The organism is Sulfurimonas crateris (genome assembly GCF_005217605.1).
GTDB lineage: Bacteria > Campylobacterota > Campylobacteria > Campylobacterales > Sulfurimonadaceae > Sulfurimonas > Sulfurimonas crateris.
Genome location: NZ_SZPX01000003.1, coordinates 1 through 115,343 on the forward strand (window position 1 = coordinate 1; position 115,343 = coordinate 115,343).

Annotated in this window: 118 protein-coding genes, 2 tRNA genes, 1 other RNA gene and 1 pseudogene (1 of these 122 running past the window's edge); 49 read left to right on the forward strand and 73 right to left on the reverse strand. The window is 38.0% G+C overall.

Going from position 1 to position 115,343, the window contains the following annotated elements; all coding sequences use genetic code 11:
• Positions 1–253 (forward strand): hypothetical protein (locus FCU45_RS11640; protein WP_223175806.1); only part of this gene is annotated, 253 nt, incomplete at its 5' end.
• 140 nt (positions 254–393) lie between these two features.
• Here the strand turns inward: FCU45_RS11640 and FCU45_RS04040 are convergent.
• Both FCU45_RS04040 and FCU45_RS04045 read right to left on the reverse strand, forming a co-directional pair.
• Positions 394–765 (reverse strand): HVO_A0114 family putative DNA-binding protein, encoded by a 372-nt coding sequence (locus FCU45_RS04040; protein ID WP_137012553.1) that lies wholly within the window; start codon positions 763–765, stop codon positions 394–396.
• Positions 766–776: 11 nt separating this feature from the next.
• Positions 777–1,112: a toxin-antitoxin system TumE family protein gene (locus FCU45_RS04045; protein WP_137012555.1), complete on the reverse strand. Its 336-nt coding sequence runs from the start codon at positions 1,110–1,112 to the stop codon at positions 777–779.
• A gap of 245 nt (positions 1,113–1,357) precedes the next feature.
• Between FCU45_RS04045 and FCU45_RS04050 the strand changes: the two genes are divergently transcribed.
• Positions 1,358–1,525 (forward strand): transposase, encoded by a 168-nt coding sequence (locus FCU45_RS04050; RefSeq protein WP_137012557.1) that lies wholly within the window; start codon positions 1,358–1,360, stop codon positions 1,523–1,525.
• 507 nt (positions 1,526–2,032) lie between these two features.
• On the opposite strand, the gene FCU45_RS04055 is transcribed toward FCU45_RS04050, so the two are convergent.
• The 14 genes from FCU45_RS04055 to lepB (FCU45_RS04120) form a co-directional block, all read right to left on the reverse strand.
• Complete coding sequence (locus FCU45_RS04055; protein WP_137012559.1) at positions 2,033–3,973, reverse strand: type I restriction enzyme HsdR N-terminal domain-containing protein; 1,941 nt, start codon at positions 3,971–3,973, stop codon at positions 2,033–2,035.
• An 80-nt stretch (positions 3,974–4,053) separates the two neighbouring features.
• The gene (locus FCU45_RS04060) at positions 4,054–4,542 is read right to left on the reverse strand and encodes a ribonuclease HI (protein ID WP_137012561.1); all 489 of its coding nucleotides are present in this window, start codon (positions 4,540–4,542) and stop codon (positions 4,054–4,056) included.
• A 24-nt stretch (positions 4,543–4,566) separates the two neighbouring features.
• Positions 4,567–5,412 (reverse strand): zinc transporter ZupT, encoded by an 846-nt coding sequence (gene zupT, locus FCU45_RS04065; protein ID WP_137012563.1) that lies wholly within the window; start codon positions 5,410–5,412, stop codon positions 4,567–4,569.
• A 41-nt stretch (positions 5,413–5,453) separates the two neighbouring features.
• Positions 5,454–7,397 (reverse strand): bifunctional diguanylate cyclase/phosphodiesterase, encoded by a 1,944-nt coding sequence (locus FCU45_RS04070; protein ID WP_137012565.1) that lies wholly within the window; start codon positions 7,395–7,397, stop codon positions 5,454–5,456.
• A 72-nt stretch (positions 7,398–7,469) separates the two neighbouring features.
• Complete coding sequence (locus FCU45_RS04075; RefSeq protein WP_137012567.1) at positions 7,470–8,015, reverse strand: hypothetical protein; 546 nt, start codon at positions 8,013–8,015, stop codon at positions 7,470–7,472.
• Positions 8,016–10,124 carry a TonB-dependent receptor plug domain-containing protein gene (locus FCU45_RS04080; protein ID WP_137012569.1) on the reverse strand — a complete coding sequence of 703 codons (2,109 nt, stop codon included), beginning with the start codon at positions 10,122–10,124 and terminating at the stop codon, positions 8,016–8,018.
• A gap of 10 nt (positions 10,125–10,134) precedes the next feature.
• The gene (locus FCU45_RS04085; protein WP_137012571.1) at positions 10,135–10,713 is read right to left on the reverse strand and encodes a GNAT family N-acyltransferase; all 579 of its coding nucleotides are present in this window, start codon (positions 10,711–10,713) and stop codon (positions 10,135–10,137) included.
• Positions 10,714–10,881: 168 nt separating this feature from the next.
• Positions 10,882–12,294, reverse strand: coding sequence for a leucyl aminopeptidase (locus FCU45_RS04090; protein WP_137012573.1), 1,413 nt, complete (start codon positions 12,292–12,294; stop codon positions 10,882–10,884).
• Positions 12,295–12,311: 17 nt separating this feature from the next.
• Positions 12,312–13,535, reverse strand: a complete 1,224-nt coding sequence (trpB, locus tag FCU45_RS04095) for a tryptophan synthase subunit beta (RefSeq protein WP_137012575.1) — start codon at positions 13,533–13,535, stop codon at positions 12,312–12,314.
• Positions 13,535–14,083 carry an adenine phosphoribosyltransferase gene (locus tag FCU45_RS04100; protein WP_137012577.1) on the reverse strand — a complete coding sequence of 183 codons (549 nt, stop codon included), beginning with the start codon at positions 14,081–14,083 and terminating at the stop codon, positions 13,535–13,537. Before FCU45_RS04100 ends, trpB begins: the two co-directional genes overlap by 1 nt.
• 13 nt (positions 14,084–14,096) lie before the next feature.
• Positions 14,097–14,429, reverse strand: coding sequence for a hypothetical protein (locus FCU45_RS04105; RefSeq protein WP_137012579.1), 333 nt, complete (start codon positions 14,427–14,429; stop codon positions 14,097–14,099).
• Positions 14,430–14,472: 43 nt separating this feature from the next.
• Complete coding sequence (gene rpiB, locus FCU45_RS04110) at positions 14,473–14,907, reverse strand: ribose 5-phosphate isomerase B (RefSeq protein WP_137012581.1); 435 nt, start codon at positions 14,905–14,907, stop codon at positions 14,473–14,475.
• 16 nt (positions 14,908–14,923) lie between these two features.
• Positions 14,924–15,601 (reverse strand): site-2 protease family protein, encoded by a 678-nt coding sequence (locus tag FCU45_RS04115; RefSeq protein ID WP_137012583.1) that lies wholly within the window; start codon positions 15,599–15,601, stop codon positions 14,924–14,926.
• Complete coding sequence (lepB, locus tag FCU45_RS04120; RefSeq protein ID WP_342776135.1) at positions 15,588–16,568, reverse strand: signal peptidase I; 981 nt, start codon at positions 16,566–16,568, stop codon at positions 15,588–15,590. Before lepB (FCU45_RS04120) ends, FCU45_RS04115 begins: the two co-directional genes overlap by 14 nt.
• A gap of 410 nt (positions 16,569–16,978) precedes the next feature.
• Between lepB (FCU45_RS04120) and FCU45_RS04125 the strand changes: the two genes are divergently transcribed.
• Positions 16,979–17,302 carry a hypothetical protein gene (locus FCU45_RS04125; RefSeq protein ID WP_137012587.1) on the forward strand — a complete coding sequence of 108 codons (324 nt, stop codon included), beginning with the start codon at positions 16,979–16,981 and terminating at the stop codon, positions 17,300–17,302.
• Positions 17,302–18,846, forward strand: a complete 1,545-nt coding sequence (locus FCU45_RS04130; protein WP_137012589.1) for a hypothetical protein — start codon at positions 17,302–17,304, stop codon at positions 18,844–18,846. The genes FCU45_RS04125 and FCU45_RS04130 overlap by 1 nt, the downstream gene beginning before the upstream one ends.
• 159 nt (positions 18,847–19,005) lie before the next feature.
• On the opposite strand, the gene FCU45_RS04135 is transcribed toward FCU45_RS04130, so the two are convergent.
• The 3 genes from FCU45_RS04135 to folD form a co-directional block, all read right to left on the reverse strand.
• Positions 19,006–19,461, reverse strand: a complete 456-nt coding sequence (locus tag FCU45_RS04135; RefSeq protein ID WP_137012591.1) for a YccF domain-containing protein — start codon at positions 19,459–19,461, stop codon at positions 19,006–19,008.
• Positions 19,462–19,761: 300 nt separating this feature from the next.
• Positions 19,762–20,646 carry a signal peptidase I gene (gene lepB, locus FCU45_RS04140; RefSeq protein WP_137012593.1) on the reverse strand — a complete coding sequence of 295 codons (885 nt, stop codon included), beginning with the start codon at positions 20,644–20,646 and terminating at the stop codon, positions 19,762–19,764.
• Complete coding sequence (gene folD / locus FCU45_RS04145) at positions 20,647–21,504, reverse strand: bifunctional methylenetetrahydrofolate dehydrogenase/methenyltetrahydrofolate cyclohydrolase FolD (protein ID WP_137012595.1); 858 nt, start codon at positions 21,502–21,504, stop codon at positions 20,647–20,649.
• 71 nt (positions 21,505–21,575) lie between these two features.
• Here folD and FCU45_RS04150 point away from each other — a divergent pair, with 71 nt between their 5' ends.
• Positions 21,576–21,914, forward strand: a complete 339-nt coding sequence (locus tag FCU45_RS04150) for a c-type cytochrome (RefSeq protein WP_342776136.1) — start codon at positions 21,576–21,578, stop codon at positions 21,912–21,914.
• The gene (locus FCU45_RS04155; protein WP_137012599.1) at positions 21,904–22,836 is read left to right on the forward strand and encodes an HpcH/HpaI aldolase/citrate lyase family protein; all 933 of its coding nucleotides are present in this window, start codon (positions 21,904–21,906) and stop codon (positions 22,834–22,836) included. Before FCU45_RS04150 ends, FCU45_RS04155 begins: the two co-directional genes overlap by 11 nt.
• A 1-nt stretch (position 22,837) precedes the next feature.
• On the opposite strand, the gene FCU45_RS04160 is transcribed toward FCU45_RS04155, so the two are convergent.
• Positions 22,838–23,719: an energy transducer TonB family protein gene (locus FCU45_RS04160; RefSeq protein WP_246032238.1), complete on the reverse strand. Its 882-nt coding sequence runs from the start codon at positions 23,717–23,719 to the stop codon at positions 22,838–22,840.
• 94 nt (positions 23,720–23,813) lie between these two features.
• Here FCU45_RS04160 and hemL point away from each other — a divergent pair, with 94 nt between their 5' ends.
• From hemL to FCU45_RS04175, 3 genes are read left to right on the forward strand one after another with little or no spacing between them, the layout of a single operon-like run.
• Positions 23,814–25,112 (forward strand): glutamate-1-semialdehyde 2,1-aminomutase, encoded by a 1,299-nt coding sequence (gene hemL, locus FCU45_RS04165; RefSeq protein ID WP_137012601.1) that lies wholly within the window; start codon positions 23,814–23,816, stop codon positions 25,110–25,112.
• Positions 25,102–25,428, forward strand: coding sequence for an AtpZ/AtpI family protein (locus tag FCU45_RS04170; protein WP_137012603.1), 327 nt, complete (start codon positions 25,102–25,104; stop codon positions 25,426–25,428). The genes hemL and FCU45_RS04170 overlap by 11 nt, the downstream gene beginning before the upstream one ends.
• Positions 25,412–25,912, forward strand: coding sequence for a hypothetical protein (locus FCU45_RS04175; RefSeq protein WP_246032239.1), 501 nt, complete (start codon positions 25,412–25,414; stop codon positions 25,910–25,912). Before FCU45_RS04170 ends, FCU45_RS04175 begins: the two co-directional genes overlap by 17 nt.
• Here FCU45_RS04175 and FCU45_RS04180 read toward each other — a convergent pair.
• Entirely contained in the window at positions 25,907–26,590 is a 684-nt protein-coding gene (locus FCU45_RS04180) for a hypothetical protein (protein WP_137012605.1), read from the reverse strand. The genes FCU45_RS04175 and FCU45_RS04180 overlap by 6 nt on opposite strands.
• Before the next feature lie 6 nt (positions 26,591–26,596).
• The gene (gene rpoD / locus FCU45_RS04185; protein WP_137012608.1) at positions 26,597–28,468 is read right to left on the reverse strand and encodes an RNA polymerase sigma factor RpoD; all 1,872 of its coding nucleotides are present in this window, start codon (positions 28,466–28,468) and stop codon (positions 26,597–26,599) included.
• A gap of 130 nt (positions 28,469–28,598) precedes the next feature.
• Here rpoD and FCU45_RS04190 point away from each other — a divergent pair, with 130 nt between their 5' ends.
• The 13 genes from FCU45_RS04190 (at position 28,599) to FCU45_RS04245 (ending at position 38,381) form a co-directional block, all read left to right on the forward strand.
• The gene (locus FCU45_RS04190; RefSeq protein ID WP_137012610.1) at positions 28,599–29,420 is read left to right on the forward strand and encodes a flagellar hook-basal body protein; all 822 of its coding nucleotides are present in this window, start codon (positions 28,599–28,601) and stop codon (positions 29,418–29,420) included.
• 12 nt (positions 29,421–29,432) lie between these two features.
• Positions 29,433–30,221 carry a flagellar basal-body rod protein FlgG gene (gene flgG, locus FCU45_RS04195; protein WP_137012612.1) on the forward strand — a complete coding sequence of 263 codons (789 nt, stop codon included), beginning with the start codon at positions 29,433–29,435 and terminating at the stop codon, positions 30,219–30,221.
• 66 nt (positions 30,222–30,287) lie between these two features.
• A complete protein-coding gene (locus FCU45_RS04200; RefSeq protein ID WP_137012614.1) occupies positions 30,288–31,454 on the forward strand; it encodes a hypothetical protein in 1,167 nt (388 codons plus the stop codon).
• A complete protein-coding gene (locus tag FCU45_RS04205; protein ID WP_137012616.1) occupies positions 31,444–32,343 on the forward strand; it encodes a hypothetical protein in 900 nt (299 codons plus the stop codon). The genes FCU45_RS04200 and FCU45_RS04205 overlap by 11 nt, the downstream gene beginning before the upstream one ends.
• Before the next feature lie 112 nt (positions 32,344–32,455).
• Positions 32,456–32,959, forward strand: a complete 504-nt coding sequence (locus tag FCU45_RS04210; RefSeq protein ID WP_137012618.1) for a 3-isopropylmalate dehydratase small subunit — start codon at positions 32,456–32,458, stop codon at positions 32,957–32,959.
• Complete coding sequence (gene leuB, locus FCU45_RS04215; RefSeq protein ID WP_137012620.1) at positions 32,959–34,026, forward strand: 3-isopropylmalate dehydrogenase; 1,068 nt, start codon at positions 32,959–32,961, stop codon at positions 34,024–34,026. Before FCU45_RS04210 ends, leuB begins: the two co-directional genes overlap by 1 nt.
• Positions 34,023–34,271, forward strand: coding sequence for a tetratricopeptide repeat protein (locus tag FCU45_RS04220; protein ID WP_137012622.1), 249 nt, complete (start codon positions 34,023–34,025; stop codon positions 34,269–34,271). The genes leuB and FCU45_RS04220 overlap by 4 nt, the downstream gene beginning before the upstream one ends.
• Positions 34,262–34,633, forward strand: coding sequence for a CiaD-like domain-containing protein (locus tag FCU45_RS04225; RefSeq protein ID WP_137012624.1), 372 nt, complete (start codon positions 34,262–34,264; stop codon positions 34,631–34,633). The genes FCU45_RS04220 and FCU45_RS04225 overlap by 10 nt, the downstream gene beginning before the upstream one ends.
• Positions 34,630–35,472 (forward strand): formyltetrahydrofolate deformylase, encoded by an 843-nt coding sequence (gene purU / locus FCU45_RS04230; protein ID WP_137012626.1) that lies wholly within the window; start codon positions 34,630–34,632, stop codon positions 35,470–35,472. Before FCU45_RS04225 ends, purU begins: the two co-directional genes overlap by 4 nt.
• 3 nt (positions 35,473–35,475) lie before the next feature.
• Entirely contained in the window at positions 35,476–35,946 is a 471-nt protein-coding gene (locus tag FCU45_RS04235) for a tRNA (cytidine(34)-2'-O)-methyltransferase (RefSeq protein WP_137012628.1), read from the forward strand.
• A complete protein-coding gene (locus FCU45_RS11580) occupies positions 35,943–36,083 on the forward strand; it encodes a hypothetical protein (RefSeq protein ID WP_170175826.1) in 141 nt (46 codons plus the stop codon). The genes FCU45_RS04235 and FCU45_RS11580 overlap by 4 nt, the downstream gene beginning before the upstream one ends.
• 219 nt (positions 36,084–36,302) lie before the next feature.
• Complete coding sequence (locus FCU45_RS04240) at positions 36,303–36,962, forward strand: LexA family transcriptional regulator (protein WP_137012630.1); 660 nt, start codon at positions 36,303–36,305, stop codon at positions 36,960–36,962.
• A gap of 12 nt (positions 36,963–36,974) precedes the next feature.
• Positions 36,975–38,381, forward strand: coding sequence for an SH3 domain-containing protein (locus FCU45_RS04245; protein ID WP_137012632.1), 1,407 nt, complete (start codon positions 36,975–36,977; stop codon positions 38,379–38,381).
• A gap of 15 nt (positions 38,382–38,396) precedes the next feature.
• Here FCU45_RS04245 and FCU45_RS11630 read toward each other — a convergent pair whose 3' ends face one another.
• On the reverse strand, positions 38,397–38,702 hold the full coding sequence (locus tag FCU45_RS11630; RefSeq protein WP_188109191.1) for a hypothetical protein: 306 nt from the start codon (positions 38,700–38,702) through the stop codon (positions 38,397–38,399).
• Positions 38,703–38,774: 72 nt separating this feature from the next.
• Positions 38,775–39,971, reverse strand: a complete 1,197-nt coding sequence (locus tag FCU45_RS04255) for a tetrahydrodipicolinate N-succinyltransferase N-terminal domain-containing protein (protein ID WP_137012634.1) — start codon at positions 39,969–39,971, stop codon at positions 38,775–38,777.
• Positions 39,972–40,047: 76 nt separating this feature from the next.
• On the opposite strand from FCU45_RS04255, the gene FCU45_RS04260 reads away from it, so the two are divergent.
• On the forward strand, positions 40,048–40,551 hold the full coding sequence (locus FCU45_RS04260) for an ankyrin repeat domain-containing protein (protein WP_137012636.1): 504 nt from the start codon (positions 40,048–40,050) through the stop codon (positions 40,549–40,551).
• Between the two features lie 15 nt (positions 40,552–40,566).
• On the opposite strand, the gene FCU45_RS04265 is transcribed toward FCU45_RS04260, so the two are convergent.
• Both FCU45_RS04265 and FCU45_RS04270 read right to left on the reverse strand, forming a co-directional pair.
• Complete coding sequence (locus FCU45_RS04265) at positions 40,567–41,202, reverse strand: DUF6166 domain-containing protein (protein WP_137012638.1); 636 nt, start codon at positions 41,200–41,202, stop codon at positions 40,567–40,569.
• Between the two features lie 191 nt (positions 41,203–41,393).
• Positions 41,394–42,125 (reverse strand): competence/damage-inducible protein A, encoded by a 732-nt coding sequence (locus tag FCU45_RS04270; protein ID WP_137012640.1) that lies wholly within the window; start codon positions 42,123–42,125, stop codon positions 41,394–41,396.
• Positions 42,126–42,183: 58 nt separating this feature from the next.
• On the opposite strand from FCU45_RS04270, the gene FCU45_RS04275 reads away from it, so the two are divergent.
• Both FCU45_RS04275 and FCU45_RS04280 read left to right on the forward strand, forming a co-directional pair.
• The gene (locus tag FCU45_RS04275; RefSeq protein ID WP_137012642.1) at positions 42,184–42,471 is read left to right on the forward strand and encodes a hypothetical protein; all 288 of its coding nucleotides are present in this window, start codon (positions 42,184–42,186) and stop codon (positions 42,469–42,471) included.
• 380 nt (positions 42,472–42,851) lie between these two features.
• Positions 42,852–44,117 (forward strand): malic enzyme-like NAD(P)-binding protein, encoded by a 1,266-nt coding sequence (locus FCU45_RS04280; RefSeq protein ID WP_137012644.1) that lies wholly within the window; start codon positions 42,852–42,854, stop codon positions 44,115–44,117.
• Positions 44,118–44,227: 110 nt separating this feature from the next.
• Here the strand turns inward: FCU45_RS04280 and FCU45_RS11885 are convergent.
• Both FCU45_RS11885 and FCU45_RS04290 read right to left on the reverse strand, forming a co-directional pair.
• A pseudogene (locus FCU45_RS11885) lies at positions 44,228–44,476 on the reverse strand (transposase); the annotation flags it as partial.
• Between the two features lie 10 nt (positions 44,477–44,486).
• Positions 44,487–45,713 carry a DEAD/DEAH box helicase gene (locus FCU45_RS04290; RefSeq protein WP_137012646.1) on the reverse strand — a complete coding sequence of 409 codons (1,227 nt, stop codon included), beginning with the start codon at positions 45,711–45,713 and terminating at the stop codon, positions 44,487–44,489.
• Positions 45,714–45,833: 120 nt separating this feature from the next.
• Here FCU45_RS04290 and adk point away from each other — a divergent pair, with 120 nt between their 5' ends.
• The gene (gene adk / locus FCU45_RS04295; RefSeq protein ID WP_137012648.1) at positions 45,834–46,481 is read left to right on the forward strand and encodes an adenylate kinase; all 648 of its coding nucleotides are present in this window, start codon (positions 45,834–45,836) and stop codon (positions 46,479–46,481) included.
• Positions 46,482–46,503: 22 nt separating this feature from the next.
• Here the strand turns inward: adk and FCU45_RS04300 are convergent, their stop codons facing one another.
• Together FCU45_RS04300 and aspS are read right to left on the reverse strand one after the other, a co-directional pair.
• Entirely contained in the window at positions 46,504–47,073 is a 570-nt protein-coding gene (locus FCU45_RS04300; RefSeq protein ID WP_137012650.1) for an adenylate kinase, read from the reverse strand.
• The gene (gene aspS / locus FCU45_RS04305) at positions 47,073–48,830 is read right to left on the reverse strand and encodes an aspartate--tRNA ligase (RefSeq protein WP_137012652.1); all 1,758 of its coding nucleotides are present in this window, start codon (positions 48,828–48,830) and stop codon (positions 47,073–47,075) included. Before aspS ends, FCU45_RS04300 begins: the two co-directional genes overlap by 1 nt.
• Positions 48,831–48,951: 121 nt before the next feature.
• On the opposite strand from aspS, the gene FCU45_RS04310 reads away from it, so the two are divergent.
• From FCU45_RS04310 to mrdA, 14 genes are all read left to right on the forward strand, one after another.
• Positions 48,952–49,806 carry an NAD(+)/NADH kinase gene (locus FCU45_RS04310; RefSeq protein ID WP_137012654.1) on the forward strand — a complete coding sequence of 285 codons (855 nt, stop codon included), beginning with the start codon at positions 48,952–48,954 and terminating at the stop codon, positions 49,804–49,806.
• Positions 49,807–49,821: 15 nt separating this feature from the next.
• Positions 49,822–50,364, forward strand: coding sequence for a DUF4136 domain-containing protein (locus FCU45_RS04315; protein WP_137012656.1), 543 nt, complete (start codon positions 49,822–49,824; stop codon positions 50,362–50,364).
• Positions 50,361–51,896: an AAA family ATPase gene (locus tag FCU45_RS04320; protein ID WP_137012658.1), complete on the forward strand. Its 1,536-nt coding sequence runs from the start codon at positions 50,361–50,363 to the stop codon at positions 51,894–51,896. The genes FCU45_RS04315 and FCU45_RS04320 overlap by 4 nt, the downstream gene beginning before the upstream one ends.
• A 12-nt stretch (positions 51,897–51,908) precedes the next feature.
• Complete coding sequence (locus tag FCU45_RS04325; RefSeq protein WP_137012660.1) at positions 51,909–52,685, forward strand: TatD family hydrolase; 777 nt, start codon at positions 51,909–51,911, stop codon at positions 52,683–52,685.
• A gap of 78 nt (positions 52,686–52,763) precedes the next feature.
• Entirely contained in the window at positions 52,764–53,990 is a 1,227-nt protein-coding gene (locus FCU45_RS04330) for a lytic transglycosylase domain-containing protein (RefSeq protein WP_246032240.1), read from the forward strand.
• Positions 53,983–54,798 carry a septal ring lytic transglycosylase RlpA family protein gene (locus FCU45_RS04335; RefSeq protein ID WP_188109193.1) on the forward strand — a complete coding sequence of 272 codons (816 nt, stop codon included), beginning with the start codon at positions 53,983–53,985 and terminating at the stop codon, positions 54,796–54,798. Before FCU45_RS04330 ends, FCU45_RS04335 begins: the two co-directional genes overlap by 8 nt.
• A 4-nt stretch (positions 54,799–54,802) precedes the next feature.
• Positions 54,803–55,375, forward strand: coding sequence for an imidazoleglycerol-phosphate dehydratase HisB (gene hisB / locus FCU45_RS04340; protein ID WP_137012662.1), 573 nt, complete (start codon positions 54,803–54,805; stop codon positions 55,373–55,375).
• Complete coding sequence (locus FCU45_RS04345; RefSeq protein WP_137012664.1) at positions 55,372–55,866, forward strand: KdsC family phosphatase; 495 nt, start codon at positions 55,372–55,374, stop codon at positions 55,864–55,866. The genes hisB and FCU45_RS04345 overlap by 4 nt, the downstream gene beginning before the upstream one ends.
• A 3-nt stretch (positions 55,867–55,869) precedes the next feature.
• Positions 55,870–56,391 (forward strand): LPS export ABC transporter periplasmic protein LptC, encoded by a 522-nt coding sequence (gene lptC, locus FCU45_RS04350; RefSeq protein WP_137012666.1) that lies wholly within the window; start codon positions 55,870–55,872, stop codon positions 56,389–56,391.
• On the forward strand, positions 56,388–56,870 hold the full coding sequence (lptA, locus tag FCU45_RS04355; protein ID WP_137012668.1) for a lipopolysaccharide transport periplasmic protein LptA: 483 nt from the start codon (positions 56,388–56,390) through the stop codon (positions 56,868–56,870). The genes lptC and lptA overlap by 4 nt, the downstream gene beginning before the upstream one ends.
• Positions 56,863–57,477 carry a ribosome biogenesis GTP-binding protein YihA/YsxC gene (gene yihA / locus FCU45_RS04360; protein ID WP_137012670.1) on the forward strand — a complete coding sequence of 205 codons (615 nt, stop codon included), beginning with the start codon at positions 56,863–56,865 and terminating at the stop codon, positions 57,475–57,477. The genes lptA and yihA overlap by 8 nt, the downstream gene beginning before the upstream one ends.
• Positions 57,470–57,934: an N-acetyltransferase gene (locus FCU45_RS04365; RefSeq protein ID WP_137012672.1), complete on the forward strand. Its 465-nt coding sequence runs from the start codon at positions 57,470–57,472 to the stop codon at positions 57,932–57,934. Before yihA ends, FCU45_RS04365 begins: the two co-directional genes overlap by 8 nt.
• Entirely contained in the window at positions 57,901–58,353 is a 453-nt protein-coding gene (locus FCU45_RS04370) for a hypothetical protein (RefSeq protein ID WP_246032242.1), read from the forward strand. Before FCU45_RS04365 ends, FCU45_RS04370 begins: the two co-directional genes overlap by 34 nt.
• The gene (gene mrdA, locus FCU45_RS04375) at positions 58,350–60,137 is read left to right on the forward strand and encodes a penicillin-binding protein 2 (RefSeq protein WP_137012674.1); all 1,788 of its coding nucleotides are present in this window, start codon (positions 58,350–58,352) and stop codon (positions 60,135–60,137) included. The genes FCU45_RS04370 and mrdA overlap by 4 nt, the downstream gene beginning before the upstream one ends.
• 94 nt (positions 60,138–60,231) lie before the next feature.
• Here mrdA and FCU45_RS04380 read toward each other — a convergent pair whose 3' ends face one another.
• From FCU45_RS04380 to FCU45_RS04390, 3 genes are all read right to left on the reverse strand, one after another.
• Complete coding sequence (locus tag FCU45_RS04380) at positions 60,232–61,158, reverse strand: calcium/sodium antiporter (RefSeq protein ID WP_137012676.1); 927 nt, start codon at positions 61,156–61,158, stop codon at positions 60,232–60,234.
• Between the two features lie 5 nt (positions 61,159–61,163).
• Positions 61,164–61,583, reverse strand: coding sequence for an rRNA maturation RNase YbeY (ybeY, locus tag FCU45_RS04385; RefSeq protein ID WP_137012678.1), 420 nt, complete (start codon positions 61,581–61,583; stop codon positions 61,164–61,166).
• 78 nt (positions 61,584–61,661) lie between these two features.
• Positions 61,662–61,841 carry a putative motility protein gene (locus tag FCU45_RS04390; protein ID WP_137012680.1) on the reverse strand — a complete coding sequence of 60 codons (180 nt, stop codon included), beginning with the start codon at positions 61,839–61,841 and terminating at the stop codon, positions 61,662–61,664.
• A gap of 86 nt (positions 61,842–61,927) precedes the next feature.
• Here FCU45_RS04390 and queC point away from each other — a divergent pair, with 86 nt between their 5' ends.
• A complete protein-coding gene (gene queC, locus FCU45_RS04395) occupies positions 61,928–62,602 on the forward strand; it encodes a 7-cyano-7-deazaguanine synthase QueC (RefSeq protein ID WP_137012682.1) in 675 nt (224 codons plus the stop codon).
• Positions 62,589–63,254: a M48 family metallopeptidase gene (locus tag FCU45_RS04400; protein ID WP_246032243.1), complete on the forward strand. Its 666-nt coding sequence runs from the start codon at positions 62,589–62,591 to the stop codon at positions 63,252–63,254. The genes queC and FCU45_RS04400 overlap by 14 nt, the downstream gene beginning before the upstream one ends.
• Here FCU45_RS04400 and FCU45_RS04405 read toward each other — a convergent pair.
• On the reverse strand, positions 63,187–64,491 hold the full coding sequence (locus FCU45_RS04405) for a putative glycoside hydrolase (protein WP_137012684.1): 1,305 nt from the start codon (positions 64,489–64,491) through the stop codon (positions 63,187–63,189). The genes FCU45_RS04400 and FCU45_RS04405 overlap by 68 nt on opposite strands.
• Positions 64,481–65,614: a TRAP transporter substrate-binding protein gene (locus tag FCU45_RS04410; RefSeq protein ID WP_137012686.1), complete on the reverse strand. Its 1,134-nt coding sequence runs from the start codon at positions 65,612–65,614 to the stop codon at positions 64,481–64,483. The genes FCU45_RS04405 and FCU45_RS04410 overlap by 11 nt, the downstream gene beginning before the upstream one ends.
• A 151-nt stretch (positions 65,615–65,765) precedes the next feature.
• On the opposite strand from FCU45_RS04410, the gene FCU45_RS04415 reads away from it, so the two are divergent.
• Complete coding sequence (locus tag FCU45_RS04415) at positions 65,766–66,434, forward strand: hypothetical protein (protein ID WP_137012688.1); 669 nt, start codon at positions 65,766–65,768, stop codon at positions 66,432–66,434.
• Positions 66,435–66,444: 10 nt separating this feature from the next.
• Here the strand turns inward: FCU45_RS04415 and FCU45_RS04420 are convergent, their stop codons facing one another.
• The 5 genes from FCU45_RS04420 to mobB are packed head-to-tail and all read right to left on the reverse strand — an operon-like array spanning position 66,445 to position 70,923.
• Positions 66,445–67,440, reverse strand: coding sequence for a hypothetical protein (locus tag FCU45_RS04420; protein ID WP_137012690.1), 996 nt, complete (start codon positions 67,438–67,440; stop codon positions 66,445–66,447).
• A complete protein-coding gene (metG, locus tag FCU45_RS04425) occupies positions 67,437–69,371 on the reverse strand; it encodes a methionine--tRNA ligase (protein ID WP_137012692.1) in 1,935 nt (644 codons plus the stop codon). Before metG ends, FCU45_RS04420 begins: the two co-directional genes overlap by 4 nt.
• A gap of 10 nt (positions 69,372–69,381) precedes the next feature.
• The gene (locus FCU45_RS04430; RefSeq protein WP_137012694.1) at positions 69,382–69,588 is read right to left on the reverse strand and encodes a hypothetical protein; all 207 of its coding nucleotides are present in this window, start codon (positions 69,586–69,588) and stop codon (positions 69,382–69,384) included.
• Positions 69,575–70,414, reverse strand: coding sequence for a class 1 fructose-bisphosphatase (locus FCU45_RS04435; protein WP_137012696.1), 840 nt, complete (start codon positions 70,412–70,414; stop codon positions 69,575–69,577). Before FCU45_RS04435 ends, FCU45_RS04430 begins: the two co-directional genes overlap by 14 nt.
• A gap of 5 nt (positions 70,415–70,419) precedes the next feature.
• Positions 70,420–70,923, reverse strand: a complete 504-nt coding sequence (gene mobB, locus FCU45_RS04440) for a molybdopterin-guanine dinucleotide biosynthesis protein B (protein WP_137012698.1) — start codon at positions 70,921–70,923, stop codon at positions 70,420–70,422.
• 96 nt (positions 70,924–71,019) lie between these two features.
• Here mobB and FCU45_RS04445 point away from each other — a divergent pair, with 96 nt between their 5' ends.
• Positions 71,020–71,514 (forward strand): hypothetical protein, encoded by a 495-nt coding sequence (locus FCU45_RS04445; protein ID WP_137012700.1) that lies wholly within the window; start codon positions 71,020–71,022, stop codon positions 71,512–71,514.
• Between the two features lie 15 nt (positions 71,515–71,529).
• Here FCU45_RS04445 and FCU45_RS04450 read toward each other — a convergent pair whose 3' ends face one another.
• Positions 71,530–71,814, reverse strand: a complete 285-nt coding sequence (locus tag FCU45_RS04450) for a YggT family protein (protein WP_137012702.1) — start codon at positions 71,812–71,814, stop codon at positions 71,530–71,532.
• Positions 71,811–73,085, reverse strand: coding sequence for a glutamate--tRNA ligase (gene gltX, locus FCU45_RS04455; protein ID WP_137012704.1), 1,275 nt, complete (start codon positions 73,083–73,085; stop codon positions 71,811–71,813). Before gltX ends, FCU45_RS04450 begins: the two co-directional genes overlap by 4 nt.
• A 108-nt stretch (positions 73,086–73,193) precedes the next feature.
• Here gltX and FCU45_RS04460 point away from each other — a divergent pair, with 108 nt between their 5' ends.
• Positions 73,194–75,443, forward strand: a complete 2,250-nt coding sequence (locus FCU45_RS04460) for a glutamine--tRNA ligase/YqeY domain fusion protein (protein ID WP_137012706.1) — start codon at positions 73,194–73,196, stop codon at positions 75,441–75,443.
• Positions 75,444–75,466: 23 nt separating this feature from the next.
• On the opposite strand, the gene FCU45_RS04465 is transcribed toward FCU45_RS04460, so the two are convergent.
• The 4 genes from FCU45_RS04465 to rnpB form a co-directional block, all read right to left on the reverse strand.
• Positions 75,467–75,541: transfer RNA gene (locus tag FCU45_RS04465), tRNA-Glu, on the reverse strand.
• A gap of 90 nt (positions 75,542–75,631) precedes the next feature.
• Complete coding sequence (locus FCU45_RS04470; protein WP_137012708.1) at positions 75,632–76,177, reverse strand: response regulator; 546 nt, start codon at positions 76,175–76,177, stop codon at positions 75,632–75,634.
• A gap of 114 nt (positions 76,178–76,291) precedes the next feature.
• A complete protein-coding gene (locus FCU45_RS04475) occupies positions 76,292–76,498 on the reverse strand; it encodes a hypothetical protein (protein ID WP_137012710.1) in 207 nt (68 codons plus the stop codon).
• 176 nt (positions 76,499–76,674) lie between these two features.
• Positions 76,675–77,026: RNase P RNA component class A (gene rnpB / locus FCU45_RS04480), an RNA gene on the reverse strand.
• 177 nt (positions 77,027–77,203) lie between these two features.
• Here rnpB and FCU45_RS04485 point away from each other — a divergent pair.
• Positions 77,204–77,821 carry a TetR/AcrR family transcriptional regulator gene (locus FCU45_RS04485; protein ID WP_137012712.1) on the forward strand — a complete coding sequence of 206 codons (618 nt, stop codon included), beginning with the start codon at positions 77,204–77,206 and terminating at the stop codon, positions 77,819–77,821.
• Positions 77,822–77,929: 108 nt separating this feature from the next.
• Here FCU45_RS04485 and FCU45_RS04490 read toward each other — a convergent pair whose 3' ends face one another.
• The 10 genes from FCU45_RS04490 to mltG form a co-directional block, all read right to left on the reverse strand.
• Positions 77,930–78,487 carry a 2-oxoglutarate:acceptor oxidoreductase subunit OorC gene (locus FCU45_RS04490; protein ID WP_137012714.1) on the reverse strand — a complete coding sequence of 186 codons (558 nt, stop codon included), beginning with the start codon at positions 78,485–78,487 and terminating at the stop codon, positions 77,930–77,932.
• Between the two features lie 10 nt (positions 78,488–78,497).
• The gene (locus tag FCU45_RS04495; protein ID WP_137012716.1) at positions 78,498–79,355 is read right to left on the reverse strand and encodes a 2-oxoglutarate ferredoxin oxidoreductase subunit beta; all 858 of its coding nucleotides are present in this window, start codon (positions 79,353–79,355) and stop codon (positions 78,498–78,500) included.
• Position 79,356: 1 nt separating this feature from the next.
• Positions 79,357–80,490: a 2-oxoglutarate synthase subunit alpha gene (locus tag FCU45_RS04500; RefSeq protein WP_137012717.1), complete on the reverse strand. Its 1,134-nt coding sequence runs from the start codon at positions 80,488–80,490 to the stop codon at positions 79,357–79,359.
• Positions 80,490–80,825: a 4Fe-4S binding protein gene (locus FCU45_RS04505; RefSeq protein ID WP_137012718.1), complete on the reverse strand. Its 336-nt coding sequence runs from the start codon at positions 80,823–80,825 to the stop codon at positions 80,490–80,492. Before FCU45_RS04505 ends, FCU45_RS04500 begins: the two co-directional genes overlap by 1 nt.
• 187 nt (positions 80,826–81,012) lie before the next feature.
• On the reverse strand, positions 81,013–81,885 hold the full coding sequence (gene sucD / locus FCU45_RS04510; protein ID WP_137012720.1) for a succinate--CoA ligase subunit alpha: 873 nt from the start codon (positions 81,883–81,885) through the stop codon (positions 81,013–81,015).
• A gap of 14 nt (positions 81,886–81,899) precedes the next feature.
• Positions 81,900–83,075, reverse strand: coding sequence for an ADP-forming succinate--CoA ligase subunit beta (gene sucC / locus FCU45_RS04515; protein ID WP_137012722.1), 1,176 nt, complete (start codon positions 83,073–83,075; stop codon positions 81,900–81,902).
• A 51-nt stretch (positions 83,076–83,126) separates the two neighbouring features.
• Positions 83,127–84,518 carry a class II fumarate hydratase gene (gene fumC, locus FCU45_RS04520; protein WP_188109197.1) on the reverse strand — a complete coding sequence of 464 codons (1,392 nt, stop codon included), beginning with the start codon at positions 84,516–84,518 and terminating at the stop codon, positions 83,127–83,129.
• Between the two features lie 2 nt (positions 84,519–84,520).
• The gene (gene mdh, locus FCU45_RS04525) at positions 84,521–85,477 is read right to left on the reverse strand and encodes a malate dehydrogenase (RefSeq protein ID WP_137012726.1); all 957 of its coding nucleotides are present in this window, start codon (positions 85,475–85,477) and stop codon (positions 84,521–84,523) included.
• A gap of 186 nt (positions 85,478–85,663) precedes the next feature.
• Entirely contained in the window at positions 85,664–87,838 is a 2,175-nt protein-coding gene (locus FCU45_RS04530; RefSeq protein ID WP_137012728.1) for an NADP-dependent isocitrate dehydrogenase, read from the reverse strand.
• Between the two features lie 130 nt (positions 87,839–87,968).
• Positions 87,969–88,913 (reverse strand): endolytic transglycosylase MltG, encoded by a 945-nt coding sequence (gene mltG, locus FCU45_RS04535; protein ID WP_137012730.1) that lies wholly within the window; start codon positions 88,911–88,913, stop codon positions 87,969–87,971.
• On the opposite strand from mltG, the gene FCU45_RS04540 reads away from it, so the two are divergent.
• Positions 88,843–92,013, forward strand: a complete 3,171-nt coding sequence (locus tag FCU45_RS04540; RefSeq protein WP_137012732.1) for a YhdP family protein — start codon at positions 88,843–88,845, stop codon at positions 92,011–92,013. The two genes, mltG and FCU45_RS04540, sit on opposite strands and share 71 nt — an antisense overlap.
• A 3-nt stretch (positions 92,014–92,016) precedes the next feature.
• On the opposite strand, the gene FCU45_RS04545 is transcribed toward FCU45_RS04540, so the two are convergent.
• Both FCU45_RS04545 and secA read right to left on the reverse strand, forming a co-directional pair.
• Complete coding sequence (locus FCU45_RS04545) at positions 92,017–93,219, reverse strand: ABC transporter permease (protein ID WP_137012734.1); 1,203 nt, start codon at positions 93,217–93,219, stop codon at positions 92,017–92,019.
• Complete coding sequence (gene secA, locus FCU45_RS04550; protein WP_137012736.1) at positions 93,216–95,789, reverse strand: preprotein translocase subunit SecA; 2,574 nt, start codon at positions 95,787–95,789, stop codon at positions 93,216–93,218. Before secA ends, FCU45_RS04545 begins: the two co-directional genes overlap by 4 nt.
• A 188-nt stretch (positions 95,790–95,977) precedes the next feature.
• Between secA and lolA the strand changes: the two genes are divergently transcribed.
• Entirely contained in the window at positions 95,978–96,499 is a 522-nt protein-coding gene (gene lolA / locus FCU45_RS04555; RefSeq protein WP_137012738.1) for a LolA-like outer membrane lipoprotein chaperone, read from the forward strand.
• Positions 96,500–96,562: 63 nt separating this feature from the next.
• On the opposite strand, the gene acnB is transcribed toward lolA, so the two are convergent.
• From acnB to FCU45_RS04575, 4 genes are all read right to left on the reverse strand, one after another.
• Positions 96,563–99,154 (reverse strand): bifunctional aconitate hydratase 2/2-methylisocitrate dehydratase, encoded by a 2,592-nt coding sequence (gene acnB / locus FCU45_RS04560; protein WP_137012740.1) that lies wholly within the window; start codon positions 99,152–99,154, stop codon positions 96,563–96,565.
• Positions 99,155–99,276: 122 nt separating this feature from the next.
• Entirely contained in the window at positions 99,277–99,672 is a 396-nt protein-coding gene (locus tag FCU45_RS04565) for a putative quorum-sensing-regulated virulence factor (protein WP_137012742.1), read from the reverse strand.
• Positions 99,672–101,858: a DNA translocase FtsK 4TM domain-containing protein gene (locus FCU45_RS04570; protein WP_137012744.1), complete on the reverse strand. Its 2,187-nt coding sequence runs from the start codon at positions 101,856–101,858 to the stop codon at positions 99,672–99,674. The genes FCU45_RS04565 and FCU45_RS04570 overlap by 1 nt, the downstream gene beginning before the upstream one ends.
• A 60-nt stretch (positions 101,859–101,918) precedes the next feature.
• Positions 101,919–104,021 (reverse strand): flagellin N-terminal helical domain-containing protein, encoded by a 2,103-nt coding sequence (locus tag FCU45_RS04575; protein ID WP_137012746.1) that lies wholly within the window; start codon positions 104,019–104,021, stop codon positions 101,919–101,921.
• A 143-nt stretch (positions 104,022–104,164) separates the two neighbouring features.
• On the opposite strand from FCU45_RS04575, the gene FCU45_RS04580 reads away from it, so the two are divergent.
• Positions 104,165–104,248: transfer RNA gene (locus tag FCU45_RS04580), tRNA-Leu, on the forward strand.
• Here FCU45_RS04580 and pglE read toward each other — a convergent pair.
• The 11 genes in view from pglE to FCU45_RS04635 are tightly spaced (at most 3 nt apart) and all read right to left on the reverse strand, a layout consistent with a single transcriptional unit that may run on beyond the window.
• Complete coding sequence (pglE, locus tag FCU45_RS04585) at positions 104,227–105,351, reverse strand: UDP-N-acetylbacillosamine transaminase (RefSeq protein ID WP_137012748.1); 1,125 nt, start codon at positions 105,349–105,351, stop codon at positions 104,227–104,229. The genes FCU45_RS04580 and pglE overlap by 22 nt on opposite strands.
• Positions 105,344–105,751, reverse strand: coding sequence for an acyltransferase (locus FCU45_RS04590; RefSeq protein ID WP_137012750.1), 408 nt, complete (start codon positions 105,749–105,751; stop codon positions 105,344–105,346). The genes pglE and FCU45_RS04590 overlap by 8 nt, the downstream gene beginning before the upstream one ends.
• Positions 105,748–106,344, reverse strand: coding sequence for a sugar transferase (locus tag FCU45_RS04595; protein WP_137012752.1), 597 nt, complete (start codon positions 106,342–106,344; stop codon positions 105,748–105,750). Before FCU45_RS04595 ends, FCU45_RS04590 begins: the two co-directional genes overlap by 4 nt.
• Entirely contained in the window at positions 106,337–107,548 is a 1,212-nt protein-coding gene (locus tag FCU45_RS04600; RefSeq protein WP_223175807.1) for a glycosyltransferase family 4 protein, read from the reverse strand. The genes FCU45_RS04595 and FCU45_RS04600 overlap by 8 nt, the downstream gene beginning before the upstream one ends.
• A complete protein-coding gene (locus FCU45_RS04605) occupies positions 107,545–108,663 on the reverse strand; it encodes a glycosyltransferase (RefSeq protein ID WP_137012756.1) in 1,119 nt (372 codons plus the stop codon). The genes FCU45_RS04600 and FCU45_RS04605 overlap by 4 nt, the downstream gene beginning before the upstream one ends.
• Complete coding sequence (locus FCU45_RS04610) at positions 108,660–109,757, reverse strand: glycosyltransferase (protein WP_137012758.1); 1,098 nt, start codon at positions 109,755–109,757, stop codon at positions 108,660–108,662. The genes FCU45_RS04605 and FCU45_RS04610 overlap by 4 nt, the downstream gene beginning before the upstream one ends.
• Positions 109,754–111,013, reverse strand: coding sequence for a lipopolysaccharide biosynthesis protein (locus FCU45_RS04615; RefSeq protein WP_137012760.1), 1,260 nt, complete (start codon positions 111,011–111,013; stop codon positions 109,754–109,756). Before FCU45_RS04615 ends, FCU45_RS04610 begins: the two co-directional genes overlap by 4 nt.
• 3 nt (positions 111,014–111,016) lie before the next feature.
• Positions 111,017–111,592 carry an acyltransferase gene (locus FCU45_RS04620; protein ID WP_137012762.1) on the reverse strand — a complete coding sequence of 192 codons (576 nt, stop codon included), beginning with the start codon at positions 111,590–111,592 and terminating at the stop codon, positions 111,017–111,019.
• A complete protein-coding gene (locus tag FCU45_RS04625) occupies positions 111,592–112,551 on the reverse strand; it encodes a Gfo/Idh/MocA family protein (RefSeq protein ID WP_137012764.1) in 960 nt (319 codons plus the stop codon). The genes FCU45_RS04620 and FCU45_RS04625 overlap by 1 nt, the downstream gene beginning before the upstream one ends.
• Position 112,552: 1 nt before the next feature.
• Positions 112,553–113,818 carry a nucleotide sugar dehydrogenase gene (locus FCU45_RS04630; RefSeq protein WP_137012766.1) on the reverse strand — a complete coding sequence of 422 codons (1,266 nt, stop codon included), beginning with the start codon at positions 113,816–113,818 and terminating at the stop codon, positions 112,553–112,555.
• Positions 113,815–115,343, reverse strand: the 3' portion of a protein-coding gene (locus tag FCU45_RS04635; protein ID WP_137012768.1) for a polysaccharide biosynthesis protein. Its footprint extends 211 nt past the window's final position; 1,529 of the gene's 1,740 nt are visible here — the last part of the coding sequence; its start codon lies off the right edge, out of view; its stop codon occupies positions 113,815–113,817. The genes FCU45_RS04630 and FCU45_RS04635 overlap by 4 nt, the downstream gene beginning before the upstream one ends.

Sequence of the window (115,343 nt, forward strand, 5' to 3'; positions counted from 1 at the left end):
ATTCCCATCGGGGACGATGGGAACGAGAAAACATTTAAAAAAAACTTTCTGCTACGCCACACTCTGCAAGCCAAACTCTACTTTAAAGTCAGTAGCTTTTACTTCTGGAACTATGTTGTTTTTTACTCGCTCCCATGCTCCTGCGTGGGAGTGTGTATTTCAGGTTATTTTACAGTATGCATTCCCATCGAGGACGATGGAAATGAGAAAAAAGTGGAGATTCATCCACAGGGGTGTAGTTTCAGGGGTGTAGTTTTATGCATTCCCACGGAGACCGTGGGAACGAGAGAAAGTGGAGATTCATTCTCAGGGGCGTTGTTTAGGGGCGTTGTTTCAGTATGCATTCCCATCGGGGACGATGGGAACGAGAAAACATTTAAAAAAAACTTTCTGCTACGCCACACTCTGCAAGCCAAACTCTACTTTAAAGTCAGTAGCTTTTACTTCTGGAACTATGTTGTTTTTTACTTTGTTTAAATCTACAATCCCATATCTTTGAAGTGTTTTTAGCGTTCTTGATAGATTTGACTTTGCTCTTCCGCTTAGCTCCTCAAGTTCTCTGAGTGATTGAGGATTATTCAGCAAAATTATTCTAAGCAGCTCTTGATTTTCGCTTGAGAGTATTTGAGCCATTGACTTTAAAGACTCAAACCATACTTTTGGCTCATCTTTTTTGGGGATATACTCGCCTTTTGCGATTGCTATCGTTCTTTTTTTGTACTGCTCTAAAGGCATTATGCCTACTCTTAAAGTTTCTAGTTTCATTTTTCATCCTTTTAACTGTTTGCTATGTAATAATCCACACTGTTCCAAAAATCTTCTACAAGTTGCGCGCAAGACTCAAACTCATAAGGTACGATATCTATTTTCTTATGTACATGGTCTAATGTCTCTTTTCTAGCAGCATACTTCTTAGAAGACTTAAAACTATGAGCGTTATCATAACCGACCACTCTATGGTTTCTTTTGTCATGCAAAGTCAAAGAGTATTTAACTCCATGAGGAACAGTTTTGCTCTTTTGAACTTTTTTTGCTTCAAACTTGACCCAATAACCACTATCCAAAGGATAAACTTCGCCATCAAGATTTAGTAAAAACTCTAAATCATTCATAATGCTTCCTTTGTTATCATCAAATGATAACTAAATTATTTTTATATCAATGTTAAATATTTTAAATAATAGCGATTTTAATTCGAGATGTGAGAAAATATGACAGATTGAAATGTTTATACATGGTATTACTCGCTCCCATGCTCCTGCGTGGGAGTGTGTATTTCAGGTTATTTTACAGTATGCATTCCCATCGAGGACGATGGAAATGAGAAAAAAGTGGAGATTCATCCACAGGGGTGTAGTTGCATCACTACAACCAAAGAAGCATGGTCGAGAGAGTTAATAAATATCTCAAGGATGACTTTGGATGTGATAAGATATATTATCAAGGAGCTTCAAAAGTAGCTTCTGTGTTAGCCTTTGGAATACTCTGTATCTGTATTCATCAGAGTATAAAGATGATTACTTGATTTTACAGGCAAAAGTTACAAAAAATCGTTCCGAAACTAGCGAATAGCGGTTTCACGAAGTGAAAAGTTTCCTTGAAAATCAAACCTAAACCATAAAGCACGGAGTAAAAAATGATAATTTAGAACAAATAAGTCAAAAAACTGTAAAATTACAGGCAATGGCTAAAATCAGTTTTTTAAAAAGTTAGAAAATTGACTTTAGAAGATATTAGCTTGGTTGCTTGGTTGAATTTGCAAGTGGCTCAGAAAAATTACTTTTTTATATTATTAACAATCAAATAATAAATAGTTAAGCACAGTATAAAAGCTATTCCACCCCATGGAAGTTCACCTTTACTCAAAAATAATTCTCTTTGATATTGCATATTAAAGTAAGGAAATTGAGTTGATAATATCACAAAAATCAAAGTTATTACAATATATCCTATCCAGAATTTATTCATTAATTAAGTCCCATATTGAATTTAATCCTTTACTCGCTCCCATGCTCTAGCGTGGGAGTGTGTTTCAGGTTATTGTGCAGTATGCATTCCCATCGAGGACGATGGGAACGAGAAAAGAATAGTTTTCATTAATATATTCTCTCAATGTAGTACCATAATTTGCAGATAAAATTTTATTTGGAATAATAAAAGATAAATATCTACCATTTTTTAACAAACTCAACCCTAGCTCTACAAATGGTACAAATATATCCCAATTTCCTACAGCTGTTCTATAATTTTTTGCTATCCATTTTCTTTCATCCTTGTAGAACTTAGTCATACTTTCAGAGTCTACATACGGAGGATTTCCAATCACAACATCAAAACCGCCTTGTGCAAAAACTTCCGCAAACTCTTCTTCCCACACAAAAGCGTTCTCTGCTACTGTTTTATCGTCTATAAGAGAATTGCCGCATTTTATTTTATCTGCCAGTTTTGTAAGCTCTCTTCCCTTATGAGCCGTTCTTAGCCAGAGTGAGAGTTTTGCTATCTCTACTGCGTCTTCGTTGATATCTACGCCGTATAGGTTGTGTTCTAGTATCTCTTTTTCTATCTCGTAACCGAGTGTCAAGTCCTCAAAAGGCAGAAGCATATCTCTCACGAGGGTGTGTTCGTTTATGAGAAACTCTAACGCTTGGTTTAGAAATGCGCCGCTTCCGCATGCGGGGTCTAGTATCTTTAGGTTTGTAAGCCATTCGCGGTAGTCTAAGATGTTTTGTTTATGTGTTTGTTCGGCTTTTGTGAGTTTTTTAGTATTGGATGGAGTTAAAATCTCGCCGCCGATTTGCAGTAGTTCTCTTTTTTCTTCGCAAAGCCTGCCCAGAGTGTTTTCAACGATGTAGTGGGTGATGTACTCGGGAGTGTAGAAGACGCCGTCTTTTTTGCGTTTAGATTTTTTCTTGTCAAAGTCGGTGTTATCTATGTTTGCCTGAAGCTCCTCCAAGTCCGTCAAACTCTGCTCAAATATATGCCCTAGTATGTTTACGCTCACATCGCTCATAAAGTCGTAGTCGCTTAGTTTTTGCGCCTCCATGTCAAGTTGCGCATCGTCTATAATGAGAGTATCGAGAAGTTCATCTTTTGCAAAAAGTCCGCCGTTGTATTTTGGAATGCCTAGCTTCTCATTTCCCTCGTTTATGGCGTTAAAGTAGAACTTGTAGATATCGTAAAGAGCGTAAGATGTAAATTTTTGTCCCTTAAACTCCTCTCGTATCTCTTTGATGGTGTTGTGTCGAAGCAGTCCGCGGTCTTCTGCAAAAAGCATAAATATAATGCGGTCACAGAGCTTTTGGGTAAGGCGGAGCAGGGTTGATTTCTCAAGAGAGTTATTTTTTACTATATTTTCAAAAAGATGGGTTCTAAAGAGCGAGAAATCTTTGTAAAGTTCTTTAGAAATTTGGAGTTCAAAGTTTGCAGACTTCTCTTTTAGTTTGAGCGGTAAGCCCTCTTTTATGCTCTCATAGCTTAGCAGAAGATGCAGTTTTTTGAACTCTTCATAAGTGAGGTAAAAGAGGCTAAACTTCTCGTAAGCGGTCTTTTTGTCTATGTAAAATCTCAGTTCGTCAAAGTTCGAGATGATGACGTACTTTGAGTTTGAGTGCGAGTTGTGATAGTTAAACGCCTGAGCCTCTATGGCATCTAAGTTTTTGCTCTTTTGGTCTTTTAACTCCACTATGCCGATAACTTCCCCATCAACATAGATGACGCCGTCTGCTTTTTTGCCGTCTGTTTCGTTCTTTTTTTCTCGCTCAAGGTTGAAGCTTTGGGGGTTTGTGTTGTCAAGCGTATAACCTAAACACTCCTCAAAGACGTCATGTAAGAAGCCGTCTTGGTACTTCTCCTCTTTGACGCTCTTTACAAACTCCACTTTTGACAAAAAGTTTTGGTAGGCTGCCCACCTCTGAGCAATCAGAGCTTCATCTTGTTTGTAGGTTTTTAGGACGGATTTTAAAAATAACGGCATAAGATGCTTTTCCTTGCTGCGTATTGTATAAAAAAGAGTTTAGCAAAAACTAAATTAAACTCTTGTTTTTATTCTGGTTTTTACTTTCTAAGCGCCTCTCTTGCTGCTCTGTCCACTAGAGTGAAGTATTTGTCTATTTCGTCTTTGTCTTCGCTTCTTTTGTGCCCTTTTACTTTGATGAAATCACACTCGTAAAGGTCTGTGAGCTCATAAAACTTTTCGTAAAGCTTGTGATTTTTTATAAGCGTGCCTCTTCTTGTCATGTAGTGGTTTTTTTTGATCTTCTCTTCTCTATCTTTTAGGTTAATGATATTTTGGCAGTCGGTATAGACTACTACTTTGGAGTTTTTTGTCGGTAGTTTTTGCAGAGCCCATAAAAAGGTCTCAAGTTCCAATTTTGAGGATGTTGTGCACTCAAATCTTTTGACCCTGACCTTTAGTTTTGAGAGCGGTGCTTCAATCTCAAACTCGCCCAAAAGCAGGTACGCACCGTAGCCGACTTTTGTTTGCGGGTCTACGCTGGCATCTGTAAATAAGAAGAGCGTGGGCTTGTTTATGTCAACGTACATCTGTGGCTCTTTTCCTTTTGTTTATTATATTAGTTTAAAAGCGATCAGGCTTATTGCCATGACAAGCATACCGAGTGTTATTCCCGCTATGGTAGTGTGGGCATTACCATAAACTCTTGCAGCCGGCAAAAGCTCATCAAACGATATGTAGACCATTATTCCTGCGACCATACCAAAAGTAATGCCCAAAGTAGCGTCTCCCATAAAAGGCAATAGGATAAAAAAGCCCACAAGCGCACCTACAGGCTCTGCCACTCCTGATAGAGTCGCGTACCAAAATGCACTTTTTTTGTTCCCTGTTGCGTGGTATATAGGCAGAGAGACCGCCATCCCTTCAGGTATGTTGTGAATCGCAATTGCAAAAGCAATTGTTATACCCACCGTAGGGTCTTCAAGAGCGGAGATAAAGGTGGCAAAACCCTCAGGAAAGTTGTGTATGCCGATAGCCAGCGCGGTAAAAATTCCTGTGCGTTTAAGAGCGGAGTTTTTTATAAGAGAGCTTTGTGCATCCGGTTTTAGTTCTAGTAGTTGGCTGTTGCTTTTGGTCTCATGAGGGTTTACATCTTCAGGAATAACTTTGTCTATAAAGGCAGTAAGTGCCATACCTGCAAAAAAAGCAAGAACGGCAAGTGATTCTCCAGTGAACTGGCTTGAGTAAAGCTGAGTAAAGGAGTCTTTTGATTTTGCCAAAATTTCTACAAAAGAGACGTAGATCATAACACCGGCTGAGAATCCCATCCCGATAGAGAGTATAGTGTAGTTTTTGCTCTTTGAGAAGAATGCCAAAAGGGCGCCTATGGAGGTTGAAAGCCCCGCAAGTAGAGTAAGCGCAAAAGCAAATAAAAATGTTTCAAATGATAAATCTTGCATACAAAGATTATAAGATTTTAAAAATAAATCGCGCCTTTTATCTACTCCGTATTTGCGCTTTTTCTAGGTTCTGAAAGAAAGTAGCCTTGTGTGCGGTTTACGTTAAGCTCTTTGACCTTTTCATAGATGTCAGCGCTGTGCACAAACTCCGCTACAGTCAATATATTTAATCTTTTTGCAAAGTCAACTATCGTCTCAACGATTATCTGGGCGCTTATATCATTGTCAAGATTCTCAATCAGGGTGCCGTCGATCTTTATATAGTCAATATTTAACTTAAGTAGATGCTCAAAGTTTGAGTATCCGCTTCCAAAGTCATCGATTGCTATTCTACAGCCAAGCTTTTTCATCTCACGTGTAAAAATAGAGACCTCTTCATAATTTTCTATGCCGTCTGATTCAAGTATCTCAAAGATGATTTTGTTTGCAACGTTGTACTGGATTATTTTTGCCTTTATGTAGTTGACAATATCGACATTAAGAATATCTTCCACGGAGAGGTTGATAGAGAAGTCATACTCAAGATCTGCAAAGTGTATGCAGCTTTTTTCTATCATTATCTTTGTGAGCGTATTGTAGAGGCGGCTCTTTTTTGCAACATTTAAAAATAGGTATGGACTTATGACTTTACCCTCATCGTCTATTAAGCGCACAAGACACTCAAAACTTGCAATTTTATCTGTTATGTTGTCAAATATAGGTTGATAGTAAGGAACAATCATATCATGTTCAATAGCTTTTTTTAGCTTTTTAACCCACTCCATATTCTCTTTATATTGACCTTCGATATTTAGATTCTCATCATAAAGCAGAAATGATTTTTGCTGTTTTTTTGCAGATTTTAGAGCTATGTCCGCTTTTTCCAAGCCGCCGTCAACTTGATATGCTCCGCCTACCGTTACTCTTATGCTTATCTCGTTGTTGTCGTTGAAAAAAATCATCTTCTCAACGTCGTTTATTAGCTTATGCGCAATTTTTATAAACTCTTGAAGCGGAGGTTTTTGAACAAAGAGCAGTGCGAACTCATCTCCGGAGAGGCGCTTTAGCTTAACAAACTCATTGGCTTTAAACATATTTTTAAGTCTGTTTGAGAACTTTTTTAGAACATTGTCTCCTGCAATCTGGCCAAAGAAATCATTTATCTCTTTGAAGTCGTCTATATTGATAATAAGCAGCGCTCCATCGTCGATATCTACTATGTCGTTGAACATACTAAATCTGTTTGGAAGACCTGTTAGCGTATCTATATAGAGCTGTGCACGAAGTTCAAGTGTCTTTTCATTTACTTTCTCCTCCAGATAGTGGTTTATGTTCTCCTGCTTTTTTGAATACTGCACTATTTTTTTCTGCATATTGGTTAGAGCATTTGAGATAAGTCCGATCTCATTGTTCTGCGATATAAATGGAATCTCTATATTTTTGTTAGGAGAGTAGTTCTTTAGCAGTTTTGATATCTGTCTCAGCGGAGAGAGAAGTTTTTTTACATAAAGACCAAATAGCGCAAGAAGAATCACCAGAGATAAAACAAGTAGAGCAGTTAGATCGGTGTACTTTGATATAAGCTCTTTATACCCTTTGTTTGAGTATATAAGTACAAGTTCACCTATCGCTTTTGATGAGTTTGGTTGAGTAAGAGTCCTCTTTACCACAAAAGATTCATCTATTTCGGCTTTGTGCTCTTTTGATTCTACATAGTTGATAAGATTGTTGTTTTTGAGTACTTTTACGGCAAGAATATTTGGATTTTCTATAAGCTGCATGGTGATCTGGTTTATTTTATCTTCCATATCAAGATATATATTCAGTGAGATAAGCGGCTCGATAGTTTGGGCGATAATATGTGCTTTTTCTATCTCTATGTGATGAAAAGCTTCCTTGTTTATTTTGTTGGAAACTACAAAAATAACCAAAGTCATAAAAATAGAAACAAATGCGATCGAGAGCACTATTTTTGTAGATAGAGAGTTGAAACTTTTTCTTTTCATATAGATGCCTTAGAGTGCCGATACACATACTTTGAGTATATTTTATCATACATATAAAATAATCTACTCTTTTTAACTGCCGCTTTTATCAACAAAGTTGACGATCTGGTAAAGTGAATCGACAAAATCGATCTTTTTAGTATTGAGGTTCTCTTTGTTGAGATAAAGTACAGTTGATTTTTCAAGCATTAAAGAAAAAAGTATTCCCTGCTTTAAATTGTTTATGCTGTAAGTGAATGAGATAATGCCCTGTTTAATTGCACCTTGTGCTACTTTTTCAATATTTTCTTCAGAGTTCAAGACGTAAACTGCAGTTGCTTGAGTCTCATCAGAGAAATTGGAAAACTCTACCAGATCCACTTTGCAACTATATTTACTTTTGTCTTTTCTATTGTTAGCCTCTATAAACTCTCCTATCTCCAAGGCGGTATGGTAGTCCTCTTTTTCATAAACGATGGTATATACTATCTTGCCGTCTACAAGTTTGTTTTCGAGTTGTTTATCAAGCATAATTATTTTAGGAAAGATAGATGCTTGTGCCTTTAAGAGAAGTTTGTTGTATGTATACCCATAAGAATAGTTGACAAGCATAAAAAGTAAAAGAGCTGTTTTTTTCATTTAAAACTCTTTTTTGAGCGTTATTAAAAAAGTTCTGCGCTCTTGCTCGTAATCTTCAGGATAGGTGCTAACGGCAGACGGAAATTTAACGGTAGAGTTAAAGATATTTTTTACGCTAAACGTCAAAGCAAAGTCATGTTCTTTGTTTTTGTACTGCATAGCAGTGTCAAAAGTAGAGTATGCCTTTACCTTTTCGCGTGTATCTCCGAATACTCTGTTTTTTGAGCCGACAAATTTAGCTGTGGTACTAATAGACAAAGTTCTGTCAATGTTATAGATGTAGTACCCTTTTGCCAGATGATTCGCAACATTTGATAGCGATTCACTTCTTGCTTCATCGTTTATATAAGATTTTCCTGTCACGTAGGAGTAGTTCAGGTAGAGCTGATCAAGAGATGTTATATTTCCCTTATACTCGAGTTCAAAGCCGTAGATATCGGTATCCATTACATTCTCATATTCCGGAGATGTAGATGAGTTATATATCTGGTCTTTATTTAGAAGATAAAAAAGATTTGTCTGAATATATGAGTCATTGGAGAATTTTTTGATATATGCTGCCTCAAAAGCATCTACTATTTCAGGTTTTAGATCACTGCTGCCTACTCTGGCACGGTTGTTCATCGTAAACATCTCCTGCCACGAGGCATTTCTGTGTGAGCGGCTGTATATTGCTTTAAAAATATTTTCTGCATCTAGCTGATAGACCATAGATACTCTAGGTTCCAGACCTGCATCTTCGTATGAGGTCTCTTCATAATTAAAGCCGTAGATGAAGCTGAGATTATTGTTTAGTTCAAACTCGTCTTGTAGTGATATGATAAGAGTATTGCGTTTGGCATTTGCATCAAAAAACGGATATGTTTGCGTATAGTCATATAGTTCAGGTAAGCCTGTTGACCAATTTGATAGCTTTGAGATCATATCTATGGTCTCTTCTCTTGTAAGACGGTACCCAAAGGTAAAAAGATGTCTCTCTACTCCTCTGTACTTGAGATAAGAAGATTGATAAAGTGTTCTTTGTGTTGCTAAATGCTCTCCGTATAATCCATCTGCAAATGAAACAGGAGGAGAGACTGTACCATAAGTGTCAAATTGGTACATGTCAATAAAGTTTAAACCATCCGGAAGCAGTTTGGATTTGGAATCAAATGTATCATATTTTATACCTGCATCTATATTTAGCTCATAATCGTTGATTTTTTTGTTATAGCCCAAATCTAGATAGTAGCTTGGCAGTTTTACCCTATCGTTCTCTTGAGGGAGCGAATAGTTAATGCCGTAAGCACTCCCTTTTTTATGCTCAAGCATCCTAGCTTTGAGAGAAAAATCTTTATACTCAAGACTCAGTCCGAGAGAGTACTCCTCTAGCCACAGGGGAGCATCTCCAGACTGAGAAAGTGCTCTGTTATCATAGCCCGTCATGCTCATAACACCCTGAGACAAGCCATCAGGACCAGATGGCAATTTTTTATTATCCTCTTGGTAGAAAAAGTCAACAGAAACTCTTAGATCATCCACCTTGTAGTTCTTAAAAAAACCGCCCATTTTGTAGTCGTATGAGCCGTATTTAAAAACTATTTTGTCGCTAGAGTTAAAGCCTTCAAAATCTTCAGCATATGTAATAACATTTATTGAACCGGCATAAGCATTAAACCCATCCGTTTTACTTCCGGGGCCTCTTACGACTTCTATACGCTTGATCATCTCAACGGGAAAAGAGAGATATTCAGAGTAGGCATCTAGAAAAAGGTTGTTAACGGGTACGCCGTCGATAAAGAGCTTTGACTGCCCGTATGCCAGAGAGTTTGACCCCCTGAATATAGGTGTTTGATTATTTGAGTTATCTGTTGCCATATCAACACCTGGAACCAAAAACAGAGCCTCTTTCAGGTTTGATATACCAAGTTTTTCAAGCTCTTTACCGTTAAAAGTAGATATGATATAGGGTTGATAATGTTCGTTTTGTTTTGTAGTAGTTGCAACTTCGCTGAAATGTTTCATTTGGTTTGCTAGGGACTCTACTGCATTGTCTACACCTCCATCTGCAACACAAGAATATGTTAAAGAGGACAGTAAAAGAGCTATATTAAACAGTTTGTTTTGCATAATTTTCTTTCTATGCCTGAATAAATTCAGGATTATCTTTTCCTAGTTGGCTTGTATATAAGACAGATGGATGTCTTAAACCCATTTTTCCATGGAGCTGCATTGAGGCTAGCACTTCATACTGTATTTTATACATTTTAAGAAGCCTTATAAAACTCGGTTCCAATGCTCCATAAGTATACTCTATACCGAGTTTTATCATTTTGTGATACATAAGTTTTTTAAGTCCATTCATGATATCCATTGTAGTTTTTATATTTCTATATTTAGCACCAACAAAAATCCTCGACATCTCTCCTAGTTTATCTCTTTCAAATATGCTATTGTCAAATACCATACAGTTCTCCGTTGGGTAACCGTGTGGGCAGTTGTAAATCAACCTTACCGTTGCACAAATATTTTGTATATCATCAAGTACTACAAAATGAACAGAGTAAGGATCATAAATATCGCTCTCTTTGTTATTGACAAAATTATTATCTACAACATACTCTTTAAATATTTCAGTTTGCGTAATTACCTTATATCTAAACTCAAATACTTTTTCAAGCAACTCTTTGTCATGTACTTCTAAAAATGTAAAGTTCAAGCTATCTCTTTTGCGCTATATTGCAGATAACTTGTAAGAGCGTAGGCTGTTAATGCTTCTGTAATATAGCTTTGTAAAATTTATTAATTAAATATATTTATATATTTATAATATTAGTAATAATATTTAAATAAAAATTAATACAAACTGAAATATATAGCTAAGAAATTATAAGTTTTTTAAATATCCACACATTAGACGCACTCCCGAACCGGTTGCACCGTAGACATTACAATCCCATGGAGTCTCTGTATAAGCCGTGCCCGCTATATCAAAGTGCATCCACTTCTTTTTGTTCTCTTCACGGATAAATTTATCTAAAAACAGACCTGCAGTTATAGCTCCGCCGTAAGGTTTTGATGCCGTATTGCTGATGTCTGCGATCTCGCTTTTTAGAAGCTTTTTAAGATGCTTGTTAAACGGAAGAGAGCTTATCATCTCTCCTGTATCGCTTCCTGCACGTGAAATATCATGTTTTAGCTTGTGAGAGTGTCCCATAAGCCCTGTCGTGTACTGTCCAAGAGCGATCATACATGCACCTGTTAGCGTTGCAAAGTCAAAGATATAGTCCGCATTTACCGCATCTTGAGCATAATCTAAAACATCCGCTAAGACCAAACGACCTTCTGCGTCAGTATTTCTGACCTCGATAGTGGTCTTGCTTCTTGAAACAAGCACATCATCTGGCTTGTAAGCATCTCCGCCTACCATATTTTCAACTGCGCCGATAAACGCATGGACTTCAATATCAAGCTTCATCTCGCTTATAGCTTTTATCATCCCAAGAACCGCGCAAGCTCCCGCTTTATCCATCTTCATTGTAACCATTGAAGTCGCAGGCTTAAGGCTTAATCCTCCGCTGTCGTATGTAAGGCCTTTTCCTACAAGTGAGACGACTTTTTTAGGGTTTTCGGGTTTGTACGATAGATGGATCAGAGCGCTTCCGTGAACAGATGCACGCCCGACTGCAAGCATAGCGTTCATATTCTCTTTTGCAAGATCATCCTCTTGAAGTATCTCGCACTCCAAAGAGTTGTCATCTGCAAGCTTTTGAGCAAGTGAGCACATAGTCTGAGGGTTTAGCTCTTGTGGAGCTCTGTTTACGATATCACGCGTAAAAGATGTAGCGTTTGAGATAATAAGCGCTTCATTGAAGATAGGCTCAAGCGTAGCAAGCTCCATATCCTCAGCTGCTATAAAAATCTTCTCCAGTGCCGCTTTTTTAGCATCTGATTTGTACTCGTTAAACTCATATCCGCCTAAAACTACTCCTTCAACTAATGCTCCAAGAGAAGATTTGCTAATAGCGCTTACTTTTGCCGATTTGTAGTTTGAACTCTTTAGCGCTTTTATCATTACTGCTGCCGCACTTCTTATGTCGTCGCTCTTTTTGCTATCGACCCCGCAAAATATAGCTCTTTTTTCATATAAGAAGCATGTTGTGTCCTGCTCGGCTTTAAAACCTGCACTGCCAAGTATCTCAGACTCTTCATGCTCGCTCAGTTCATCTTTGCTTATAAACTCTATTTTTATCTCTGCATCTATATCAGATATCTTTTTTTCTACTAATTTAATATTCACAAATTTTCCTATTTCATTTAGTTATCGAAGCTTAATAGCTCTTTTGCCTGTACCATATCTTTATCTCCGCGACCGGATAAGTTTACGATAATTAGTTTGTCTTTAATATTTGGCATCTTTTTAAGATACGCTATAGCGTGAGCGCTCTCAAACGCAGGAATTATTCCCTCTTTCTGAGAGAGCCATACAAATGCGTCAAGAGCCTCTTCATCTGTTATATAATCATAACTAACAGATTTGTTGTCGTGGTGAAACGAGTGCTCTGGTCCGATGCCTGGGTAGTCAAGCCCTGCGCTTATTGAGTGAGCCTCCATTATCTGACCGTCATCATCCTGAAGAAGATAGCTCATCTGTCCGTGCAGTACTCCGGGGCGACCTTGATTAAGTGAACATCCGTGCTGACCGCTGCCTATGCCGTGACCGCCTGCTTCGATACCGATGCACTCAACATCTTCATCTTCCAAAAAGTGGTGAAATGTGCCTATGGCGTTACTGCCGCCGCCGATACACGCTATGACGTGATCAGGCAGACGACCTTCTTTTTGTAGGATCTGTGCCCTTGCTTCGTACCCGATAATAGCCTGAAAGTCTCTTACCATCATTGGGTACGGGTGGGGTCCTGCAACTGTTCCTATGATGTAAAAAGTGTCTCTTGTATTTGTTACCCAGTGACGGATCGCGTCATTCATAGCATCTTTTAGGGTCTTGCTCCCGCTCTGCACAGAGTTTACTTTTGCACCAAGAAGTTTCATACGAAATACGTTAAGCTCCTGTCTTGCGACATCTTTTGCACCCATAAATATTTCACACTCTAAATCTAGAAGTGCGCAGATGGTCGCAGTTGCGACTCCGTGCTGACCTGCACCGGTCTCAGCGATTATCTTTTTGTAGCCAAGTCTTTTTGCCATAAGCCCTTGCGCGATAACATTGTTTACTTTATGCGCTCCCGTGTGGTTGAGATCCTCTCTTTTTAGATAGATCTTTGCGCCGAGCTCGTCGGAGATGTTTTTAGCAAAGTAGAGCGGAGAAGGGCGCCCTACATAATCTTTTAGATAGTAATCGACTTCGCTCCAAAACTCTTTGTTGAAACGTATGCTTTTGTACTCCTCTTCGAGTTTTAGAAGAGCAGGCATAAGAGTTTCAGGAACATATCTGCCGCCAAAAGCTACGCTCTCGTTGTCAAACTTTCCGAAATGACCGTTCTCATCGGGGTCAAATTTTGAAGGGGATGGTATATACATTATTTTACCTCGACCAGTGAGTAGACTTCAGTGCTCTTTTTAAGCTCTTTTTGTCCATCTAAAAAGTCAAGAGCTATGATAAAACAAGCCTCCACACAAGATGCGCCTGCTTGGTTTATAAGTCTTGCGGCAGCGTTTGCAGTTCCCCCTGTAGCTATGAGGTCATCCATAAGAAGAACTCTTGCATTTGGGATATTGCTAAAAGCGTCTATGTGAACCTCTATCTCATCAACACCATACTCCAAAGAGTACTTTTCGCTTATAGTCGTATATGGAAGCTTCCCTTTTTTGCGGATTGGAACAAACCCGATGCCCAGCATCTGCGCAAGTGTAGCGGCGAAGATAAAGCCTCTTGCATCAATGCCTGCTATATAATCAAGGTTGTACTCTTTATATTTTTGGTAAAGGTGGTTCATAGTAACCCCGAAAGCTTCTCTGTCATTTAAGAGGGTCGTTATATCTTTAAATACAATGCCGGGTTTTGGAAAATCTTTTATATCTCTTATGGAATTTTCTACAATTCTTCTCTCTGTGTTGCTAAGTGTCATCTCTGTTCCTTTATTATATTAGAGCGTCTATGCGACCCTCTAGAGCTTTGATCTTGTTGTTAAGACGGTCGGTCTCTTGTCTGTATTTGGTATTTCTCTGTTTTAGAACTTTTAGTTCATTTTTCTGTTTTGTCAACTCATCACTTAAGATATCAACGTTTCCAAGAGCACGCTGAAGCTGGATCTGATACTTTCTAATAAGTATCTCCGCTTCTTGAAGCGTAAGTTTCATCAAGTCGTTGTTTCGCTGCTCTTTGCTTGTAATACTTTTAAAGTAAAACATTTTAACAAAGAGATAGACAGATAAGATAGAGAGTATCGTTAAAAGTGACCATTCTAAAAACATCAGTTTTCCTTTTTAAAATTATAGCTCTTCACAAGCATGTAGATTAATGAATAGCCTCTATTTTTTCTACGCGCCCAGTGTGACGACCGCCCTCAAAGCTCCCGCCGATCCATGCATCGAGTATGGACTCACATACGCCTTTGCCTATGATTCTCTCGCCAAAGCATAGTACATTTGCATCATTGTGTCCTCTGGCAACTGTTGCTGTGTAAGCATCATGACAGAGTGCTGCGCGGATCCCGCTGTGTCTGTTCGCTGCCATGCTCATGCCGATTCCAGAGCCGCATATTAAAATACCGTGCGCTGTATTATCAGCTAAAACTGCTTTGCAAACACTTAGTGCATAATCTGGATAATCAACTCTATCTCTTGAGAAAGGTCCAAGGTCTATAACCTCGTGACCCTTCTCTTTTAGCAGTTCAACCGTGTAATCTTTAAGATCCAAGCCGGCATGGTCTGTTGCAATATAAAACTTCACTTTATTCTCTCCTCTTTTATGATAGTAGTAACTTTAAAATTGTCTGCACAGGCATTAGAAGCAGATAATCTTTTAGCGGCGTCATAAGAACTATTAAAACTATAATTATTCCATATCTTTCATTTTTATAAAAGAACTCCGCAACGGAATTTATCCTGTATTTTAGCGAAAGGTGCATTAGAAAGTGCGCCCCGTCAAATTGCGGTATAGGGAGCAGATTGAAGACTCCAAGTACAACATTTATGATAACACTCTGAAGTATAAATAGATATGCAAAAATATAAAGCAGCGAATCTGCATCGGTAGGTCTGCTAAGATTTATAAGAACAATAGATGCTATCGCGGCTAATGTAAAGTTGTAGACTATACCCGCCAGGTCAACTTGCATAGCTCCGTTATATCCTGCTCTGTCAACTACAGTTCTCATATTTATAGGAACAGGCTTTGCCCAGCCAAACAAAAATCCGCTCTCACTTCCAAGAAGTATAGGCACAAAATACAAAGCCGCAGGAACAAGAATAGTTCCTACCAAGTCTATATGTGAAATAGGATTAATAGAGAGCCTTCCTGCATTTTTTGCCGTATTGTCGCCGTACATGTATGCAACCCATCCGTGCATTATCTCATGTCCTACGATTGCCAGAGTTAAGGCAAAAACGGCAGCGGCGATTTTTAGAAGATCAATAGATTCCATAGTCATCTTTATCTTTTTTTATTCTCTCAACAACGGCTCTATCCAGATGCTCCGGAGCTTCTAGATCGGTAGGAGTTTTCCCTAAACGGTCCCATCTTATCTCCCAATCTTCATCTATGCTAAAGTAGATAAACCAAGGAGTCCCTTCGATATTCTCATATGGAACAGCTCCCCAAAAACGGCTGTCGTTCGAGTGGTCTCGGTTGTCGCCCATCATAAAGTAGTGATCTTCATCGACTCTTATCGGAGCAAAGTTAAAAATAGGCATAGGATATTGACCGTTAAGAGAGATCTTATCATCGTGGTGTATCCCGGGATGTTCTTTCATATATGGATTCTTGACCCAGAGCTTCTGGGCAAAAACTACGATATCCTCTTCATTAAAGTTGTTCTTTATCCACTCATCGCCTTCTCTGTGGTGTAGATAGAGATTTTTATCAGCTACGAAGAGCTCATCACCAGGAAGTGCTACACATCTTTTTACAAAGTGCTGTTTTGTGTTGTGAGGCGGTCTGAATATTACAATGTCGCCACGTTGAATTTTTTTTGATGAAATTTTATTTAATGAAACACAATCTCCAGATAAAATATTATAATTCATGTGATTAGAAGTTAGATTGAAATTTTCAATCACATAAGTTTTAATCAAAAATGTTGAAGTTACATTAAGAAGAATAAATAGTAAATAAAAATACCATTTATTGTAACTTTCCAGTTTGTAATTGAAAATATTATTTGCTTCTTTAAAAGAAAGAATTATATTTGCGGCGTATATAGAGAACAATAAAAATAAAAAGCTTAGATAAAAAACATTACCAAAATAATAACTTAGATAAAAAGTAAAGATATAAATTAAAAAAAAACTAATAAAAAAAAATATTGCTTTTCCCAATTTTCCACAATACATAAACCCCAATCCAGGGAATAAAAAAGATAAAAAAGCAGCTAAAAATTTGTTTCTTTTCATAAAATTTATTTACTTTCCATATGCATGACTTAATATAGTGAATTGTATCCAATTATGCTTAAAAATATTTTGCTGATTTTTAAGTCTATTGTAATTATGCAGAAATGAAAGCTGAAATATTGCAAGCTTTTTTATAATATCAACACTTGTGTTTACTTCGCAAGAATGAACAATGAGTTTTGGAGCTAGAATTATTTATGATATAAGTCACAAATTTTATATTTTTTAAAAATTAGGGTACACTTCTTGTTATTAGAGTTTTATATATTTCGTTAATTGTAAAATAATTTTATTGAAAAGATTTGAAAATTTAGCTTCAACGAGTTTTTTTAAACTTCCAAATAAAACTTGATTGGGATGTGTATTTAGAAACTTACAAGGTGATTATACAATATATGAAGGGGAATTAAATGAATAATGATTTATTGGTGAAATTTTTGCCATTTTTTGACTCAGTTTGGTTTTGGATTATTGCAATAGTAATTAGTTTTTTTTGGGGATTTGTGGATATTGATTATATAGACAAAGAAAAAAATAATTTTAAAACTAAAGCCAATTATTTTGTTTCAGGTTTTTTGAGTTCTATTCTTGGATGGTTTAGTTTATATATCTTGTTTGCAAATGTAGCAAAACAAGAATTTGACAATTTTAATATAGCACTACTTATAGTTGCGGTAGCTGGAATTAGTGGATATGGATACAAAACTTCAAATTGGTTTGGAAAGGATAAATGATGTTGCGAAAAATAAGCTATTTTTTTTCATTATTTGTTTTTTTAATCATGATAACTGGTTGTGCACCAATGTATATAAAAATGAATAGGATGGGATACAATATTGAAGATTCGATTGAATGGCACCAAAGATATAACAATTGTAGTGAATGCAGTAAGAAATATACTGAAGAACAATGGATTAAAATATATCAAGACTACCGAAATATTTTTGAAAATACACAACCTATAGCTCGTTTTTCATATAATTTATTTAACGAGAACATAACCCCAAATAATTTGATTCCTTATAAGAATCATATATTATTAAAATTAATATCTGATGAGCATAAAGAGTCTAATGATATGAATACGAGAATTTTAGAGGTAGTTCGCTATACAAATAATAATCAAAATTATCAAGTTTTTAAAAAACTTTTTGATAGTAGTTTAAAGAATGGATGGCGATTAGACAGCGTAGCGTCAATTTTAAGTGAGAATAGAATTTATATTAAATATGTTATTAAAGAGGAAAAAAATATACGTACAATAATCGAAAAAAATCACAAGTCTTATTATGGTACGTATGATTATATGAAAATTATTATAGAAAAAATAAATATATCAAAAAAATATTCCTTAACTCTTACGGATACTGTAACACTTGAATCAGTATTTTTAAATAGAAAATTTTCTTATGATGAAGTATCTAAACTAAAAAATAAATATAACTTCAGTTATGATGATTTTAGTAAATACTATTTTCAATCTGCAAAACTTTCCAAATATTTGAAAGAAGAAGGTATTACGGTGTCTGAATTAAAAAAATATGCTATAGCTGATAACGCTGATACTATGGAAGTCGAAAACTTCATTATAAACTTAAAAGAAATCAAGAAAATACTAAATGACAATAAAATTACTGAATGGTATTCGACTTTTAAAGATTTAAACAATTATGAAATTGATTCTATCTATTCTTTAAATCAAACATTTAATATATTAAATTACCCTGATTTAATTAAAGTATATTTAAATTTAAATTTTTCACCTGAAAAGGCAAAAGAGTACTTTTTTAGTACCGATATCAATGATGTTTATAAGGTTGATATACTTATTAAAGCTAAGATTCGTAAAGAAATTATAAAAGATGGAATTGCTAAAAAATTATCCGTAGAGGAAATTATAAATATTCAAAAACAGCAAATTGCAAAAGAAAAACAACAAATTGAAAAAGAAAAAGAAGTTAGAAATTTATATAAAAAAATGTGCTTAAATGACCCAGTAGAATATAATGTCATAACTTATATATCAAATAACCCTTATCTATTAGAAAATAAATGTTTAATAGTAGCAGATGCTTTAATGACGCAAGTTATAGGTAAAAATACTGGAGTATATCAGTTAACTTTACTAAATCTACCTGTACAAGTTTATATTGGGCTTGTATTTGAAGATATTGCTCCTAGGTTTCTGAAAAAAGCTACAGTGAAGATTACTAACATAGGTGAGTTAATAGATGGAACAAAAATCCCTATTGCCAAAGTTTTTTATGAATTCAAATGATTAACATGCAAAATTAAAATTCTAAACAATCCCCCGCGTCTTGGTATTTGTTATTTTACCCGATTGACACAGAATTCTGAACGGTCCCTACTATTTTTCTTTATTATATTTTATTTACAAATTTATAATTTTCTTTGAAAGAACAGATAGCTTTAATAGTTAAATTCTAATTCTTTTAATTCTTTCTTCTGCGTTTAATCTTCTTGCTTCAGCTGCCATTTCCTTAGATACAATTGTTTTACCTATAGGAAAAAGTGCAATACTGGCTAATTTTAAATGCTGAATTGCAAATGGAATTCCCACAATAGTTGTAGCAAGTATTAGTGCATTCACAACATGAAAAATCGCAAGCCACAACCCAAAAAGCACAAGCCAAATGATATTCCCAATAGTACCAAAAATACTAGTTCCCAAGTCTTTAGTTAAAGACAATTCTTCCCTGCTAATAGCTTCTTTACCAAAAGGAAAAAATATAAACTGTCCTATCACAAAACATGCTCTACCCCATGGAATACCAACAATGGAAACAAAACACAACAATCCCAAAACCCACCAAATCATTCCCATTAAAAATCCACCAAGAATAAACCATAAAATATTTCCAATTAAACTCAATTGTGCTTCCTTTTTTTAGTAGTCTAACATGTTTTTTTAATTTAAGATATAAAAGTTTAAAAAAACAAAAATATGTAAAAAGTAATATATATAAAGTTCTTTCTGAGAATTCACACTATATTTTTGCCAAGCAATTAATAGACGTTAAATTTTAAAATTTATTTCAAGACAAAAAAAATAATTGAGGCAAAGGCTTAATTTTCGAAAACGAAGATTTTTTTGTTATATATAATTCTGATTGCACTATTGTTAGTAATTAAATTACAACTCTAAATTTAATTCAGAGTTGTAAAATATATTTCAATAGATTCCATGATCTGCTTTATCATTTGTGAGGCGTTCGTTTCTTGCGCGTTCAAGATATTCATTCTCTTCTAGGTTAGTTGGTGTTTTACCAATTCTATCCCATCTGATTTCCCAATTTTCGTCAATGCTGAAATATACAAACCATGGTGTTCCCTCAATATTTTCATAAGGCACGGCACCCCAAAAACGGCTGTCATTTGAGTGGTCTCGATTATCACCAATCATATAATATTTGCCTTGTTCCACTTTTTTATAAAAAGCATTAAATGGTAATCTATAGTCTATAACTGGGAGGCCCTCAATTAATTTAGGCTCCATATCTATTGTATAGTTTGGTGATAACATATGACTTATCATATCGTTAAAAATATCATGATTAGCATCATAGTGAATACCACTGTGTTTATCAATCATTGGATTTTTAATCCATAGTTTATTTAAAATTTTTACTATTTTTTCTTTTGGAAAGTGTTTATGAATATAGTCATCACCTTCATTCGGTCTTAAGTATAATGTTTTATCTGAAAATATAACTTCATCCCCACCAATAGCGAAGCATCTCTTAACAAAGTGCTGTTTTGTGTTGTGAGGCGGTCTAAATATAACTATATCGCCCCTTTGCGGCGTGTCGCCGTCAATTAGACGAAGCTTGTCGCTCCACGGCATGATCGAGACTTCTAAAAAAGGAATATGAGGCATAGAGACACCGTAGGCAAACTTCTTTGCAAAAAGATGGTCCCCTATAAGAAGAGAGTCCTTCATTGAGCCGCTTGGTATCTTAAAAGCTTGAGCGATAAAAAATATAACAAAAAGAACGATGATGATCGTTCCTGTCCACGAGTTTGAAAATTTGTATGTTTTGTGTAAGATCTCTTTCATCTACTCTCTTTCATCTGCATGCGCTTGTGCGGCTTTTAATGTGTTGCTAAGAAGCATCGCTATGGTCATCGGACCGACACCTCCGGGAACAGGCGTAATGTATGAGCACTTTTTGCTCACTTTTTCAAAGTCGACATCTCCGACAAGTTTGCCGTTGTCCGCACGATTGATACCTATGTCGATAATTACCGCACCGTCTTTTACCATATCATCTTTTATCAGGTTTATAACACCTGCACCTACAAAGATCATATCTGCGTTTAGTGTATGTCTTTTCAGATCATCTGTAAAGATGTGGCAGATTTCGACTGTCGCATTGGCGTTTAAGAGCAGTGATGCCATAGGTTTTCCAACTATATTTGAAGCACCTACAACAACACAGTTCTTACCTTTTACATCAATATTGTACTCATCTAAGAGCTCCATTACTCCAAGCGGCGTACATGGAACAAAACCCTCAAGTCCTGTTGTGAGTCTTCCTACATTGTATGGGTGAAAACCGTCAACATCTTTGCTTGGATTGACAAGTTCAAGTATTTTAGTGGTATCGATTTGCGAAGGCAGGGGGAGTTGAATCAAAATTCCGTCGATATTTGGATTGTCGTTCATCATAGTAATGGTTTTCTCGATCGCATCTTGAGATATATCCTCTGGCATCTCATGAGTTACAGAGTAAAAGCCTACTCTGTCACACGCTTTTTTCTTCATGCTTACATAAGCTGCACTTGCAGGATCCTGCCCGACCAGTATTACGGCAAGACCCGGAACTGAGCCTGTTTTGCTCTTTAAAATTTTTACTTCATCCGCTACGGTTTTTTCTATCTTTGCCGAGAGCGCTTTTCCATCAAGAAGTTGCATTTAAACCTCATAATATTATTTTTTTGTTATTATACCTTTATATATTAAAGGATGGCTTTATGAGGGGAATATTGTTCGTATTGCTGCCGTTTTCATTGTTAGCAAAAAGCAGTTTTATTACGCCTATGGAGTACGCCACCTCACTATATAAAAATCCTAGAGGAATAGGGTGTCATAAATGTCACGGTGAGAGTGGAGAGGGCAGAGTCGTTGCAAAGTATGAGCATAAAAATGAGAAAAAAAGTTTTGCCGGACCACCTATAAACAGCGTAAGCTTTAACGATTTTTTCATCTCGTTAAACGTCAGAAAAAATGGAATGCCCAGGTATTTTTTAACTCAAAAAGAGATCAAGGCGCTCTATTTTTATCTGCAAGAGAAAAAGAGAGAGGATGGCGCGGATGTTAAGTAATTTTGAAGAGGTAAAAGCTGCTTATGAGAGCAGAGATCTGGTAAAGCTCGATGAGTTGGCAGTTCCTACCTATAGGAAGCTAAACAGAAGAAAAGATTTCCGTTCCGTCTTGATGCTCTCATGCAACAATCTGGATCACCTTATGAAGATAGATTCTGTTGAGGCTGATTGTATAATCCTAAATTTAGAGGATGGTGTAAGCAGAGAAGATAAGCCGTTCGGGCTTGTTCTCTGTGCCATATTTCTTTCACATCACAAACATTGCGATAAAAAACTTGTCGTAAGAGTAAATGCTCTTAAAGAGGGCGGATTTGAAGAGATAGCATACTTAAACCAGTTTATGCCAGATGCTATCAGGGTGCCAAAGATAAGAGAGGTAAAAGAGGTAGAGTCTGTTTATGAACTGCTAGATGAAAAAACGGAGCTTCATCTCTCCATAGAGACAAGTGATGCTTGGAAGAACCTCTCTTTACTTAAAGTTGACAAAAGGATCACCACATTTTATCTTGGAATACTCGATCTTTTTGCAGATATGAAACTTCCGCAAAGCCTAATAAGAAGTGATAATCCGACCGTACTCTATATTTTGTCCCATTTTTTGGTCACATGCAGAATAATAGGCGTAAGACCTGTCTCATTCGTTTATCAGGAGTTTAAGAACTTGGATGAATTTCGAGAGTGGTTGTACTTAGAAAAAAATATGGGCTATGATGCAAAAGGGTGCATCTCTCCAGATCAAGTCTCGATCGTAAATGAGGTCTTAGCAGACGAAGAGAGGGAGATAGTAAGAGCAAAAACCATTATAAAGCTTTTTGAATTAAAAAGAGAAGAGGGCATTACAGGCTTTGAAGATGAAGAGTTTGGATTTATTGATGAGCCTATATACAAAGGTGCTTTGGCTATATTAAATAAAAACAGCTAAATTAATATCTGGCTAAATTATAGTAGACGTTATAGCGCACAAGTATCTTCTCGTCCGGTCTTGGGTATCTGCTGTAGGCGTACTCGATCGTCTCTTTTGTCGTATCGTCAAGTACATAGTAACCGCTTTTTTTAAGAAACTTAAAGTCGCTTATGTCCCCGTTTGGATGGAGATAAAACTCTACGACATTAGTTCTGTTGACGTTTATATCTCTTGTTAGATTCACCTGCGCAACTCTGTTTAGCACCTCTTGCGTGATCCTTCTCATAATCTCTTGATTGTCTATAAGATATTTCTGCTGACCGGGAGTAAGTTTCCCGAACATATCTCCGTATAGCTCTTTTAGAGTTGAACTTCCTATGCTGCTCCCCGAGCTCTGCTTAGCCTTTTTCTCATCTTTCTCCTCTTTAGACTTGTCTTCATAGAGCCAGCTGTAAGCCTCTTTTGTTTTTTGCTCTTTTTTCTCTTCTTGAGGCTTAGAGAGCTCAATATATGGCTTTGATGGTGGAACAGGCTCTATTTTAGGTTTTTGTACCGGCTTCTCTTCTCTTCTTTCTTGCGGCTTAAACTCTTTTTGTTCTTGAATTTTTTTCGGTTCATATTTAATGGGAGGCTTTTCGTTTATGGGAGTCACCATCTCTTTTAACTGACTTCCCTTTGGCATAGGTGGCGCTTCTGGGGTGGGCTTTTTGATAACTTCTTTTTTATCCCCCGCATCTTTTGATATCTTTGGCATCTCTTTTAGCGAGACCTTAATTTTATTTTCCGGCTCTTTTTGCTCTTTTTTTATCTCTGGGGCGATAGTACCCAAAAGCCAGAATAGCAGTAGCAGTATAAAGTGAATTAAAAGTGCAACAAACAGGGCAAAAGAGGAGCGATTCAAAGCATAATATCCAGTCGTTAAAATTTGAAATATTATAACTAATATAGATTAATACTACTTTGCTATAATGACAAAAAAATATTAAGGGTGTTTAATGAGTGTAGATGGTTCACTAAAAGCTTTTAAACAAGCGCAAGATTTAATTCCGGGGGGCGTTAATTCGCCTGTAAGAGCATTTAGCAGTGTCGGGGGGACACCTCTGTTCATAGCAGAGGGAAGCGGTGCTTACTTGACGGATATTGACGGAAACAGATATGTTGATTTTGTTCAGAGCTGGGGGCCTCTTATTTTTGGTCATAGAGATGAGGCAATAGAGAGCGCAGTTATAGATGCCGTAAAACATGGGCTTAGTTTTGGGGCTCCGACTCAGGCAGAGAGTGATTTGGCACAGCTGGTCATCTCTATGTTTGATTCAATAGATAAGATCAGATTTGTAAGCAGCGGAACAGAGGCTGTAATGAGCGCTATACGTCTTGCCCGCGGATATACAGGGCGTGATGATATAGTAAAGTTTACGGGGTGCTATCATGGACACAGCGACTCTCTTTTAGTCCAAGCGGGAAGCGGTGCGGCAACATTTGGAAATCCAAGCTCACCGGGCGTACCTGCGGATTTTACAAAACATACGCTCTTAGCAGAATATAACAATATTGAGAGCGTAAAGAAGTGTTTTGCCGACTCTAGCGATATTGCGTGCGTTATCATAGAGCCAATTGCCGGCAATATGGGTCTTGTTCCTGCAGATAAAGAGTTCTTGCATGAGCTAAGAGCGCTTTGTGATGCAAGCGGAACTCTTTTGATCTTTGATGAAGTTATGAGCGGTTTTCGTGCTACTATAAACGGTGCAGAGTCTATTACCGGTGTAAGACCTGATATCGTGACTCTAGGCAAGGTTATAGGCGGCGGGATGCCTGTGGGCGCATTCGGCGGACGTGCAGATATTATGGCGAAGCTCTCGCCTGAGGGACCTGTATATCAGGCAGGAACACTAAGCGGAAATCCTGTTGCAATGGCAGCGGGACTTGCGGCGATCTCAAAATTGAAGAAAAATGCACAGGTCATCTCTGTTTTAAACGAAAGAGCAAAAAGATTGGTTGAGGGAATGCGCAAAGAGGCTGAGTCTTGCGGCATACCTATGCAGATAGATACCAGAGGGAGTATGTTTGGCTTCTTCTTTAATGAGAAACCTGTTAAGAACTTTGCAGATGCATGCAACTCTGATGCCCAGCTCTTTGCCAAATTTCACTCTAAAATGCTTCAAGAGGGCTTCTACTTCGCATGTTCTCTTTATGAGACGGGATTCATCTCAACTGCTATTACGGACGAGATGATCGAAGATACCATTAAAGCAAGTGCGAAAGTATTTAAAGAGATAACTAACAATGCAAAATAGTGATAAAGAGGAGCAAAAAGCCCCTAGAATAAAGCCGATAATCGAAGCGGCGGACAGCCTCTCTTTAGGCATATCTATGGTTGTGGCCGTACTTATGGGTGTCGGTATAGGTATTTTACTTAAAAATTTAACCGGTGCAGCATGGACTCTTTGGATAGGTGTTTTTATAGGTATAGCAGCAGCGGTGCTAAATGTCTATAAAGCCTACTCAAAACAGTATAAAGAGTATGAAGAGCTTGCAAAACAGCCTCGCTATGCCGTAAAGAAAAAGCTCAAAGATGATGAAGATGAGGATGAGAGTGAAAAAAACTATTAAGTTTTTAGCTGTAGTTGAGTCTCTTATTCTTCTGACAAACATAATCTTCTTTGAGTTTTACATAAATCTTCAGATAGCCGCTTTAAGCAGCTTCTTTATAATTGCAGGCTCTGCTTATGCCTACAAAAAAATGGTAAAAGAGCAGATCAAGCTTGAGAATATAGATGAAAAAAGAGATACGCTTGATGAGATCGAAGATCCATATGAGCTTTATGAAAATTTTGAGGTAGATGAGAGACTGGCAGATGAGCTAGATATTAAAGCCATCGTCAAAGAAGAGAAGAAAAAGATTAAGATACTAAATATAAAAGATATAAAAAAGGGCTCAAGAGCAGGGGTTTCTCTCTTCAGGCTGGTTCCCTATCTCTTTTTGGTTTTAGGCTTTATAGCCCTAAGAAATAACGAACTATTGGATATATATATCTACCTTCCATCACTCTTGGTTGGAATTGTTGCCGGATATTTTTTTGCAAAAGAGCTATGAGGTGATCATAGGTATATTTATGGTTATCTTTTTTTGAATATCTATATAGAAGTTTGTATTTGCAGCTAGCGACTTTAGTTCACCGACTCTCTCTTCATCAATTTTCTTTGCGCTCACTTCGATAGAAAAAATACTGTACTTGTTCTTCTCAAACTTAATATGCTCTCCGACTCTGTAAAATATTTTTGTTGTTATCTTCTCATTTTTTTCATAGCATGAGTATATTTTATTTAATATCTTAATGAAGTTGTTTGAGTCGAGAATGATCTCCGGAATAGTAGGGTCAAAATCCTTTTCAAAGACTATTTTTGAGTTTATGGAGTTAGTGAGCATACAGAGATCAACAAGTGTATATATATTTGTCAATTCACCTATTGGCATTTGTGCATTTATCTTAAAAGATGGTGCCTGATAGAGCTTTATGCCTATTACATCATCATTTTCATAGCCTACGGTCAGTGCAAAGAATCTATAACGCCCGAATTCAAGTTCAACAAAAGTTGTTTTAAATCCAAATGAGACATTTGCATAGGTCGTAGCAAGGTTAAAAAGCTCTTCGGTGGTTATAGCACCTAGTAGAAACTGAGCTTCTGCGTTTAGTGAAATAATTTTCCCATTTGAGCTAAAGAGTATAAATGGATTATAATCATACTCTATCCACTGCTGCTCAAATGTCATTTGGTATTACTCTTCTATGTAGTTTTTAAGTTTTCGTCCGACTTTAGGGTGCTTGAGCTTTTTAATAGCACTCGACTCGATCTGGCGGACTCTTTCGCGTGTTACACTTAGCTCTTTTCCTATCTCTTCAAGTGTTCTGTCAGACTCATCATCCATAATTCCAAAACGGAGTTTTATAACCGCTTTTTCTCTTTCGTTAAGCTGCTCTAAAACATTCTCGATCTGAACTCTAAGATCATCTTTTAGTATAGAGTCAGAAGGCGAGAGTGATGATTTATCTTCTATGAAGTCACCAAAACGTCCATCATCTTCACTTCCGATAGGTGCTTCAAGACTGATAGGCTCTTTTGTGATCTTTATGACGTTTTTAACCTTCTCAACAGAGAGACCGACCTCTTGAGCGATGATCTCGACATCCGGCTCTCTTCCGTGCTCTTGAAGATGTTTACGCATGATCTTGTTTATGCGGTTTATAGTCTCGATCATATGGATAGGGATACGGATTGTTCTTGCCTGATCTGCAATTGCACGCGAAATAGCCTGACGGATCCACCATGTTGCATAAGTTGAGAATTTATACCCTTTTTGGTACTCAAACTTGTCAACTGCTTTCATAAGACCTATATTTCCCTCTTGTATCAAGTCGAGGAACGGAAGTCCACGGTTTGTATATCTCTTTGCAATAGAGACGACAAGTCTTAAGTTAGATTTTGCCATCTTTGTTTTTGATATTTCAGAGATGTTTTTACCGCGTTTTATCTGCTCTAGAATATCTGCTAGTTTTTCAGGTTCCATATCAAAGCTGTTTTTTGAAGCCTCTTTGGTCTGTACAAGCTTTTTGATCTCCATATATGTACTTACCATAGTAGCTTCAGGAACCATAGCAGCAATATCTTCTTTGTTTAGATCACAAATTTTTTCTACCAAGATCTTATGATTTGCTTTTAGCGTAGAGTTAAAGAGTGGAAGTTTATACTCTAATCTCTTAAGCTCTTTGTCGTAACCCTCATCACTCTTAAGTGCGGTCTCCATAGCTTTTACAAGTTCATTTATAAGCTTAGATGTAGGACCAAGGTCTAGCAGCTTCTCTTTTAGGATGCTTTTTTTGAAAGTAACCGATAAAAAGTAGTGGATAATATCCGGAGTAACTTCACCATCAAGGTTCTCAGGTGCCTTTTCAGTCAGTTTTACCCACTCTTTTTTCGCTTTTTCCAAAGCTTTAAAGCTTGTTGTGACTTTTTCAACCCTGCTTTTGTCTTTTACCGTCAGTGGCTTTTCCGCATCTTCATCATCGATGTCGTCATTGTCGTTGTCTGAGTCGTCGTTATCGTCACTGTCGTCATCTTTTTCATCTTCAAAGCTTTTAAATAGCTCTTTGACTCTTCTCTCACGGTTTATAAGAGGCTCTTTGTAATCTAAAATAAACTCTATTAGGTATGGAACCGAACAGATAGCGTCAATAATGATACTCTCTCCGCCCTCTATCTTTTTAGAGATCTCTATCTCTTCCTCCTTTGTTAAAAGCGGAATTTGCCCCATTTCACGTAGATACATACGAACGGGAGAGTCTGAGCGTGACCACTCTAGGAGTTCATGCTCTTTTAAGATGTCGAAGCTGTCCGTTTCATTGTTCTCGATCATCTTTCTTTGAGCGCTTCTTCTAGCCTCTGCCTCTTTGTCGTTTAGAAGCTTTGCATGCTCTGATGCCGTATAAATACAAGCTTTGTGCTTTTGTATAAGTTTAAATATATTTGCGGCTTGTGCATTTGTGGGCTGCTTGTCAAAAAGTTCTATTAAAGATTCGTAGGTTAGACACTCTTTTGGTTTTTGATTGGTAAAGAATGATTCGATAGCTTTGTTGAGTTCTTTAGCTGTCATATAAAATACACCTTGTTGGTCTATAAGATTTTTCAAAGGTGGATTATACCCAAACACTCTTAATCTCTCCTTGTTTTTATATTGGAACACACTTTGCTTTAAACTTGAAAATATTACTCAAAGGTACTTTATGCAGAGCGGATATTACTCAGCAGCAGCAGGTATGGTTACCCAGTTTAACCGTTTAGATACTATAGCAAACAACCTTGCCAACGTAAATACTGTAGGTTTTAAAGAGGACAATCTCATTGTTGGTGACTTTATGCGCCTATACAAAGAAGCAAGAGATGAACTCCCCAATGCAAACCACACTAAAGAGGCAGCACAGTTTTTAAATAGAGCAATGAACAAAGCTCCTCAAGTTGTTGATGCATATACAGACCACTCTTTAGGTGATATGCAAAAGAGTAACAACCCTTTAGATATGGCTTTATCAAGGGAGGGGCTTTTCTTTTTGGTAAAAACACCTGACGGAGTCAGATTTACAAGAGACGGATCCTTTACAAGAGACGATCAGGGAAGACTTATAACAAAAAGCGGCTACGAAGTGCTTCCAAGCGACTATTTTGAATCAAAACAGCCAATAGTATTAAATCAGGAAGATAGCATAATCGAGATAGATAAAAATGGACAGATCTATGCAAATGTGCCTAACAGTGCCAATTTTGCTCCAAATGCAAAACTATTTGTAGCACATCCTGACAATATAGCTTTTTTGAAAAAAGAGGGTGACAATCTCTACCGCTATGACGGCGAAGAGGAGTTAAAAAGCCTTGAAGAGAGCGGAGCCGTTATGCAGGGTTTTGTAGAGAAGAGCAATGTAAATGCCGTAAAGATGATGACACAGCTTATAGAGACAAACCGTTTGGTAGGGATGTATCAAAAAGCGATGGACACACAGATGAACGATATGAACCGCGATGCAATTGAAAAAATTGCCAGAAAATCTTAAGGAGTTTAGAACATGATGCAATCACTTTATACTGCTTCAACAGGAATGTTGGGAATGCAGACACAAATAGATACGACGGCAAACAATATTGCAAACGTAAACACTATCGGTTTTAAAAAGTCGCGCGCTGAGTTTGCAGACTTGATGTACAAAGTCATGGAGTACGCAGGAACATCCACAAGTGATGTTACAAAAAGCCCTACGGGAATTGAAGTTGGTCTTGGTGTCAGACCTACGGCAATAAACAAGATATTTTCAGAAGGTAGTCTGAAGCAGACTGACAATGAACTTGACGTAGCGGTAACCGGAAAAGGTTTTTTTAGACTTGAACTTCCTGATGGAACAGAGGTTTATTCAAGAAACGGTGCTTTTAAGATAGACGAGAATGGAACTATCGTAAACAGTGATGGCTACAGAATGGTCCCAGAAGTCGTTATTCCGCCTGATGCAACAAATGTAAGCATAGGAACCGACGGAACTGTAAGTGTTGTACAACCGGGGCAGACTCAGGCAACTCAGATAGGGCAGATTACGCTCACGAACTTCATAAATCCTGCGGGTCTTCACTCTATGGGAGACAACCTCTACATTGAGACCGACAGTTCAGGACAGCCTGTTGAGGGAACCCCCGGGCTTGATGGTCTTGGAGTTCTTAGACAGGGTTTTGTTGAGCTAAGCAATGTTGAGCTTGTCGTTGAACTTACAGACCTTATTACAGGTCAGCGTGCGTATGATTCTAACTCAAAGGTAATCACGACAAGTGATGAAATGCTCCAAACCACAAATAATCTAAAAAGATAATAAACTCCTAAAAGCAGCCTAATACTAATTGATATCAAGCTGCATTAATATAAAATAAGGCTCAAGATGAAAGAAGAATTTTTCGGTAATTTATATTTATTCTTTTCCTATAGTGCATCTGATATTTCAAAAATATTAGAAATAAATAACGACAAATGTACAAAAATTAGTGATTATTTAGATAAATTTGAATCACAGATTAATCTAGAAATCACTTCCACAACAAGCAGTTTGATTAAGAGAAAATATGTTGATGAATTAAATTTTTTTTATTTGGATGAAAATGAAAGTATTGAATCTAACAAAACTGAAACAGGAAAATTATTCGCAACATTTGATACTATTACTAATTTAGTGGTCGTAACAGTTGCTTTTTTTGAAACAAGTATTCCTATTTCTCATATACTTGATAGGCTTTCTCAAAATAATATTCAGATTTTTAAAGACGATAAAAAAATGCTATTAAGCGATTATTTACAAAATATGTATTGTCTAGAATACCATGGTAGCGCAAAGGCTTGTTTAACTACAAATAACTCGATAAACGATGAAATATACCCATATTATATAGCAAATGAAACTTTTGATTCATCGGTTATGTCAGCAACCTTAAAAGATGAAATATACGGAAAAAAATTACTTGAAAATCTTGCTCAATATAACAGTAGCGATATTTATTCAGGAAAAAATACAATAATAAGAATTGATAAAAGAGATTATAAAAAACAAAATAAATCTAGAATCGAAAGTGATATTATTTTTTTATTTATTATTGAAATATTGATGTTTAAAGAAACTGCTATTGAGAGAAGTAATAAAAAAATAATTAATTACTTAAATTCTAAAAAAGATATAGATTTAAAAATACTTGATAAACTTAATAGAGAGTTTAGTCAAACAATTCCTTTTTGGGATATAAAAGTGTTTAAATATATAGCTGCTCAAAATCTAGCAAACAAAATTGAGTCATCTTTTGGGCTAAACGAAAGATATGAAAATTATGAAAAAAATCAAAACTTTCTTCAGCACAAAATCAATATAAAACAAGCAATTGCGCAAGAACATGAAAGTAAAATTTTATTTACTATTGCTATTGTTCTTTTTATTTTTGAAGTTTATAAATTAGGTTCTGAGTTTATTGGCAAAAGTACTTCTTTATTTTTTTCAACATCTTTAATTTTAATTTTTTTAATTTACTGGGTTAATAAAAATAGGAAATTAAATGATGGATGAAATGCATAGAAAATTAGTCAATTTATTTGAGGAGTTTTACTTGATAAATTTAAGTAAAACATCTGCCATATCATTAATTGATGAAATTGTTGACAATTGTCATTCAGATATAAAATTATACAAGTATAAAAGAATTTTTTTTATAAAAAATATTATTTATAATTATAAATATAACAAATTAAACAAAAAGTACTATTTTGAAATTTGTTTATGGTACTACCGTATATTTGAAAATAAAAATAATAGTTGGTTAAATAAAAATTTAATAGATTTTTATCAAAACAATAAAAATTTTATTGAAATCTTAAAAATAGAGGATCTTGTAAGATATAAATGGAGTATGAATGATATAGTTTCTGATTCTGTGAGATTATCTGGTGATAATATTTTTAATTATCATAGTAGTGATAAAGAAATCAAATACTGGGTTCATATGAGAAGTAAAAACAAAGAACTTTTTCTTGCTCTTTTGTTTTGTGGGAAGATAATCGGTCATATTGGTGCTATAGTGATTAATAAAACTGAATATAATTTAATGAAAGAAGGTGTATTACATGAAAATGAATTTTCCCATGGAACTTCAGATATAAATATAGTTAAATATTTATATATCCCAACTATTGTCATTGAGTATAATTTTAGAAATCCATTTGTATTAAAAAATATAATTATAAATTTTTTTAAATTAATTAAACAATTTAATGAAAAACACAAATCAATTAAATCTATATTAACTAATGTCTACTCTGAAGAAGGAAAAAGTGTGGCTGAAAAACTTGGTTTTAAAGCTGTAAAAAAACACGTAGATGAAGGTATAGTCTATGAACTTGATGTTAGTTTTATGAATACAAATAAAAACATCCCATCCAGAATATTAGAAAAAATTTAATAATATTTATTTTAAATTTAAATTTAAACTTACGACAAAAACTCTTTATAAAACTAAAATTTCATTTTGGGTATAATCGCAAAATTAATTTAGTACTTAATTAGGAATTTATATGCAAAAAGCAAATATTAACGGCAAAGTTTGGAGATTTGGAAAAGATATTGATACAGATTTGATCATAGCAGCTCGTTATTTGAACACGTCAGTACCCGAAGAGTTGGCAAAACACGTTATGGAAGATGCAGACCCTGAGTTCGTCAATAAGATGAGCAGAGGAGACGTAATAGTCGCAGATGAGAATTTCGGCTGCGGAAGTTCCCGTGAACACGCTCCAATAGCTCTTAAAGCGGCAGGTGTTGCAGCAGTTATAGCTCCTACGTTCGCAAGAATCTTTTATCGTAACGCTTTTAATATGGGACTTCCTATATTTGAACTAAAAGAGAGCAGTGAGATTGCCGAGGGTGATGAGATAAGCGTAGATATGAACAATGGAACGATTACCAATAAAACATCAGGAAAAGTTTATAACTTCACGCCGATCCCTGCGTTTATGCAAGAGCTGATCGATGCAGGCGGACTTATGAATTTTGCACAAAATGAGATTAAAGGTAAATAATGAAAACATATAAAATCGCACTTATCAAGGGTGACGGAATCGGCCCTGAGATTATAGATGAAGCAGTAAAGGTTTTAGATGCCGTAGCTTCATGCTGTGATATAGAGTTCTCTTATGAAGAGGCTCTAATGGGCGGCTGTGCTTATGATATTACCGGTGATCCGCTTCCTCAAGAGACGATCAACATCTCACTAAACAGTGATGCTGTACTTTTTGGTGCGATCGGCGGTCAAAAATGGGATAATCTGCCTCGTGAGAAGAGACCTGAGAGCGGACTTTTAAGATTTCGTAAAGAGCTTGGCGTCTATGCGAACCTGCGTCCTGCAGTCGTTTATGATGAACTTGTAAATGCTTCATCACTAAAGCCTGAGATAGTAAAAGGCGTTGATCTTATGGTCGTTCGCGAACTGATCGGCGGCATCTACTTCGGTGAACCAAAAGGGCGTGACGAGAACAGAGGGTGGAACACTATGGTCTACACTCGTGAAGAGATCGTAAGAATTGCTCATCAGGCGTTTAAAATAGCTATGACAAGAAGCAAAAGAGTCTGTTCGGTAGACAAAGCGAATGTTTTGGATGTCTCACAGCTTTGGAGAGACGTAGTGACCGAGGTTGCAGAGGAGTATCCTGAGGTTGAGCTCTCTCATATGTACGTTGATAATGCCGCAATGCAGCTTATCCGCGATCCTAAGCAGTTTGACGTAATGCTGACAGGAAATATTTTCGGCGATATTTTGAGTGATGAAGCTAGTATGCTATCAGGCTCAATTGGACTCTTGCCTTCAGCTTCAGTAGGAGCAAAGATCGGTGTTTATGAGCCGATACACGGCTCTGCTCCTGATATTGCAGGGCAGGGAATCGCAAACCCAATTGCTACTATCTCATCTGCTTCAATGATGCTTCGTTATGCTTTGGGCGAAAATGATGCGGCTGACAAGATAGATGCAGCTATTAAAAGAGCTTTAAAAGAGGGTTACAGAACAAAAGACTTGGCTCAGTTTGATGCTAAAGAGGTCTGTTCTACAAGCGAAATGGGCTCTATTATCGCTAATTATGCGGCAAAATGAAAACACTTACCTTAGCAAATATCTATGAACTTCAAGGGCTAAAAGAAGAGGCTCTTGAGATATATAAAGAGATACTTAAAAAAGATCCCTCAAATAGTGACGCTAAGATCGCGATACGAAGACTCTCAGGCATGAGAAAGAAGTTTTTAAACGTAAATACCCAGATGAAAGAGTATTTTGTAAAGATGGAAGCAGACATTGAGTTTAATGAATTTGAAAGGTGGTTATTGAAACTATGGAACTAAAAGATGTAATCCTCTCTACTTTGGCGGAGATGGAGAGTGATAAGCCCCAAAAAAATATAATCAGTAACCCAAAACCTCTTAAGGAAGTTAAAGAGAAAATCCAAGAAGAGCAACAAGAAGAAGAAAAAGAAGAGATTAGAGTTGAAGAGGAGTCTGATCTTGAAGATGAGCAGACCCCAAACAATGAGCTCTTCTTCTTAAAATCTATGAGAGAGAGACTGCTTGTGCTTTTTGAAGGCTTTCAAGCTCCAAATAACACAAATATAGAGGCTAAGATAGATATGACGCTCAATTTTTTGGAGTATGTTCTAGTTACCATAGATTCAAGAGTTGAAGAGATTGAAAGAGGTAAGCGAAAATGAGTCAATACAGAGTCCTCATAGATGCAAATGATGAAAAAGGCTTGGTGCATAAAATATCAAGCGTCTTTTTTCAAAACGACTTAAACATCCTCTCAAACAATGAGTTTGTAGATAAAGAGAATAATAAATTTTTTATGAGAAGCGTTGTTGACGGCGATATCGTTTTAGACAAGCTCTACCAATCCCTGTGTGATGTTCTGCCGCAAAATGCTAACGTAGATGTGATAGCCCCTAAAAATAAAAATATAATCATCATGGCGACAAAAGAGATGCATGCTCTTGGCGATATTCTCATAAGACACGAAGCAGGGGAGTTAGAGGCAAATATATTGGCTGTTATATCAAACTACAGCGACTTGGAGTCTCTTGTAAGCAAGTTTAATATTCCATTCATCTGCATCTCTCATGAAGGTTTAAACAGAGAAGAGCATGAAAATAAGATTCTTAAGTGTTTGACAGAGTTTGAAGAGATAGACTATATTGTTCTGGCAAAATATATGAGGATTTTAACTCCTAAGTTTGTGGAGGTTTATGAGAACAGGATCATAAACATTCATCACTCTTTTTTGCCTGCTTTTATAGGTGCAAATCCTTATAAACAGGCTTATGAGAGAGGCGTTAAGATCATAGGGGCCACATCTCACTTTGTTAACAACAATCTTGATGAGGGTCCGATCATTGCCCAAGAGGTCATACACGTCGATCACGCTTACGGCTGGAGAGATATGCAGCGCTCAGGCAAGGATGTTGAAAAAGTAGTTTTATCCAGAGCTTTAAAGCTGGCACTTGAAGATAGAATATTTGTATATGAAAATAAAACCGTTATTTTTCAGGGATAGAGAATGTTTAACCTTGTTCTAGTAAATCCGCAGATACCAAACAATACCGGAGCAATAGGTCGTCTGTGCGTTAATGCCGGTGCATCTTTGCACATAATAAAGCCCATTGCTTTTGATATAGACGAAAAAGCGGTCAGACGTGCAGGACTTGACTATTGGCATAAGCTGGACCTTCATGTCTGGGAGAGCATAGATGATTTTTTTCAAAATAATAAAATAACAGACAATGCTTACTTTGCCACCACTAAAACAGACAAACCATACTTTGAAGCGGCATTTAAAGAGGGCGATTACATATTTTTTGGAAGCGAAACTGCGGGAATACCAGAGGCTATTTTAGATGCCTACAAAGAGCAAAATATAACTATACCTATGACCAAAGATGGCAGAAGCCTAAACCTGGCGATAAGCACAGGCATAGTTTTATATGATGCAATAAGACAGAACTACACCGCTTTTAAAGGACTCCTATGAGCACTTTTATAGATATAGTGATGATGCTTCTTTTTATACTTTTTATGGTCTTTATATTCGGAGGCTATCATAAGAGCAAATCCGAGCAAAGAGAGGCCGAAGAGAAAAAGTTAAAAGATAAAGAGAATACTCTTTAAAAAAACTTTTCTGCCCATCTCTCTAGGTTTTCTTCAAATTTATCAAATAAGCTCTGTACATTTTTTACTACAACTGTCATATTAAATCCTTTTGATTTTTGAATATATTACACATTTTTTTATCTTTATCTAAAAAACATTGCATTTTGTCATATATTTCTTTGACTAAATTGCAAAATTCAAATATAATGGTTCAATATTTGACAAAAAGGAAACGATATGAAAAATTTTCTTGAAATTGTTGAAGAGATAAAAAGCATTGTCTCTACAGAGTTTAACGGCAGAAAGATTTACGACAAAGATGTAGCTGACATACTTGGCATATCGCAAATGAATTTTGCAACTATGAAAAAAAGAAACAAGATCCCATTCGGTGAACTTTTAGATTTTTGCGCAACAAAGTCTATATCTATAAACTGGATCCTTTATGGGCAGTCGCCTGAGAGTCTGGTAGAGGCTACAAACAGATTTTTTATGGTCAAATACTTTGGCGATGTCAATGCGTCTGCAGGCGGTGGGGCAGATACAGACGAGGGAGAAGCACAGGGCATAGAGATCCCTCAAGAATTTGTTATGATGCTTGACGGAGAGAGAGAGCTTAAGAACATTGAAGCAATAAATGTTTCAGGAGACTCAATGGAGCCTACTTTTAGTTATAACGATATAGTCTTTATAAACAGAAGTAAAACTGACCTTCAAAGAGGAGGGGTTTTTACCATAAGAACTGATGGCGGCCTCTTTATAAAGAGAATTCAGAAGAGAATTGACGGGAAAATTGATATAATATCCGACAATCAAGTCTACTCGACACAGACCCTTGATCCGTCAGAAATAGAGGTGATCGGAAGGGTTGTGAGCAGATTTGGAAGTATTGATTAAAAAGGTTCTGTTTTGAGATATATTTTTTTACTTTTATCTATAACTATATTTGTCGGCTGTGCACCAAAAGAGAGTCAGCCAAAGAGTGAGAGCAGAGTAGAGGATACGGCTGAAGTTGAAGCCGTTGAAGATGTTGTATATCTGCAGGAAGTTCAAAAAGATCTCAAAAAGATAGAGATCAAAGAGGTAGAGATACATGACCTGCTCAATATACCTCAGGATGCAAGCTACTACGCAGAGAGTATAGAGAACAATAAAACCATTTATGATATTCAAAAAAAGTATGATAAGAACTATTTTAGTGTCTGGAATATTGAGAAGCCTCAAGAGGACCTAAAGTCTGTAATGTGGCCTTTTGCATCGTTTAAAGTCAATAAAAGTTACGGGGAGAACCTGCGTCTTTTAGAGGAGAGCTTCTTTCAACAAATGATAGAGAATGCAAACTTTAAAGCATATGGCACGATCAATAAAAAGGCTCTAACGCTTAAACATAGCAACATGAGAGCCTTTCCTACAATAAGACCGCTTTTAAAAGACCCTACTGCAGCGGGAGAGGGTTTCCCTTTTGATTACCTGCAAAACAGCTCAATACATGCAAATGAACCGCTTTTTATATCTCACTATTCAAAAGATAGAGAGTGGGCGTTTATATTTACAGGATACGCTTCTGGGTGGCTAAAGTCTAACGAGTTTGTAGTTTTAAAAGATGAGCATACTGATAAGTGGCAAAAAGCAAAAAAAGTCTCCATTACCGTTGAAGATAGCCCGATATACGATACCAAAGGAAACTTTTTATTTAAATCAAAAGTCGGCATGGTATTCCCGCTAATATCTGAAGAAAAAGATACATATACGATACTTGCCGTCTCATCATTTAAAAATTCAAAACCGCTCTTTTTAAAATCTAAAATATACAAAGATAAAGCGACAAAAGATCTACTCTCGCTTAATAAGAGTAGTCTAACATCTATTATAAACGAGGTTTCAAAAACAAACTACGGTTGGGGCGGAATGTATGAACAAAGAGATTGCTCATCTATGCTTAGAGATATGTTTACGCCCTTTGGTATATGGCTTCCAAGAAACTCTTACCAGCAGAGCAAAATAGGCAAGGTGATATCTCTTGAAAACCTCTCGGATGATGAGAAGATAGATACAATTAAAGAGAATGCTATACCATTCGAGACGCTTCTATATAAAAGAGGACACGTTGTCCTATATGTAGGAACTTATGATGATGAGATAGTGGTTTTTCATAATACATGGGGCATAAAGACAAAAAATGACAAAGATGAGGGCAGGGTAATAATAGGAAAGCCTATTTTTAGCTCTTTAAGACTTGGGCAATATCAAGAAAATTATGATGAAGAGGCAGAGATCCTCAAAAATCTGACAAGTATGAATATATTGACAAGATAATTTTGTAGTTTGTTGTTAGGCTTTTGTGTCTAAAAGAGAGCCTAACATCTCATCTTGCGTTCTTATAGCGGCTACATTTGCAGCTGTTACATCTTCAACTATTATCTGATCGGTAAGCTCTTTTGAGAGATCGGTCTGGCTGTTTGCAGATCCGTTGTCATCTGCTTTGCGCACATTTGGCGTAACGGTGTTCTCACTGCTCTGCATCCTTACATCAGTTGGCACGTACCTCTCGCTATTGACATTTGCTACGTTGTTGGCACTGCTGTTCATCATTGTCTGATGAGCCTGCAGAGATGATATGTTGCTAGAAATATTCATGAGAACTCCTTATGTTTTTGTTCATTTTAGTCTTATCAGACTGAAAAAACGATTACTTTAAAAAATTAAATTTTAGTGCAGCTCAGCGTTTAATTTAATCTCTCTTGTACTTCTTTGGGCTACATACTGACCATTTAGAGAGTTTTGTCTAAAATGGACTCCGTTAAACCCTGCAAGTTCTGACCCTTTCATAATATTTGAAAATGCCGCACCAGGATTAACCTCTTGAAGCTCTTTTATCTCTTCATCATTTAGATGAACTTTAGTTCCGGCAAAAATAGCCAGTCCGCCATCAATAATACAGCCATCACCAAGCGGAATACCGCAAGTAGAATTTGCTCCTAAAAGCGTATTTTTACCTATAGTTATCGGGTTGCCGTCTGTTCCGCTAAGAACACCAAGTATAGAAGCTCCACCTCCGACATCGCTTCCTGCTCCGACTATTGCAGAGCTTGAGATTCTTCCCTCTACCATTACAGGACCTGTTGTTCCTGCATTGAAGTTAATGTATGATGCTCCAGGCATTACAGTTGTACCTGCTGCAAGCTGTGCGCCGAATCTTACTTTTGAAGTATCGAGTATACGCGTATTGTCTGCAGGGATAATATGCTGCAGGAATCTTGGAAATTTATCTATAAAGTCAATATGCGGATATTCGTTTGATAGTTTTAGCTCGATCTCAAATTCACGAAGATAATCAAGCTCTATAGGCTGTCCGTTTGACCAAGCAACATTTGGCAGTGCACCAAACGCACCGTTTAGGTTTATGCTTCTTAGTTCAACTTTTGCCTGTGAGAGTGCGTATAGCTTTAAGTAAGTAGCTTCAACGCTTTGAAGCGGCTCATCTGCAAAGATAAACGTTACTTTAAACTCACCCTCTAAAGAGCCGCTGTTCATTATTTGGTTATATAGAGCGGAGACGACCTGAATATTTTTGTGAGCATCTCCGTAAGCTTCATCTGCATAAGGTGTGAACGCGTTCAAACAACTTTCTAAGAACAAAGCGTTTATGTTGCATACAACTTCACTCTCGTTGAAATCTATCTCAATGCCTTGCTCTTGCAGCGCTTGAATAAAAATAGCTGCACTCCCGAAGTTTTCATTCCAGTTAATAACAGGATAGGTAGCTTGAAGTGTTTTCGTAAGATTTAACTGCCCCATATCTACTCTGCATATACCAAATGCCAAAGGATCTTTATAACCCTTTGTTGATGATTTAATATTTTGAATAAGTGCCTTAAAAGCATCTGTAGTCTGAATGATTTCCATGAATTCTCGCTTAAATAATTTGTTAAAAGAATTATACTTAAACATTACTAATAGCAATTTAGTATATACTTCTGCTATGAACAAATGGATTGAACTTTTAAAAAATAACGACATTATAGGTATAAAAAAGTACCTAAAAGAGGGCGCAGACGTAAATGAAGCCAACGATACAGGAGAGTCTGTTCTTGCCTCATCATTAAGACACGGATGTGATTTTGAACTCATTATGTTACTGGTTGATAGCGGCGCAGACATATATGATTTTGACGAAGAGGGTGTAAGCATTTTTGATATGGCTGTTACCTATAACAACATTGAGATGGTAAAGTACTTGATATCAAAAGGCATAGATGTTAATGCTACTACAAGAAGAAGCAGATTTACTCCTTTGATGGCGGCTGCTTGCTACGGTCGTCTTGAGATAGCGAAACTTCTTTTAGAGAGTGGCGCAGATAAAAATGCCGTTGATGCAAAGGGGATCAGCGTCACGGATTTTGCAAGAAAAACAAACAAAAAAAGCATTTTACTTCTTTTGGATTATGACGAGAGTGCGCCTAAAAACACAAACTATGCCAGATAGGCGCTCTATTGGTATTTATGATACTTCAAGCATCTTTACAAAGTTTTTGTAACTCTCGACTATCTGCTCATTTTTCTGGCTCTGCATATAAAACTCTATAGCTTTTTTTCCCAGTCTTGGGATCTCATCCTTTACAGCCCAGCTGCTAACCGTTCCCTCTGGGATCTCTAAAATATTTGCAAGATCTTTTTGTGTGATCTGAAGTTCACTGCATATCTTTTTTACAACATTGCTCTTCGCTCTTGGTTTTTTAGAGGCCTTTGGCGTCTTTAAAATTAATACATTTGCAGGTTGTTCATCTTTTTTCTCTTTAGAGATGGTTTGGATATCATCTTTTATTGTATGTTTCTCTATCCATTTTGAGACCTCTGAAGCTGATATTATCCAATCTCTTCCGCTAAATTTTGAAACTATCTCTGTTGTAAAGAGCAGCGTGTTCTCTCTGGCAAACTCTTCGTTGCTTAGTTGATAAAGTATAGAAAATGAGAGTTGCTGTGCGGCGCTTCCTGTATGACCCCAGTCAAAGCCGTTTTTTGATGAAGAAAAGATATCGTATCTAAGTGGAAGTTCGAGTTCACCGTATGTTACATACTTTGCACCCAAAAGTGTTTTATGCCCTTTGAAGACATGATTATTACGCATGATAGCCATTACTGCCTCTTATATTTTGAAAGTGTAATGATGCTCTCCTCTTTGAATTCTCTCTTTTTTGTTAAGAAATAACAAGCGATAAGCAACATATATGGACAAACAAAGCAATAACAGTGCCAATAACCAAATTATCATAGTAGGATTCCTTGATTTTTACTTATTGAGAGTAAATCGACAATATAACAGTAATATTAAATTATATTATATGATATTCCTGAATCTTCCAAAAAATCTTTAAACAGCTTAAAGTTTTTATCTACAAGTCCTTTGTTTGAAGCGCATAAAGATATCTCAACAGATGCGCCCTCACTGCCAAGTATCGGCAGAGATGAGAGCTCTATTTCAGGCGGAATGATTTTCATAATATTTATAAGCGTATTTTCGCTTGTGTTTGCGAGCAGGGTGGCTCTGTATTTTTGCACTGAGGTGCCAAATAAACGCTCGATAACCGAGGCGATCATCGGGTGCGACATCTGTGGAAATCCAGGAGTAAAAAAGAATCTATCTTGCAGAGAAAAACCTGACATATTGTTGATGGGATTTTGAAGAAGGTCTGCATCTTGCGGCAGATCGGACATATGAACTCTGTGAGGGTATGCCTCATCGCCAAACCTCTCTATAATGTCCTTCTCAAACTGTTTATGTCTTTTTAGCGGTTTGGAAGTAAAGACCTCCGCAGCTATAGCTCTTGTAAGATCATCAGGGGTAGCGCCTATGCCGCCAAAAGAGAACATTACGCTTTTGTCATCATCTTTTACAAGCTTATATATATTTTTGATAAGCTTCTCATCATCTTTAATAATAAAAGAGGCGAAGAGCTCATGCCCATACTTTTGCAACTCATTTTTTACAAATTCAAAATGTTTGTCAACTCTGCGGCCGTTTAATATCTCACTGCCGATAATGCATGCATAAAAGTTCATTTTTATCTACCGTTATATCTTTTTTATGTATTATACTGAAAACTTATGAGGAAACCGTATGTCTTACGCACAACAATTAGAAGAGTTAATAACAAAGAGCGTCATACCTGATATAGATGACAGATTGGATGAGATATTTGAGGAGATCGCCGATAGCAAAGAGGCAGGTGAAGAAGCGAAAGATGAGATAGAGGAGCTTCGCGAATTTAAGGCTGATCTGCAGGATGTACTAGAAGATATAAAAAGCGGTGACATTGAAGAGGATGAGTGCAAAGAGCTGATAGATGATATTTTAAATGCTCAAAAAGAGTCTCAAGATGATGATTTTGGATTTGAAGAGGATTGATTCTCTGTGGTTTTGCATGTCGATTTGACATGTAAAACCAACTTGTTTTGAAGTTCGAGGCTTATCTACAGGTGTTATGGGAATCCAGTTCTCATTTGCACATGCAGTGCTTGTTGGAGAGAGTGATAGCAAAAATGGCAGCAACAGTTTCATAAAACCCTTTTTTAGTGAAATGATACAGTAATGATTTTAAACTCGCACAACGGGAGTCAGGTGATAACGATAACAAAATAGAAATAATTTGAAATGCTATTGTTATCGTCTGACCCCTTTATTTGACCCCTTTATTTGGTTAAAAGTTCTTTAGTCTCTGAGAAAGCTGATATATTTGTTTTGAGTTGTGTTAAGATATACTTTTAAAAATATACTTAGGATAAATAATGTCTAAAAAATCAACTACTGATCAAGAAGCTTTGGATTATCATGAATTTCCAAGACCCGGAAAAATATCGGTTGAGGCTACAAAAGCTGTAGAGACTCAAAAAGACTTATCGTTGGCATATACTCCAGGTGTTGCGATCCCATGTTTAGCAATACAGAAGAATCCTGAGGATGCTTACAGATATACAGCTAAAAAGAATCTTGTTGCAGTTATCTCAAACGGAACGGCAGTTCTTGGACTTGGAAATATCGGAGCATTAGCATCTAAGCCTGTTATGGAAGGTAAGAGCGTATTGTTTAAAAACTTCTCGGGACTTGATTGTTTTGACATAGAAGTAGATACCCAGAGTATAGATAGGTTTTGTTCAGTTGTAACTGCTATTGCTCCAACTTTTGGCGGGATAAACTTAGAAGATATAAAATCACCGGAATGTTTTGAGATAGAGAGACGTTTAGTAGAAGAGTTAAATATCCCCGTAATGCATGATGATCAGCATGGAACAGCAGTTATTTCTGCCGCAGGAATTATCAATGCTTGTATAGTCACACACAGAAAAATAGAAGATTTGAAAATCGTTGTTGTCGGTGCAGGTGCTGCCGCAATATCTTGTGCGAGACTTTACAGAAAGCTTGGAGTAAGAGAGATATATATGCTTGACTCAAAGGGTGTTATTCACAATGGGAGAAGTGATTTAAATGCTTATAAGAGAGAATTTTGTGCAGGAGGATATATGACTCACTCAGAAGTGTTTGAGTGTGCTGACGTAGTCGTGGGCTTATCTCGTCCTGGAACATTTAGCGTAGAAGATATTAAAACTATGGCAAATGAGCCTATAGTATTTACTTTGGCAAATCCGACACCTGAGATATTTCCGCAAGAAATCTTAAAAGCAAGACCAGATGCAGTAGTAGCAACAGGGCGCAGTGATTTTGACAACCAAGTAAACAACGTTTTGGGGTTTCCGTTTATTTTTAGAGGAGCGATGGATGTTCGTGCTCGAAAGATAAATGATGAAATGAAAATAGCAGCAGCCTATGCATTAGCAGATTTGGCACGTAGTGAAGTACCGAAATATCTGAGTGAACTATATGGGAAAAAGATAAAATTTGGTAAAGACTATTTGATTCCTAAGCCGTTTGATAAAAGACTTATAGTTGAAATATCAAGTGCAGTGGCACAGGCCGCTGTAGATAGCGGAGCTTCTGTTATGAAGGATTTTGATATAAAAGCTTACAAGAAAGAGTTGGCAAAAATATTAAAATAGGCTAGATAATTACTTCGTCATTTTTTATGAACAACGGGGGTCAGGTGATAACGATAACAAAATAGAAATAATTTGAAATGTTATTGTTATCGCCTGACCCCTTTATTGTTAACTATTTGAGGTTCAAAGGTGCCGTTTCTATCCCGAGGAGTCTCAAGCTCAAAGGAACCGTCGCTTGTTTCTTTGACGGTTTTTTTATTGACACCGTTTTTTCTGTTGCGGTTGCCGCCTAAAATATGATTTGCAATACATGAATCTATCTCTGTTTCAAGTGCAGTTTCTGTAAGTTGCTTGATAAGCGGAGCTAAAAGTTCATCTTAGCCTGTAAGTCTTTTTCCGTTCTTGTATTCTTTGAGTATCTCATCAAAATTAAACTCTTTTTTCTCTTGCTTTGTCTTTTTTGCTTTTGCCCTTGCCTTTAATCGGCTGTGGACCTTTTCCTTTTATGGCAGCTTCGCCTTTTAGTTCAAACCCCTCTATCTGCTCCATTGCTATATTCACCTTGCATCTCTTTTGGATAATACCAAAATGCGCTCTATCCTCGTGAGATATAAACGAAATAGCCATTCCCGACCTGCCGGCTCTTGCCGTACGTCCAATGCGGTGGACATAGTCGGTAGGCGAGCGAGGAAGATCAAAGTTTATAACGCATGAGACATTCTCTATGTCGAGTCCTCTAGCGGCTATATCGGTTGCAAAGAGTATGCGTATCTTTTTGGCTTTAAATTCATCCAGCGTAAGAGTGCGCTCATCTTGAAACAGATCTCCGTGAAACGACTCCGCCTTGTAGCCGTACTTTTTAAACTTAGCCGCAATGTTGTCCGTAGCTCTTTTGTTTGCCATAAACACAAGAACTTGCTCTAACTTTTCAGTATCTAGCAGGTGTCTTAGAAGCGGACCGCGATTTTCACGATTTACTTCTATGGCGCGCTGCACCACACTCTCTACAGTAGGCACATCTTGCTCAATATTTACTCTTATAGGATTTTGTGTAATTTTCGAGGCAATATCTAAGATTTTTTGAGGGTAGGTTGCAGAGAAGAGAAGATTTTGGCGCTTTTGCGGAATTGCTTCAAGGATGGCATCAAGCTCCTGCGAAAAACCAAGGTTTAGCATCTTGTCTGCTTCATCAAGAACTAAAAATTCAAGATGAGATAGGTTTGTCTGCTTTTTTGTAAGCACGTCAAGAAGTCGTCCTGATGTCGCTACCAAGATATCGCATCCCTGCTGAATGGCATAGATTTGATCACCGATACTCTCTCCGCCTATAATAGAGACAACCTTTGGTTCTCTTTTCAGATCTGCGCCAAAAGTGTTAAAAGCATCGGCAACTTGAAGTGTGAGTTCACGAGTAGGGGTTACAACAAGCGCTTTTATCTTAGGCTTTCCTTCGCTGACACTCTTAGACCATAGTTCAAGTATCGGCAGTACAAAAGCGGCACTTTTACCGCTTCCGGTCTGCGCCATTGCCATAACATCATGATGATTTAGCACAAGAGGAATAACCTCTTCTTGAATAGGAGTAGGCGTTATAAAGCCGCTTTTTTTAAGCGCGCTTTGGATTTGCGGTGAGAGACCCAGTTTGGAAAATGGCATTTGACTTCCTATAGTTAATTGAGTGTATTTTATGAAAGTTACGCTTCAGAGAAGGTTTATTTATAGCTAGTTTTAACTACATTTATATATAATTTCAAATACAAAATAGATAGGATAAATATGAGAATAATATTACTTGGAGCTCCGGGTGCCGGAAAAGGGACTCAAGCGGGATTTTTAACGAAAAGATATAACATTCCTCAAATCTCTACGGGAGATATGCTCCGTGGGGCTATTAAAGCAGGTACAGAGTTGGGTAAAATGGCTAAAGCGGCTATGGATGCCGGTCAGCTGGTAACTGATGAGATAATTATCGGTCTTGTAAAAGATAGAATTAAAGAAGATGATTGTAAAAACGGTTTTTTATTGGATGGTTTTCCTCGTACCATTGCTCAAGCAGACGCTCTTAAAAGTGCGGGTGTAGATATTGATGCCGTCATTGAGATAGATGTTCCAGATACCGAGATCGTAAAACGTATGTCAGGACGTCGTGCGCACTTAGCAAGCGGTAGAACTTACCATGTTGTTTTCAATCCGCCAAAAGTAGATGGCAAAGATGATGTGACTGGTGAAGAGCTCGTTCAAAGAGATGACGATAAAGAGGAGGTAGTACTCGATAGATTAAAAGTTTATCACGAGCAGACAAAACCTCTGATCGGCTACTATAAAGAGCAAGCGGAGAAAATAGCTTCTTTGACGTACATTACTGTTGATGGAACTGCCGATATATCTGAGGTTGAAGCGGCTATAGTTTCTAAGCTAGGTTAATTGAGCCCATTATAGGGTTCAATTAAATTTTTGATCTTATAAAAGAGTGCATCTCTGAGACTATCTCTTCGATAGTTCTCTCTCCGTTAATTGTGTGAAGCAGATCTTTCTCTATATAAAACTCTTTTATATCATCCAGTGGCTCCGTATAGACCTTCATACGGTTGTTAAAAACTTCAACTTTGTCATCTTCGCCGCGAGAACGTCCTAAAACTCTGTCTCTTGCCGTCTCTTGACTTACTTCAACCTCGATAACACTGCAAAGCTCTAAAGATGAGTCGCTCTCAAGATAGTTGTCTAAAGCCTCTAACTGCTCCATGCTTCTTGGATATCCGTCAATGATGATAACATCCGTCGGAGCATTTTTAATTGCGTTTACAATGGTCTCTATTGCTATTTTTATAGGAACGATAAGACCTTTTGATATATAGTTGTTTATCTCAGAGCCAAGTTCAGAGCCGCTTGCGGCTTCTGCGCGAAGCATATCGCCTGTGGAGTAGTGTGTTATTTCGCTGTTTTGCTCTGCGATCAACTCTGCATCTGTGGTTTTGCCGGAGCCGGGCGCTCCGATAATAAGAAAGAGTTTTTTCATTATGCTTTTATCTGCTCACGAAGACGAATATGAAGATCTCTTAGTTGCGTTGCATCAACTTCACTCGGTGCTTTTGTAAGTATACAAGAAGCTTTTTGCGTTTTAGGGAATGCTATAACATCACGGATGCTTGATTTTTTAGTAATAAGCATCATAAGTCTGTCAAATCCGATCGCAAAACCGCCGTGCGGAGGAGCACCGAATTTTAGAGCATCAAGCAGGAACCCAAACTTCTCCTGAGCCTCTTCTTCGTCTATTCCAAGAAGCTTGAAGACTTCCTCTTGGACTTCAGGTTTATGTATACGGATACTTCCGCCGCCTAGCTCCGTACCGTTTAGTACAATGTCATATGCGATAGACTCTATCTCTTCTACGTCATCTTTATCGGTATTTTTTGGCTGCGTGAACGGATGGTGAAGCGCTTTTACTCTTCCATCTTCGATCTCAAACATAGGGAAGTCAACAACCCATACGAACTCAAAAGCATCTTTGTCTACAAGGTTCATCTTCTCATGTTCTGCAATAAAGATTCTCAGACGTCCCATATAGTCCCATACAGTTTTCTTATCTCCGGCACCGAAGAAGACAACGTCGCCCACTTCCATGCCCAGTCTCTCTATTAAAAGTGCAATGTCGGCATCGCTAAAGAACTTGATCAGCGGACCTTTTAAGCCATCCTCTTTCATCTGGAAGTAACCAAGTCCCTGAGCTCCGAACTTACGTACATAATCCTCAAAGCTCTTCATCTCTCTCTTTGAGAAGACAAGGTCTGCACCAGGAACTTTTAGAGCCTTGATGCGGTTTGTATGAGGTTTTTTAGCGATATTTGTAAATATCTCATTATCACATCTCTCAAAGATGTCGATAACGTCAACCATCTTAAGGTCATATCTCAGATCAGGCTTGTCGGAGCCGTACCACTCCATAGCGTTCATGTGTGAAATGCGGTTAAACGGAGGTTTTACATTGATGCCGCAAGCGCTAAACATAGCTTCAAGAAGATCCTCTGCTACTTTTATAACATCCTCTTGGTCACAAAAGCTCATCTCGACGTCTATCTGAGTAAACTCTGGCTGGCGGTCTGCTCTTAGGTCTTCGTCGCGGAAACATTTTGCTATCTGAAAATATCTGTCAAATCCGCCTACCATTAAAAGCTGCTTGAAAAGCTGTGGAGATTGCGGAAGTGCGTAGAACTCACCGCTGTGTACACGAGACGGAACCAAATAATCCCTTGCACCCTCAGGAGTAGATTTTGTTAAAATCGGAGTCTCAACCTCCAAAAAGCCGTTTTCATCAAGTATATTTCTTGCAGCTATAGCAGCTTTTGAGCGAAGACGAAACGCCTCATACATCGCAGGATCTCTAAGCTCTAGGTAGCGGTATTTAAGTTTAGTCTCTTCACCTACGTTCTTATCACCTATCATAAAAGGGATTGGAGCCGATTTGTTCTCAATAATGAGCTCTTTTACTATAACCTCGATAGCACCGGTTTTTAAGCGAGGATTTACAAGACCCTCTCCACGATGGCGAACAGTACCTTTTGCTATAAGAACATACTCGTCGCGAACACCGTCTGCAACCTTATGTGCTGCTGCATTGTCTTCAGGATCACAAGTAAGCTGAATAAGTCCGCTCTTGTCTCTTAAATCAATAAAAATAATCCCGCCATGGTCACGGTAACTGTTTGCCCAACCTGTCAGAACAACCTCTTGTCCAACGTTTGCTTCACTTAAATACGCACAATAATGACTTCTCATAAAAATAGAGTCCCTAGTAAATAATTTTCGCGATTGTACCCAAATTTGGCTTATCACATAATTAGAGAGATTTTTTTGTTTTTTATGTATAATTTACGAAACAATTTTATAAAGAGATATTTTGAAAAACAAAGAGATCAAAAAAATAGGCGTAGTTTTAAGACCATCATCCCCTGAAATAAAAGAGGGTTATCTAAAACTGGAGAAGATCTTCAGAAGCCACGGCATCGATGTTTTGCTAGAGAGCAAGAGTGCTAAGATGATAGATATGAGCGGCGAGAGTTTTAAAAGCATCTGCATGGAGTGTGACTTTATTGTAAGCTTCGGCGGGGACGGCACACTTATATCTACGGTGAGAAAATCATTTGACTTTGATATCCCCATACTAGGCGTTCATGCCGGCAATCTCGGTTTTTTGGCGGATCTCTCACTTGATGAGCTTGATACGTTCGTAGAAAAAATTATCCATAACAGATACAGAGTAGATGAGAGAGCGGTTCTTGAAGCAACGGTTATAAAAAACACCAAAGAGGTGAAGTACTACGCTTTTAACGACATTGTACTCACACGCACACGTGTCTCAAATATGATACACATAGAGACACTTGTTGACTCACAATCGTTTAATACATACTACGGTGACGGGGTGATAGTCTCAACTCCTACAGGTTCTACGGCTTACAACCTCTCTGCAGGCGGACCAGTGCTTTTTCCTATGTCAAACGTCTTTGCATTAACGCCCATCTGCCCGCACTCACTGACGCAAAGACCGGTCGTGCTTCCGGGGAGATATGCCATAGAGATGAAAACATCAGAAGAGAGAGCTCTTATAATTATAGACGGACAGGATGTGCATGAGCTCGAACTTGGAGAGAGCGTACATATAAAACTCGCAACTAAGACGGTGAAGCTGATACACAAAGAGGAGTATAACTACTTCGATGTGCTAAAAGAGAAACTAAGATGGGGCGAATAAGCCAAAGGAGTTCAAATGTTTAAATTTATACTTCCTCTTCTGCTGATCCTACTTGCAGGATGTTCTACTAAAAAAGCGGATATTGATTTTGACCCGTCTTTTGATATGACAGCGCTATCTACATTTGCCGTGGTTTATGATAAAAATGACGATTTTAGCGCTTTAAACAGTGAGCGCATTGCTGAATCTATCACCAGTGAGATGCGATCAAAAGGGTATGTAACTGCACCAGAAGATGAGGCAGATTTTCATATAACCTTTGAGAGCATAATAAGAGAAGATGTCCCATCTAACGTCGGTTTGGGCTTTGGTCTGGGTACTTTTTCAAGCGGACTTGGACTTTCACTTGGCACCGTAAGAGGTTTTTCAAACGATGAGGGAACTCTTTTTATAAATATGCTGGATCCTGCAACACAGAAGATATTCTGGTATGCAAAGCTCACCAAAAAGATCGAGAGTTTTGAAACGCCGCAGGAGCGTGCCGAATACTTCAATGAAACCGTCTCTGAGATGCTTGAAGAGTTTCCATTAAATATTTTACAAGGTGCATATAAATGATAGAGAGATTCTACTTAAAAGAGTACCTCAGTTTTAAAGAGATTGAACTTGATCTAAAATCGGGGCTTGTTGTATTTACGGGTCCAAGCGGAAGCGGGAAGTCGATTTTAATGAGCTCGATCTTATCATCGTTTGGCAGCGGTACTTCCGATGCATCACTCTGCGAAGCTACCGTCTCTTGGGAGCTGGAAACCGATGAACACGGTATAGAAAATGATGACGTATATATTTTCAAACATATTAAAAAAGAGAAATCAAGATACTTTATAAACAATCAAAGCCTGCCTAAAAAGGCAATGTCAAGCCTCTCTTCTAACTACTTAAGACATCTCTCTTTAAGAGATTTTAGCGATTTTGAAAACGAAAACCTTCTTTTGATCCTAGATGGAAGAATAAGCAAACAGAACCCTAATATTGATCTGCTCAAAGATGAGTACAAGGAGGCTTTTTTAGAGCACAGAAGAGTCAAAAAAGAGCTCCTAAGTATCGAAGATGAGCAAAAAAGAGTTACAGAGCTAAAAGAGTTTGCTGCCTTTGAGATCAAAAAGATAGAAGATGTCAATCCGAAAGTATCAGAAGATGAAGAGCTTTTGGAGATTAAAAAAGAGCTCTCCAAAAAAGAGAAGGCACTGGAGGCGATAGCCAAAGCAAACGCGATTTTTGAGCATGAGCACAGCGTCTTTAGCGCACTTGATACGCTAAATGTGGACAACTCTTTTTTTAACGACGCTATGAATGAGCTAAGAGCCGTTATGGAGAGTGCCGAAGAGAAGTTCAATGCACTTGATGAAGTGGATATTGAAGAGGTTCTTAACCGTCTGGAGGAGCTAAGTGAGCTAAAAAGAAGATACGGCGGCATAAAAGAGGCTCTTGAGTACAAAGAGCAGAAGGTTTTAGAGCTGCAAAAGTATGAAAATATAGAGATAGCCAAAGGAGATCTGGAGTCAAGAGAGTCGCTGCTTAGGAGAAAAGTAGAAGATCTGGCGCAAAAGATCAGCGCTCTTCGCACAGATGAGCTGAAGCATTTCAAAGAGGATCTGAACAGATATTTAAAGCAGCTCTACCTCAGAGATGCAGATGTTGCAATAAATAGCGCAGAGTATGGGGTTCTGGGCAAAGATGAGATTCTGTTAAAGCTAAACAACACCGATCTTCAAAAGATAAGTACAGGCGAGTTCAACAGGCTCCGCCTTGCAGTGTTGGCTCTAAAATCAGAGTTTATGAACCAAAACGGCGGAGTATTGATGCTTGATGAGATAGATGCGAATCTTAGCGGAGAGGAGTCTATGAGCGTTGCCAAGGTTCTAAAAGAGCTCTCTGAGCATTTTCAAATATTTGTAATATCGCATCAGCCGCAGCTGACATCTATGGGAGACCAGCACTTTTTGGTTCATAAAAAGGGCGATGAATCCCACGTAAAAGAGCTTGGCTTTGATGAGAGGGTTGATGAGATAGCAAGGATCATAAGCGGTGCCAACATTACGCAAGAGGCTAGAGAGTTCGCAAAAGAGCTGCTCAGCCTGCAGAAATAGAGAGAGTAGAGTATGATTATAGACACACATGTGCACCTAGACGACGACAGATATAGAGATGATCTGGATATAGTACTAAAGAGAGCCAGAGAGGGCGGGGTGGAGCGTTTCATAATTCCAGGAGCAGATCCGAAAAACTTAAAAAGAGCGATAGAGATAGCCAAAAGCAACAGTGATGTCTATTTTGCCATCGGTGTACATCCTTACGATATGGAGGCATTTGATGCTGCTGTGTTTGAAGAGTATATTAATCATCCAAAGTGCGTTGCAGTAGGCGAATGCGGGCTTGATTACTTTAGACTTGAGGGAAGCGACGAAGAGAAACTAAGAGAAAAAGAGAGACAAAAAGAGGTCTTTATTGCACAGATCGAGATAGCAAAAAAGTACAAAAAACCGCTTATTGTACATATCAGAGACGCTTCAAGAGACTCAAAAGAGATACTTCTTACACACGGTGCAAAAGATGTCGGGGGAGTTCTGCACTGCTACAATGCGGATGAGGAGCTTTTAAGTCTTGCAAAAGAGGGGTTTTACTTCGGAATAGGCGGAGTTTTGACCTTTAAAAATGCAAAAAAACTACTTCATGCACTGCCAAAGATACCTCAAGATAAACTTCTGATTGAAACAGATGGTCCATATCTGACACCGACACCTCACAGAGGTGAGAGAAATGAGCCTCTATATACTACTTTTGTCGCAAAAAAGATCTCTGAACTTCTGGAGATCCCACTAGAAAACATAGAGAAAATAACGACTCAAAACGCCCTGAAACTCTTTAATATTTCTTAATATGAATAACTGTTAACTATATTTAATTTTGATTTAGATAAAATCTACTTCTTAAAATTTAAAATAAGAGTTGCCGTTTTGAAATATTTTTTACTACTTCTACTGCCGCTTATGTTGAGTGCTAGTCTTACTTTCACTTCAAATCACACAAAAGAGATAGCTGTCTTAGAGTCTTTTGACATTGAAGCTTCATTCTTGTATGACCCGATCATGAACGATATGAAAAACAAGAACATGACTATCTACAAAGAGAAACGCTTTTTTCAGGCGATGAATGATGCTTATCTCTTCATTCCGGCGATAAAGAGCATTTTGGCTAAGCACGGCATACCTGCCGAATTTCTATTTCTGGCTATGGCGGAGTCTCACTTTTCCGCAAAAGCATTCTCTGTAAAAAAAGCCTCTGGACTCTGGCAGTTTATGCCTGCAACAGGCAAAATATACGGTCTTAAGATAGACGAGTATGTCGATGAGAGAAGAGATCTTATAAAATCTACAGAAGCAGCTGCTCAGCATCTTAGCGAGCTTTATGCAAAATTCGGTAAGTGGTACTTAGCAGCAATAGCTTATAACTGCGGCGGCGGAAGACTTGGCAGGGCAATAGAAGCGGCAAAAAGCGATGATCTTAATATATTGCTAGACCCAAAAAAAAAGTATATACCAAGAGAGAGCAGACTCTACATCAGAAAAATCGTAGCGCTTGCATTGTTGGGCAATGACGAGCAGTTTTTGCTAAAGAGCGAGTATGAGCACCTTCTAAACAGAGCAAATGCCTACTCCATATCTACGGTAAGAGTTCCAAGAGGAGAGTCTCTAAAGAGAGTCTCAAAACTTGTCGGTATACCGCTTTCAGAACTTCAAAAGCTCAATAGACACCTCAAATATGATTTCGTTCCTCCCTATCTGGGAGGCTATGACATATATATCCCCTACATTAAACTCTCAGACTTCAAGCAGAAATATTTTGAAGAGAAGATCCAAAATATCTATAAAGTCCATGTTGTAAAAAAAGGTGACACTCTTTACGAAATGGGAAAGAAATATAAAGTTTCGTACAAGATGATAGTAGACTTTAACAACCTCAAGAGCAATGTTCTCAGCTTAAATCAAAAGCTTATTGTTCCAATCGACAACAAAGCAAATGTCGAAAAGATAAACAAAGAGATCTACTACTTGGTTAAAAAAGGCGACACTCTGGAGTCTATTTCTCAGGCATATAAAATAAGCGTCAGAAGCATTCAGCTTAAAAACAACCTAAAAAGTACTCTTATCAGAGAGGGTGAGAGGTTAAAGCTCTATGAGTAAGATATCTTTTTTTACTACACTTATTTTAGTTCTTCTTCTAGCTACTGGATGTAGTACAAGAGGCACTAGAACATACACAAATGCAGGTGAGACAAAAACATACTCTTCAGACAGCAGATCTCACAGCCCTGTTATCAATCAAAAAGACTACAAGCATCCTACGATGAGACCTTATGTCATAAGAGGGAAGAAGTACTATCCAACGGTCGTAAATGTAGGTGACAAGTTTAGCGGCAATGCAAGCTGGTACGGTCCTGATTTTCACGGCAAACTGACATCAAACGGCGAGACCTACAATATGTACGATATGACGGCTGCACATAAGACTCTTCCTATGAACACCATTGTAAAAGTTACCAATAAGAAGAACGGCTTAAGCACCGTAGTTAGAATCAACGACAGGGGTCCCTTTATCGCAACTAGGATCATAGATCTCTCAAATACTGCGGCAAAAAAGATAGATATGATAAATGACGGAACTGCACCGGTTACCGTTGAAGTGTTAGGTTTTCACTCAAAAGGGCAGAGAAAAGTTCCGTTGCAAGAGCAGTTAAAAGATGCTCCTCAAGATCAGCAGTCAGATGGATTTGCTCTTCAGATAGCATCTTTTTCAAGATTCGAGGGTGCGCTTTTAACACAAAAAAAATATGATGATACGGACGGCTACAAGACCATCATAAAAGATATGCAGACGCAAAACGGCAGGATGTTCAAAGTGTGGCTAAAAGGCTTTAGAAGCGAGCAGGAAGCAAGAGACTATAAATCACTTGGCCATTTTAAAGATTCATTTATTGTTAGAGAGGACTAGAAATATGATTACCAAAAGTAGAAAAACAAAAGAGACGGATATAACAATTTTACTCTCTCTTAACGGAGAGGGAAAAAGCAAGATAAACACAGGCGTAGGTTTCTTGGATCATATGCTTGAGAGCTTCTCTAAGCACTCGCTGATCGATCTGGATATATCATGCAAAGGCGATACACATATAGATGACCACCACAGTGTAGAGGATGTCGGAATCGTTCTTGGCTCTCTTTTGGCAGAAGCGATATATCCGGTTAAAAATATGGAACGCTTCGGAAGTGCAAATATAGTAATGGATGAAGCTTGTGTAAGCTGTGACCTTGATCTGAGCAACCGTCCGTATCTGGTTTATGAAGTGAGTGTTACCGGCAAAGTAGGACAGTTTGACACGGAGCTTGTTGAAGAGTTTTTTAGAGCCTTTGTCCTAAATGCAAGAATTAGTACTCACATAGTGGCTCTTAGAGGTAAAAACAAACATCATATAATCGAAGCTGCTTTTAAATCGCTTGCCGTCGCCCTTCGCCGTGCGATGCAAACCAATGAGAGAGTCGGTATTCCAAGCACGAAAGATATGCTGTGATAAAGCTGATAGTTTTAGATGTTGACGGCTGCTTGACGAACGGAGATGTTATATATACGGCTGATGGCAATGAGATCAAGCACTTTAACGTAAAAGATGGCTTGGCTATAAGCTCTTGGATAAAGATGGGCTTTCACGCTGCGATCATAACGGGCAGAGAGTCTAAAATTGTTGAGAAAAGAGCAAATGAGCTTGGTATAAAGCACCTTTTTCAGCATATTAAAGATAAAGAACAGAAGCTAAAAGAGCTCATAGAGAGTCTTGGACTCAAAAGCTACGAGGTAGCGGCAATTGGCGATGATCTAAACGACTACAAGATGCTTAATTACGTTGGCAGAAGCTTTACTCCAAAAGATGGCGTAAAAGAGATACAAGAGCTTGTTGATACAGTATTGTCACGTAAAGGCGGAGACGCTGCGGTTAGAGAGATGATAGATATTTTAGTAGATGAGAACGACACAAAAGATGAGTTTTTGTCCGTGTGGATTTAGGTTATGAATATAAACTACTTTTTTATATTTTTTTCACTCTGTCTATTAATGATCCTGTTTTTATTTAAGCCGATGGAGATAAAACAGCACGCATACAAAGAGGTGCCTCTCTTTACGATCTCTACTTTTACCATGCATGAACTTGATAAAAACGGGCTTGTAACGTTGATGAACGGAAGTGAAGCCTCAAGGTTTACAAACAGATATACGGTCAAAGATATGGACTATACTGACAACTCAAAAGAGTATATGGCAAATATGAAAGCAAACAGCGGAGTATATAAAAATGAGATAGTGGATCTGGTGGGAGATATTCTTTATGTTAGAGAGGACGGCTTAACCTTTGAGACGCAAAAAGCACTATACAATAAAAAAACAGCCATTGCAACCGCAAATGGTAAATTTGTGCTATATAGAGATGCTAACAGAGTAACTGGAGTGAAGTTAAAGTATAATGACTCCTTAGAGAGAGTAGAAGCAAAAAATGTATATGCAATATATAAATTAGAAGAGAGAAAAAGATGAAAAAAACAATTTTTTTAACAATTTTTTTAGCGTCATCGCTGTTTTCACAGGAGCTGAAGGTAAAAGCCAAGCTTTTTAATGCGGATCAAAAAACGGGGGTGTCTGTTTTTGAGGGTGATGTTAATATAATAAGAGGCAGTGATGAACTAAACGCATCAATGGTCACTATATACACCAACGAGAAGCAAGAGCCTACAAAGTTTGTTGCCGAGGGAGACGCCTCTTTTAAGATAAAGACAGAAGAGGGTGCGCGCTATGAAGGAAAAGCTCAAAAAGTTGTATATCTTCCTATAGAAAAAGAGTACCACTTTTTTAAAGAGGTTCACCTAAAACAGATCAATGAAAAAAAAGAGATCATAGGAGAAGAGGTCATTCTTAAAACCATAGAGGGCAAAGCTTACGCAAAAGGTGCGGAAAAAGAGCCTGTTATTATGATATTTAACATGGCACAAGATAGCAATAAGAGCAAAAATGATTGATATTGTTGATGCAAAATTTGTCACATCGGCAGCAGATATAAATGGTGCGCCGACAAGTGAAGAGCAAAATGAAGTTGTTTTTATGGCGCGCTCAAACGTCGGCAAAAGCTCACTGCTTAACGCCCTTAGTAACCACAAAGGTTTGGCTAAAGTCTCTTCTACACCTGGAAAAACAAGACTTATAAACTATTTTGACGTAACCTTTATGGATAGAGATGATTCATCAAAAACCGTAGTAAAGTTTGTAGATTTGCCAGGTTTTGGATATGCAAAAGTGTCAAAATCAATAAAGTATGATTGGGAGAAGAATCTAACTGACTATATCTCCCAAAGAAAACAGATAAAACTTTTTATTCATCTAATTGACTGTAGACATCCGCACTTGGATATTGACAAATCTGTAAGCGATTTTTTACTTGAACATGCTGATGAAACACAGCAGATAATGCAGATTTTTACAAAAATAGATAAATTGAACCAGAAAGAGCAAAATGCTCTTAAAAAAGAGTTCCCTCAGGCCTTGATGGTTTCAAGCTCAAAGAAGAGAGGTCTGCAGAAGATCGTGACAATAATTTACGATATTTTAAAGGGAGCGGCAGATGAGTGAAGCCCAGTTTTGTAAAGCAAAATTATCAGACATCCAAAATATGCAAACACTCGTTATACCCGAAGTTGAATCAGGTCTCATCTTAGCTAGAAGTTCAGATGAGATAGCAACAAATATAAGGTCGTATATCCTTGCAAAAGAGGATGGCGAGATCGTCGGCTTCTGTGCTTTGCATATTCATACGCCCGCACTTGCCGAGATTAGATCACTTGTGGTCAAAGAGAGCAAAAGAGGGCGCCGTATTGGAGAGGGTTTAGTACTCAGAGCAATAGAGGAGGCTAGAACTCTCGGTCTGCAAAAAGTATTAAGCTTGACCTACAGACAGAAGTTTTTTGAGAACCTCGGGTTTGTCGAAATTCCAAAAGAGTCACTCCCAGAACATAAGATCTGGGCTGACTGCATTAAGTGTAAACACTTTCCTGTATGCAACGAAGTATCTCTCATCAAAACTCTTTAACACCGCTTCTTTATGCTGCGCTGTTTGTCATATATACCGCAATAAGCGGTATATATCTATTGTTACCGCCTCTTTTTGCAATTTTGTATCTTCTTTTTTCAAAAGCACTTAAGCAAGAAGATGTAGTTTTACTATCGCTAGTAGCGGTATGTCTGCTTTTTTTTGAAGCACAAAACAGCTATATGCTCTTTAGTGCTATTATATATTTTGCGCTCATTCACAGATATGTCATTCCAAAAATAAAGCAAAATTTCAACTGTAACCTATGTGTTAATCTCTCAATAGTCATCTTAGTATATATTGGATTTTTTCTCTTCTGTTCTCTTCTGTCAAATATATTTCTGCTTCCTATGCCAAGCATTAATTACTACGTACTCTACTATATGGCAATAGAATTTATAATTTTGAGCTTGATATGAAAATAAAGTTTATTCTTTTTATATTTATTGCAACATGGCTGGCACTTTTGGTAAGAGTTTTTATGCTCTCGGTCGAATCCAATACCTACTATGAAAAGCTATCTTACGACAATACTATAAAAACCGAACAGATACCGCCGGTAAGAGGTGAGATACTAGATATTAACAACAAGCCCGTAGCAATAAATGAACTCGGTTTTAAAGTGCAGCTTGCCCCGCATCTTACTCTTAAAAAGAATCAACATATTTTTGATGAGGAGATAAACAATCTTCTTAAGCTTCTGCCAAATTTAGACAAAGAGAAGATGATAAAAAACTACAAGAAAGCTGACTCCTACTACAATCACAACTTTATAGACATCGTAGATTTTGTCTCATACGAAGAGATCATGCCTGTCTACTCTATCCTAAATCTTAGAGAAAAGATAAACATCGTATCATCTCCAAAAAGATTTTATCCCTACAACGAAGTAGCTGCACACTCTATCGGATATGTGGCGCGTGCCAATAAAAGCGACATCAAAGATGACAAACTTCAAGAGCTTATAGGCTACACTGGTAAATCAGGCATTGAGAAGTATTACAACACATATCTGCAGGGAGAGGCAGGAAAAAGAGAGATAAAGGTAAATGCGAACAACCAGGAGATAGAAGAGCTATCAAGTGAGCCGGCAGTAGAAAACAGAAAGCTGAAACTAAACATAGATATTGAGCTTCAGAAATATATCTCTTCGCTCTTTGTGAAAAAGTCCGGTGCTGTTGTTGTTATGGGTCTAGATGGCGCTATATTGTCTGCAAGCAGTTTTCCTGAGTATGACCTAAACACATTTGTTGCAGGTATTAGCCATGAAGAGTGGGACAGACTCTCAAACAGCTTGGAAAAACCTTTTACAAACAAACTTGTCCATGGGCTATATCCTCCAGGCTCTGTCATAAAAACAGGGCTTGGACTTATCTACATAACAGCACCTGAGATAGGTCCCAACTGGGGAGTGTACTGTACGGCATCTATGCCTCTTGGCAAAAGGGTGTTTAGATGCTGGAAAAAGGACGGACACGGTAACACCGGTATAACAAAAGCCATAAGAGAGAGTTGTGATGACTACTTCTATAAAGGCAGTATTCAGCTTGGCATAAAAAAGATGAGTGATGGGCTTATCAGATACGGTCTTGGCAGAAAAACAGGCGTTGACCTGCCTAATGAGTTTATAGGCACCGTTCCATCAAGAGAGTGGAAGAGAAAAAAATACAACAAAGCTTGGTATATAGGAGAAACCGTAAACACGTCGATCGGGCAGGGTGATTTTTTGACAACGCCTATGCAGATGGCACAATTTACGGCACTTATGGCTACTGCAAAACTTCCAAAACCACATTTTGCAAAGATGATAGGAGATGAAGAAGTTAAGCCTGAGTTCGAAGAAGTTCTTGATGAAGATGAGCTGAGAAAGCTCCCTATTATCCAAAAAGCGATGTATGAGGTATGTAACTATCCAAGCGGAACCGCTACAAACTATCTCAGCTCCAAAGTTAAGATCGCAGGCAAGACAGGAACAGCACAGGTCGTTGGAATTCTTCAGGACATCGAAGAGAGAGAGCTAGAGCATGAGATGGAGTACTATACACGTTCACATGCATGGTTCGCAACTTACGGACCTTATGAAGACCCTAAATACGTGGTTTTAGTAATGGTCGAACATGGCGGACACGGCGGTGCGGCAGCAGGTAAGATCGTCTCAAATATTTACAATAAACTTTTAGAGATGGGATACATTAAAAAGTAGAAGCTACATGTAAAGATGTAGCTTAGAGAGAATTTTCTAAAGAAACTTATACTGCGTTTTCTGAAGAAATTCATAAAGAATTTTCTAAAGAAACTTATACTGCGTTTTGTATAAACAGAGCAAGTATTATCAGTAAAAATATCGCTCCGGCTCTGTTGTAGAGCTTGTTTGCCAAAATGAACACAAGTGTAATAGAAGCCGCTGCCATTATAAACAGATCGAACTTTGTTGCAACAAGATCAACTATCAGTGGACTTACAAGCGATGCAGAACCAAGAACCATAGAGAAATTGGCTACGTTGGAGCCGATAATGTTTCCTATGCTCATCTCTGCATTGCCTTTTTTAATTGCAACAAGAGACACGACAAGTTCAGGCAGTGACGTTCCAAGAGCTATAAGGAAGAGTCCTATGATCCACTCGCTTACACCAAAAGATCTAGCTATATTTGTTCCGCTCTCCACAACAAAGTTTGCTCCTCCGATAGTCAAAACAAAACCCACTAAAAGAAGGGCGATAGTCAGACCCCAATTAAACTTCTCTTTTACAAGCTCTTCATCAATATCGCTCTCAAGAGTCTCTTTTGAGCTTCCAAACAAAAATATAAGATAGGAGAGCATCAAAAGCAGATACAAGATGCCGTCAGCTCTGCTTATCTCACCATCTTGTATCATAATAAAAAAGATCACTACAGGAATAACTATCCAAGCGCTGTCCAAAGAGAATAGGTCTCTTTTTGGAACCATTTTCTTGGATATAAAAAATACCACTCCAAGTACAAGCGTTATATTAAATATAACGCTGCCGACCACATTTGCCACAGCCATATCGCTCTTACCGGCATAAGATGCCATCATAGAAGCTGCCATCTCAGGAAGAGATGTTCCAAAAGCTATAAGTGTAGCACCGATGACATAGTGTGATATATTAAAATGCAGAGCAATTCTTTCAGACTCTTTTATTACAAAGTCAGCCCCGTATATTAGAGCCGTCATAGCAGCTATAAAGATTATAAAATCCATATATTTTATCCTTCTGTTCTAATAATTAAACTTTTTGGCAGATCAAATTTCTCAATAAGCTCTGCCTCTTTTACTCGCATCTCACCGTTGTCTGTCTCATGGTCATACCCTAGAAGATGCAGCATTCCATGAATAAAAAGAAGTGCAAGTTCATCGTTTATGCTATGTCCGAACTCTTTTGAGTTCTTCTCAAGATAAGATGATGAGACGACAATGCTTCCAAGCGGGCTTAGGGGCATCTCTTGATACGGAAAACTAAGTACGTCCGTGTCTTTGTCTATATTTCGATGCTCTTTATTTATCTCTCTCATCTCTTTTGAGTCGGTGATAATAAGCTCTATCTCTTTGTTTGTCAAAGAGTCTGCTATAGCCTCTATTGTTTTTGTATCAATATTTAATGTGGTTCTGTTATCTAGTTCAATCATGGGCGTGATTATATCAAATAAGAAGGAAGATTTTGCAAGAGGGGAAGTAAAATCTACCCATCTTTTGCGTGAAAGTGGTTAAGCGGTAATATTTAGGTTAATACCCAAACCATTTTTTTGAGCCGCTGCCTTTTGAGACTGCTCATTAGAACTCTCTAGTATTTTTAAAACTTGCTGTTCTTGTGTATCCATAGCTTTTTTCATAACTTCGATATGTGTCGAAGATGGAGCCGTTGCTCCTGAAGATGAAACATCCATAATGTCCCCTTTTATTCGTATATATTTTTTTATTATATTGGTTATTTCTTTCAATGGAGATTAAAATATTATGTTAAAATCTTTTTATGATAACAAAAAAGAAAATAGCGCTCTGCATTATGAGCGGAGGTATGGATTCTACACTTAGTGCTTATATGATGAAAAAAAGGGGCTATGAGATAGTAGCTCTTCACTTTAATTATGAGCAAAGAACGCAAAAAAAAGAGCTTGAATGCTTTCATGCAATATGCGACGAGTTAAAAGTCTCAAACAGATATGTTTTGGATCTGGACTTTTTTGCCCAGATCGGTGCTTCGGCTCTTACTGATACAAACATAGATGTTCCAACGGGCGGACTTGAAGAGGGCATACCTGTAACATACGTGCCTTTTAGAAACGGCATATTTTTAAGTATGGCAGCGGCAATAGCCGAAAAAGAGGGTGCTGAGGCAATAGCAATAGGCGTAGTAGAGGAGGATAGCAGCGGCTATCCTGACTGCAGAGAATCTTTTATAGAGAGTATGCAGCAAAGCATTAATCTAGGCACAAAAGATGAGACAAATATTGTGATCGAAATGCCTCTGGTACATCTGAAAAAATCTCAGATAGTCAAACAAGCATTAGAGCTTGAAGCTGCGCTTCATCTTACTTGGAGCTGTTACAAGAGCGAAGATAAGGCATGCGGAGTCTGTGACAGCTGTCGCTTAAGATTAAGAGGCTTTGAAGAAGCCGGAGCAGAAGACCCGATTGAGTACCGATAAAATACGATTTAACGATCTGGAGATACTGCATCTCTGCAAACCAAGTCTAAAAAATAGCTATATCAGCGTAAAAAAAAACGGCGCTATTACGCTTAAAACCCCAAAAGTATCGGGCACATATATAGAGAACCTTCTTTTAAAAAAAGAGAGCTGGATAAGAAAGCAGTTAAAAGTAGCGGAAGAGAACCCGCCACAAACATTCAATCTTCAAGATGAGATACTTCTGTTTGGGGAAGTTCTTAGCATTGACTGCTATGATGCACTTGAACTCAGAGAGAGCCTGTGTAAAATAGATATATCAAATACAAAGAGTGTGATTAGGTGTTACGACAGATATTACAGCTCATACGCAAAGAGCTATATAACGCAAAGAGCAGAGCACTACTCAAAAGAGATGGGACTTGAGTACAGCACTCTTAAGTTTAGAAAGATGAGAAGTAGATGGGGAAGCTGCAGCTCAAAGAGAGTTATAACCTTCAACACAGAGCTTATAAAGATAGACAAAAGGCTTATTGATTTTGTAGTTGTTCATGAGTTGGCTCATCTGGTGCATATGAACCACTCCAAAAAATTTCATGATCTGGTTAGTCTATATACTCCGAATTCTCGCGTATTGAATCAAGAGTTAAAACGTCTCTCTCTTTGGCTCTAAAATAGCTAAGCTCATATCTGCTTGAAGGTGACCACAACATCCATCCGCTAGTGTTTGTATCAGCTGCTGCTCTTATCTGCTCGTTTATTTCAAAGTAGTTATACTCAATTTTTCTGTGAGCATAATCTTTAAAAGATTGCAACCAAGGTCTGAGCCTTTTTGACTCTATTTGATCCTCTATGTTTTTCAGGCTTCTGTAGATAACCGCATGCGGATGCTCTGATGGATTTTCAAGCCCGAACGAGCCTTTTGCAAATCCCGAAGGGTAGAGCATAGGAGCTATATAGTCCGCATATTTGGAGAGCGGCTCTATCATCTGCCCTATACCCATATCATAATCTTCCCAACAGATATTTCCGTAAGTGTCCACGGAGATAAAAACACCATATTTTCTGAGTCTGTTTTGCGCCAGTTTTAAAAATTCGCTAATTGCTTCAACACGACTCTCTTGCGTGCTCTCTTTTGAAAAACTAAGCCCATCTTTTGCAGGAAAGCGGATATAGTCAAAGTTTATCTCATCAAAACCTACTCTAGCAGCATCTTCGGCAATTGAGACCGTATACTCATGAGCTCTTTTATCAAAAGGATCGACCCATGCCATCTCATCGTGATTTCTCCAGAGAGTTCCATCACTCTTTTTGATGGCATACTCAGGATTATTTGAAGCTTGAAGCTCATCTTTAAATGTCACTATCCTAGCAATAGTGTATATGTTTTTAGACTTCATCAGCTTCATAAACTGCTCTATGTCTCTGTTTGTTCTATCATTATGCGCGCCATAAACGTTTGCTTTTTCAAAAGAGGTCTTATATGAGGTCGAACCATACTCGCTCTTGACATCTACGACGATAGAGTTTATCTCTGTTTTCTCTATAATCTCTAAGATCTCTTTGAGTCTAGGAGAGTTGTTGCTTGCTCGCCAGAAGCTTAGATAGAGTGCTTTTACCGTGATCGGTTCAAGTGCTAGTACAGTGCTGTTTGTCTCTTTTGAGAGAGTGTATGGTCTGTACCCGTATGCTTTTACAAAGATTTTATCTTCTGCGCTGTGAATCGCAAAAGTTCCGTTCTCATCACTTTTTACACTGATATAGGAGTCGTTTATTGTCGCATTTGCTACTGGTTTAGATGTTGTCTTATCGATAACTACTCCACTAAATGAGCCCCATAAAAGAGCCTCAAACATAAAAAAAGAGAGTAGTAGTTTTCTTAAAACAGTGTTTCTATTCTTATCTCTCATTTAAAAAATACCTCAAACTTGCGTCACTCCACTCACGTGAAAGCTCTAAATAGCTCTCTATAGAGTCGTAGACTCTTTTAAAATCACTGTTTTTCTCACCAAGCTCCGCTATAACCTCTTTTAGAGCTCTTTTGCCCTCATCTACAACATCCCTTGGAAATTGATGGATGGAGATATCAAGCTCTTTTAGTTTTTTAAGCGCCTTGATGTTCTGGCTGTGAAACTCATAAGCCATATTTGAGTTCATCTCGCTCGCAGCGACCTCTATCATAGACTGCTGCTCATAAGATAGTTTAGCATAAAACTGTTTGTTAAACGTAAGTTCTAAAATTGAGCCCGGTTCATGCCATCCTGAGTAGTAGTAAGGAGCAACTTTATAAAAGCCCATTTTGATGTCGAGTGCAGGCCCGACCCATTCAGTCGCATCTATTACTCCACGCTCCAAAGAGGTGTATATCTCACCTGCTGGAAGCAGAACCGAGTTTACTCCCATTTTTGAAAAGACCTCTCCGCCAAGTCCCGGAATTCTCATCTTAAGACCCTGCATATCTGCGAGTGAATTTATCTCTTTTCTAAACCATCCGCCCATCTGGATATTGGTGTTTCCACCCATAAACGGGTGAAGATTGTATCTTGCATACTGCTCTCTCCAAAGCTCCATTCCGCCGCCAAAAAGCATCCATGAGTTTATCTCCTCTGCCGTAAAGCCAAAAGGGATGCCGCTGTAGAGTGAAAAAGCGCTGTTTTTTCCCTTCCAGTAGTAGGGTCCAGAGTGAAAAGCATCTATCTGACCGCTAGAACAAGCGTCAAATACCGCCAAGTCAGGTATAAGAACATTTTTAGGGTATATCTTGACATCTAAAGAGCCGCCGCTGATATCATTGAGCCTTGTTGCCATTCTCTCTACGCCCACACCCATAATAGGAAAGTGCGCCGGCCAGCTTGTTGCAAGTTTGATAGTAGTTTTTTTATTTTTGTTTATATTTACTCTTTTTTCACCGCTCTCTTTTGCATCCGGATGTTTAGAGTAGTCTATAGCTTCTCTGTTGCTCTCATTACATCCGCTAAGCGCTATTACGCCTGTAGAAACGGTAGCCGCTGTTAAAAAATCTCTACGATTCATAATTGATTTTGCCTTAATATTTGTAGTTTAATCTAAGTTGCATATTGTACCAAAAATTTATCTAGCACAAAGTGTGAACAGAAACATAATACTCTTTTTAGTATAATTCGAAAAAATCACATGTTTGTGTATAAAAAAGGAAATAACAACAATGATAAACCCTATTAAATCAGCTCTAGCAACACTTCTGCTACTTACATCTTTAAGTGCGAAAGAGAGCGTTTCAGATGAGATACTAAATAAGATGATAGATGTATATGGCGGAGAGAAGAATATTATAAAAATGAACAGTTATGAGCAGGTTTGGCTTATTGAAGCAAAAGCAGGCAGCAGTAATGGGAGTGACCACAGAAGAGTATCGCTCCCAAGCTCGCTAAGTACTGAACTTACATATCCTGATAAAAAAGAGACAAGGACTCTGATTAATGGCTATGGGGTAAAAGAGTTTGGCGATAAAAAAGTAGTAGCGAAAGGTCCAATGCTTGATGCGATGAAACTACAGTTAATGCGTCTTTATAATCCTTTGGTGCTTAAAAACAGAGCGGAAAATATAGAACTTGGCAGCGACGATGCAAATTATATATTAACACTTAAAGAGGGAGAGCTTGAGACAAAATATTTTGTCTCAAAAAGAGAGTATTTAATTGAGAAGGTAGTAGGAAAGCTATCTTTTGGTGCTAAAAGCATGGAGTTTGTAACACTTTACAAAGACTATGAGAAACAAGAGGGTGTAATGATGCCGACTACAGAAGTAAAATATGCGGGAGAGGTCAACACTGCAGTTATGAAGCTTCAAGCTCTAAAAGCTATCAATAATTAGAGCTGGGAGGTTAAAAATCCATTATAAGCTGAGTCTGCTTGGTAAGCGGCTTGTTTAGTATGGATTTATCGACACCGGCAACTAGAGCAAAATGAAAACTGTTGCTCTTTAGTATGTTTATAATATCTTTCTCATTTTTATAGGTAAAAATATTTTCGCTTCTCTCTTCTTTGGAGTGAGACGGAACTATAAAGATAATATTTGCCCATGAAGCGTGACGCTTTAAAAAAAGTATCTGTGAATCTATCAGGCTGACATTTGGTTCAAAAATAAGTACTTTATCACTCGTTCCGAAATTTTTAACCTCAAGCTTTTTGTTTGTAAAGACAGCTTCAAAATGCTCTATTGGAGTGAATTTTTTAAGCTTATAGTTTATCTTTGCCGTTTTAAAAAAATAGAGCAGCTCCTCTAAGTAGGAGATGAAAAAAGGAGAGATCAGCTGTCTCTCATAAAATATGTCATCATATATAAAGGATGTCTCAAAAAGGGTCTGCTCCATTATCTCTATGGGAGCAAAAGGTCTCTTTGGCATTGTTTTTACTGTGGTAAATATCGCAGAATCCGTTAGAGCAGGGCAGAACAGCACGATGCATCTGCTCTGTATATCCCACAGACTCTTAAAAAGTGATCTCAGATCACCCTTGATCGGCAGAAAATTTGTCTCTGTAATCACCTGCATTGAAAGCTTTAGTACGATCTCATTGCACTCATAAGCTACAACCTCTTTTTCGATCATCTTAAATCGAAGCAGTTTTTTCAGAGCCGCATCAAGAGAATCGACTCTTATCCATGCGATTTCAGGATCTATTATATCGGTTGTTTTTTCAAACACGACTCCGTAAGCGCCGTTTTGTACAGCCAAAGGGATGTCATCATACTCAAAAGCGAAAAAGAGGTCACCCCTCTTTACTTTTGAAGCTTCAAAAACAATATTTTCAAAGCTGTATATGCATGGTTCATTAAGAAGAGCAGCTTGCGTAAGTGCTAGAAAATTTTCAAGTCTCATCCAATAGGCGTGCCTGCTTTTTTAGGTTTTTCAGGTCTGACTAAACATAGACCCTCTTCATCCTTAGCAGCAAGAAGCATTCCCTCAGAGATCATACCCATAAGTTTTGCAGGTTTTAGGTTTGCTACAACGCAAACCTGTGTATTTAGCAGAGATTCAGGCGTGTAAAACTCTCTAATGCCTGCAACGACCTGTCTTGGTCTCTCTTCACCAAGATCGACTTGAAGCTTTAGAAGTTTTTTACTCTTTGGAACCTCCTCAGCTTCTACGACTACTCCGACTTTAAGAGATGTCTCAAAAAATTGTCCTATCTCAATAAGATTGTCTTCCTCTTTTTTGCTATTATCTTCGGTTTTTGAACTCTCTTCGCTGACATTTGGATGAGCCAGAGGAGCTTCCGCCATTAAAGGCTCTTCAACACGAGGAAATAGAGGAGGAACAGGTTTAATATTAAATAATTTCAATAGTTTCTTATCCTCAATAAGCTCTCTGTAGCCTGCATGATCGATACTAAAACTTAGAGCATCAGCGATAGTGCTTGTAGTTTTTGGCATAACGGGAGAGAGCATAATAGAGGCTTTTGCCAAAATATTTGCAACAAGAGCAACCGTAGCAAGCGCCTCATCTCTTTTGCCCTCTTTCATCTTAACCCATGGAGCGTGCTCTTCTATAGCTTTATTTCCGATAGAAAATAGCTTCCAAAGCTCCTCAAGATATCTGTGTGTCTGCAGGTTCTCCATATAAGCATCCAGAGAGTCTAAGACCGTATTCATCGCATCTATCTCTTTTGTGTGGTACTTTAAAACATCCACGCTGTCTATCTCGAAGTCCGAATATTTGCCGCTCATCCCTATAATACGGTTGAGAAGGTTACCAAGATCATTGCTAAGTTCAGAGTTTATTCTATCAATAAATGCTCTTTGGGAGAAGTCTCCGTCCTGTCCAAAAGGGACCTCTCTAAGCATAAAGTATCTTAAGTTCTCAACACCGTAAGCATCTGCAACTTCTCTAGGAGAGACCACGTTGCCCTTTGACTTGCTCATCTTCTCGCCGTCTCTCGTCCACCATCCATGTGCACCGATATGCTGCGGAAGAGGGAGGTCTAAGCTCATTAAAAATGCAGGCCAATATATTGCATGAAAGCGGAGAATATCTTTTCCTACAAACTGAACGGAAGCCGGCCAATAATGCATATTTGCCTCATCTTTCCCGTAACCAAGCGCGGTTATATAGTTTAAAAGAGCATCAAGCCAAACATACATCACATGCTTGTCATCTTTGATCGACTCAGGCATCTTTACACCCCATGTAAAAGATGTTCTTGTCACGGAGAGGTCACGAAGACCGCCTTTTACGAAGTTTATAACCTCGTTTGCACGTGAACGCGGCATAATAAAATCAGGATTGTCCGCATAGTGCTTTAGAAGCGCGTCCTCGTATTTTGAGAGTCTGAAAAAGTAGCTCTCCTCTTTGATTATATTTGTGCTTCTTCCGCAGTCAGGGCAGAACTCTCCGTCAACCAGCTGAGTCTCGGTAAAAAAGGTCTCACAGCTTACACAGTAGTGTCCCTCGTAAAAATCTTTGTAAATATCACCCTTGTTATACATAACTTCAAAAGCTTTTTGAACGCCTATTTTATGCTCTTCATCGGTTGTGCGGATAAATTTATCGTAGCTTATCTCAAAGTCATCCCAGAGATTTTTAAAGCCTGCACTTATCTCATCGGCGAACTGCTGAGTCGGCTTATCGTTTTTTTGAGCAGACTCCTCTATCTTTTGACCATGCTCATCAGTACCGGTTAAAAAGTAGGTATCTTCACCTTTTAGCTTCTCATATCTAGCCATAGAGTCTGCTATGAAAGTTGTATAGGCATGTCCAATGTGCGCCTCGCCGTTTACGTAATAGATAGGGGTTGTTATATATTTACTCAATTTTTTCTCCTTAAAATTCAAATCCGCCAGTATCGCCTTTTGACATACTGTTGTAAACCGCTTTTACATAGTCGCTTCTAAGCTCACACTCCAGATAAAGTTCACAGCTGCTGCAGCTTGAGCGTTGTCTCTCATTTTGACACTTCTGCAGCTTCTCTATCATCTCATCAAGATAAAGCTCAAATTTGTCCATCTCTATCGCATTAGTTGTCTGCATAGACTTCTTTTACTCTTTGTATCTCATATTTAGAACCGAAAAAGCATGGAGATGTGTCATGTATATGCGCATGCCCAAGCTCCATCAGATCTTTTTTACCATCAATCGCCTCGCCGCCGGCTGTTTTAAATATAAACGCAAAAGGAAATACCTCAAAAAGCTTGCGAAGCTTGCCATCGGGCTTGTCGGAAGTTCCAGGGTAGCTAAAGAGTCCACCACCCTTTAGAAGGATCTGATGCAAATCAGGCACCATACCGCCAGAGTATCTCAGACGATAACCCTCTGCAAAGAAACTGTCTACAAGCTCTTTATGGTAAGGCTTCCAGTTCTGCTGTGTTCCGCCAGGTGCGTTTAGCTTTCCTTTTTCATTAAGGCGGATCTCTTTTACAAACTCAAACTCTTTGCCCTGAAGCAGATGAAGTTTTGTCTTGTTGTGAGCAAAAACCATCTCTACGCGCGGTCCGAAAACGACATAGCACGAAGCGACCATATTTTGCGCCCCAAAACCGTTCTCATAGATGCCGAAAATCGAGCCCACACTCAGGTTTACATCTATCAATGATGAGCCGTCAAGCGGATCGTAGGCAATAAAATATCTGCCATCTTCGTGAAGAGTGAGCTCTTTTTCTTTCTCTTCACTTGCGATAGTATGGATAGAAGCTACATTTGAGAACTCCTCCTCAATGATCATATCGCACTTTATATCGAGTTGAAGCTGAGTCTCTCCGGAGCTGTTCTCCTGCTGTGAATAACCGATATCTTTCGTATCTATCGCATCTTTAATTCTAATTGCCGTTCTTTGTATGGCACTAAATATATCAGTCATCTATATTACACTTCCTTCGCGTTTTTAAGTATCCAAGATATTACATCTTCGCAGTTGTTTATATCTAGAATATCTACATTTTTTGGTAGTTCATAATCACTCAAGTTTATACTTCCGTCAGTCGCCAAAGCGTCCATATAAGGGAAATAGTCACTGTCTAGCTCATCTCTAAACACACTTATTCTAGGAAGAGGGAGATTTTTTAGCCCTTCTACCAGCAAGATGTCAAAGTCGTTAAAGAGCCTTATCATCTCATCAAGCTCTTTGCGTCTATGTGAAAAGTATGTCGTGCGGTTTGGAGATGTCACAATGACCTCTGCACCCGTGTCTGAGAACTTGTAGCTGTCTTTTCCTTCAACATCAAAACGAGCTTTATCTTTTGGGTCATGCTTAATAATAGCAACCTCTTTTTTAAAGTCGTGAATAAGTTTTCTGGCAACTTTTAAAATAAGTGTCGTTTTTCCGCTGTTTGACGGACCGGTAAATGCAACCGCTAATCTTTTTTTCAATCTTATTACTTTGTGAAAATTTAGGTGATTATACAAAATAGTCGTTAAAAGCTTGTTTAATAAGATATAATTCTGCGATTATTTAGAGGAATTTGAATGAAAACTTTTTTGACTATTTTAACTTTTTTAACGATTTTTAGCGGCTGTTCGAGCAAAGATGCTTTTTTTGGGTTTGATATGGATCAGTCTCAAAAACTAAGCGCTTCTAGCCTTCAGAGCTCAAAAATAGTCTCAAAAAACGCAGAAGTAAAAGGTACGATCTCTGTTATATATCTAAACGAGGTCTATCCGAAATCGTTTAATGGGCATGGGTACTTCTACATCTTTATATTTACAAAAGAGCCAAAGAAGCTTTATGATCCAAAAGAGCCATCAGAGTCAGATATGAAACTAAAACTAAACTCTGAGCTTCCTATAAAAGTCGAGAGGCTTGCTACAGAGAACAGATTCTCTCATCTGGTAGATACTAAAAACGAGTGGAACCAATACTATCTGGTCGCTTTTAATCCATCAGAGACAATAGAGCTTATAGTTGAAGATTTTGAGGATTCAAACTCAGTAGCAGCAGTTATAAAGTATAAGAAAGAGTAGGACAGAGAGCGCTCTTTAAAGAGCACGCAGAAGAGAGCCAAGCAGGACACTCATCACCTGCAATCCTATTATTATTACCAATGGTGCCAAGTCTAATCCATTAAAATTTGTTCTTATATATCTTCTGACCAAAGAGTAAGCAGGGTTAGTTACTCTATATAGAAACTGAACAATCGGATTAAACGGGTCAGGGTTTACAAAACTCAGCAGCGCCGTTATGATAACGACCCACATATATATATTTATAAGGGTAAGGGCTATCGCTCCAAGACCTTGAACTATATCTATTAAAATACTCATTTTGCTATCTCACCTATGTAATTTTTTATATATTTATATACCAAAGCAATATCAGGACCATCTTCGGCTCCTGTTAAAATAATTCTTAGAGGTTTAGAAAAATTTTCACCCTCAAGTTGCGACTCTTTCATAATATGGTTTTTAAAATCCTCATACTCTTCAAAGTAGGGTGCGCCTTCAACAGCCTCTGAGACTGTTTTTGCGTCCTCTGCAAACTCTATAGGTAGCTCTTTTTTTGCAAAAATGGCACCTATTTTTGATTTTAACTCTTTTGTAGTTGAGGCTTCCTCAAGATATACGCGTGCCAGTTCGCCAATATCGGCATCTGCAAAACCGACATATCTAGAGAGCTCCTTTGTATCTAGAGCTCTTAGATGCTCTTTGTTTATATCTCTTAATATCTCAATATCAAAACACTCAGAAGATTTTGATATATTTTTGAGATCAAACCACTCTATGGCGTCTTCTAAATTAAAGATCTCTTTTGGTGGCTTATTCCCGATCAATATAAGATAATTTGCAATGGCTGAGGGCAGATAACCCTCTTCAAGAAGCCATTTAACGCTTAAATCAGCATTCTCACCTACTATGGCAGGCAGATGCGCATATTCGATCTTCTTTTCATAGCCAAGCGATGTTCGGATCGTATCCTCTTTGGGTGCATCGCTTAGGTGCTCCTCATCACGGATGATTAAAGATATATCACTCAACATATCATCAATACCGCAAGCAAAGTTATAAGTGGGTATCTTATTTTCGTTCATTATGATGAAACTCTCCATATCTTGAGGCTTGAAAGTTATCTCACCTTTGATATGGTCTTTTATGGTTATCGGTTCTTGCGACTTTTTTATTCTCACAGTAAACGGATTTTCATTGTCAATGACAAGTTCTGCAGGCAAAGAAGCGCATGCATCATCATATCTGTATGCCTCTTTGTTATTTTTGGCTTCTTCTCTCTTTTTTTCAAGCCACTCGGGTGAGCAAAAACAGTTAAACGCCTTAGCCTCGTGCAAAAGCTGCAGAGCCATCGCTGCATGAAAACGAAAATTTTGGCTTTGGTGGACTACATGAGAGTAACCAATGCCGAAAAGTTCCAAAATACCAAGTGTCTCTTCATCTTTTTTCTCTATGTTTCTCTCTTTATCCATATCTTCTATGCGAACGATCAAATCTTCACCTCTCTGCTTAGAGACAATATAGTTAAACAGGGCAATTCTTAAATCACCAATGTGAATATCGCGAGTAGGGCTGGATGTAAATCTTAGCATTTCTATTCCTGCATAATGTAATTTTGGAATTCTATCAAGTTTTAGCTAAAGCTCGGATTTGATAGAATACACTTAATAAAAGTTTTAAATGAAAAGGTTTGGCAGATAATGAGTGAACACAAAGATTTTTTACGTACAATAGTTGAAAAAGACCTAAAAACAGGCAAATACAAAAATATTATTACAAGATTTCCTCCGGAGCCAAACGGCTTTCCTCATATTGGACACGCTAAATCTATCGCAATAAACTTCGGTATTGCACGCGATTACAATGGGCATTGTAACCTTAGAATGGACGACACAAACCCTACTACAGAAGATACTAAGTATGTCGAAGCTCTTAAAGATGCCGTTGAGTGGCTAGGCTTTGAGTGGAAGGGTGATGTACGTTATACATCTGATTATTTCGACAAACTTTATGCGTGGGCAATTGAACTTGTCAAGATGGGTAAAGCTTATGTTGACAGCTTAGATGAAGAGACTATGCGTGAGTACCGTGGTACAGTAACAGAAGCGGGAAAAAGAAGCAAATATGCCCATAGAAGCGCAGAAGAGAATTTAGACCTTTTAGAGAGAATGAAAAACGGCGAGTTTAAAGATGGCGAACATGTTCTGCGCGCGAAGATCGATATGTCTGCGGCAAATATGAAAATGCGTGACCCACTTTTATACCGTATACGTCATGCACATCACTATAGAGCAGGGGATAAGTGGGCAATTTATCCTATGTATGACTTTGGACACTGTCTCTCTGATTACATCGAGGGTGTGACCCACTCTATCTGTACGCTAGAGTTTGAGAACAACCGTGATATCTATGACTGGGTTATCGACACACTAGGCTTAGAGCCTCCGCGCCCTTATCAGCATGAGTTTGCACGTCTTGGTATCAACTATACCGTTATGAGCAAAAGAAAGCTTTTAGAACTTGTTGAGAAGAACTATGTAAACGGTTGGGATGATCCACGTCTACCTACTATTGCAGGGCTTAGAAGACGCGGATATACACCTGAGTCAATACTCAATTTTTGTGACACAATAGGTATAGCAAAAGCAAACTCAACCGTGGATGTAGCACAATTAGAGTTTTGTATCAGAGATGATCTCAACACAAAAGTGCCGCGCGTTATGTGTGTTCTTGACCCTTTAAAAGTAACTATAGAGAACTTCGTGGGCAGCGAAGAACTTGACGCCTCATACTACCCGGATGACGTTCCTAAAGAAGGATCAAGAAAGATACCTTTCTCAAAAGAGATATATATTGAGCGTGAAGACTTCTCACAAAACCCTCCAAAAGGCTATTTCCGTCTTACGCCTGATCAGCCTGTACGTCTTAAGCATGCTTATATCATTACATGCAAAGAGGTTAAAAAAGATGAGAGAGGCAATATAACTGAGATCATTGCCGAGTATAATCCAGAGTCTAAAAGCGGATCTGACACAAGCGGTATAAAAGTCAAAAGTGCCATCCAATGGGTAGATGCCACATCTGCTAAAAAAGTGGAGGTAAGACTCTATGACAGGCTCTATTCATGTGAAAATCCTGATGGACTAGATGATCTCAATCCTGATTCTCTTAAAATTATAAAAGATGCGCTTATTGAGCCTGCGGTTGTAGCAGAGAAGCCGGATGTGCGATTTCAGTTTGAAAGAGAAGGGTACTTTTATGCTGATCCAATAGACTATACGGACGCAAACCCTGTATTTAACAAAATAGTAGGTCTCAAAGACTCTTATGCCAAAAAGAAAGAGACACCTAGAAGTGAATCTAAATCCCAGGTTAAAAAAGTACAGATCGACGGTGAAACAGAGCCTATGAGTGAGAGTGAGCAAGCTCTATTTAACAAATACACGACTACACTTAAACTAAACAGTATGGTTGCGGACATTTTAGCTAGGGATGAAAAACTATCTTCTTTTTATGCTGAAGTATTATCAGCCAACAACTCACCTGTAACTATCGCAAACCTAGTAGCAAATGAGGTTGCAAGAGAGTTAAAAGAAAAAGAAGTGCATGAGCTTCAATTTAATGCATCTGACGTAGCTAAACTTGTGCAAATGCTAGATGATGGCACCATCTCAAATAAAATAGCTAAAGAGGTTTTTGAAGAGATGGCTAAAAGCGGGGAAGACCCAAAGAGAATAGTTGAAGCAAAAGGACTTGTACAGATAAGTGATACTGCCGTAATTGAGCCTATTATCGATGATATAATCGCAAAAAATCCTGACAATGTAGAAAAGTTTAGAGCAGGGAACACTAATCTGCTTGGTTTTTTTGTAGGACAGGTTCTAAAAGCTACGGGTGGGAAAGCAAACCCAAAAGTGGTAAATGAACTTGTTGCACAGAAGTTAAAATAATGATTGTTTTTTAGTTAATGAAGTGGTGACCCCGAGGAGAATCGAACTCCTGTAACATGGATGAAAACCATGGATCCTGACCGCTAGACGACGGGGCCACTTATCAGTCTTATTTGCTGAGCCGAAATTATATAGATTTATTTCTTAATAAAATATAAAATATACACAACTCAGCAAATAAAAGTTATTTACTCGTAAAAATTGCGCAAAGCTCTTATGATAACAGCATTTTTAGAGATGCTCTCAGCTTTTGCATTTTCGTTTACGATTTCGTACAAATCTAACGGAAGTGAGATAGAGAATGTTTTAGTCTCGATCTTCTTCTTTTTATTTATCATAGATACAACGCTTGATAAGAGCTCGATTATCTTTTTAGTATCTATAGGTTTTTGTATAAAGCTATTTACACCCACTTCAATAGATTCAGATATCTTCTCAATGTCGTTACTAGCCGAAATAACGATAATGATCTGGTTAGGATCTATTTCACGAATTTTACGTGAAAGCTCAATTCCGTCCATCTCTGCCATTATAATATCTACAAAAACGATATCAGGAGCTAATTTTGAGTAAGCTTCAAGAGCCTCTTTTCCGTTAAAGCACGACTTTACATCAGAGAAAAAGTTTTTAAAAGTAGAGCTAAGAAGCTCATTGGCAACTTTTTCATCTTCTACAACCATTGCAGTTAGCTTTTTTGTCTCTTCCGTTAATTGAACCAAATCTACATTAGACATACAAAATCCTTCATTTTAATATGCGGAATTATAGCAGATATTTGGGTAACAAATCAAACAGTTAATCATTAAATTGGATTAAAACATAACTAAAAAGCACAAAGTAGGGTGCTGTTAATCATATTTTTTAAACTTCTCAAGCCACTCCAAGTCAGACTCTTTTGAGAACTCTTTTTGTTTTAAAAGAGAATCTATGATGTTGACAAGTGTATCCTCATCCATAAATTCTAGTAAATTAGGATTAATTGAAGTTTTATGAACCCCCTCATAGCTGTTAAGTAGGTTTTGAATATCTTGTATTAACTTATCTTTTCTGCTCATATATGTTCTCTTATTTGTAGTTTTTTGTATTATAGTATATGGAAGTGTATAAAAATGATTCTGTGCTCTTGATTATATTAACAATATTACTTTGGTTAACATAATGTAAATTCTCTTGAAAATAATTTTGCTCTATTTGGAGCATTTGAACCCTAATATTAAAAAGTATGAGGCGGTAATTAGGCACAACATAAGCCGAGTTTTGTTTTGATAGTATTAATCTACTTTACTATTTGCATAGTAACTCTAGCGAAACAGTAGCAAAGAGATCTACGCAGAGCGCAAATCCCTACATAAGAGGCTGACCATCTGTTTCTTGCTGCCATGTTGGGTTTACAAGCTCTCTATATTGCTATAGAGACTGGTGGTCTCTTACACCACCCTTTCACCTTTACCGCATAATGCGGCAGTCTACTCTCTGTTGCACTTTCCCTCGTATTGCTACGGCCATTGGTTAAATGGAACACTCTCTTATAGCAGCTCGGACTTTCCTCTTGAAATATTTCAAGTAACTATCTGTTGTACCTGCAAAATTATATAAAAACATTGCTTTAAAGTAGGTTTTTATATCGTATGAACATTTGTTCACTTTTATATTTCAAGATATGAACAAGCGTTCATTTACTCTAAGGATATATTAACAACTGTTCATATATAATTTTATTTAAATTAACAACTGTTCATATACAGGAAAAAGGTTACAAAATGCCAGAAAACAGGACTATTCCAAAGAAATCAAATACAAAACAGAAGATACTAAAAGCTTCATCAGCCCTCTTCTCAGAGCATGGTTTTAAAGCCACAAGTGTGCGAAAAATAGCTTCAGAAGTGGGCATAAGAGAGAGTGCTTTGTACAATCACTTTAAAAACAAAGAGGAGATCTTTCTATGTGTTGCCAAAGAGATATTTACCACCCCCTTCTCTGATGATAAAACAGATATAAAAGAGTCTGCGCTAAGAGGAAAAGCATTTTTACAGAAATTTGCCATGCAGTACAAGCTTCTTACTTTTGATAAGAACAACGAGAATATGTTTAGGCTTTTAATGATAGAGCTGTTTCAAAACAGAGAGCTCAGAGAGCAGTTTATGAATGAGTTTCACAATGAGAACATTAAAATGCTCTCAGAGGCATTTTTTATCATGATGCAGCACTCGTTAGTACGTTCTGCTGATCCTATAATGGTTGCGTATGAATTTGTATCCACCCTATTCTATATTAGACTGCAGATAACGCTTCTGAGGTTTGATAATACGCCGACAACTGCTCTATCTACGCAGTTTGAAAAGCATGTTGAGTTCTTTTGGGAGAGTATAAGAGTATGATATTTCTTAATATCAAAATATGCTCTTGTTGATACTAATTAATATTATAGATATATTTAAAAAAAGCAGCCCCATAAAAGGCTGCCAAAACTATTTGTAAAGTTTAGACTACTTTGCCATAGCCTCTAGTGCATATTTTTCACCAAGAGTGTATGCTACTTTATTTACATCATGAACTTTTGCAGGAACTTTTGAAAGCATAGTATCTATAAGAACTTGCTTGTCAATAGCATTCTGCATTGTATTTGCAATTGCAAGTGCTACTACTGATTGAGTAATAACGTTACCTACTTCTTCTTTTGCAATAGTAATAATTGGAATCTCTACTATATTCCATTTTTTTCTGTCTTCATCACTAGGCTTAACAAGGTTTGGATCTACAACTATAGTTCCACCCTCTTGAACACCTTTTTTAAATTGATCATAGCTTACCTGTGCAACCGAAAGCATAAAGTTAATTTCGCCATCATTTGCATACGGATAATATATCTCATCATCATCTAGTGTGATATCAACAACTGTTGGTCCGCCACGAACCTGCGACGTATATGTCGCAGTTTTAAGTCCATGTCCGCCAGTCGTGATCTTTGCCGCAGCAAAGATCTCACCTGCAAGAAGAACGCCCTGCCCACCGACACCGGTAAATCTCATTAATGTTCTAGCCATTGCGCTCTCCTTATATCTTTTTCTCAAAGTCATCTTGAGTAAGTGTTTTTCTCTTACCTTGATGAACTTTTTGTATCTCTGCGTACATATCACAATACTCTCTAACCTCTGTATCCTCTTTAAGAATGCCTGTAGGTAGAAGATTTTTTCTCTCTTCTTCACTCATAGAGTCATATTTTTTCTTAGATACCGTAATGTTGTCTATCCAAGTCAAGTTCTCCATTGCTGAAGCCATCTTGTTTTTTCTTCCAAGGTTGATATGGCAGTTTGAGAGTACATCTAAAAATGCAAAACCTCTGTGCTCAAGCGCTTTAACAAAAATTTTCTCAAGTTTTTTAGGGTCGATCATACTCTCTCTAGCTACAAAAGATGCTCCAGCAGCAATTGCTAGATCAGTAGCATTAAAAGTAGGGTCGATATTACCCGCTTTTTGAGACACAGTCCACATACCCTGAGGAGTAGTAGGACTTGTTTGAGAGTTTGTAAGACCGTAAATGAAGTTATTGATAACTATCATTGTTATATCTATATTTCTTCTACATCCGTGAATGGTATGGTTACCACCAATTGCAAGTGCATCTCCGTCTCCTGCAACACAGATAACATGCTTGTCAGGATTCATTAATTTTATACCTGTTGCAAAAGCAACCGTTCTACCGTGAGTTGTATGAACAGTATTAAAATCTACGTAAGAAGAAAATCTTCCCGAACATCCAATACCAGAAACTACACAAACATCGTCTTTACTTATTCCAAGTTTATCAACAGCTCTAATAAAAGCTTTTAAAATAACTCCGTCACCACAACCCCAACACCATAGAGTCGGTACTTTCTCTAATCTTAAATAATTCTCATAATTAAATGCCATCTTAGAGCTCCTTTACTTTATTTACTATTTCATAAGGAGAGATCGGTCTTCCGTTTACTTTAAATAGACCATCAATATCAAGTCTACCTGTAGCACGTTGAACTTCGTCTCTGTATTGCCCTATATTTAGCTCAACGCATAGAACTTTTGGGATTCTAGCTGCAAGCTCTCTCATCTTCTCTGCCGGGCTTGGCCAAAGTGTAATAGGTCTGAATAGACCTGCTTTAATGCCCTCTTCTCTTAAGTGTCTGATCGCCTCTTTTGCCGCAAGGGAAACTGAACCGTAAGCAACTATTAGTATCTCTGCATCATCAGTATGAAACTCTTCATATAGTTCGATCTCATCTTTATGAAGCTCAACTTTATCTTCAAGTCTTTGGATAAGCTTTCTACAAGTCTCTATCTCTTCAGTAGGGAAACCCTTCTTATCGTGGTGAAGACCGGTAAAGTGGTAGCGGTATCCTTTAAACATCGGGTTTAGAACTGCCGGCTGATCATGCTCGCACTCATACGGGAAATACTCCTCTGCAGGACCGTCAAAAGTTTTTCTAGGAACGATTCCGGCTGCAACTTCTTCTTCAGTAGGAAGAACAGCTTTACCGTGCATGTGTCCAAGTGTCTCATCTAGTAAAACAAATACAGGCTGCATAAATCTATCTGCTAAGTTAAATGCTCTTACCGTCTCTGTATAACACTCTGCAAGTGAACCTGCACAAAGAGTGATAGACTTATAGTCACCGTGAGAAGGGTTTTTTGCCTGAGCAACGTCACCTTGTGAAACACGAGTAGGAAGACCAGTTGATGGACCGCCACGCATAACGTTTACAACAACTAAAGGAACTTCTGCCATTTGAGCAAGTCCAAGATTCTCAGCTTTTAGCGATATACCAGGACCTGATGTTGCGGTCATAGTTCTAACACCGGCCATACCAGCACCGATTGCAGCTGCTACACCTGCGATCTCATCTTCCATTTGAATACAGACACCGCCGACTTCCGGCATTAAGTCTGACATCTCATGCATTACTTCGCTTGACGGAGTAATCGGATAACCTCCAAAAAATCTACATCCAGCATCTTTTGCAGCTAATGCAGACAGTTCATTTCCGCTTGAAATAACTTCTCTTTTTGCCATTACTTAACTCCTTTTTGATCTAGCGACATATAATTATTTGCAACAATAGCTACTTGACGCTCTTTTGCCTCATCAGTAAGTTTTGCAAATTTATACTCTTTTTTCTCCGCTACATATATAGCAAAGTCAGGACAAGTTAATTCGCACTCATTACACCCTATACATGACTCTGGATGCTGGATAGATATCATAGCACCTAGAGTAGATGTAGGCTCATACACCATTCCAAGAACGCCCGCAGGGCATACAGAAACACAAATGTCGCAAGCTTTGCAGTTGTTTGTGTTTACCCAAACAGGCTGATTGCCAGGGTTTTCAGTTCTAAAAGTTCCCATTTATTCTCCTCTTTTGTTTTGAAGTGCAGTGCAATATGTGAAGTATCTCTACGCCACACTTTTGAACTGTTACTTATTTTTACAGATTAGGTTAACCTACTTTAATTAATATAGCTCTAAAATTGTGCTAATAGCGCTTCTTTGTAACCGAAATGTTACTGAATGAAGCTCGCACTAAGAGATAATATTATTTAGAAAGCACCTCTGCAACCGCTTTTCCGATGTCAGCCGGAGAAACAACAACCTTAACGCCTGCCGCCTCTAATGCAGCCATCTTTTCAGCCGCAGTACCTGCTCCGCCTGAAACGATTGCACCTGCGTGACCCATTCTTTTACCTTTTGGAGCAGTCTGTCCTGCGATAAACGCTACAACAGGTTTTTTGATATTCTCTTTGATAAATGCAGCTGCTTGAATCTCAAGATCTCCACCGATCTCACCGATCATAACGATCGCATGTGTTTCTGGGTCTGCTTCAAACATAGCAAGAAGCTGCTTGTATGAAAGACCGATGATAGGGTCTCCACCGATACCGACTGCCGTAGAGATTCCAAAACCCTCTTTTACAACTTGGTTTGCGCCCTCATAAGTAAGCGTTCCAGACTTTGAGATAAGACCGATATTGCCCTTTTTGAATATCATACCCGGCATAATACCGATCTTACACTCTTCTGCAGTTATAATTCCAGGACAGTTTGGCCCAATTGTCTTCATACCGTGTTTTGTAGCGTAAGCTTTTGCAGCTTGCATGTCACGAACAGGAGCACCCTCTGTAATAACAACGGCAAGTTCAATTCCTGCATCTGCAGCTTCCATTACAGCATCTGCAACAAAAGCAGGCGGTACGAAAATCATTGAAACAGTAGCACCTGTAGATGATACAGCCTCTTTAACTGTATTGAAAACAGGTTTTCCTAAATGCTCTTGACCACCCTTATTTGGAGTAACACCACCTACGATCTTTGTACCGTATGCCAAACACTGCTCAGCATGAAAAGACCCCTCTTTTCCTGTAAAACCTTGAACGATTACTTTTGTCTCTTTATTTACTAATATACTCATATAGATACCCCTTCTTACTTAGCTTGTTTTGCAGCTGCTACTGCTTTTGCGGCACCATCAGCTAAATCTGTTGCAGCTATTACATTTGAAATATTTGCATTTTTAAGAATTTCTGCAGCCTCAAGTGCATTTGTACCGTCAAGTCTAACAATAACAGGAACATGAACATCTGTAAGTTTTGTAGCTTCCAAAATACCGTTCGCAATACGGTCACATCTAACGATCCCGCCGAAGATGTTAACAAATATAGCTTTTACATTTGGGTTCTTAAGAATGATCTCAAAACCTTTTGCAACGGTCTCAGCGTTTGCAGAACCGCCGACATCAAGGAAGTTTGCAGGAGTTCCGCCCATATAGTTGATCGTATCCATAGTACCCATCGCAAGACCTGCTCCGTTTACCATACAACCGATCTCACCGTCAAGAGATACATAGCTCAGTCCATATTTACCTGCTTCACGCTCATCAGGATCCTCTTCGGTAATATCTCTCATAGCTTCGATATCTGGATGACGCCCAAGTGCAGAGTCATCAAATCCCATCTTTCCGTCAAGTGCTAAGAAGTCTCCGCTGCCTGTCTTTACAAGTGGATTGATCTCAATCATCTCTGCATCGTTTTCCATATAGAGCTTATAGAGTTTTGAAGCAAAGCTTATAAACTTTTTCTGCTCTGCAGGATCAGTGATACCAAGACCAAACACTAGCTCACGCCCGTGAAAACCTTGAAAACCTATGGCAGGATCAACAGCAACTTTGATGATCTTCTCAGGAGTATCGTGTGCAACATCTTCAATTGCCATACCGCCCTCTGTTGAAGCCATTATTACAGGCATCTCTTTTGCGCGGTCAAGAACAACACCAAGATATAACTCATCTTTAATATCTGCACCGTCTTCGATGTAGAGTTTTTGAACTAACTTGCCCTCAGGTCCTGTTTGGTGAGTCACAAGAGTCATTCCAAGGATCTCTTCTGCTAGAGCCTTAACTTCATCTATGCTTTTAGCAAGTTTTACACCGCCCCCTAATCCACGGCCGCCTGCGTGTATCTGAGCTTTTACAACCCAGATAGGTCCGCCAAGCTCTTCTGCATTAATAACAGCCTGCTTTACGCTCTCTGCCATTAAACCCTTTGGTGTAGGAACACCATATTTAGCAAAAATCTGTTTTGCCTGATACTCATGTATATTCATCTAATCTCCTTCTTTAAATTAATTTTTCTAAGCTTTTCTAAAGAAAGCCTTTTAAGCTTTTGGTGCTATCATATCTTGAGGTACGACATATTTGTCAAACTCTTCGGCACTAAGTAGACCAAGCTCTATAGCAGTCTCTTTTAGAGTCGAATTGTTTTTATGCGCAGTCTTAGCTATTTTCGCCGCATTTTCATAACCTATATAAGGGTTAAGAGCAGTTACAAGCATAAGTGAGTTGTTAAGATAGAAATCTATTTTATCTTCTACAGGTTCGATACCTACAGCACAGTTATCGTTAAACGATACGATAGAGTCTGCCAATAGACGGCATGACTGCAAGAAGTTGTAAGCGATCACAGGTTTGAAAACGTTAAGCTGGAAGTTTCCTTGGCTTGCCGCAAAACCGATAGCCGCATCATTTCCCATAACCTGACATGCAACCATTGTTACTGCTTCGCTCTGCGTAGGGTTTACTTTTCCAGGCATAATTGAAGAGCCAGGCTCATTTTCAGGGATAGTGATCTCCCCTATTCCGCATCTTGGACCAGAAGCCAACCATCTTACATCGTTAGCTATCTTCATCATATCAGCCGCAAGAGCTTTAAGCGCACCGTGAGAGTATACAAGCGCATCATGAGAAGTAAGTGCGTGAAACTTGTTAGGAGCAGTTACAAAACTGTGTCCTGTAAGTTCGCTCACTTTCTTTGCCACTCTCTCTCCAAGCTCAGGATGAGCATTAAGCCCTGTTCCGACAGCTGTTCCGCCAAGTGCCAGTTCACGAACTGCCTCAAGCGAGTCTTTTGCCATCTTTTCACACTTGTTGAGCATCTCGACCCAACCGCTAATCTCCTGTCCAAGAGTTAAAGGCGTTGCATCTTGAAGGTGCGTACGACCGATCTTTACAATCGAGTCAAACTTTGCAGACTTTTCAACTAGTGTAGCTTTGAGTTTTGCAATTGCAGGAAGAACACGAGTCTCTACCGCAATAACAGATGCTATATGGAGCGCTGTCGGGTATGTGTCGTTTGAGCTTTGAGACTTGTTTACATCATCGTTTGGATGAACAAGCTTCTCTACTCTAAAATCGCCGCCAAGTATCTCTGTAGCACGGCTTGCGAGAACCTCATTGTTGTTCATATTTGATTGTGTACCTGAACCTGTCTGCCAAACTACAAGAGGATAGTTTCCGTCAAGTTTTCCTGAGAGCATATCATCTGCTGCCTGAGCTATTGCGTCAGCTTTTTTTGAATCCAATTTACCGAGATCTCTGTTAACAAGCGCTACGGCCTTTTTTAGGTATGAAAATGCTCTTGTTATCTCATACGGCATTGTCTCTTCACCGATAGCAAAGTTCTCTATCGATCTTTGAGTCTGTGCTGCCCAATAAGCATCTTTTGGGACATTTATTTCGCCCATTGTGTCTTTTTCAATACGAGTGCTCAAATTTATTCTCCTTTAAAAAAATTATTTTTATTTAGTGTATCGATCAGGGACTTAACAGAGTCACATGAGTTTTTAAACATAGCTTTCTCTGAATCATCAAGAGTTATCTCGATGATCTTCTCTGCTCCGTTTGCTCCGATCATTACCGGAACACCTGAGACTACGTCCGAGTAACCGTATTCACCCTCTAAATAGACCGCACACGGGTGAATCTGTTTTGTATCTTTTAAAATAGCTTCAACCATTATTGTAGTAGATTTTGCAGGCGCATAATATGCAGAACCGGTTTTGAGATGACTTACTATCTCTGCACCGCCGTTACGGGTGCGAGTCACTATCTCTTCGATCTCTGCAGATGTCAAAAGGTCTGCAAGAGGAACGCCTGCTACGGTAGAGTATCTAGGAAGAGGAACCATATCATCACCGTGACCGCCCATTACTGACGCACGAATCTGTCCTCCGCCGTATCCAAGTTTTTCCTGAATAAAGCTTGCCATTCTTGCGCTGTCTAATATACCAGCCATACCTATAACACGACTTCTCTCAAAGCCGCTCTCTCTAAGTGCTACATAAGTCATAGCGTCAAGAGGATTTGAGACCATTATAACTATCGCATCAGGAGAGTATTTAGCGATCCCCTGAATAACCTCTTTTGTAATATTCGCATTTATCATAAGCAAGTCATCACGGCTCATACCCGGAAGCCTAGGGCTTCCTGCTGTCACTACGACAACATCGCAGTTAGTTAAATCAGACATATCCTCAGCCACTGTCACAATAGTGTGACTTCTTACAGCTGCAGCAGCTTGACTCATATCAAGCGCTTTTCCTTTAGCAACATCAATCTTGTTGTCACGAAGAATTATTTCATGACAAGAACCAAGCATTGCTAAAGAGTAAGCTACTGTTGCGCCGACATTTCCAGCGCCTACTATCCCTACTCTTTTTCCTTGATTCATACACACTCCTTGAGTAAATTATTCCGATATTTTAGTCAAATACTTTTTATGTATCTTTAAATTATCATATAAAGACTTTTTGCCTTTTAAATAAAACCAAAAAAGTTTCACTAAAAAAGAAAAATATAAAAGGTAGAAGCCTCCGCATATTATCTATGCGGTAACGGCTTCTTTATGGTAGATAATTTAGATACTCTCTATTATAGCATTGAGTGTAGCAGAAGGACGCATTGCCTTTTGTGCCAACTCATCATTTGGATGGAAGTAACCACCGATATTTTGAGCTTTGCCTTCAACAGCTAAAAGCTCAGAGATGATTTGGTCTTCTTTTTCACTAAGAGCTTTAGCAACCGGAGCAAACTTAGCAGCTAACTCAGCGTTGTCACCCTCAGCCAGTGCTTTTGCCCAGTATTGAGCTAAATAGAAGTGAGAAGCTTTATTATCAGGCTCTCCCGCTTTTCTTGAAGGCTCTTTTGAGTTATCAAGGTAACCTTCATTTGCTTTATCTAAAGCTGCCGTTAAAGCTGAAAGTTTAGCATCTGAGTGCTTGTGACCTAAGAATCTTAGAGACTCTGCGAGTGCTAAGAACTCACCAAGAGAATCCCATCTTAAGTGACCCTCTTTTAAGAATTGCTCAACGTGCTTAGGAGCAGATCCGCCCGCACCTGTCTCATACAATCCGCCGCCAGCTAAAAGTGGAACGATTGAAAGCATCTTTGCAGATGTTCCAAGCTCTAAGATCGGGTACATATCCGTTAAGTGGTCACGTAGAACGTTACCAGTTACAGCGATCGTATTTAACCCTTGTCTGATTCTTGCATTTGTAAATCTAGTAGCATCAGTTACGTTCATAAACTGAATATCTAGGCCGTTTGTATCGAAATCAGCTAAATACTTTTTAACTTTCTTAATCATCTCAGCATCGTGAGCACGGTTTTCATCTAACCAGAATACTGCAGGGATACCTTCGATTCTTGTTCTCTCAACAGTTAGACGAACCCAGTCTTTGATCGGAATATCTTTAGCGCGAGACATTCTCCAGATATCACCAGCCTCACACTCAAAGCTCATCAATACTTTACCGTCTTCAGTAGTAACTGTTACAGTACCAGCTTCTGCAAGCTCGAACGTAGTCGGGTGAGAACCGTACTCTTCAGCTTTTTGAGCCATAAGACCGATATTTTGCATTGTACCCATAGTTGTTACATCGTACTGACCGTTTTTAACACAATCAGCTACCATCTCAGCGTGGAACATTCCGTATGTAGAGTCAGGAATAACTGCAACACACTCTACAGCTGCTCCTGTTCTATCCCACTGCTTACCGCCCTCACGTACAACTACCGGCATAGAAGCATCGATAATTACATCATTTGAAGCATTGAAGTTCGTTGTTCCTTTATCAGAATCAACCATTGCAAGTTTTGGTGCATCAGAATCTAGTGCAGCTTTAAATGCAGCTTTGATCTCTGCCTCTTTAGCATGACCTTTGATCTTCTTCTCTAAGTCAGACATACCTTGGTTGGGATTAACATTTAACTCTTTAAATGTATCCGCATATTTAGCGAAAACATCTTCAAAAAATGCAACAAATCCATGTCCAAACATAATTGGATCAGAGATCTTCATCATAGTCGCTTTTAGGTGAAGTGACCATAATACATCATTTGCTTTTGCATCTTCAATTGTCTTCTTATAGAATGCTTTAAGTGCAGCAACTGACATAAATGTACCGTCAAGAACTTCACCAGCCAATGCTTTAATAGTTGTTAGCTCTTTACCGTTTAGTGCGATTGTCACTTTTTGGTCTTTGTCAGAAGTTACAGATTTCTCATTTCCGTAGAAATCACCATTTCCTTCCATATGCGCAACATAAGCTTTTGAGTTTTCTGAGAAAGCTCTTAATTTATGAGGATTCTTTTTAGCAAAGTTTTTAACTGCCACTGCAGCACGGCGGTCAGAGTTACCTTCACGTAGAACAGGGTTAACCGCTGAACCTAAACATGTGCTGTATTTAGCCTGAATAGCTTTCTCAGAATCATTTGCAGGATTTTCAGGATAGTTAGGAATATCGTAACCTTGCCCTTGAAGTTCAGCAATACAATCTTTAAGCTGACCGACTGAAGCTGAAATATTTGGAAGTTTGATAATATTCGCATCTTCTTGTAAAACAACTTCACCAAGTTTTGAAAGCTCATCTTCTGCAAGACCCATTGCAGCTAAAACTCTACCTGCCAGTGAAATATCACTTAAAACCACTTCGACACCCGCTGCTTTAGTAAAAGCATTTACGATTGGCAATAACGAATAAGTTGCTAAAGCCGGTGCTTCATCAATCTTTGACCAAATAATTTTTGACATTGTGTTTCCTCAAGTTTATATTTTTATTTTCATAAACAGTGCATGAAAATTTACAAGTTCAATGATATCACTAAGATGTAATAATATGAGGTATGATGAGACAAAGATTGAGTTATTTATCTGAAGTGTTTCATTTGGTAGCACGCTTTATATTGGTCAAATGTGTAGAATAGTTACGCGAGAAAGTGTGCTCTCCGCTTTTTGATTTCATAAAATAGAGAAAATCACTCTGCGCCGGAAATATTGCAGCCTTGATAGCATCGAAACTTACGTTACAGACCGGAGCCGCTGGAATACCGTTGTGCAGGTAAGTATTGTACATCGAGCGATCCTCTTTTATCATCTTTGGAGTTACTCTTACGTGTGAATATTGTCCATAATTTAGCGTACCGTCCATCTGCAGTTTCATACCTTTTTTGAGTCTGTTGTATATAACGGAACTCACTAGTGGCATCTCCTTTATATTTGCAGATTCCTTCTGAATAATAGAGGCGATTGTTACAAAATGAAACCATTTCTTCTCATTATAGGTTCCAAAGATCTTCATAGACAAACTTTTCATCTGTGAGAGTGACTCGTTTAAAAGTATCTTTATAGCCATCTTCTCCGTTATTCCCATCGGCAGACTGTATGTATTGGGAACAAATGCACCCTCTATGTGCTTTGTTTGAAGTTCATACTCTTTTTGCAAAATATCTCTTTGAAGATTTAGCTCTTCTGATAACTGATCTAGAAAAATATAGGTTGTCTCACCAGGTATTAAAGTTACATTTTGAAGCGCAGCTTTTGCCGTTGTGAGCTTATATAAAAAATCGCCTCTTGTGCTTAGTGTTGCTCCTACGTTTATCCAGCCGCTTTGAGGAGAGCCGATTACTCTTAAAATCAGTGAATCCAGTTTGCCTACGTTAAAATTTTTATCATTCAAATGTGTTATAATCTTGTTAATAGAACCTGTGGGGATATATATTACCTGAGGGGATTTAATAGGCTTATTTAGGTAATACATGAACGACAGCATAATAATCAACACTATCTCAAAAATCCATTTTATACTTATAAGCGTCTTATCGTTCATATTTATACTGCTCTTTGCTGCTTTTATACTTCTGCAAAATGGACTCTATATAGATGATATATCATTCCAAAATATTAAAGTTAAGAAATTATACATTAAATGGGACGAAAAAATAACACTTAGCGCAAATGAGATTGCTATTTCAAGGGATAAAAACGATCAGAACTCTGATGTTGAATACAAGAGAGTGATCCAAACCCTAAAAGAGATACTCCCATTTACAAACTGGTTAAAAGAGATTGAAATTAAAAAAGTCACTATAAACGGCATTGAAGGAGAGGTAAAATATATTGATGACCAGAAAGGATATCTAAATCTTAGATCAAACATATTTACTCTAAAGAGCTCTCTTCTGCCAAACAGTGGTTTGCTATATGTGACTATAGAGGAGTTGAAAGCTTTTAAAGATGCCATGAATATTAACGGTACCCTACTCCTAAAAGCTAAACAAGAGCCTGATTTTACGGCACTTTTAAATATAAAACTAGATGACGAAATAAACTTTAACCTACATCTTCACGGCAACACTCAAAAACTCTTTTATGAACTGGAATCTAAAGAGGCTATAACAAATACAAGAAAAATAGTAGATATTTTTAACTTGGGTCCAAAGATTAAATATTGGGTATATGACGCCATAGAGATGTCAAGTCTATCCATTGAGAGCTTTAAAGGATGGTTTGAGTACAAAGATCTCGATAAAGCGTATCTTAATCTTCATGCAAAAGCTACTGCAAATGATTTAAACTATACGTATGATCAAAAGCTTGCCCCTGTCAGTTCTGCTAAAACAGAGCTGGAGTTTAAAAATGGAGTTCTCTATATTAGACCCAAAGAAGCATACTCTTACGGCTTCTATCTGGATAGAAGCTGGCTGAAGATAGATTTTGCACAAGATGAAGAGACTTTAACACTGCATCTTCTGTTTAACGCTCAAGCCAATAGAGATATAGTATCTCTGCTTGATAGGTATGAGATAAAACTGCCGCTTGTTCAGAAAAAGGGTGAGGTTGAGACCGATTTGACACTGGATGTAAAGCTAAGAACACTGGATGTTGAAGCAGAGGGAAGCTTTCATGCAAAAGATTCTCAGATCAACTATCTTGGACTCGATATTGATGTGCCAAGTGCAGACATATATTTAAAAAACAGCTATGTTACCATTGAGAACATGTATGCAAAATACAGAGATATAGCCTCTGCAGATGTATGTATGGAGCTTGACGCAAAAGAGTCGGAGGGCAAACTAACACTTAAGTTTGACAAGATAGCCCATAAAGAGAGCTCCTTAGCGCTTCTTAACAAAAAAGAGCTGCTCACCGTATACAATATATCGCCTAAAGAGGACTACATCTCAATTGATAAATCAACATGGAAATACAAAGGGAAGATGATAAACGTCAGTGCGATAAAAGTACCTTTTCATATAAAGGAGCTAAAAGCCCATCTGCCGGTCACCTCCATCCTTGCTCCTGAGCTTGGTTCAGCTCTGCTCTCAGGTGATATATCTTTTAAATCAGGTATAGCCGATCTGGATGTAGATATTATGAAGATAAATAAAAAAGGTATTGAACTAAGCAGACCTGCACCGGCCTTTAAGATGCTTTACGAGAATGGCACTATTAACATCTCCTCAAAAAAAGCTATCTCAATGAAAGTAGACAATAAACCTACAACACTTCAAGATTTAGCGTTCAACATAACAAAAGAGTCGATTAAAGCAGAGAGTATAGCTCTAAACTATAACGACACCATCAAATCAAAAATAGGTCTTGATTACGATCTTTTAAACTCCAAGGGAGTGCTTAGTTTAAAAGATAATGCGATTTACGACAATGATTTTAACGAGATGTTTAAAACAGAGAAGAGTATAGAACTTTACTTGGAAAATAGGGACAACAGTACAGTGATAGGCTCAAAAAAGTATGCTTTTGAGTATATAAGCTCTAAAGATGGATGGATATTTGATGCAAAATCACTTGAGAAGATCTCACAATACTCTAAACTCTTAAAGAAGTATGATCTGACAAATGGAAGCCTTAAGATAGAGAAAAAAGATGACCAAAGAAACTTGGAGTTTTTACTGCAGAGTGCATATAAATATAAATTTTTAGCGACTCTTGAGAAGCCGATTGAAAACTATACGGCTGAGGGTAAATATAATCTGGATACAAAAGAGACAGATATTACGATCAACAATAGTGTCAATGTCGAAATAAAAGATAATATCAAAATAGATGCTAAAAATATAGGCATAAATATAAAAGAGATCATAAACTACTTTGATCAAAGAGAGACCGCAGAAGGGCTTAATGATAAAACTGAGTTGCATATTCAAACGCAAAACTGCTTTTTATATCTGGCAGAAAACAGACGTATAGTCTCTGATAGGATCGATCTTACATATATTAACAAAACTATTTCGGCAGAACTTCTGCACAACAGAGGACATGCCGTCTTTACACTTACTGATGACAAGATCTATCTTTATGGAGATGAGTTCGGCGATGAGTTTATGGACAAACTCTTTGCCCTCTCTAGGTTTAGGGGAGGCTCTTTTGAGTTTTTTATAAACGGCACTCTAAAAGAGTTTGACGGAATGATTAATATCAAGGATACGACCATCCTTGACTATAAAATATTAAACAATATTCTTGCTTTTGTAAACACTGTTCCTTCGTTGATTACCTTCTCTCTTCCCGGATATAACAAGAGCGGTATAGCCGCTGAGAGAACCTACATAAACTTTAAATTCAAAGATGACATATACAAGATGAGCGATATATATATGAAATCAAAAGAGATAGAAATAACAGGTGTCGGGGAAGCAAGCATAGAGAAAAACAGCATTGATCTAGACCTAAACCTAAAAACGGACCTTGGCAGTTCTGTATCTAAAATCCCGCTTGTAGGTTATATTCTTCTTGGCAAAGAGAGTGTCTCTACCACGCTTAAAGTAACAGGCAAGCTTGATGATCCAAATGTTACGACTCAGGTAGCAAAAGATATAGCAGTAGCTCCTTTTAATATAATAAAAAGAACCTTTATGTTCCCGTTTGAACTCTTTAAGAGCAAAGATAATAAAGAGGAGCAGAGATAGTCTCTACTCGTTTCTAAGAACAGTCAAGATATCCACTTCACTAGCTTTTTTTGCAGGGTAAAAAGAGGAGAGCACGACGATAACAAATGCTCCGATGACTATAGAGAAAAAATCTTTAAGACTCAGATCTAGCGGCAGAGTAGATGTAGGATAAACATCTTTTGGCAGATTTACGATGTCAAAAGTACTTAACACCCACAATCCGCTCAGACCTAAAACAATACCCGCCATAATACCGCTCACTCCGATAACAATACCCAGATAGAGGAACACTTTTTTAACTTCGGCAGATGTAGCACCAAGTGAGAGAAGCAGCGCAATTTCGCTTCTTCTGTTCATAACCGTCATCAAAAGCGAAGAGATGATGTTAATTGCGGCAATCAGTATAATAAGCATAAGAACTATAAAGAGCGATACCTTCTCAAGCTCTAGTGCCGCAAAAAAGTTTACATTATCTTCCCACCACCCTTTAATAGATACGCTTCTTGGAAGATGCTCTTTTATTCTTAGTATATCTTCGTGCGGGTTGGCTGAGAAGATATGGATTCCGCTATATTGGTTGCTTGGCAGATTCATGATCGCCTGAAGTGAAGCAAGTGTCGTATAGCTGTACGCCTTGTCGTAGGCAGATAGTCCTGAATCAAATACGCCGCTGACGTTAAATCTTTTTATCTTAGGAGTAACGGACATCCCGCCCGGCTCAACGTGTGTAAATATATACATAAGTTTTTCATCAATATCAAGAGAGAGCTCCTCTTTAAGTGACTTGCCTATCAGAATATCAAACTTATTAAAGCTGTTCTCTTTGATCGCTTCTCTAAGAACACTGTTTACGTTGGCTTCGCTATTAAAATCAACCCCGAATATATAACCGCCTTCAAGCTTTGAACCGCTTCTTGCCATAACCGATGACTGTACGTAAGGGCTGAATTTAAGATCAGGAAACTTTGACTCCAGATCCAAAAGCAGATTCTCGTTAACTGAGCCGTAAAATTTTGGAATGATTGTTAGAGGATAGTTCATAATAGTGAGTTTTTTTCTAAACTCATTGTCAAAACCGTTCATAAGAGCCATCGCAATTATTAGAACCATGACACCTAGAGTAATGCCTAAAAATGCCAATAGAGCAGACAAGAATATAAATGGCTGCTCACTGTCAAAGCGCAAAAAGCGCTTTACCAAATATGGGACTATTGATGTTTTCAAGAGGCGAACAGACCTTTTTTAGGACCGCTCTTACCGCAGCACTGCTTATATTTCTTACCGCTTCCGCATGGACAAGGATCATTTCTGGATATCTTCTTTTCGCCGCCCTGCTCATCTTCGTTGTAGAGATTAAACTGTCTTGCAGCCTCAGCTATCTTTCTCTCCATATCCATCTTCTGAGCAACTCTTTTTGCCTCTTCCTCTGGATCTTCAACTCTAAAACGAATAACGTGAAGCGTCTTGATAGTGTTGAATTTAATATCTGATATAAGCTCAGTAAAGAGATTAAAACTCTCTTTTTTGTACTCAACAAGAGGATCTTTTTGATTATAAGCTCTTAGTCTGATACCTGTCTTCATATTGTCCATTGCGTAAAGATGCTCTCTCCAAGCGCTGTCAAGCTCTTTTAGATATAGCTCTCTCTCGATCTCGCTGCGTACAGCGACATCAAGTACGCCCATCTTCTCATCGTATGCTTTTTTAACGCTCTCTATGATCTTGGCTAAAAGCTCTTCGTACTCTAAAGAAGCGAACTCTTTTGTGTCAAGCTCAATATTTAACTCTTCGTGGATAAGCTTAAAGACTTTCTCTAGATTGAAATCCTCTTTGTCTCCACCGTCAAATATATCAGAGCTGTTTAGTATATGCTCTGCGTATTCGGTTCTTAGCTCATCGATTTTTGTATTGATATCAAATTCAGGATCAAGGAGCTGATTTCTAAATCTATATACTATCTTTCTCTGCTCATTTGCGACATCATCATACTCTACAACGTGCTTTCTGCCCTCATAGTGCATATTTTCAACTTTTTTCTGCGCTTTTTCAACCGCACGAGTGACCATTTTAGACTCTATATACTCACCGTCTTCAACACCGAGTCTCTCCATAATGCTCTTGATCTTGTCACTTCCGAAAATTCTAAGAAGATTATCTTCAAGAGATAGGTAAAACTGCGTAGTTCCCGGATCACCCTGACGTCCGCTTCTTCCTCTAAGCTGATTGTCTATACGACGGTTTTCGTGTCTCTCAGTTCCTACAATATAAAGACCGCCAAGATCTCTTACTTCATCATTGACTTTGATGTCGACACCACGACCCGCCATATTCGTAGCGATCGTGACTGCACCTTTTGCGCCCGCATTTTTAATGATCTCACCCTCTTGCGCGTGATTCTTTGCATTGAGTACCGTATGTGCTATCTTCTCTTTTTTTAGCATCTCGTGCAGAGCTTCGGATTTATCGATAGAAGCGGTACCGATGAGAACCGGTTGACCCGTTTTTGAGAGCTCTTTTATTATATTTATAACTGCTTCAAACTTCTCTTTTTCTGTTTTATAGATAAGGTCATTTAGATCTTTTCTTGTAACCGGAATATTTGTAGGTATGGAGATAACATCAAGAGAGTATATCTGAGCAAACTCTGTAGCTTCTGTCTGTGCAGTTCCCGTCATACCCGCCAGTTTATCATACATTCTAAAGTAGTTTTGAAATGTAATGTCTGCTAACGTCTGTGTCTCCTCTTTGATCTCAACACCCTCTTTTGCTTCAAGTGCTTGGTGCAGACCCTCGGAGTAACGGCGTCCTTCACTAAGACGGCCGGTAAACTCATCTACTATCACAACTTCGCCGTTATTTACGACATAGTCAACATCTCTCTCAAAGAGGTAGTTTGCTTTGAGCGCCTGATCGAGAATATGTGAAAGAGAAGCATTTTCAGGACTGTAAAGATTCTCTACTTTAAAGAGCTCTTCCGCTCTTGTTATACCCTCTTCTGTCAGAAGAACTACTTTATCTTTTTCATCAACGCTAAAGTGCTCATCCTTGACAAGCTGCATAGCGATCTTATTCGCATCCGCAAAATCTTGAAGCGTTCTGTTTGTAGGACCTGAAATAATCAGCGGAGTTCTAGCCTCATCTATCAAGATACTGTCAACTTCATCCACGATAACGAAGTTGTGACCTCTTTGAACCATATGATCTTTAGAGTAGCTCATATTGTCTCTTAAGTAATCAAAACCAAACTCGTTATTTGTTCCGTATGTTATATCTGCATTGTAAACTTCACGCTTTAGTGCCGGATCATGCATATTCTCTTCTATTACGCCTACGCTAAAGCCTAAGAACTCATAAAGAGGACGCATCTCATTACCGTCTCTTGAAGCAAGATAATCATTTACAGTTACCAGATGCACACCCTTGCCCCCAATAGCATTTAAAACAATAGGAAGAGTTGCTACAAGAGTCTTTCCTTCACCCGTTTTCATCTCGGCGATCCTGCCCTCATGAAGAACGACTCCACCAACCAGCTGAACATCAAAGTGCCTCATTTTCAACGTTCTCACACTTGCTTCTCTAGTTATTGCAAAAGAGTCAGCTAGAACGTCATTTAAACTTCTGCTTCCGTTTAAAACACTCTCTTTCAATTCTGAAAAAGCACTCTTTAACTCATCATCACTCAGAGTCTGATATTTGCTCTCCAAAGAATTTATCTTATTTACAATTTTTGTATATTTTTTTAATTCACGATCATTTGTCGTACCAAAAACCTTACCTAATAACGCCTGCAGCATCCGTAACCTTATTATAGACAAGTACCGTTTTATGGGTGCTCGCCACTGAAATTCTTTTTATTCTATCATACTTATAATTACATTTTGCATAAATAAGAAAATGATTTTTTCAAAATAGCGGAGACATTTAATATTAAACAATATGTAAACAGTCCCTTGGATATAATTTTTCAAAAACAAGGGTCAAAATGAGAAAACTTCTTCTTACTACTTTAATAACCGTGCAGCTTTTTGCATCAACTGCACTTGAAGAGGTTACTTCATTTGAAGCTGATTTTTCACAGAGCATTACAGACGAAAAAGATAAAGTGCTGGTATACAACGGGCGCATAGTTGCTCTAAAGCCGCAAAATGCAAGATGGAGTTATATTAAGCCGATAAAAAAAGATGTATTTATAAATGACTTTGAGGTAACAATTGTAGAACCTGAGATCGAGCAGGTCATAATTAAAAGGCTTGAATCAAATTTTGACTTCTTTAAAATAATCTCAAATGCAAAACAAATAGACCAAAATACCTACGTCGCTTTCTACAGAGATTCAAAGTTCACTATAGTTAAAAAAGGCGCTCTCATAGAATCTATATCGTATCTTGATGAGTTTGAAAATAGAGTAGAGATCACATTTGAGAACCAGAAACAGAACCATATTATTGAGAAATCGGTTTTTATTCCAAAGTATCCTATGGAATTTGATGTTATAAAAGATTGATTTAACGAGTTGATGGAAGTTTTACAGAAGAGGTCATTGACCTCTTCTGCGCTATTTTAGAGCTTATATGGCTTTAATTGTAACACCGTATTTATCTTCAGCTACACTACGATCTTCAAGATGGTAGTCTTTAATCTCATTGAAGTTTAGGTATCTATAAACACCAGCCTCTTTTCCAGAAAGTTTTGAAGGTACAATGTTCATGTACTCCTCTACCGTAGGAATCTTACCTAACTTAGCACATACCGCCGCAAGTTCAGCAGAACCTAGGTAAACCTGAGTTCCTTTTCCTAGACGGTTGTCGAAGTTACGAGTAGATGTAGAGAAAACTGTCGAGTCTGGACGAGCACTTGCCTGATTACCCATACATAGTGAACAACCAGGTACTTCAGTTTGTGCATGAATAGATCCAAAAACATCATAGTAACCTTCGTTGATAAGCTGCTGCTCATCCATACGAGTCGGCGGAACAATCCAGAACTTCTCAACTGCAACTTTGCCTTCACCGCGCATAACTTCACCAGCAGCACGATAGTGACCTATGTTAGTCATACATGAACCTAAGAATACTTCATCTATCTTCTCGCCTGCAACTTCACTTAAAAGTTTAACATTGTCAGGATCGTTCGGACAAGCTACGATAGGCTCTTTTACTTCATTAAGGTCGATCTCTATAACTGCTGCGTACTCTGCATCAGTATCAGGCTGCATTAAAGAAGGATTGCTTAACCACTCTTTCATCTTATCTGCACGACGCTGCAAAGTACGAGCATCTTGGTAGCCGTCTTTTATCATCGCTTCGATAAGCGCAACATTTGACTTTAGATACTCAACAACCGGAGCCTCATTTAAAAGTACCGTACATGCAGCAGCACTTCTCTCTGCAGATGCATCTGAAAGCTCGAACGCCTGCTCTGCTTTAAGTTCAGGAAGACCCTCTATCTCTAAAATACGTCCGTTGAAAATGTTCTTCTTACCTTTTTTCTCAACAGTCAAAAGACCCTGCTTGATAGCATAATAAGGAATAGCGTTTACAAGGTCACGAAGTGTGATACCAGGCTGTAGTTCACCTTTAAATCTAACAAGTACCGACTCAGGCATAGTAAGAGGCATAGAACCTGTTACTGCTGCAAATGCAACGATACCAGAACCGCCGGGAAAAGAGATACCGATCGGGAAACGTGTATGAGAGTCAGCACCTGTTCCTACAGTATCCGGAAGAGTCAAACGATTTAACCACGAGTGGATAACTCCATCACCAGGACGAAGTGCAACACCTGAACGGTTCGAGATAAAATCAGGAAGCGTATGGTGCATAACAACATCTGAAGGCTTTGGATAAGCCGCAGTGTGACAGAAAGACTGCATAACAAGATCAGCGCTAAAGCCGAGTGCCGCAAGCTCTTTGATCTCATCACGTGTCATCGGTCCTGTTGTATCTTGGCTTCCAACTGTAGAAGTTACAGGCTCAACGTACATACCCGGACGAACGCCCTCTATACCGCAAGCCTTACCTACCATTTTTTGAGCAAGAGTATAACCTTTACCGCTATCAGCAGGCTGCTCTGCAGTCAAGAATATATCAGTAGCACCCATTCCTAGAACAGAACGAGCTTTAGTAGTCAGACCGCGACCGATGATAAGAGGAATACGACCGCCTGCACGTACTTCATCAGTAATAGTGTTTGGGTTTAGTTTAAATGTAGCGATACATTTGCCCTCTTTATGAGCTTCGCCTTTGTATGGATAGATAGTAACAACGTCACCGCTCTCCATAGAAGTAACATCCATCTCTAACGGAAGAGCACCTGAATCTTCACAAGTAGCAAAGAAAATAGGAGCAATAATACCGCCGATAACTACACCGCCTGTGCGCTTGTTTGGAACACCGGGAATATCTTCACCCATGTGCCACTGAACAGAGTTAACACCTGACTTACGGCTAGAACCTGTTCCTACAACGTCACCGACGTAAGCAATAGGATTGCCTTTTTCTTTTAACTTTTTAATTGTATTGATCGGGTCATCCATCTTTGCAACAAGCATAGAGTTTGCGTGAAGAGGAATGTCAGAACGTGTAAACGCTTCAGAAGCAGGTGAGAGATCATCAGTATTTGTCTCACCAGGAACTTTAAATACAGTCACTGTGATCTCTTTAGGAAGCTCAGCTTTGTGAGTAAACCACTCAGCATTTGCCCATGAAGTCATAACTTCTGTAGCATGTGCGTTTCCGGCTTTGTGCAGCTCTTCAACATCATTGAATGCATCATACACAAGAAGAGTATGTTTTAGAGCCTCTTTTGCAGCTTCAACAACTTCAGAGTTTTTTGAAGCAAGAGCGTCAACCAGTGGTTTTACATTGTACCCGCCAAGCATCATACCCATTATTTTTGCGGCATGAGCAGGAGATATAGCATCTACACTGACTTTTTCAGAAGCAACATCATTTAAAAATGCAGCTTTTACGTATGCAGCATCATCAACGCCCGGTGAAACACGGTTTGTGATTAGATCTACATTCTGTTCCATATCGCCTTGTCCGGCTTTGATCATCTCAATTAATGCAGCAGTTTGTTCAGCAGATAGCGGAAGCGGTGGAACACCGAGTGCCTCTCTCTCTGCTATATGCGCTTTATACTCTTCTATAAATGCCATTGTTATTCCTGTTTATAAATTTATGAGTGATTATAACCAAATATGTAAACAGTAAAACACAGGTGTTACGAAACTAAACAAAAGCTATAAATTTTATTTAAATAGTGTTTATTTTAGTAACACTATAAATTTCTAAATTTTAGCTCCGCATCTATAATTTCTCGATTTTTACCGCTGTAGTTACTTTTTAACCACAAAAGGTATGAGTCAGGCAGATCGCTATATGCCAATCCCTTATATTTTCCAAACTCCACTCTTTGAGTCTGCTGAGTTTTTAGGAAGTTCTCCTCACACAGAGCGTCAAGGTCACTTTTTTGCAAAAGAAGAACAAACTCTTCAAACTCTAATCTTTTTTGGATGACAAAAGTGTAAGTGTTAAAATCAAAAATGCCCTTTCTCTGCAGGGCAAAAGCTTCAATGTGGCGTATCTGCCCAACACTGAGCTGCTCTAAATTTTTTACATAGACACTAAAAGAGTTGTGTAGTTTTGTAAAAATAAAGTGCGGCTTTGTACTCATCAGAGGATCTCACGGATCCCTTTAGAGTTTGGAGCAGAAAGTATGCCCTCACCTTCGAGCTGCTCTATAAGCCTTGCAGATTTATTGTAGCCTATCTGAAGTTTTCTCTGCAGATACGATATAGAGGTTTTTCTATCAGATAAAATTACATTTTTAGCCTCACCAAAGAGTGGATCAAGCTCTTCGTAAGTATCGCTTGATGAGGAGCTCTCTTCGCTCTCCTCTACTAAAAAGCTTTTATCGTAGTTAGGCGCTCTTTGAGATTTTATAAAATCGACAATTTTTTCTATCTCCTCTTCCGTGCTCCAAGGTGCATGCAGACGCACCAAGCCCGTTGAGCCCGGAGGAGTAAATAGCATATCCCCTTTTCCAAGAAGCGACTCTGCACCCTGTTGGTCCAAGATGATCTTAGAGTCAACTTTCTGCCCTACTCTATATGAGATACGAGATGGAAGATTTGCTTTTATAAGCCCTGTTACGACATCGACTGAAGGTCTTTGCGTTGCTACTACAAGGTGGATTCCCGAGGCTCTTGCCATCTGTGCAAGCCTTGCAATGGAGTGTTCTACGTCTTTGCCGCTTGTCATCATCAGGTCTGCAAGCTCATCTATTATAACCACTATATACGGCAGATGCTCTCCGCCCTCTTTAGTGACTTTTTCGTTATAGCTTTCAATATTTTTTGTTCTATTCTCGCTCATAAGAGCGTAACGTCTCTCCATCTCATAAACCATATTGTTTAGTGCTACGATAGCCTGCTTTGCCTTAGTAATAACAGGAGTAAGCAGATGAGGAATATCGTTGTATATTGAGAACTCAAGCATCTTCGGATCGATCATAAGCAGTCTAAGCTTATCGGGAGAGTTTTTATATAAAAGCGAGAGTATCATAGCGTTTATGCCGACACTCTTTCCGCTTCCCGTAGTTCCGGCAATAAGAAGATGCGGGAGTTTTTTGAGGTCAGTTATAAAAGGCTTACCGACAATATCTTTACCCAGAACAATGGTTAGCGGCGAAGATGACTCTTTAAAAAGCTTGCTGTCAAGAAGCTCTCTTAGATAGATAGTGTCGATCTTCTCGTTTGGTATCTCAATGCCCACTACATCCTTACCAGGAATAGGCGCCTGAATACGTATGGTCTCGGCACTCAGAGCCATAGCAAGGTCATCTTGAAGATTGAGGATTCTAGAGACCTTTACATTTGCCGCTGGCTTGAACTCAAATGTTGATACAACCGGACCTGCATATGTTCTGACAACATCGCCATCTATTTTAAAGTGTGCAAGTTTTTCTATAAGAAATTTTATTTTGCCGTCAAGCTCGCTCTCATCTACACTGTGGGCTTTATTGTTTGGTTTTTGCAAAAAATCTACAGAGGGGAGTTTAAAGTTTTTAGGCTTTTCAACCTCGCCTTTTTCAATAGACTCCAAAAGTTTAGCATTCTCTTCAAGCTCATCGACAATGATCGCATTTTTCTGCTCTTTTATCTCATTTACAAGCTCTACGATATTTTGCGTCTTTTCGCTGTTTGGCTCTTTTGCATCCAGCGGTTTCTCTGGGGCTTGATAAGTCTGAGCTTTCGAAGTACTCTCTTTTCTTAGATAGGCAGGTTTGTCTATCTCCTCTTCAAAACTATCTTTTACGATCTCTTTAGTCACCTGCTCTTTTTTTAGAGCTTTTTGCTCAACTTTTTTTATCTCTTTTTGAGTGCTTTCTCTAGGAGTGAAGAATCTGTTCTTACTCTTTTTTAAAAAGATGTCAACCATCTCATGGGCACTTTTGTCAAAAACTATGACTACTGAGAGCAGAGTTATGATAAACCAGAACGTCCATAATCCAAAAGAGCCTATATATGGGGATAAAAAGTCAGCAAAGCCTGCACCGATAGCTCCACGCAGGCTGTCATTTACAAGCATTGCCTGTGCTAAAAGTGAGGAGAAAAGAAGCAGAAATGATGCAACTGCCAACTCAAATTTTCTCATATTTATATTGCTGTTTTTATAAAAAAAGTACAGAGGTATCATAAAAATAAAGATATATGCGTAAGAGATGTAACCGAAGTATTTATGGTTGTATGATGCAAATGCAGCACCGTATCTGCCCATGAGAGCAGTGTCACCCAGAACAGTAGAGAATCCAAGATAGATCAACAGACCAAAACTTATAATAAATATAGTATCTTTCAAACTATAACTTCCTTTTTTTAAATCAAAGAAATTATAGCTAAAACTATTCCATAATATAGATTATAGGTAATTAACAAGGCTTAACTTCGATACTTTTGCCGCAGTTGAGAGCAGGGCCTCATAATTGGTGTTTAATCTTGCCAGATTCAATGAAGCCTCAGCCATATCCGTATCAACAACGGTTGATCTTAGACTTTTTGCACTGATCTCTAGAAGACTTGTCCTCTGTATAGATGTATTTAATGCATTTGTCTGCACACCGACCTGAGAGTGAGCTCTGTAGACATGGTCTTGAAGGTCATCCATCATTGCTATTGCATTTTCTATACCAACATTTCTAATATCCCCTGAGCTGCTGTCAGGATAGAGCTTATAGTTTTCAACAGATCGGATCATCTCATCCATCGTCTTAAAAAAGTCGGTTTTTGGGTCACGCACAGTTATGGCGTTGTTTGTATTGAACGTCATTACAGATGCATCTGCACCTACCGTAAAATCACCGCTGTTTGCGTCATAAATGGCAAGAGAGGCCTTAGTATTACCCGTGCCGATCTCTTCAAACTGTATCTTTCCGTCGTGACTTAAAAATGTTCTTCCCATTAGGTCTGATGTCTCGATCGCTGCATCATACTCTGCATCACTCCCAGGAACAGTTGCCGGAAGATTACCTGTTGTGAGCATATTAACAACATCCATAAACTGTTTATATGTCATATCATCACCGTTTACGGCTGCTCTTGGGGTTCCCATATCATAAATATTGTAGGTATTGCCGCCGACTGTAAAAGTTGAACCCGCAGCACTCAGATCAACTTGTGCACTATAAGCTACACCATTTACATCTGTGCCTTCAACAACAAATGAAGTCCCGTTAAGCGTGCCTGCAGTTCCCTGTGAGATATCTGCAACTTCAGAGAGTTTGGTTTTGGCAGTCGCAAATGCATTTGTCTCTCTTACGATTTGAGGAGTTGCTGAAGAGAGCGTTGCACCCTCTTTGCTAAACTCTGCTCTGTCATAGATGGTCCCCTCTATAAGATTTGTAGCTGCAACACTGTCTGCAGATGAGAGTGACGACTTAATAAACTCTCTAACATGAAGATCAGGATTGATAGCAGTAGACGTTCCTAGAATTATCCTATCAAAGTTTGCCTCTCCTACTCCCAAGTCATCAATATTTGTAACATCAGCCGCTGCGCCGCCGCTTAAATCAGTTGCACCCACCATATGAAAATCTATCTTACTAGAGCCTTTGATTTTGTCTTCTACTACAATCTGCCCATTTTGGTTCATGCTGACATTTACGACATCCACTTCAGGAGTATTTCCATATAGATCACCGATTTCTTTTAAAAGATCACTGATCTTCTCATCATCGCTCATTGCAATTTTTTCTTTAAAAGAGACACCGTCGCTTCTTGTGCCACTGACATAAAAAAAGTGCTTGTCAACTCCAGCGTCAACCGCATTGTCACTATCACCCATAAGATCACGGATGGTATCACTACTTTTAATAAGCGCGGAAGTTCCAGCAACAGTCGAATCTGTAAAATCAGGATATTTTGTACTTAAGTTTGTTTGAACGACATTTGTCGTCACTTCTCTTTGCACCAACTTCTTCTCACCGAGAAAAAGCTCTGCACCGCTTATGTTGTACTGCTGAGATGTTTTTGAGCCGGTAAATGCTTCTAGCAGTCCATCGTTGCCCATGTAGCTACCATCATCAGCTATCGGTCTTACGTCAACAGCGGTGCCTGAAAAAAGATACTGACCGTTTATAGAGGTATTTGCTAGATTTTTAAAATGATCTTCTATTGATCTTAGCTCCTGTGCTATTGCATCAAGAGAAGTCTCATCATTTGTACCGTTTGCGGCATTTAAAAGAAGTGTTCTCATTCTGTTCATAGATGATTCAAATTCACCCAGCACGGCATCTGTTTGGTCCGACATCTTAAGAGCACTCTCGGTGCTACTTGTTATCTGTGCAAGAGTAGATATCTCGTTATCAAGTCTCATAGTCTCTGTAAACGTTCTGATATCGTCTTGAGCGTATTGAATTTTAAGTCCAGAAGCTATCTGTTTGTTTACATCAAAAAGAGCTTCGTTTAGTTGTCCGTTATTTTGACTATATATGCTCTTATAGTACATACCGCTTGTAATTCTCACGCTGCACCTCCATCTTTTTTATGCCGTTTTGTCCAAATATTTAAAATATTAAGCAATACAAGTTCCATTTGAGTCATATCGGCAAAAACTTGTTTACTTATAACTTATCTTTAAGTAATAACTCACTATTATTTCGTCACTAAGCCGGCGTGGTGAAATGGTAGACACGACGGATTCAAAATCCGTTATCTTAGGATGTGGCGGTTCAAGTCCGCCCGCCGGTACCACAAATGTTTTCTTTAATGACATCACAGATCATCTTCACATCATCTTTCATCATGGTGGTACTGCTTGCAACACAAAGCCCTTTATTAAACAGCTCTTCACTTGTACCGTCAACGACGCTTTTTGCATCACTAAAAAGAGGCTGCATGTGCATCGGTTTCCAAAGCGGCCTGCTCTCTACATTTACCTCTTCCAACGCTTTCATGATTTTGTTGTAGTCAGATTTAGCAAATATCATTGCTGTTAGCCATCTATTACCACGACTATTTTCAAGTTCCGGCATAAAAGTTATCTCTTTCACGTCACCTAAAAACTCTCTGTACCACTCAAAGATCTCTCTTTTTTTTGCGACTCTCTCTTCTATCACTTCCATCTGCGCTACACCGATTGCAGCCAACACATTGCTCATACGGTAGTTGTATCCGTACTCTAAATGTTCATAATGCACAAACGGCTCTTTTGCTTGAGTGCAATAAAACTTAGCTTTGTCTATCCACTCTTTGTTACTTGACACCAACATACCGCCGCCGGAAGTTGTGAGTATTTTATTTCCGTTAAAAGAGTAGATTCCAAAATCTCCAAAAGTTCCGGTATGCTTGCCGTTAAAAACAGCACCCAAACTCTCTGCCGCATCTTCTATAAGATAAACTCCGTGAAGAGCGCAAATATCCGCAATTTTTTCTATATCTGCGCACTGCCCGTAAAGATGAGTCACTATTAGTGCTTTTGGTTTTTTATCACATTCGCAAAGATATTTATTTAGTAATTTTGAAGATAAATTCCAGCTCTTTTTGTCACTGTCAATAAATACAGGATTTGCTCCTTGATATAGGATGGCGTTAACCGAACCTATAAAAGTAAAAGTTGAAGCAAGTACATCATCATCTTGCCCTATCCCTAGAACTCTAAGGGCCAAATGGATTGCAGCCGTGCCACTTATTACCGCAAGAGCATTTTTTGCACCTGCATAGTCTTTTATGCTCTCTTCAAACTTGTTTACATGCTCACCAAGCGGAGCTATATAGTTGCTCTGGAAAACCTTTTCAATATACTTCAGCTCATTGCCGCTCATATGCGGTTCACTTAAAAAAAATCGTTTATTCATTGATCTCTCTTATGACTTTTGCTGGAACCCCAAAGGCTACAACATCATCAGGAATATCATCCGTCACCAGACTATGCGCTCCGATAATTGAATTCTTTCCTATCGTAACACCAGGCAATATGGTAGAGTGGCTGCCGATCTTACAATTTTTTTTCAAAGTTACTTTCCCTTGCTTGTTATCAATAGTTGATACTGAATATATTGAACAATGAGATCCAATCTGTACTTCATCTTCTACTGTTACACCATACTTTGCGTTAATGTAGCTAAAAGCACCTATATCCGTTGCAAAGCCTAGTTCCAGTCCATCTTTATTTTGTACAACCCAATTGTATTTTGTAAGTTTACCCTCTTCTATTTCCGGGTATTGCCAATTCTCAAAACGCTTTTGATTTGTCATTTACTATTTCCTTTGAATTTTTCAATTGTAGCACTTGAAGATGAGCTAATATCTACTCTTTGGATAACATTTTTAAATGTTATCCAAAGTATCTTTATGTCAAGCAAAAAAGATCGATTATCTACATACCACGTGTCTAACTCAAACTTTTGCTCCCATGAAATTGCATTTCGTCCATTTACTTGAGCCCAGCCTGTAATGCCCGGTTTTACATCATGCCTTCTTTTTTGTTCGTTACTGTAGAACTCAAGATACTCCACAAGAAGAGGTCTGGGACCGACAAAACTCATCTCGCCCTTTAGCACATTGAAAAGCTGCGGAAGTTCATCTAAACTTGTACTTCTTATAAACTTTCCAACTCCCACCAGCCTTTGTTCATCAGAAAGCAACTCTCCGTTAATATCTTTCTCATTGGTCATGGTACGAAACTTATATATGCTAAATATCTTCTCTTTATATCCGGGTCTTTTTTGTATGAAAAATATAGGCCGCCCCATACTCCACCAGATAAGTAAACTTACTATAATATAGATAGGCAATAATAAAATTATAAAAAACAGTGCAAATACCTTGTCAAAAAGTGTTTTAAGCATTAAATTTTTTTACCTCTTCTTTTAAAACTTTTTCTAGAGTGTCGGTTAATATCTCTATTGAGTAATTTTCCTCACAATAGCTTCTTATTTTTTTTCCGATTGAGACTCTTTCTTCATTTGTCAGGTCATAGATTTCTAGAATTGTTTTTTCCAACTGCTTCACATCGTCAGTAACTATACTGTACCCGGCATTTGCTTCTTTTATAGGGTTGTTTTTTGAGTTTCCTGCAAATATTATAACTCTTCCGCTTGCCATATAGTCAAATAGTTTATTTAAACTTATCCCAAATCTATATAAAGGGGCATTAACTAAACTCAAAAAGAGGACATCGCTATTTTCTAATATTTTTGAAACTTCACTTTTGGAGACAGAATTTTCTATGCTTACATTTTGCAGGCTATTTTCTTTCACAAAATTTTTAAGTTTTTCTTTTTGAACACCATCACCCACTATTCTGAAATAGATATCTTTTTTATCTTGCAGTTTTTTTGCTGCATCTAAAAAAATCTGCAAATTATTTGCAACACCGATTGCCCCAGTGTAGCTTATTATAAACTTATCATTTCTTTTTTTTGGAGTGTATTTTATATTCGACAAATCAACCCCGTTTGATATCCATATACATTTTTCCTTCTCAACAAACTGCCCTATATGATCATAAGCATAGGGAAGATTTGAGATGATCTTGTCTGCTTTTTTGTAGAGATATCTCTCAATCCACCCAAGCAGCAATATAAACGGATGCCATTTTGATATCCCCATATCTATTAAAGTTTGAGGCCAAAGGTCTCTAACTTCCATTACAAAAGGGGTTTTATACCTACAGGAGAGTTTATAGGCAGCCAAAACAGCAAAAAGATGGACTGAAGAACCTATGATAATATCAGGCTTTGATAAATTTAGCTTTGGAATAATCTTAAGAACTTTAAATGTATAACTCAGCATATTTCTCACTCTGCCTATGCCGTTTCCAATATAAGCAGGTGTTTTTATCCAAATAAAATCTATGCCGTCTCTATTCTCTAAAAGATATTCTTTATCGCCATAGCTCTTCATCTCTTTATATTTAGAATAGTGGAAACCAGATGCGACTATTGTAACCTTATGCCCTCTTTTTATAAGCTCTTTTGCAAAATCATAGTGTCTGGTCCCTCCACCCATATCTGGAGTTAGGGCATGATGGTTAAATATCCAAATATTCACTTTATCAATTCCTCATAAACCTCAAATAGTTTCTTCTCTTCGACACTCCAATTATATTTTTCTATAACCGCTTTTTTACCGTTTTGCCCCATTTGCTCGGCTTCTTTTGGATGAGTAATTATATATTCTATAGCTGTAGCTATCTCTTTTGGTTCCAGCGGATTGACGCAGATACCACAATTATAATTCTCAATAACATCTTTATAAAGTTGAAAATTTGAAGTTATCACAGGTAACCCGATAGCCATATATTCAAATATTTTAGTCGAATAAGATTCTTTGTAATTTGCAATAGGCTTTAGAATTGATAAACCTACTTTTGCATTTCTTGACAATTCCATTCCCTCAAATAAAGGTATAGAACCATAAAATTTTATATTTTTATTCTCTTGAACATTCAAGCTTTCGAGAAGTGTGGAGCCAAAAGGTCCTATATAATGCATAAAGATATCTGGAAATTTATTTTTAAGTATGTTTAGAGCTTCTATTGTTACATCTAATCCTCTATCGTTAGAAATACCGCCTATATAAAATAATTCATTTTTTGTTCTATTCTTGGAATAGAACTTTTCTAAAGGTTTAATATCAGGCATATTCAAAACTATCTCATATTTATTGGCAACTTTTTTATAATCTTTTGCATATGAATTTTCTGCTAGCACTAAATAATCAAACTTTTTCAATGCATAGTTTTCGTATGCTCTATAAATTTTTGACACCGCTGTTCTTAAGAATTTGTTTATATATTCTTTATTTAATATTTGTTTTGATATATTCTCATGAGCATCAAATATCACTTTAAAACCCAGTTTTTTTAACTTCAGTCCTATGGAAATAAGCTCAGGATCATGAAGATGGTATATATCGCTGTTTAATTCCTTAGCCTTTTGAAAAACTTTTTTAACCGTAGTTGTCATGCGAGAAATGCGACCGCCTGTTTTTGCCCCAACATCGACGATATTAACACCATTTTTACTCTCATCACCCTTTCCGTCTGCTACGACTAAACTTACACTATAGTTTTCATTTTTAGCTAATGATGAGCACATCTTTAGAAATATACGAGTATCATATCTACTATGCGCTGATGTTAGGTGTGTTATTTTAGTTTTCATTTATATATATCTACCCAACTTTGTATTGTATTATCCCACAATGATAACTCTGAAATAATCTTCTGATTTTTCGATGTATCATAAGTTTTAATATCTGAGTTGATCAACTCTGCCAATTTAAAAGACAACTCATCAATATTGTCTATTTTTATATATTGAACGCCCGCGTCATCAAAAACTTCATAAGGCAACCATGAGCCGGTGATGACAATATTATTCGCATATAAAAACTCCTGCATACTGCCGGAGAAGCTATCGGTCTCAAGCATATTTATCATAATATCAGAAGCTAATTTTATATTTGCGTTATCATCACCATATAAAAACTCTTCAAGCACTATATAATCCAGATTTTTCTGTTTTAAAATATTTTTGACCTTTTGTCTATTTAGATCATTGCCATAGGTCATAGGAAAAACAAACTGTATTTTGTCTAATAATTCAGTTGGAAGTTTTAAAATATTATCAATTATTTTGTCATGCTGCTGCTCTTTTGTAGAGTTATGCCCGCATGTGATCACTATCTTTTCTTTATTGTAACCCAGAGAATCTCTTAAGCTTTTTTTATCTATTTTTCTATTTTTGTCTATAAAATAAAGTGTTTTAAGTCCAAACCTGCACACATGGCTTTTGCTTTCAAAATCTTTGTAATATTTTAAAAAACTGTTTTTTGTCAGTGGATTTGTAAATGTTATGGCATCTGCTTTTTTATATAAATTAGTTTGAATCTTTTTTATAAAGCCTGATGTGCGATAAAAATCACTTCCGTAAAATGTGACTATAAATTTTTCTCTTGCCAGCCAAGGTAAAATTATTATATAAAACCATCTTGACATATGAATATTCACTATATCAAAATCATTTTCTTGTATAACTTTTTTTATATACCACATTCTAAAAAACATACTTAATTTTGGTATAGATTTAAACTTTTTAAATAGTGAGCCATACCTGTCATTTTTAAAATCACTTCTATTATATAAAGTCAAAGATTCAAAATCAAGTAAACTTACATCTAAGCCTTTATTAATAAGTTCGCTTTTGAGCTCTTTTCCAAAAACTATTTTTGAATTTGCAATTATCAGAATCTTCAATTCTCAGCCTTTAGGGCATCTGTCATCCAAATAAAATTATAAGTCAAAACCAAACTGTTTATTACACACATTAGAACCAATGATATATAAACATCATAATGTTCTGAAGCAAAATATAGTGCTAACGACAATAAAACAAAATGAATTATCGTAATTTTAAGGGCCTTGCTTTGTAAGTTTAATAGACTTGGAATATAGGCTATAATAGATACAATTAGATTTAAAATTAAATATACGGATAAAATCTGTATATACTTTCCGGAATCAACCCATTGTTCGCCAAACACTGTTTCAAAAATTTGTGGTGCAAATAGTATAAAAACAATAAATGGCGCCAATATCTTTTTTAAAAGCGATTTTATAATATTGAGAGTGAAGGCATAAGTCTCCTCTTTTTTGTTATATAGCTCCGATAGCTTTTGATTATACACTTTTGCTGTCGAGGTTGCAATTATTGACATTGGAGCTAATACTATCATCATAGCTAAAGAATATTTACCTACCATAGCACTTCCAAAAAATGGAGTGAGTATGTATATAGGTAAATTTGATGATACATTTCCAAGTAAAGCATGAGGCATATTGTATTTTGGAAAATTGAGATATTTTTTTGCTAAAAACAATATGTTTTTAAATGAAATTGTTGCCAATAATGTTTTATCTTTTATGACATTTTTAGCCAATTTAAGATTTGCAAATAATTGAGCCAGAATTTGACCTGCGATCAACCCGGCAAATCCATTTTTTAAAAAACCTATCAAAACTTGAGCTATAGTCAATACAAGTGATTTAATAACTGTTGCTTTTGCTATATCTTTATAATGTTTTGTTCTATTGTTATAGTTTGTAAGCAAGTTAAATAAAGCGACAAAAAAAACAGTAACAGGTACTAAATAAATCCAATTTCCCAATAGGTTGCTATTTAACAGCTGTAAGATTGTATCTTTAAACACGAAGATAATTAAAAAACTAACGATAGAAGTAAAAAAAATCAATATCAAACTTAATACAAATATATTTATTGCGTACTTGTCATATTCAGGAAGCATTATTGCTTGTTCATATCTTCCAGAAGCAATAACAGCTATAGAGCCAACAATAGCTACAAAAAGCGCAAACACCCCAAAATCCTCAGGAGTATATATCCTCGCGAGTATCGGACTTATAGCTATAGGTATGGCTTGTGCTATTGTTGTACCTGTCATTAGAGTTAAGACATTACGACTAAATTCACTCCTTGGCTTGAATAGTCTCATCGTTTACTCTACAAAAACTATATTATCATCTTCAAGCTTGTATTTGCTGTTGTCATATATATCAACCGCAAAGCCATTCATATCAAATTCAAGTCTATTACCCGCACGACTAACCCATCCCATCTGTTTTGCCGGAACTCCTACCATCAGTGCGTATGGTTTCACATCTCTGCTTATAACCGCTCCGCTTCCTACAAGTGCATACTCTCCTATCGTCACGCCACATATTACCGTAGCATTTGCACCGATCGTACAGCCATATTTGAGCACTGTTTTTTTGAACTCGCTTTTTCTGACTATAAAAGCTCTTGGGTTAAGGACATTTGTAAAAACTGCGCTCGGTCCTATAAAAACTGCATCATCTATCTCAATACCCTCGTATATAGAGACGTTGTTCTGCACTTTAACGCCGCTGCCTATTTTAACGTTTGGACCCACTACGCAGTTTTGCCCAAAAGAGCAATTAGCACCGATGTTTGAACCGCTTAAGATGTGTGAGAAATGCCATATTTTTGTATCGTCTCCGACAATAATGTTATCATCGATAAAAGAAGATTCATGAGCAAAATAACTAGCCATTAGCTTACTACCTTTCCACAAAACTGGTGATACTCTCCTTGGAGTCCCAATGGAGCAAGTTTTCGTATCTCTGAGACAATATTGATAGAGCTTCTAGCTGACTCTAGACCAAATCCGCCGCCGCTAAGTATATCTTGGTAAGACTTTGTATGAAGATCACCAAAGCCTTCACTGAACTCTATCTCTTCGCCGTCAACCACTATGCTTCTGTATGTTCTCTGCCCTGTGACTTTGAGCTGCTCTGGCACATAATCGTAGTTTACGCTCAAAAACCATCTGACATTTGCATTTTCGAGCCTCATAAACCCTGCATTTGCATCTGCTTGTTTTACATGTACGAAACTCTCTTTCACATCTCCAAATATCCATGATAGCATGTCAAAGAAGTGTACGCCTATGTTTGAAGCGATTCCGCCACTCTTTGCTTCGTTGCCTTTCCAGCTCTCAAAATACCATCTACCTCTGCTTGTTATGTAGGTCAAATCTATATCGAAAATCTTGCTCGGATTTTGTTTTAACTCTTCAGCGATTTTTTTCTTCAAAGCGACGATAGAGTCATGAAGTCTTAACTGAAGTACGGTATATACTCTCTTACCGCTCTGTTTTTCCATAACAAGTAGCTCGTCGATCTCTTTTGGATCTAGAACCAGAGGCTTTTCACAAATAGCATGAGCTTGATTTTGAAGCGCTGCTCTTATATGGCTATAGTGCAGGTAGTTTGGAGAGGCTATGGAGATATACTCTATCTTCTCTTTTTCATTTCTTTGGCGTCTCTCTACAAAACTCTCAAAAAGTTCAAACTCCGTAAAAAAATGAGCCTGAGGAAAGTTGCTATCCATTATCCCTATACCGTCATAAGGGTCAAATGCAACCAAGAGCTCGTTCCCTGTCTCTTTTATAGCTCTCATATGGCGAGGGGCTATATATCCACTAGCCCCAATTAGTGCAAAGTTTTTCATATCAAAGCCTCCAAGTGGGTTTTTCCACGATGCCTTTTACGTCCAAGACTATCATCTCGCCTCTTGACATCTCCTCGTATTCCTCAGTTGATATCTCTTTAAATCTATCATGTCCAACGGCTACGATGATAGCGTCATATTTTCCAGAACCAAAGGGTAGCTCATCTAAAAACTTAAGAGGTTTTGTCTCCTTGTCGCTTTTATCTACCCAGTAATCATAAACTTCCACATTTAACTCAAACTCTTTGAGCTCTTTTATTATATCAAGTACTTTAGAGTTTCTCATGTCAGGGCAATTCTCTTTAAACGTAACCCCAAGCACGAGCATATTTGCACCTTTTAGTTTTTTATCGCTTTTAATCATCAGCTTTATAGCCTTGTTGGCTATATATCTGCTCATGCCGTTGTTTATCTGTCTAGCACCAAGTATAAGGTTTGGCATATAGCCCAAAGACTGCGCTTTATGGGTTAGATAGTACGGATCAACCCCTATACAGTGTCCGCCTACAAGCCCGGGGAAAAGCTTTATAAAGTTCCATTTAGTGGCTGCTGCCTCTATCACCTCGCGCGTGTCTATGTTCATCATATCAAATATCATTGCAAGCTCGTTTATAAGAGCTATATTTACATCTCTTTGTGTATTTTCGACCACCTTTGCCGCTTCTGCGACTTTTATACTTGAGGCTCTATATGTTCCGGCTGTTATTATCGAGGCGTAAAGCTCATCTATCTTTTTGGCAATAGCAGGTGTACTTCCTGAAGTAATTTTAAGTATTTTCGTCACAGTGTGTTCTTTATCACCAGGATTTATGCGCTCCGGGCTGTATCCGCAAAAAAACTCCTCATTAAACTTAAGCCCTGACTCTTTTTCAAGTATCGGAACGCACACCTCTTCAGTAACTCCAGGATATACCGTTGACTCATATATGACTATATCGTCTCTCTTAAGCACTCTGCCGACAGTTTGAGTTGATTTTATGATCGGGGTCAAATCAGGCTCATTACTATGATTTATAGGAGTCGGAACAGTCACAATGTATATATTGCACTCTTTTATTTTATCTATATCGGTAGTGTACTTTATGCCGTTTTTTGCAGCTTCTTGGAGTTCGTCTGCACCAAGCTCTTGCGTTCTGTCAAACCCAGCGCAAAGCTCATCTATTCTATCTCTATTTATATCATATCCAACTACACTATACTTTTTGCTAAATGCGTGAGCCAAAGGAAGTCCGACATACCCCAAGCCGATAATACATATTTTTGTCATGCCTTAAACTCCACAACTATCTCTTTTAATTTTGTCACCTTGTCTTTGGCTGTTATAAGCTCTGCAATATCGTTATTTAATTTTTCTATATCCATATGCGTCTTTTGCGCTACGGCTATAGAGTCATACTGTGTCTTTGCATCACGCATATCCAAAAAAAGCTCCTCATACAGCTTTTCTCCCGGACGAAGCCCTATAAAACTTATATCTATTTCTTCTTTAGAACTTAATTCTATCATCTTTTTTGCCAGATCCAATATCTTTACGGGTTCTCCCATATCAAGCACAAAGACTTCACCGCCTTTGCCTATGCTTGCCGCCTGCAAAACAAGTTCGCACGCTTCGCCTATAAGCATAAAGTATCTTGTAACATCAGGATGTGTGATAGTGAGAGGTCCACCCTCTTGTATCTGCTTTTTAAATAACGGGATAACGCTTCCGCTGCTTCCCAATACATTGCCGAACCGCACTGAGACTATCTCCGTCTCTTTACATGGCACATTCTGGGCGTAGAGCTCGCATATACGTTTTGTTGCGCCCATCACGCTTGTCGGTCTTACCGCTTTGTCCGTTGAAATAAGCACGAATTTTTCTACGCCGTGCTTTATGGAGAGGTCTATGCTGTTTTTCGTACCTATGACATTGTTAATTATAGCCTGTTCTATATTTTGCTCCACCAGAGGCACATGTTTGTATGCGGCCGCATGTATGACTATCTGAGGTTTGTAAGTTTCAAAAACCTTCTCCATCGACGCCTTATCAACAACACTCTGCATAACAAAAACCATTTTGTCGCTTTTTAACTCCTCACCGATGCTGTAGAGATTAAACTCACTATGGTCCAAAAGTATGAGTTGTTTTGCACCATACTCTAAACATTGTCTGCTTATCTCGCTGCCTATGCTCCCCCCTGCTCCGGTAATGAGAATAACTCTTGAGTCTATGAAATTTTTTATGCTCTCTTTGTCCAGATCTTTGGGGCGTCGTGCCAAAAGATCCTCAATGCTCAGATCTTTGAGCTTTTTTTCTTGATTTTTTAGAGATAAAATCTTAATGTCATGTATTTTAAGTTTTTTGAGTTTTTCATATATCTCATTAAGCCTGTTTGCTTCAAAGTCTTTGGCTATTATGACCGATCTTATCTCAAGCGACTCAACTGCTTTGGCTATTTCGTTTATGCCGCTAACCTTCATATTTGAAAAATATGTTCCTATGTTTTCTTCTTCATCATCCACAACGGCAGCTATGTAGTAGTTTGTCTTATCTTTTATAAGCGCTTGGGCAAGAGGCGTAGTGCCGATAAGCAGACTTTTTGTCAAGTTTAGATTTTTGTCATTCTCTACAATAAGTCTCTTTAGCACCCTAAATAGACCCAAAAAAAGAATGGACAAAAAGAAGTCTATCATTAAAACGCTTCTTGGAAAAGGGTTGAATGTCTCAGGTGAGAGGTAGTACAGAAAAAGCACAACGGGATATGCAAACAGATGAACATACAATATCTTCTTTAACTCTCCCAAAGAGAAAA

Coding starts and splice junctions, on each gene's coding strand:
- FCU45_RS04605 (WP_137012756.1), bottom strand. CDS start 108,663: ATGAAAACTAAAATAACACACCTAACATCAGCGCATAGTAGATATGAT.
- FCU45_RS04485 (WP_137012712.1), top strand. CDS start 77,204: ATGCCAGAAAACAGGACTATTCCAAAGAAATCAAATACAAAACAGAAG.
- FCU45_RS04155 (WP_137012599.1), top strand. CDS start 21,904: ATGTTAAGTAATTTTGAAGAGGTAAAAGCTGCTTATGAGAGCAGAGAT.
- adk (WP_137012648.1), top strand. CDS start 45,834: ATGAGAATAATATTACTTGGAGCTCCGGGTGCCGGAAAAGGGACTCAA.
- lepB (WP_137012593.1), bottom strand. CDS start 20,646: ATGAAAGAGATCTTACACAAAACATACAAATTTTCAAACTCGTGGACA.
- FCU45_RS04300 (WP_137012650.1), bottom strand. CDS start 47,073: ATGAAAAAACTCTTTCTTATTATCGGAGCGCCCGGCTCCGGCAAAACC.
- FCU45_RS04500 (WP_137012717.1), bottom strand. CDS start 80,490: ATGGCAAAAAGAGAAGTTATTTCAAGCGGAAATGAACTGTCTGCATTA.
- FCU45_RS04420 (WP_137012690.1), bottom strand. CDS start 67,440: ATGAGACTTGAAAATTTTCTAGCACTTACGCAAGCTGCTCTTCTTAAT.
- FCU45_RS04625 (WP_137012764.1), bottom strand. CDS start 112,551: ATGAAAAACTTTGCACTAATTGGGGCTAGTGGATATATAGCCCCTCGC.
- FCU45_RS04045 (WP_137012555.1), bottom strand. CDS start 1,112: ATGAATGATTTAGAGTTTTTACTAAATCTTGATGGCGAAGTTTATCCT.
- secA (WP_137012736.1), bottom strand. CDS start 95,789: ATGCTGCAGGCGTTATTAGGTAAGGTTTTTGGTACGACAAATGATCGT.
- FCU45_RS04105 (WP_137012579.1), bottom strand. CDS start 14,429: ATGTTTTTAGAATGGTCACTTTTAACGATACTCTCTATCTTATCTGTC.
- FCU45_RS04460 (WP_137012706.1), top strand. CDS start 73,194: ATGAGTGAACACAAAGATTTTTTACGTACAATAGTTGAAAAAGACCTA.
- FCU45_RS04335 (WP_188109193.1), top strand. CDS start 53,983: ATGAGTAAGATATCTTTTTTTACTACACTTATTTTAGTTCTTCTTCTA.
- FCU45_RS04260 (WP_137012636.1), top strand. CDS start 40,048: ATGAACAAATGGATTGAACTTTTAAAAAATAACGACATTATAGGTATA.
- FCU45_RS04205 (WP_137012616.1), top strand. CDS start 31,444: ATGATGGATGAAATGCATAGAAAATTAGTCAATTTATTTGAGGAGTTT.
- zupT (WP_137012563.1), bottom strand. CDS start 5,412: ATGCAAGATTTATCATTTGAAACATTTTTATTTGCTTTTGCGCTTACT.
- gltX (WP_137012704.1), bottom strand. CDS start 73,085: ATGCTAAGATTTACATCCAGCCCTACTCGCGATATTCACATTGGTGAT.
- FCU45_RS04630 (WP_137012766.1), bottom strand. CDS start 113,818: ATGACAAAAATATGTATTATCGGCTTGGGGTATGTCGGACTTCCTTTG.
- purU (WP_137012626.1), top strand. CDS start 34,630: ATGAGTCAATACAGAGTCCTCATAGATGCAAATGATGAAAAAGGCTTG.
- aspS (WP_137012652.1), bottom strand. CDS start 48,830: ATGAGAAGTCATTATTGTGCGTATTTAAGTGAAGCAAACGTTGGACAA.
- FCU45_RS04450 (WP_137012702.1), bottom strand. CDS start 71,814: ATGAGTATTTTAATAGATATAGTTCAAGGTCTTGGAGCGATAGCCCTT.
- lolA (WP_137012738.1), top strand. CDS start 95,978: ATGAGAAAACTTCTTCTTACTACTTTAATAACCGTGCAGCTTTTTGCA.
- FCU45_RS04080 (WP_137012569.1), bottom strand. CDS start 10,124: ATGCAAAACAAACTGTTTAATATAGCTCTTTTACTGTCCTCTTTAACA.
- FCU45_RS04320 (WP_137012658.1), top strand. CDS start 50,361: ATGATAGAGAGATTCTACTTAAAAGAGTACCTCAGTTTTAAAGAGATT.
- FCU45_RS04430 (WP_137012694.1), bottom strand. CDS start 69,588: ATGCAGACAACTAATGCGATAGAGATGGACAAATTTGAGCTTTATCTT.
- FCU45_RS04410 (WP_137012686.1), bottom strand. CDS start 65,614: ATGAATCGTAGAGATTTTTTAACAGCGGCTACCGTTTCTACAGGCGTA.
- FCU45_RS04415 (WP_137012688.1), top strand. CDS start 65,766: ATGATAAACCCTATTAAATCAGCTCTAGCAACACTTCTGCTACTTACA.
- FCU45_RS04200 (WP_137012614.1), top strand. CDS start 30,288: ATGAAAGAAGAATTTTTCGGTAATTTATATTTATTCTTTTCCTATAGT.
- FCU45_RS04595 (WP_137012752.1), bottom strand. CDS start 106,344: ATGCTTAAAACACTTTTTGACAAGGTATTTGCACTGTTTTTTATAATT.
- FCU45_RS04490 (WP_137012714.1), bottom strand. CDS start 78,487: ATGGCTAGAACATTAATGAGATTTACCGGTGTCGGTGGGCAGGGCGTT.
- lptC (WP_137012666.1), top strand. CDS start 55,870: ATGAATATAAACTACTTTTTTATATTTTTTTCACTCTGTCTATTAATG.
- FCU45_RS04270 (WP_137012640.1), bottom strand. CDS start 42,125: ATGAACTTTTATGCATGCATTATCGGCAGTGAGATATTAAACGGCCGC.
- FCU45_RS04530 (WP_137012728.1), bottom strand. CDS start 87,838: ATGTCAAAAATTATTTGGTCAAAGATTGATGAAGCACCGGCTTTAGCA.
- FCU45_RS04055 (WP_137012559.1), bottom strand. CDS start 3,973: ATGCCGTTATTTTTAAAATCCGTCCTAAAAACCTACAAACAAGATGAA.
- FCU45_RS04070 (WP_137012565.1), bottom strand. CDS start 7,397: ATGAAAAGAAAAAGTTTCAACTCTCTATCTACAAAAATAGTGCTCTCG.
- FCU45_RS04565 (WP_137012742.1), bottom strand. CDS start 99,672: ATGAGTACAAAGCCGCACTTTATTTTTACAAAACTACACAACTCTTTT.
- FCU45_RS04435 (WP_137012696.1), bottom strand. CDS start 70,414: ATGACTGATATATTTAGTGCCATACAAAGAACGGCAATTAGAATTAAA.
- FCU45_RS04495 (WP_137012716.1), bottom strand. CDS start 79,355: ATGGCATTTAATTATGAGAATTATTTAAGATTAGAGAAAGTACCGACT.
- FCU45_RS04290 (WP_137012646.1), bottom strand. CDS start 45,713: ATGCCATTTTCCAAACTGGGTCTCTCACCGCAAATCCAAAGCGCGCTT.
- mdh (WP_137012726.1), bottom strand. CDS start 85,477: ATGAATCAAGGAAAAAGAGTAGGGATAGTAGGCGCTGGAAATGTCGGC.
- FCU45_RS04255 (WP_137012634.1), bottom strand. CDS start 39,971: ATGGAAATCATTCAGACTACAGATGCTTTTAAGGCACTTATTCAAAAT.
- FCU45_RS04365 (WP_137012672.1), top strand. CDS start 57,470: ATGAGTGAAGCCCAGTTTTGTAAAGCAAAATTATCAGACATCCAAAAT.
- sucC (WP_137012722.1), bottom strand. CDS start 83,075: ATGAATATACATGAGTATCAGGCAAAACAGATTTTTGCTAAATATGGT.
- FCU45_RS04315 (WP_137012656.1), top strand. CDS start 49,822: ATGTTTAAATTTATACTTCCTCTTCTGCTGATCCTACTTGCAGGATGT.
- FCU45_RS04445 (WP_137012700.1), top strand. CDS start 71,020: ATGAAAACTTTTTTGACTATTTTAACTTTTTTAACGATTTTTAGCGGC.
- mrdA (WP_137012674.1), top strand. CDS start 58,350: ATGAAAATAAAGTTTATTCTTTTTATATTTATTGCAACATGGCTGGCA.
- FCU45_RS04265 (WP_137012638.1), bottom strand. CDS start 41,202: ATGGCTATCATGCGTAATAATCATGTCTTCAAAGGGCATAAAACACTT.
- FCU45_RS04220 (WP_137012622.1), top strand. CDS start 34,023: ATGAAAACACTTACCTTAGCAAATATCTATGAACTTCAAGGGCTAAAA.
- FCU45_RS04235 (WP_137012628.1), top strand. CDS start 35,476: ATGTTTAACCTTGTTCTAGTAAATCCGCAGATACCAAACAATACCGGA.
- FCU45_RS04130 (WP_137012589.1), top strand. CDS start 17,302: ATGTTGCGAAAAATAAGCTATTTTTTTTCATTATTTGTTTTTTTAATC.
- FCU45_RS04040 (WP_137012553.1), bottom strand. CDS start 765: ATGAAACTAGAAACTTTAAGAGTAGGCATAATGCCTTTAGAGCAGTAC.
- acnB (WP_137012740.1), bottom strand. CDS start 99,154: ATGGCATTTATAGAAGAGTATAAAGCGCATATAGCAGAGAGAGAGGCA.
- lepB (WP_342776135.1), bottom strand. CDS start 16,568: ATGAAAAGAAACAAATTTTTAGCTGCTTTTTTATCTTTTTTATTCCCT.
- FCU45_RS04615 (WP_137012760.1), bottom strand. CDS start 111,013: ATGAGACTATTCAAGCCAAGGAGTGAATTTAGTCGTAATGTCTTAACT.
- rpoD (WP_137012608.1), bottom strand. CDS start 28,468: ATGACAGCTAAAGAACTCAACAAAGCTATCGAATCATTCTTTACCAAT.
- FCU45_RS04170 (WP_137012603.1), top strand. CDS start 25,102: ATGCAAAATAGTGATAAAGAGGAGCAAAAAGCCCCTAGAATAAAGCCG.
- FCU45_RS04405 (WP_137012684.1), bottom strand. CDS start 64,491: ATGAGAGATAAGAATAGAAACACTGTTTTAAGAAAACTACTACTCTCT.
- lptA (WP_137012668.1), top strand. CDS start 56,388: ATGAAAAAAACAATTTTTTTAACAATTTTTTTAGCGTCATCGCTGTTT.
- mltG (WP_137012730.1), bottom strand. CDS start 88,913: ATGAACGATAAGACGCTTATAAGTATAAAATGGATTTTTGAGATAGTG.
- FCU45_RS04100 (WP_137012577.1), bottom strand. CDS start 14,083: ATGACACTTAGCAACACAGAGAGAAGAATTGTAGAAAATTCCATAAGA.
- queC (WP_137012682.1), top strand. CDS start 61,928: ATGATAACAAAAAAGAAAATAGCGCTCTGCATTATGAGCGGAGGTATG.
- FCU45_RS04470 (WP_137012708.1), bottom strand. CDS start 76,177: ATGTCTAATGTAGATTTGGTTCAATTAACGGAAGAGACAAAAAAGCTA.
- FCU45_RS04210 (WP_137012618.1), top strand. CDS start 32,456: ATGCAAAAAGCAAATATTAACGGCAAAGTTTGGAGATTTGGAAAAGAT.
- FCU45_RS04590 (WP_137012750.1), bottom strand. CDS start 105,751: ATGACAAATCAAAAGCGTTTTGAGAATTGGCAATACCCGGAAATAGAA.
- FCU45_RS04540 (WP_137012732.1), top strand. CDS start 88,843: ATGAACGACAGCATAATAATCAACACTATCTCAAAAATCCATTTTATA.
- FCU45_RS04115 (WP_137012583.1), bottom strand. CDS start 15,601: ATGGAATCTATTGATCTTCTAAAAATCGCCGCTGCCGTTTTTGCCTTA.
- FCU45_RS04380 (WP_137012676.1), bottom strand. CDS start 61,158: ATGGATTTTATAATCTTTATAGCTGCTATGACGGCTCTAATATACGGG.
- FCU45_RS11580 (WP_170175826.1), top strand. CDS start 35,943: ATGAGCACTTTTATAGATATAGTGATGATGCTTCTTTTTATACTTTTT.
- FCU45_RS11630 (WP_188109191.1), bottom strand. CDS start 38,702: ATGAATATTTCTAGCAACATATCATCTCTGCAGGCTCATCAGACAATG.
- FCU45_RS04275 (WP_137012642.1), top strand. CDS start 42,184: ATGTCTTACGCACAACAATTAGAAGAGTTAATAACAAAGAGCGTCATA.
- folD (WP_137012595.1), bottom strand. CDS start 21,504: ATGCAACTTCTTGATGGAAAAGCGCTCTCGGCAAAGATAGAAAAAACC.
- yihA (WP_137012670.1), top strand. CDS start 56,863: ATGATTGATATTGTTGATGCAAAATTTGTCACATCGGCAGCAGATATA.
- FCU45_RS04190 (WP_137012610.1), top strand. CDS start 28,599: ATGCAGAGCGGATATTACTCAGCAGCAGCAGGTATGGTTACCCAGTTT.
- FCU45_RS04325 (WP_137012660.1), top strand. CDS start 51,909: ATGATTATAGACACACATGTGCACCTAGACGACGACAGATATAGAGAT.
- FCU45_RS04505 (WP_137012718.1), bottom strand. CDS start 80,825: ATGGGAACTTTTAGAACTGAAAACCCTGGCAATCAGCCTGTTTGGGTA.
- pglE (WP_137012748.1), bottom strand. CDS start 105,351: ATGAATAAACGATTTTTTTTAAGTGAACCGCATATGAGCGGCAATGAG.
- FCU45_RS04060 (WP_137012561.1), bottom strand. CDS start 4,542: ATGTACGTTGACATAAACAAGCCCACGCTCTTCTTATTTACAGATGCC.
- FCU45_RS04390 (WP_137012680.1), bottom strand. CDS start 61,841: ATGGATGTTTCATCTTCAGGAGCAACGGCTCCATCTTCGACACATATC.
- trpB (WP_137012575.1), bottom strand. CDS start 13,535: ATGTATATACCATCCCCTTCAAAATTTGACCCCGATGAGAACGGTCAT.
- flgG (WP_137012612.1), top strand. CDS start 29,433: ATGATGCAATCACTTTATACTGCTTCAACAGGAATGTTGGGAATGCAG.
- hisB (WP_137012662.1), top strand. CDS start 54,803: ATGATTACCAAAAGTAGAAAAACAAAAGAGACGGATATAACAATTTTA.
- FCU45_RS04240 (WP_137012630.1), top strand. CDS start 36,303: ATGAAAAATTTTCTTGAAATTGTTGAAGAGATAAAAAGCATTGTCTCT.
- FCU45_RS04475 (WP_137012710.1), bottom strand. CDS start 76,498: ATGAGCAGAAAAGATAAGTTAATACAAGATATTCAAAACCTACTTAAC.
- sucD (WP_137012720.1), bottom strand. CDS start 81,885: ATGAGTATATTAGTAAATAAAGAGACAAAAGTAATCGTTCAAGGTTTT.
- FCU45_RS04620 (WP_137012762.1), bottom strand. CDS start 111,592: ATGGCTAGTTATTTTGCTCATGAATCTTCTTTTATCGATGATAACATT.
- FCU45_RS04225 (WP_137012624.1), top strand. CDS start 34,262: ATGGAACTAAAAGATGTAATCCTCTCTACTTTGGCGGAGATGGAGAGT.
- FCU45_RS04370 (WP_246032242.1), top strand. CDS start 57,901: ATGCAACGAAGTATCTCTCATCAAAACTCTTTAACACCGCTTCTTTAT.
- ybeY (WP_137012678.1), bottom strand. CDS start 61,583: ATGATTGAACTAGATAACAGAACCACATTAAATATTGATACAAAAACA.
- FCU45_RS04180 (WP_137012605.1), bottom strand. CDS start 26,590: ATGACATTTGAGCAGCAGTGGATAGAGTATGATTATAATCCATTTATA.
- FCU45_RS04075 (WP_137012567.1), bottom strand. CDS start 8,015: ATGAAAAAAACAGCTCTTTTACTTTTTATGCTTGTCAACTATTCTTAT.
- FCU45_RS04280 (WP_137012644.1), top strand. CDS start 42,852: ATGTCTAAAAAATCAACTACTGATCAAGAAGCTTTGGATTATCATGAA.
- FCU45_RS04125 (WP_137012587.1), top strand. CDS start 16,979: ATGAATAATGATTTATTGGTGAAATTTTTGCCATTTTTTGACTCAGTT.
- leuB (WP_137012620.1), top strand. CDS start 32,959: ATGAAAACATATAAAATCGCACTTATCAAGGGTGACGGAATCGGCCCT.
- hemL (WP_137012601.1), top strand. CDS start 23,814: ATGAGTGTAGATGGTTCACTAAAAGCTTTTAAACAAGCGCAAGATTTA.